Annotated in this window: 108 protein-coding genes, 2 tRNA genes, 2 pseudogenes and 1 other annotated feature (2 of these 113 cut by a window edge); of the genes and pseudogenes, 38 read left to right on the forward strand and 74 right to left on the reverse strand. The window is 46.4% G+C overall.

What is annotated here, in order from left to right; all coding sequences use genetic code 11:
* The 4 genes from C558_RS0110385 to C558_RS0110400 form a co-directional block, all read right to left on the reverse strand.
* Window positions 1-532 carry the 5' portion of a bifunctional adenosylcobinamide kinase/adenosylcobinamide-phosphate guanylyltransferase gene (locus C558_RS0110385; protein ID WP_245583787.1) on the reverse strand. Its footprint begins 38 nt before the window's first position, so 532 of the gene's 570 nt are visible here — the first part of the coding sequence; the start codon lies at window positions 530-532; the stop codon falls past the left edge of the window.
* Window positions 533-590: 58 nt separating this feature from the next.
* Window positions 591-1,142, reverse strand: coding sequence for a hypothetical protein (locus tag C558_RS0110390; protein ID WP_026263833.1), 552 nt, complete (start codon window positions 1,140-1,142; stop codon window positions 591-593).
* A 107-nt stretch (window positions 1,143-1,249) separates the two neighbouring features.
* On the reverse strand, window positions 1,250-3,025 hold the full coding sequence (locus tag C558_RS30840) for a sensor histidine kinase (protein WP_018756202.1): 1,776 nt from the start codon (window positions 3,023-3,025) through the stop codon (window positions 1,250-1,252).
* Window positions 3,018-3,731, reverse strand: coding sequence for a response regulator transcription factor (locus C558_RS0110400; protein ID WP_018756203.1), 714 nt, complete (start codon window positions 3,729-3,731; stop codon window positions 3,018-3,020). The genes C558_RS30840 and C558_RS0110400 overlap by 8 nt, the downstream gene beginning before the upstream one ends.
* A gap of 190 nt (window positions 3,732-3,921) precedes the next feature.
* Here C558_RS0110400 and C558_RS0110405 point away from each other — a divergent pair, with 190 nt between their 5' ends.
* On the forward strand, window positions 3,922-4,938 hold the full coding sequence (locus tag C558_RS0110405; protein ID WP_018756204.1) for a M23 family metallopeptidase: 1,017 nt from the start codon (window positions 3,922-3,924) through the stop codon (window positions 4,936-4,938).
* Window positions 4,939-4,954: 16 nt separating this feature from the next.
* Here C558_RS0110405 and C558_RS33740 read toward each other — a convergent pair whose 3' ends face one another.
* From C558_RS33740 to C558_RS0110450, 9 genes are all read right to left on the reverse strand, one after another.
* Window positions 4,955-5,167 (reverse strand): aspartyl-phosphate phosphatase Spo0E family protein, encoded by a 213-nt coding sequence (locus tag C558_RS33740; protein WP_018756205.1) that lies wholly within the window; start codon window positions 5,165-5,167, stop codon window positions 4,955-4,957.
* A 122-nt stretch (window positions 5,168-5,289) separates the two neighbouring features.
* On the reverse strand, window positions 5,290-6,489 hold the full coding sequence (locus C558_RS0110415) for an aminotransferase class I/II-fold pyridoxal phosphate-dependent enzyme (protein WP_018756206.1): 1,200 nt from the start codon (window positions 6,487-6,489) through the stop codon (window positions 5,290-5,292).
* A gap of 18 nt (window positions 6,490-6,507) precedes the next feature.
* Window positions 6,508-6,999, reverse strand: a complete 492-nt coding sequence (locus C558_RS0110420) for an Lrp/AsnC family transcriptional regulator (protein ID WP_018756207.1) — start codon at window positions 6,997-6,999, stop codon at window positions 6,508-6,510.
* Between the two features lie 117 nt (window positions 7,000-7,116).
* A complete protein-coding gene (locus C558_RS0110425; protein ID WP_018756208.1) occupies window positions 7,117-7,539 on the reverse strand; it encodes a spore coat protein in 423 nt (140 codons plus the stop codon).
* A gap of 24 nt (window positions 7,540-7,563) precedes the next feature.
* Window positions 7,564-7,800: a hypothetical protein gene (locus tag C558_RS0110430; protein WP_018756209.1), complete on the reverse strand. Its 237-nt coding sequence runs from the start codon at window positions 7,798-7,800 to the stop codon at window positions 7,564-7,566.
* A gap of 161 nt (window positions 7,801-7,961) precedes the next feature.
* Complete coding sequence (gene cysK / locus C558_RS0110435; RefSeq protein WP_018756210.1) at window positions 7,962-8,879, reverse strand: cysteine synthase A; 918 nt, start codon at window positions 8,877-8,879, stop codon at window positions 7,962-7,964.
* Between the two features lie 19 nt (window positions 8,880-8,898).
* Complete coding sequence (locus C558_RS0110440) at window positions 8,899-9,321, reverse strand: hypothetical protein (protein ID WP_018756211.1); 423 nt, start codon at window positions 9,319-9,321, stop codon at window positions 8,899-8,901.
* Between the two features lie 132 nt (window positions 9,322-9,453).
* A complete protein-coding gene (locus C558_RS0110445; protein ID WP_018756212.1) occupies window positions 9,454-9,873 on the reverse strand; it encodes a DUF350 domain-containing protein in 420 nt (139 codons plus the stop codon).
* A 46-nt stretch (window positions 9,874-9,919) separates the two neighbouring features.
* Window positions 9,920-12,283: an endonuclease MutS2 gene (locus C558_RS0110450; protein WP_018756213.1), complete on the reverse strand. Its 2,364-nt coding sequence runs from the start codon at window positions 12,281-12,283 to the stop codon at window positions 9,920-9,922.
* 151 nt (window positions 12,284-12,434) lie between these two features.
* Here C558_RS0110450 and C558_RS0110455 point away from each other — a divergent pair, with 151 nt between their 5' ends.
* Window positions 12,435-12,782 (forward strand): phage holin family protein, encoded by a 348-nt coding sequence (locus C558_RS0110455; protein WP_018756214.1) that lies wholly within the window; start codon window positions 12,435-12,437, stop codon window positions 12,780-12,782.
* A gap of 115 nt (window positions 12,783-12,897) precedes the next feature.
* Here the strand turns inward: C558_RS0110455 and C558_RS0110460 are convergent, their stop codons facing one another.
* The 7 genes from C558_RS0110460 to kduI all read right to left on the reverse strand — a co-directional run bounded on the left by C558_RS0110460 (window position 12,898) and on the right by kduI (window position 22,079).
* Window positions 12,898-13,398: a CvpA family protein gene (locus C558_RS0110460; RefSeq protein WP_018756215.1), complete on the reverse strand. Its 501-nt coding sequence runs from the start codon at window positions 13,396-13,398 to the stop codon at window positions 12,898-12,900.
* Between the two features lie 33 nt (window positions 13,399-13,431).
* Window positions 13,432-15,675, reverse strand: a complete 2,244-nt coding sequence (zapA, locus tag C558_RS0110465; protein WP_018756216.1) for a cell division protein ZapA — start codon at window positions 15,673-15,675, stop codon at window positions 13,432-13,434.
* A 91-nt stretch (window positions 15,676-15,766) separates the two neighbouring features.
* Window positions 15,767-18,202 carry a phenylalanine--tRNA ligase subunit beta gene (gene pheT, locus C558_RS0110470; protein WP_018756217.1) on the reverse strand — a complete coding sequence of 812 codons (2,436 nt, stop codon included), beginning with the start codon at window positions 18,200-18,202 and terminating at the stop codon, window positions 15,767-15,769.
* 32 nt (window positions 18,203-18,234) lie between these two features.
* Window positions 18,235-19,269, reverse strand: coding sequence for a phenylalanine--tRNA ligase subunit alpha (gene pheS, locus C558_RS0110475; RefSeq protein ID WP_026263836.1), 1,035 nt, complete (start codon window positions 19,267-19,269; stop codon window positions 18,235-18,237).
* A gap of 69 nt (window positions 19,270-19,338) precedes the next feature.
* Window positions 19,339-19,603, reverse strand: a binding site (T-box leader).
* A 53-nt stretch (window positions 19,604-19,656) separates the two neighbouring features.
* Window positions 19,657-20,409 (reverse strand): 2-dehydro-3-deoxy-D-gluconate 5-dehydrogenase KduD, encoded by a 753-nt coding sequence (gene kduD / locus C558_RS0110480; RefSeq protein ID WP_018756219.1) that lies wholly within the window; start codon window positions 20,407-20,409, stop codon window positions 19,657-19,659.
* A gap of 19 nt (window positions 20,410-20,428) precedes the next feature.
* Entirely contained in the window at window positions 20,429-21,184 is a 756-nt protein-coding gene (locus C558_RS0110485) for a DeoR/GlpR family DNA-binding transcription regulator (RefSeq protein WP_018756220.1), read from the reverse strand.
* A gap of 61 nt (window positions 21,185-21,245) precedes the next feature.
* Window positions 21,246-22,079 carry a 5-dehydro-4-deoxy-D-glucuronate isomerase gene (kduI, locus tag C558_RS0110490; RefSeq protein WP_018756221.1) on the reverse strand — a complete coding sequence of 278 codons (834 nt, stop codon included), beginning with the start codon at window positions 22,077-22,079 and terminating at the stop codon, window positions 21,246-21,248.
* Window positions 22,080-22,593: 514 nt separating this feature from the next.
* Here kduI and C558_RS0110500 point away from each other — a divergent pair.
* A complete protein-coding gene (locus tag C558_RS0110500; RefSeq protein ID WP_018756223.1) occupies window positions 22,594-22,932 on the forward strand; it encodes a YrdB family protein in 339 nt (112 codons plus the stop codon).
* A 489-nt stretch (window positions 22,933-23,421) separates the two neighbouring features.
* Here the strand turns inward: C558_RS0110500 and C558_RS0110515 are convergent, their stop codons facing one another.
* From C558_RS0110515 to C558_RS0110575, 13 genes are all read right to left on the reverse strand, one after another.
* A complete protein-coding gene (locus C558_RS0110515; protein ID WP_018756226.1) occupies window positions 23,422-23,835 on the reverse strand; it encodes a DUF4183 domain-containing protein in 414 nt (137 codons plus the stop codon).
* Window positions 23,836-23,957: 122 nt separating this feature from the next.
* On the reverse strand, window positions 23,958-24,242 hold the full coding sequence (locus tag C558_RS0110520; protein WP_018756227.1) for a DUF4183 domain-containing protein: 285 nt from the start codon (window positions 24,240-24,242) through the stop codon (window positions 23,958-23,960).
* A 910-nt stretch (window positions 24,243-25,152) separates the two neighbouring features.
* Window positions 25,153-25,226: transfer RNA gene (locus C558_RS0110525), tRNA-Gly, on the reverse strand.
* A gap of 20 nt (window positions 25,227-25,246) precedes the next feature.
* A tRNA-Pro gene (locus C558_RS0110530) sits at window positions 25,247-25,323 on the reverse strand.
* A gap of 108 nt (window positions 25,324-25,431) precedes the next feature.
* Window positions 25,432-26,076 (reverse strand): response regulator, encoded by a 645-nt coding sequence (locus tag C558_RS0110535; RefSeq protein ID WP_018756228.1) that lies wholly within the window; start codon window positions 26,074-26,076, stop codon window positions 25,432-25,434.
* Window positions 26,073-26,888 carry a sensor histidine kinase gene (locus tag C558_RS0110540; protein ID WP_245583777.1) on the reverse strand — a complete coding sequence of 272 codons (816 nt, stop codon included), beginning with the start codon at window positions 26,886-26,888 and terminating at the stop codon, window positions 26,073-26,075. The genes C558_RS0110535 and C558_RS0110540 overlap by 4 nt, the downstream gene beginning before the upstream one ends.
* Window positions 26,889-26,951: 63 nt before the next feature.
* Window positions 26,952-27,890, reverse strand: a complete 939-nt coding sequence (locus C558_RS0110545) for an ROK family protein (RefSeq protein WP_018756230.1) — start codon at window positions 27,888-27,890, stop codon at window positions 26,952-26,954.
* A gap of 27 nt (window positions 27,891-27,917) precedes the next feature.
* Window positions 27,918-28,778 carry a MurR/RpiR family transcriptional regulator gene (locus tag C558_RS0110550; protein ID WP_018756231.1) on the reverse strand — a complete coding sequence of 287 codons (861 nt, stop codon included), beginning with the start codon at window positions 28,776-28,778 and terminating at the stop codon, window positions 27,918-27,920.
* Between the two features lie 16 nt (window positions 28,779-28,794).
* Window positions 28,795-29,502, reverse strand: coding sequence for an N-acetylmannosamine-6-phosphate 2-epimerase (locus C558_RS0110555; RefSeq protein WP_026263837.1), 708 nt, complete (start codon window positions 29,500-29,502; stop codon window positions 28,795-28,797).
* A gap of 230 nt (window positions 29,503-29,732) precedes the next feature.
* Complete coding sequence (locus tag C558_RS0110560; protein WP_018756233.1) at window positions 29,733-30,722, reverse strand: LacI family DNA-binding transcriptional regulator; 990 nt, start codon at window positions 30,720-30,722, stop codon at window positions 29,733-29,735.
* A 32-nt stretch (window positions 30,723-30,754) separates the two neighbouring features.
* Window positions 30,755-32,110, reverse strand: coding sequence for an ABC transporter substrate-binding protein (locus C558_RS0110565; RefSeq protein WP_018756234.1), 1,356 nt, complete (start codon window positions 32,108-32,110; stop codon window positions 30,755-30,757).
* Window positions 32,111-32,168: 58 nt separating this feature from the next.
* Window positions 32,169-33,008 carry a carbohydrate ABC transporter permease gene (locus C558_RS0110570; protein ID WP_018756235.1) on the reverse strand — a complete coding sequence of 280 codons (840 nt, stop codon included), beginning with the start codon at window positions 33,006-33,008 and terminating at the stop codon, window positions 32,169-32,171.
* On the reverse strand, window positions 33,005-33,898 hold the full coding sequence (locus C558_RS0110575; RefSeq protein WP_018756236.1) for a carbohydrate ABC transporter permease: 894 nt from the start codon (window positions 33,896-33,898) through the stop codon (window positions 33,005-33,007). Before C558_RS0110575 ends, C558_RS0110570 begins: the two co-directional genes overlap by 4 nt.
* Before the next feature lie 343 nt (window positions 33,899-34,241).
* On the opposite strand from C558_RS0110575, the gene C558_RS0110580 reads away from it, so the two are divergent.
* A complete protein-coding gene (locus tag C558_RS0110580; RefSeq protein WP_018756237.1) occupies window positions 34,242-34,565 on the forward strand; it encodes a YbjQ family protein in 324 nt (107 codons plus the stop codon).
* On the forward strand, window positions 34,562-34,807 hold the full coding sequence (locus C558_RS0110585) for a hypothetical protein (protein WP_018756238.1): 246 nt from the start codon (window positions 34,562-34,564) through the stop codon (window positions 34,805-34,807). The genes C558_RS0110580 and C558_RS0110585 overlap by 4 nt, the downstream gene beginning before the upstream one ends.
* 87 nt (window positions 34,808-34,894) lie before the next feature.
* On the opposite strand, the gene C558_RS0110590 is transcribed toward C558_RS0110585, so the two are convergent.
* Together C558_RS0110590 and C558_RS0110595 are read right to left on the reverse strand one after the other, a co-directional pair.
* Window positions 34,895-35,575, reverse strand: a complete 681-nt coding sequence (locus tag C558_RS0110590) for an MBL fold metallo-hydrolase (protein WP_018756239.1) — start codon at window positions 35,573-35,575, stop codon at window positions 34,895-34,897.
* Window positions 35,576-35,579: 4 nt separating this feature from the next.
* On the reverse strand, window positions 35,580-36,224 hold the full coding sequence (locus tag C558_RS0110595; RefSeq protein ID WP_018756240.1) for a TetR/AcrR family transcriptional regulator: 645 nt from the start codon (window positions 36,222-36,224) through the stop codon (window positions 35,580-35,582).
* Window positions 36,225-36,419: 195 nt separating this feature from the next.
* Here C558_RS0110595 and C558_RS0110600 point away from each other — a divergent pair, with 195 nt between their 5' ends.
* Window positions 36,420-37,316, forward strand: coding sequence for a C40 family peptidase (locus tag C558_RS0110600; protein WP_018756241.1), 897 nt, complete (start codon window positions 36,420-36,422; stop codon window positions 37,314-37,316).
* Between the two features lie 255 nt (window positions 37,317-37,571).
* Here C558_RS0110600 and C558_RS30845 read toward each other — a convergent pair whose 3' ends face one another.
* The 3 genes from C558_RS30845 to C558_RS0110620 all read right to left on the reverse strand — a co-directional run bounded on the left by C558_RS30845 (window position 37,572) and on the right by C558_RS0110620 (window position 43,341).
* Window positions 37,572-40,787, reverse strand: a complete 3,216-nt coding sequence (locus C558_RS30845; protein ID WP_018756242.1) for a metallophosphoesterase — start codon at window positions 40,785-40,787, stop codon at window positions 37,572-37,574.
* 333 nt (window positions 40,788-41,120) lie between these two features.
* Complete coding sequence (locus tag C558_RS0110610) at window positions 41,121-42,110, reverse strand: hypothetical protein (protein WP_156826061.1); 990 nt, start codon at window positions 42,108-42,110, stop codon at window positions 41,121-41,123.
* Between the two features lie 265 nt (window positions 42,111-42,375).
* Window positions 42,376-43,341 carry an aldolase catalytic domain-containing protein gene (locus C558_RS0110620; RefSeq protein ID WP_018756245.1) on the reverse strand — a complete coding sequence of 322 codons (966 nt, stop codon included), beginning with the start codon at window positions 43,339-43,341 and terminating at the stop codon, window positions 42,376-42,378.
* Window positions 43,342-43,551: 210 nt separating this feature from the next.
* Between C558_RS0110620 and C558_RS33110 the strand changes: the two genes are divergently transcribed.
* From C558_RS33110 to C558_RS33115, 3 genes are read left to right on the forward strand one after another with little or no spacing between them, the layout of a single operon-like run.
* Window positions 43,552-43,797, forward strand: coding sequence for a FeoA family protein (locus tag C558_RS33110; protein ID WP_040674701.1), 246 nt, complete (start codon window positions 43,552-43,554; stop codon window positions 43,795-43,797).
* Window positions 43,794-45,803: a ferrous iron transport protein B gene (feoB, locus tag C558_RS0110630; protein WP_018756247.1), complete on the forward strand. Its 2,010-nt coding sequence runs from the start codon at window positions 43,794-43,796 to the stop codon at window positions 45,801-45,803. The genes C558_RS33110 and feoB overlap by 4 nt, the downstream gene beginning before the upstream one ends.
* A 32-nt stretch (window positions 45,804-45,835) precedes the next feature.
* The gene (locus tag C558_RS33115) at window positions 45,836-46,009 is read left to right on the forward strand and encodes a FeoB-associated Cys-rich membrane protein (RefSeq protein ID WP_083927146.1); all 174 of its coding nucleotides are present in this window, start codon (window positions 45,836-45,838) and stop codon (window positions 46,007-46,009) included.
* 53 nt (window positions 46,010-46,062) lie between these two features.
* Here C558_RS33115 and C558_RS0110635 read toward each other — a convergent pair whose 3' ends face one another.
* The 3 genes from C558_RS0110635 to C558_RS0110645 all read right to left on the reverse strand — a co-directional run bounded on the left by C558_RS0110635 (window position 46,063) and on the right by C558_RS0110645 (window position 49,444).
* Window positions 46,063-47,577 (reverse strand): leucyl aminopeptidase, encoded by a 1,515-nt coding sequence (locus tag C558_RS0110635; protein WP_018756248.1) that lies wholly within the window; start codon window positions 47,575-47,577, stop codon window positions 46,063-46,065.
* A gap of 220 nt (window positions 47,578-47,797) precedes the next feature.
* Window positions 47,798-48,868, reverse strand: coding sequence for a two-component system sensor histidine kinase NtrB (locus C558_RS0110640; protein WP_018756249.1), 1,071 nt, complete (start codon window positions 48,866-48,868; stop codon window positions 47,798-47,800).
* 162 nt (window positions 48,869-49,030) lie between these two features.
* Window positions 49,031-49,444 carry a hypothetical protein gene (locus tag C558_RS0110645; protein ID WP_018756250.1) on the reverse strand — a complete coding sequence of 138 codons (414 nt, stop codon included), beginning with the start codon at window positions 49,442-49,444 and terminating at the stop codon, window positions 49,031-49,033.
* A gap of 340 nt (window positions 49,445-49,784) precedes the next feature.
* On the opposite strand from C558_RS0110645, the gene C558_RS0110650 reads away from it, so the two are divergent.
* Genes C558_RS0110650 through C558_RS0110670 form a run of 5 tightly spaced genes read left to right on the forward strand, consistent with a single transcriptional unit; the run spans window position 49,785 to window position 57,814 of the window.
* Complete coding sequence (locus tag C558_RS0110650) at window positions 49,785-49,982, forward strand: KTSC domain-containing protein (protein ID WP_018756251.1); 198 nt, start codon at window positions 49,785-49,787, stop codon at window positions 49,980-49,982.
* Window positions 49,983-50,021: 39 nt separating this feature from the next.
* Window positions 50,022-50,552 carry a DUF4912 domain-containing protein gene (locus C558_RS0110655; RefSeq protein ID WP_018756252.1) on the forward strand — a complete coding sequence of 177 codons (531 nt, stop codon included), beginning with the start codon at window positions 50,022-50,024 and terminating at the stop codon, window positions 50,550-50,552.
* Window positions 50,549-53,419 carry a 1,4-alpha-glucan branching protein domain-containing protein gene (locus C558_RS0110660; protein ID WP_018756253.1) on the forward strand — a complete coding sequence of 957 codons (2,871 nt, stop codon included), beginning with the start codon at window positions 50,549-50,551 and terminating at the stop codon, window positions 53,417-53,419. Before C558_RS0110655 ends, C558_RS0110660 begins: the two co-directional genes overlap by 4 nt.
* Window positions 53,416-55,845, forward strand: coding sequence for a sugar phosphate nucleotidyltransferase (locus C558_RS0110665; RefSeq protein ID WP_018756254.1), 2,430 nt, complete (start codon window positions 53,416-53,418; stop codon window positions 55,843-55,845). Before C558_RS0110660 ends, C558_RS0110665 begins: the two co-directional genes overlap by 4 nt.
* A 4-nt stretch (window positions 55,846-55,849) precedes the next feature.
* Window positions 55,850-57,814 (forward strand): glycoside hydrolase family 15 protein, encoded by a 1,965-nt coding sequence (locus C558_RS0110670; RefSeq protein ID WP_018756255.1) that lies wholly within the window; start codon window positions 55,850-55,852, stop codon window positions 57,812-57,814.
* Between the two features lie 311 nt (window positions 57,815-58,125).
* Here C558_RS0110670 and C558_RS0110675 read toward each other — a convergent pair whose 3' ends face one another.
* Window positions 58,126-58,665, reverse strand: a complete 540-nt coding sequence (locus C558_RS0110675; RefSeq protein ID WP_018756256.1) for a peroxiredoxin — start codon at window positions 58,663-58,665, stop codon at window positions 58,126-58,128.
* A 151-nt stretch (window positions 58,666-58,816) separates the two neighbouring features.
* Window positions 58,817-59,911: a 3-isopropylmalate dehydrogenase gene (gene leuB, locus C558_RS0110680; RefSeq protein WP_018756257.1), complete on the reverse strand. Its 1,095-nt coding sequence runs from the start codon at window positions 59,909-59,911 to the stop codon at window positions 58,817-58,819.
* A gap of 207 nt (window positions 59,912-60,118) precedes the next feature.
* On the opposite strand from leuB, the gene C558_RS0110685 reads away from it, so the two are divergent.
* Window positions 60,119-60,967, forward strand: a complete 849-nt coding sequence (locus C558_RS0110685; protein ID WP_018756258.1) for a polysaccharide deacetylase family protein — start codon at window positions 60,119-60,121, stop codon at window positions 60,965-60,967.
* Between the two features lie 101 nt (window positions 60,968-61,068).
* On the opposite strand, the gene C558_RS0110690 is transcribed toward C558_RS0110685, so the two are convergent.
* The 4 genes from C558_RS0110690 to ilvB all read right to left on the reverse strand — a co-directional run bounded on the left by C558_RS0110690 (window position 61,069) and on the right by ilvB (window position 66,045).
* Window positions 61,069-62,616, reverse strand: a complete 1,548-nt coding sequence (locus C558_RS0110690) for a 2-isopropylmalate synthase (protein WP_018756259.1) — start codon at window positions 62,614-62,616, stop codon at window positions 61,069-61,071.
* Between the two features lie 97 nt (window positions 62,617-62,713).
* A complete protein-coding gene (gene ilvC / locus C558_RS0110695; protein WP_018756260.1) occupies window positions 62,714-63,706 on the reverse strand; it encodes a ketol-acid reductoisomerase in 993 nt (330 codons plus the stop codon).
* A gap of 108 nt (window positions 63,707-63,814) precedes the next feature.
* The gene (gene ilvN, locus C558_RS0110700) at window positions 63,815-64,303 is read right to left on the reverse strand and encodes an acetolactate synthase small subunit (protein ID WP_026263840.1); all 489 of its coding nucleotides are present in this window, start codon (window positions 64,301-64,303) and stop codon (window positions 63,815-63,817) included.
* A complete protein-coding gene (ilvB, locus tag C558_RS0110705; RefSeq protein WP_018756262.1) occupies window positions 64,303-66,045 on the reverse strand; it encodes a biosynthetic-type acetolactate synthase large subunit in 1,743 nt (580 codons plus the stop codon). The genes ilvN and ilvB overlap by 1 nt, the downstream gene beginning before the upstream one ends.
* 509 nt (window positions 66,046-66,554) lie before the next feature.
* Between ilvB and C558_RS0110710 the strand changes: the two genes are divergently transcribed.
* Window positions 66,555-67,004, forward strand: coding sequence for a GNAT family N-acetyltransferase (locus C558_RS0110710; protein WP_018756263.1), 450 nt, complete (start codon window positions 66,555-66,557; stop codon window positions 67,002-67,004).
* 23 nt (window positions 67,005-67,027) lie between these two features.
* Here the strand turns inward: C558_RS0110710 and C558_RS0110715 are convergent, their stop codons facing one another.
* The 8 genes from C558_RS0110715 to C558_RS0110755 all read right to left on the reverse strand — a co-directional run bounded on the left by C558_RS0110715 (window position 67,028) and on the right by C558_RS0110755 (window position 74,095).
* Window positions 67,028-67,324 (reverse strand): hypothetical protein, encoded by a 297-nt coding sequence (locus C558_RS0110715; protein ID WP_018756264.1) that lies wholly within the window; start codon window positions 67,322-67,324, stop codon window positions 67,028-67,030.
* Window positions 67,325-67,523: 199 nt separating this feature from the next.
* Window positions 67,524-67,883, reverse strand: coding sequence for a 50S ribosomal protein L20 (rplT, locus tag C558_RS0110720; protein WP_018756265.1), 360 nt, complete (start codon window positions 67,881-67,883; stop codon window positions 67,524-67,526).
* A 31-nt stretch (window positions 67,884-67,914) separates the two neighbouring features.
* Window positions 67,915-68,115: a 50S ribosomal protein L35 gene (gene rpmI / locus C558_RS0110725; RefSeq protein WP_018756266.1), complete on the reverse strand. Its 201-nt coding sequence runs from the start codon at window positions 68,113-68,115 to the stop codon at window positions 67,915-67,917.
* Between the two features lie 26 nt (window positions 68,116-68,141).
* Window positions 68,142-68,636 (reverse strand): translation initiation factor IF-3, encoded by a 495-nt coding sequence (gene infC / locus C558_RS0110730; RefSeq protein ID WP_026263841.1) that lies wholly within the window; start codon window positions 68,634-68,636, stop codon window positions 68,142-68,144.
* Between the two features lie 339 nt (window positions 68,637-68,975).
* Window positions 68,976-70,220 carry a glycosyltransferase family 2 protein gene (locus C558_RS0110735; protein ID WP_018756268.1) on the reverse strand — a complete coding sequence of 415 codons (1,245 nt, stop codon included), beginning with the start codon at window positions 70,218-70,220 and terminating at the stop codon, window positions 68,976-68,978.
* Between the two features lie 436 nt (window positions 70,221-70,656).
* Window positions 70,657-72,240, reverse strand: coding sequence for an extracellular solute-binding protein (locus C558_RS0110745; protein ID WP_018756270.1), 1,584 nt, complete (start codon window positions 72,238-72,240; stop codon window positions 70,657-70,659).
* Between the two features lie 54 nt (window positions 72,241-72,294).
* Entirely contained in the window at window positions 72,295-73,179 is an 885-nt protein-coding gene (locus C558_RS0110750) for a carbohydrate ABC transporter permease (RefSeq protein WP_018756271.1), read from the reverse strand.
* Between the two features lie 13 nt (window positions 73,180-73,192).
* The gene (locus C558_RS0110755; RefSeq protein WP_018756272.1) at window positions 73,193-74,095 is read right to left on the reverse strand and encodes an ABC transporter permease; all 903 of its coding nucleotides are present in this window, start codon (window positions 74,093-74,095) and stop codon (window positions 73,193-73,195) included.
* A 181-nt stretch (window positions 74,096-74,276) separates the two neighbouring features.
* Between C558_RS0110755 and C558_RS0110760 the strand changes: the two genes are divergently transcribed.
* Both C558_RS0110760 and C558_RS0110765 read left to right on the forward strand, forming a co-directional pair.
* Window positions 74,277-76,565: a helix-turn-helix domain-containing protein gene (locus C558_RS0110760; RefSeq protein WP_018756273.1), complete on the forward strand. Its 2,289-nt coding sequence runs from the start codon at window positions 74,277-74,279 to the stop codon at window positions 76,563-76,565.
* A 97-nt stretch (window positions 76,566-76,662) separates the two neighbouring features.
* Window positions 76,663-77,202, forward strand: a complete 540-nt coding sequence (locus C558_RS0110765; RefSeq protein ID WP_018756274.1) for a phosphatase PAP2 family protein — start codon at window positions 76,663-76,665, stop codon at window positions 77,200-77,202.
* 106 nt (window positions 77,203-77,308) lie between these two features.
* On the opposite strand, the gene trmB is transcribed toward C558_RS0110765, so the two are convergent.
* The 3 genes from trmB to C558_RS0110785 all read right to left on the reverse strand — a co-directional run bounded on the left by trmB (window position 77,309) and on the right by C558_RS0110785 (window position 79,122).
* On the reverse strand, window positions 77,309-78,064 hold the full coding sequence (gene trmB, locus C558_RS0110770) for a tRNA (guanosine(46)-N7)-methyltransferase TrmB (RefSeq protein WP_018756275.1): 756 nt from the start codon (window positions 78,062-78,064) through the stop codon (window positions 77,309-77,311).
* 405 nt (window positions 78,065-78,469) lie between these two features.
* Window positions 78,470-78,775, reverse strand: coding sequence for a hypothetical protein (locus C558_RS0110780; RefSeq protein WP_018756277.1), 306 nt, complete (start codon window positions 78,773-78,775; stop codon window positions 78,470-78,472).
* Window positions 78,776-78,939: 164 nt separating this feature from the next.
* Window positions 78,940-79,122 (reverse strand): hypothetical protein, encoded by a 183-nt coding sequence (locus tag C558_RS0110785; protein ID WP_018756278.1) that lies wholly within the window; start codon window positions 79,120-79,122, stop codon window positions 78,940-78,942.
* Window positions 79,123-79,380: 258 nt separating this feature from the next.
* Between C558_RS0110785 and mnmL the strand changes: the two genes are divergently transcribed.
* From mnmL to C558_RS0110810, 5 genes are all read left to right on the forward strand, one after another.
* Window positions 79,381-80,334 (forward strand): tRNA modification radical SAM protein MnmL/YtqA, encoded by a 954-nt coding sequence (mnmL, locus tag C558_RS0110790; RefSeq protein ID WP_018756279.1) that lies wholly within the window; start codon window positions 79,381-79,383, stop codon window positions 80,332-80,334.
* A 1-nt stretch (window position 80,335) separates the two neighbouring features.
* A complete protein-coding gene (locus C558_RS0110795; protein WP_018756280.1) occupies window positions 80,336-80,983 on the forward strand; it encodes a class I SAM-dependent methyltransferase in 648 nt (215 codons plus the stop codon).
* Window positions 80,984-81,033: 50 nt separating this feature from the next.
* Complete coding sequence (locus C558_RS0110800) at window positions 81,034-81,429, forward strand: VOC family protein (protein ID WP_018756281.1); 396 nt, start codon at window positions 81,034-81,036, stop codon at window positions 81,427-81,429.
* 75 nt (window positions 81,430-81,504) lie between these two features.
* Window positions 81,505-82,467, forward strand: a complete 963-nt coding sequence (locus C558_RS0110805; RefSeq protein WP_018756282.1) for a type I phosphomannose isomerase catalytic subunit — start codon at window positions 81,505-81,507, stop codon at window positions 82,465-82,467.
* 67 nt (window positions 82,468-82,534) lie between these two features.
* Entirely contained in the window at window positions 82,535-83,482 is a 948-nt protein-coding gene (locus C558_RS0110810) for an alpha/beta hydrolase (RefSeq protein WP_018756283.1), read from the forward strand.
* 230 nt (window positions 83,483-83,712) lie between these two features.
* Here C558_RS0110810 and C558_RS0110820 read toward each other — a convergent pair whose 3' ends face one another.
* From C558_RS0110820 to C558_RS0110830, 3 genes are all read right to left on the reverse strand, one after another.
* Window positions 83,713-85,479, reverse strand: a complete 1,767-nt coding sequence (locus tag C558_RS0110820; RefSeq protein ID WP_018756285.1) for a B12-binding domain-containing radical SAM protein — start codon at window positions 85,477-85,479, stop codon at window positions 83,713-83,715.
* Window positions 85,480-85,559: 80 nt separating this feature from the next.
* The gene (recQ, locus tag C558_RS0110825; protein WP_018756286.1) at window positions 85,560-87,359 is read right to left on the reverse strand and encodes a DNA helicase RecQ; all 1,800 of its coding nucleotides are present in this window, start codon (window positions 87,357-87,359) and stop codon (window positions 85,560-85,562) included.
* Between the two features lie 142 nt (window positions 87,360-87,501).
* The gene (locus C558_RS0110830; RefSeq protein WP_018756287.1) at window positions 87,502-88,284 is read right to left on the reverse strand and encodes a TioE family transcriptional regulator; all 783 of its coding nucleotides are present in this window, start codon (window positions 88,282-88,284) and stop codon (window positions 87,502-87,504) included.
* Window positions 88,285-88,495: 211 nt separating this feature from the next.
* Between C558_RS0110830 and C558_RS0110835 the strand changes: the two genes are divergently transcribed.
* Entirely contained in the window at window positions 88,496-89,359 is an 864-nt protein-coding gene (locus C558_RS0110835) for an alpha/beta fold hydrolase (RefSeq protein WP_018756288.1), read from the forward strand.
* Between the two features lie 59 nt (window positions 89,360-89,418).
* Here C558_RS0110835 and C558_RS0110840 read toward each other — a convergent pair whose 3' ends face one another.
* The 3 genes from C558_RS0110840 to C558_RS0110850 all read right to left on the reverse strand — a co-directional run bounded on the left by C558_RS0110840 (window position 89,419) and on the right by C558_RS0110850 (window position 92,268).
* Window positions 89,419-90,537 carry an ABC transporter permease gene (locus C558_RS0110840; protein WP_018756289.1) on the reverse strand — a complete coding sequence of 373 codons (1,119 nt, stop codon included), beginning with the start codon at window positions 90,535-90,537 and terminating at the stop codon, window positions 89,419-89,421.
* A complete protein-coding gene (locus tag C558_RS0110845; RefSeq protein ID WP_018756290.1) occupies window positions 90,534-91,514 on the reverse strand; it encodes an ABC transporter ATP-binding protein in 981 nt (326 codons plus the stop codon). The genes C558_RS0110840 and C558_RS0110845 overlap by 4 nt, the downstream gene beginning before the upstream one ends.
* A 103-nt stretch (window positions 91,515-91,617) precedes the next feature.
* Complete coding sequence (locus C558_RS0110850) at window positions 91,618-92,268, reverse strand: hypothetical protein (protein ID WP_018756291.1); 651 nt, start codon at window positions 92,266-92,268, stop codon at window positions 91,618-91,620.
* 34 nt (window positions 92,269-92,302) lie between these two features.
* Here C558_RS0110850 and C558_RS33745 point away from each other — a divergent pair, with 34 nt between their 5' ends.
* From C558_RS33745 to C558_RS0110870, 5 genes are all read left to right on the forward strand, one after another.
* Entirely contained in the window at window positions 92,303-92,449 is a 147-nt protein-coding gene (locus tag C558_RS33745) for a hypothetical protein (protein ID WP_018756292.1), read from the forward strand.
* A 98-nt stretch (window positions 92,450-92,547) separates the two neighbouring features.
* Entirely contained in the window at window positions 92,548-93,468 is a 921-nt protein-coding gene (locus C558_RS0110855) for an RluA family pseudouridine synthase (RefSeq protein WP_018756293.1), read from the forward strand.
* A gap of 222 nt (window positions 93,469-93,690) precedes the next feature.
* Entirely contained in the window at window positions 93,691-94,530 is an 840-nt protein-coding gene (locus C558_RS0110860) for a helix-turn-helix domain-containing protein (RefSeq protein ID WP_156826062.1), read from the forward strand.
* Between the two features lie 91 nt (window positions 94,531-94,621).
* Entirely contained in the window at window positions 94,622-95,143 is a 522-nt protein-coding gene (locus tag C558_RS0110865) for an ankyrin repeat domain-containing protein (protein WP_018756295.1), read from the forward strand.
* 334 nt (window positions 95,144-95,477) lie between these two features.
* On the forward strand, window positions 95,478-96,047 hold the full coding sequence (locus C558_RS0110870) for an SF0329 family protein (protein WP_018756296.1): 570 nt from the start codon (window positions 95,478-95,480) through the stop codon (window positions 96,045-96,047).
* A 170-nt stretch (window positions 96,048-96,217) separates the two neighbouring features.
* On the opposite strand, the gene C558_RS0110875 is transcribed toward C558_RS0110870, so the two are convergent.
* The gene (locus C558_RS0110875; RefSeq protein WP_018756297.1) at window positions 96,218-97,075 is read right to left on the reverse strand and encodes a GNAT family N-acetyltransferase; all 858 of its coding nucleotides are present in this window, start codon (window positions 97,073-97,075) and stop codon (window positions 96,218-96,220) included.
* Between the two features lie 61 nt (window positions 97,076-97,136).
* Between C558_RS0110875 and C558_RS0110880 the strand changes: the two genes are divergently transcribed.
* From C558_RS0110880 to C558_RS0110890, 3 genes are all read left to right on the forward strand, one after another.
* Entirely contained in the window at window positions 97,137-97,529 is a 393-nt protein-coding gene (locus C558_RS0110880) for a DUF1259 domain-containing protein (RefSeq protein WP_018756298.1), read from the forward strand.
* Between the two features lie 157 nt (window positions 97,530-97,686).
* Complete coding sequence (locus C558_RS0110885) at window positions 97,687-98,235, forward strand: cupin domain-containing protein (protein ID WP_018756299.1); 549 nt, start codon at window positions 97,687-97,689, stop codon at window positions 98,233-98,235.
* A 192-nt stretch (window positions 98,236-98,427) separates the two neighbouring features.
* Entirely contained in the window at window positions 98,428-99,558 is a 1,131-nt protein-coding gene (locus C558_RS0110890; RefSeq protein ID WP_018756300.1) for a beta-ketoacyl-ACP synthase III, read from the forward strand.
* Between the two features lie 60 nt (window positions 99,559-99,618).
* Here the strand turns inward: C558_RS0110890 and scfB are convergent, their stop codons facing one another.
* Window positions 99,619-101,010, reverse strand: a complete 1,392-nt coding sequence (scfB, locus tag C558_RS0110895; protein ID WP_018756301.1) for a thioether cross-link-forming SCIFF peptide maturase — start codon at window positions 101,008-101,010, stop codon at window positions 99,619-99,621.
* 89 nt (window positions 101,011-101,099) lie between these two features.
* The gene (gene scfA / locus C558_RS33120; protein ID WP_083927148.1) at window positions 101,100-101,249 is read right to left on the reverse strand and encodes a six-cysteine ranthipeptide SCIFF; all 150 of its coding nucleotides are present in this window, start codon (window positions 101,247-101,249) and stop codon (window positions 101,100-101,102) included.
* A gap of 139 nt (window positions 101,250-101,388) precedes the next feature.
* Between scfA and C558_RS34645 the strand changes: the two are divergent.
* A pseudogene (locus tag C558_RS34645) lies at window positions 101,389-101,610 on the forward strand (formylglycine-generating enzyme family protein); the annotation flags it as partial.
* Between the two features lie 1,288 nt (window positions 101,611-102,898).
* On the opposite strand, the pseudogene C558_RS34650 reads toward C558_RS34645, so the two are convergent.
* Window positions 102,899-103,291: pseudogene (locus tag C558_RS34650) on the reverse strand (copper amine oxidase N-terminal domain-containing protein); the annotation flags it as partial.
* A 241-nt stretch (window positions 103,292-103,532) separates the two neighbouring features.
* On the opposite strand from C558_RS34650, the gene C558_RS0110905 reads away from it, so the two are divergent.
* Window positions 103,533-104,174 carry a hypothetical protein gene (locus C558_RS0110905; RefSeq protein ID WP_018756303.1) on the forward strand — a complete coding sequence of 214 codons (642 nt, stop codon included), beginning with the start codon at window positions 103,533-103,535 and terminating at the stop codon, window positions 104,172-104,174.
* Window positions 104,175-104,225: 51 nt separating this feature from the next.
* Here the strand turns inward: C558_RS0110905 and C558_RS0110910 are convergent, their stop codons facing one another.
* Window positions 104,226-105,101: a GNAT family N-acetyltransferase gene (locus C558_RS0110910; RefSeq protein WP_040674838.1), complete on the reverse strand. Its 876-nt coding sequence runs from the start codon at window positions 105,099-105,101 to the stop codon at window positions 104,226-104,228.
* 147 nt (window positions 105,102-105,248) lie between these two features.
* On the opposite strand from C558_RS0110910, the gene C558_RS0110915 reads away from it, so the two are divergent.
* Window positions 105,249-106,697 carry a serine hydrolase domain-containing protein gene (locus C558_RS0110915; protein ID WP_018756305.1) on the forward strand — a complete coding sequence of 483 codons (1,449 nt, stop codon included), beginning with the start codon at window positions 105,249-105,251 and terminating at the stop codon, window positions 106,695-106,697.
* A gap of 15 nt (window positions 106,698-106,712) precedes the next feature.
* Window positions 106,713-107,267 carry a GNAT family N-acetyltransferase gene (locus tag C558_RS30860; RefSeq protein WP_018756306.1) on the forward strand — a complete coding sequence of 185 codons (555 nt, stop codon included), beginning with the start codon at window positions 106,713-106,715 and terminating at the stop codon, window positions 107,265-107,267.
* Window positions 107,268-107,350: 83 nt separating this feature from the next.
* Here the strand turns inward: C558_RS30860 and C558_RS0110925 are convergent, their stop codons facing one another.
* The 5 genes from C558_RS0110925 to C558_RS0110945 form a co-directional block, all read right to left on the reverse strand.
* Window positions 107,351-108,139: a response regulator transcription factor gene (locus C558_RS0110925; RefSeq protein ID WP_018756307.1), complete on the reverse strand. Its 789-nt coding sequence runs from the start codon at window positions 108,137-108,139 to the stop codon at window positions 107,351-107,353.
* Window positions 108,132-109,832, reverse strand: coding sequence for a sensor histidine kinase (locus tag C558_RS0110930; RefSeq protein WP_018756308.1), 1,701 nt, complete (start codon window positions 109,830-109,832; stop codon window positions 108,132-108,134). Before C558_RS0110930 ends, C558_RS0110925 begins: the two co-directional genes overlap by 8 nt.
* A 156-nt stretch (window positions 109,833-109,988) precedes the next feature.
* Entirely contained in the window at window positions 109,989-111,644 is a 1,656-nt protein-coding gene (locus tag C558_RS0110935) for an ABC transporter permease (RefSeq protein ID WP_018756309.1), read from the reverse strand.
* The gene (locus C558_RS0110940) at window positions 111,641-112,741 is read right to left on the reverse strand and encodes an ABC transporter ATP-binding protein (RefSeq protein ID WP_018756310.1); all 1,101 of its coding nucleotides are present in this window, start codon (window positions 112,739-112,741) and stop codon (window positions 111,641-111,643) included. Before C558_RS0110940 ends, C558_RS0110935 begins: the two co-directional genes overlap by 4 nt.
* A 22-nt stretch (window positions 112,742-112,763) precedes the next feature.
* Window positions 112,764-113,786 (reverse strand): ABC transporter substrate-binding protein, encoded by a 1,023-nt coding sequence (locus C558_RS0110945; RefSeq protein WP_018756311.1) that lies wholly within the window; start codon window positions 113,784-113,786, stop codon window positions 112,764-112,766.
* A gap of 221 nt (window positions 113,787-114,007) precedes the next feature.
* Between C558_RS0110945 and C558_RS0110950 the strand changes: the two genes are divergently transcribed.
* Complete coding sequence (locus tag C558_RS0110950; protein WP_018756312.1) at window positions 114,008-114,805, forward strand: class I SAM-dependent methyltransferase; 798 nt, start codon at window positions 114,008-114,010, stop codon at window positions 114,803-114,805.
* Between the two features lie 122 nt (window positions 114,806-114,927).
* Window positions 114,928-115,343 carry the 5' portion of a histidine phosphatase family protein gene (locus tag C558_RS0110955; protein ID WP_018756313.1) on the forward strand. It continues 127 nt past the right edge of the window, so 416 of the gene's 543 nt are visible here — the first part of the coding sequence; it begins with the start codon at window positions 114,928-114,930; the stop codon falls past the right edge of the window.

Consider the following 115,343-nt stretch of genomic DNA (forward strand, 5'->3'; position numbering starts at 1 on the left):
ATAGTTCCACAGCAATCCCTGATGTTAACAAATACAATTGCTTGCTTCTTGCAGCTAATCGTTCATTAATCGCCGGCAGCCATTCATGGAATAGACGTCGATACGCTACGGTCTCATCCCAGCCGCTGTTCATCTCATTGGTAATGACGAGAATTGCACCTTGATAGGCAAGAATGGACTGCACCAGCTGTTCGACGCGCATCTCGACATGTGCTTTCATGTCCTTCTCATCGAGATTGAGCTTGGCAGCAGCCTTTACTTCACCGTAGAGCCATACCGCGATACTATCCACCACGAGCACACGATTCCGCGCCGTGTATGGATTCGACTGCACATTAATCGTATCAATAATTTCAGGAAGTAACGGATCGGTCTCAATAATTTTCCATTCAAAGGAGGAGGAAGCCACTTGTACTTGTTCCTTATCTTTATCCGGCCATCGCGAGACAAGCCACATGCCCGTCTTACCCAATGTCGAAGCCAACTGTAGCGCAAAGCTTGTCTTCCCACTGCCTGCGCCACCTGTTATCATCACCAACAAGTGAGTTCCTCCCTTCCTTCATTTATTTGATCGAAAATCTCACTACCCGCTATTCTACCATCGACTTCAACACTTGCTTTGCAAGTTCAGGGTGCGGCGCGTTCGACGGAATAATCACGAACAGATTCTCTAATGCGAACCCAATGGACTTGAACATCTTCATATCATGAATTGGAATTGCGTAGAGATGTTCTTCCTTCTTTTCTTGGTCCTTCCCTGATGCATCCGGTACAAGAACAGTCCCTTCAACAAAGCCGCGTTTGTACTTCTCCTTGTCAAATGTATCTTCGAGCGGTGTCGTTCCTGAATTCTTCGCAAAGTTCTTCATATCTTCCTCAGGAACTACCATCATATCATTCGAGCCTACCGCAAGTTCGGCAATCAACTTCTGTATACTGTACATCGCGCTTGCGTTCACTTCGACCTTCTTCTCACTTCCAAGCTGCTGCTGCAGCTGAGCCTTCACTTGATCTGTTACTTCCTGCGGTATAACTTGCTGTTGTCCAGGCATCAATAAGATCGTAAGATCCGCCTCATCACCGCAGCCCGCTAAGAGGCCCATCGTAACTAACATCATAAGAATGATTCCGATTCTTTTCATGTACATTGCGTCCCTTCTGCTGTGTGCATCTATACCACCCACTATATCATAAACTTGGAAGACACAAAATAACCCCACAAAGTGGGGAAATCCGCTTCGAACCTGATTCAGGTACTTTGCGGGGGCCTCGGGAATAATAATGAGATCGTCGTCCCCACACCAACCTGACTCTCTACCTCAATATGACCATCATGCTCGTGAACAAGCTGTCTCGCGATCGCCATGCCAAGACCAGTCCCTTGATGGAGATTCTCGGTCGGAGTGCCTCGGTAATAACGTTCAAATAATCGATCAACCGTCGCCTCATCCATTCCTAACCCCTTATCTTGAATTTCGATTCGAAACGCACCATCCTCTTCGATAGCCATCATCACCTGTATATGTGTATCCGGTGGGTTATGTATTTGTGCATTGGCCAGAAAATTCTCAAGGATACGGCGGAAATATTTCACATCAACCGGGTAATAAATCGGCTGGGCGGCAGGTACAAACTGAATCTGTCGTTGCTCGTGTTGCGGATGCTGTTGCATCTGCAGTACCATTTTGCCGATAAATTCATTCATTTCGATCTCGACCTTCTGCATCGGAACGGCATGATTGTTCAGGCGATAGGTTAGATTGAGATCATCAATCATCTCATCCATATGGAAGGACTTCTCCCGAATAATACACGCGAACTCTTGTATTTCCTCTTGCCGCCATTCATAGGCATTCGATTCGAGTACATGCGCATACCCCATAATCGATGATAAAGGTGTCTTAAGATCATGCGATACACCCGCAATCCACTCTTCACGCGTCGTCTCTAGCTGCTTGCGAATCAGCTCGTTCTTCTGCAGCGAATCTGTTAGGAAGTGCAAGGAATCGATCATCTCGGCATAGGTCTGAAACCTTCTCTTCATCCGTCCTGACCGATTCATACTCCTCCTATACCCTTTACGATCCACAGGTTCCATGAACCGCCCCTGCGCCAAATGCTTCAGCCAATCAATCATATGAAGAATTGGCGTTCCGAACCGATGACCATACCATAAAGCTATAACAGCTAATAGAATGATAATAATTCCAAGCAAGATACATAGGCTGATGACAAAGACATAGATCATCGCCAAATAAGGATCCTGTGGGACGCCTGAAGCGTCATTCCGAATAGGAAGATGCACTAACCAAGTATTTCCTGTTGCTGGATCAAATACGGACTCAAACTGTGAAGCATACCGCTCAGGATATTGCGTGCGTAAGATAATATCATGTACAGCATATTGGCTTGGTCCATCCGCAGGTTTATGATAGGAGGCGATCTCTAACCCCTCCGCATTAATGACCTGCACCCATCCCGATAATTGGGAGATTTGCGCAGCAAGTGGCCCTGTGATCTGAATCTTCCCATTCTTTAATTCGACCGATTGCAGTAAGGTTCTCTTCATCTCTGCAATAGGATTCTTGACACCATAAATCAACGTATAGAGGCTTCCTTCTCTCTCTTGAATCCACACATATAAGCCATAAGGGAACGGTTGCTCCCCCGTCCAATAGCTTGTTAATTCACCGGGATTAACCTGACTCGGCAAATCATCCGGCGTCTCAAAATCAGCAATCACCTGGTTACGATCATTAATCAATTGCAGCCATCCGCCCTGCTCACGAACTTGATCTAATAGTTCAGGATCAAATGTGATTTTCCCATCCTTCTCAGAAAGAGAGTTCATGAGCATGGGCAGACCTGATTTGGCAAAATCACGTTCCTGCTCCAGCTTATTTAGCTTGTCGAATGCAACAAATAGAACCGTTAGAATTAATGCGAGCAGCAGCATACCAACGAACAATAACTGTCTAATATAAATGAAAATAAAACGTCGATTCACGGTCATCCGCTTATTCATCGTTCCTCCGAACGAGCTTATACCCAAGTCCTCGCACCGTCATCAAATATTTCGGCTCTGCCGGATTCGGTTCGATGCGCTCACGAATCCGATGGATATGGACCATCACGGTATTATCATCATTGATGCTATGATCTCCCCATACACGTTCATACAGCTGCTGCTTACTGAATATCCCGTTCGGATGTTGACAGAAGAATTGGAGCAATTGGAACACTTGCGCCGGGCAATCCACTTGCTTCCCTTGTACCCAGAGTTCCCCTGCATACGCATCCAGCTGAAAACCACCATAATCATAAAAGCTGATGCTTCGCTCTGCTTCCCGGTTCCCGTTCTTCGCATACCGCCGGAGCTGCGCCTTCACACGTGCAATGACCTCAAGCGGGTTGAAAGGCTTCGTGACGTAGTCATCCGCTCCCAGTGCAAACCCCGTTAATTTATCCAAATCCGTCGTACGAGCTGTTAAGAATAGAATTGGCGCATCGGTCGTCTGCCGAATCCATGGACAAATATCAAACCCACTCTGACCCGGCAGCATCACATCCAGCAAGACCATATCATACGTCACGCGTTGACAGGCCTTAATCGCTTCTTCCCCTGTCGATGCTGTATCTACATTGAGGAACCCCTCTTTATTTAACACCGTTTTTAATAGCTTCAATATCGATGCTTCATCATCAACTAACAAAATTTTAGCATGATTCATCCTGTATTCCCCAATCTTTCGGTACTGCTATCACCATAACATCTTTTGTTTTCTTATAGTAGAATGTGATCTTAACAGAACCTTAATTTTCATGAACAAGATTAAGGCATTCATAAGATTACGTTATTCGTACGATAAACTTCATCCCTTATGATTGGTTTATATCAAGCATAAAGGAGCATATGTACAAATGAATTTGAACACAAACCCAAAACCGACTATCCTACTCCATCTCATCTGCATGGTGACTATCGTTGGAACGTTGACTGCCTGTACTCGTGATGTGCAAGACCCACCAACGAATATTGCGTCATCAAGCCACACCACCTCTTCTTCCATCGTGGATGTAAAGCCATTTCAGCCAGAGGAGCTACCTGATCTCCTTCTTCAAGGTAAGAATGAGACAGTTCATCAGCAATTCAATACCCAGTTTAAGCAGCAAGTATCATTGAAAGATATGGAACAGCTATCCGGCTTTCATGAGGGCGTCCAATCCTATACCTTGAAATCGACAATGAAGTTGAGCGGTTCCACCAATTACATTTGGACGGATGAGCAAGGTACGAAAGGCATTCAAGCCGTATTCGATCCGGATGGGCGCATATCCGGGCTGCTCCTTGTCCCTTTAGAAACTTTTCCCGAGACGGATGTGAAGAAGACAGCTACGACATTCGCACTTCCATTCCACGGGGAATGGTTCACCTTCTGGGGAGGAACGAATGTCCTTGTCAATTATCACTATGAACATCTAAGTCAGCGGTATGCGTATGATTTTGTGCAGCAAAAAGATGGCAGCTCCTATCAAGGCGATGCCACCCAATTATCCAACTACTACGCCTTCGGCCAGCCTATTGTCGCTTCGGCTCCGGGCAAAGTCGTAGAACTGAAAGATCAAATTCCAGATAACGAGCCTGTAGGGACGATGAATGAAAAAGAGCCTGCAGGAAATTATGTTGTGATCGACCATGGAAATAAAGAGTATAGTTTGTATGCTCATTTACAGAAAGGGTCTGTTAAGGTTAAGGTTGGCGATCAAGTCCAAGCCGGAGATATTCTCGGTCTGTGCGGCAACTCTGGCAATTCCAGTGAACCTCATCTTCATTTCCAAGTATCTAACGGCGTGAATCTATTCGAATCCGAATCGATCCGCGTCCAATTCGAGAACAATGCAGACTATATTCAAGGAACAACAATAAAGGCGCCGTAACCGGCGCCTTTATTTGTTATGATTTTCGTGGACGAATTCTCATATACTCATTAATCTTCACATCTAGCAGACTACTAATTTGAATAACCATATCAGATGTAAAAGATTTCTCTAACAACACGATTTCTTCCATCTTAAGACGTAAAAATTGAATTTCATCCTCCAGAGCAATCGCTGGCGAAAATGAATTTCTCGCTTTGTCGCGCAAATCATATTCTACAGAATACAACACGATCCCTCCCCGGAGTACAAATTCAATGGCGACTTGTGCAAATCTTCTAATAAATGATACTAAAAGTGAGACTCATGTTATATTATATCAAAAGTTCCCTATTATTGGTATATTATTTTTCACGAATTTCTCAGTTTCACGAGAAAGTTACCAATTCTGTCAAAGGCTTCGTTCAATTGAGCAACGGATGTCGCATAAGAACAACGCAAGAATCCTTCACCGCCGAGTCCAAAAACATCCCCTGGAACCGCGGCGACTTTCGCTTCCATCAACAATCTTGTAGCAAATTCTTGCGATGTGAGTCCTGTCGATTGAATGGAAGGGAACGCATAAAATGCGCCTTGCGGTTCATGACATTCCAGCCCGATCTCACGGAAGCTTTTCACAACGAGTCTTCTCCGTTGGTTGTAAGATTCGACCATCCGGTCTTTCTCTTCCATCCCGTTCGTCAAGGCTTCTAATGCAGCAACTTGCCCCATCGTTGGTGCACACATCACCGTGTACTGATGAATCTTCAGCATCGCCGCAATAATCTCCGGATGTCCACAAGCATATCCCATCCGCCAACCCGTCATCGCGAACGCCTTGGAGAACCCACTTACCAGAATCGTCCGATCTTTCATACCCGGCAGCGATGCGAAGCTCACATGCTTCTGGTCGTATGTCAATTCCGCGTAGATCTCGTCCGAGATGACGATCAGATCGTTCTCTTCTACAATTTTCGCAATTGGCAGCCAATCCTCACGCGTCATAATCCCGCCTGTTGGATTGCTCGGATAACAGAGAATAAGTACTTTGGAGCGAGGTGTAATCGCCGCTTTGAGCGATTCCGCCTTTAACTTGAACTGATCCTTCGCAAACGTCTCAATCCCTACTGGAATGCCGCCGCCAATGGCCGTGATCGGCGAATAGGTGATGTAACACGGCTCTGGAATGAGAATTTCATCCCCCGGAGCAATGAGTGCGCGCAGAGCAAGGTCAATCGCTTCACTGCCGCCAACCGTGACGAGCACTTCATTTCCCGGGTCATATTCGACATGGAACTCGTCATTCAAATATTGGCCGATCGCTTCACGAAGCTCTGGAATACCTGCATTAGACGTATATTTCGTCTTGCCGCGCTCTAAGGAATACACGCATGCTTCGCGCACGTGCCATGGGGTACTGAAATCCGGCTCCCCAACACCGAGTGTAATGATATCCTTATTTCCTACTGCCAAGTCAAAAAACTTCCGAATCCCCGATGGCGGAATCGCACGTACAGCAGGCGCTAAATACGATGACATCGATTTGTTTTGTTCTTCCTCTTTTATGATCATGGCTACTCTTCCTTTTCGTTACGGTGAGACAATGAGACGGTGATCGTCTTCATGCTCTTCGAATATGATTCCATCTTGCTTATATTTTTTGAGAATAAAGTGCGTCTTCGTCGATAACACCGAGTCGATCGGCGACAATTTATCCGATACGAAGCTGGCCACTTCCTTCAAGTTCTTCCCTTCCACTTCAACGAGCAAATCATAGGCTCCTGACATGAGATAGACCGATTTTACTTGCGGGAACAAATAGATCCGCTCCGCAATCCCTTCAAAGCCGCGTCCGCGTTCAGGTGTAATCTGAACTTCGATTAGCGCAGTGACTTTATCATCTTCCACCTTACTCCAGTTCACAACCGTCGCATACTTCACGATGACATGTTCTTCTTCCAGCTCCGCGATGGCCTTCTTAACTTCTGCTTCAGTCACGCCAAGCAATGTGGCGAGCAGCTCTGGATCCCGGCGTGCATCTTCTTTTAACAAGTCTAGAATTTGTAATTTTAACGCGTTCATTCCACAGACCTCCCAAACCATAATAACTATATTACAACGAATACCAACTTCATGCAAAATAAAAAAAACCGCTTCTACAGGTGATAAATCCCCTTCAGAAGCGGTACTTGCGATGGGTTACATGTAATACGGATTCTTACCGCTGTTCGTATGCTGCGTTGCTTGCGCTTGCGTATGAGCCAGGAAGGACAGCGATTGGCCACCGCCATTCAGCTGCTGCTGTACGAATTGATCCATTTGTTGGTGGTTCTGCTGCACCTGCTGAATTTGTTTATCAATGGCCTGCTTCAGTGCCGGCTGAGGTTTGGTGTACATATTGTTCTGCTGCATGAAGTTATAGAGATCTCCTTGCATGCGAAGGGAATGATTCTGCAGCTCCATGAACATTTGACGAACCATCGGGCAAGCAGCTTCAGTCGTCGCCGTCGTATATTCGCCTACCGTTCTTTTTAAATCTGTCAATATCGTGAATAGCATGTCTTTATCCTGCATGACACCACCAGCATGCTGCTGTTGTTGACCTTGTTGTTGCGAGTACATGGATACTCCTCCTTCGTTATCGGATTATTGGATTTGATATGGGGCGATCGATTGATGGTGCTGCAACGATTGCGTCAACATCTGAATGTGTTGATGATGTTCCCGGAGCATTTGCGTACATAGCTGCTGGACGGCTGGATTCGATGAATTATGCGCAGCGACGGCGCATTGTTTGACGAGCAGATCTTCGTTCGAGATGGAATCGGAAATATAGTCTAATTCTTTGCCGGATAACGGCTGATGGTGCATCATGTTGTGCATGGTTAAATTCCTCCTTATCGGAACACAGTCATTCTGATTCTTACCTAGAATGGGCAATCCGAGAGTCATTTATGTATCTAAATTATCCCACGGTGACCCCGAAAAAAAGAAAAAGCCCCGTACACTTTTGAAGTGCGCGGGGCTTAGAACTTCTATGAAGTTCAGAACAAATCCATACTTAAATAGCGCTCACCTGTATCCGGAGCCATCGCGAGGACACGCTTGCCCGGACCCAGCTTCGCTGCGAGCTCTAAAGCCGCCCATACGGTAGCACCTGAAGATGGACCTACGAGTATTCCCTCCAGACGAGCAAGGCGTCTTGTCGACTCCAATGCATCCTCATCTGCGACTTGAACAATCTCATCATACACCGATGTATTAAGGATCGATGGAATGAATCCCGGGCTTGTACCTACCAGCTTATGGGGTCCTGGGGAGCCGCCGGACAACACCGGAGATCCCTTCGGTTCAACGACGGCGATATGGAGATTAGGCCATTGTTGCCTAAGCGTCTCTCCTGTGCCGGTAATCGTGCCGCCCGTACCTGCAGAAGCAACAAAGGCATCCAGCTTGCCATCCATTTGTTCGATGATCTCACGAGCTGTTGTATGACGGTGTGCATCAGGGTTCGAGCCATTCTCGAATTGGTTCGGAATGAAACTGTTCTCCATTTGCGCTGCAAGCTCCATCGCTTTTCGAAGCGCGCCTGACATTCGCTCTGCTGCGGGTGTAAGTACAATCTCTGCACCGTATGCTCTTAGCAGATTGATGCGTTCCGCGGTCATATTATCCGGCATCACGAGAATCGCACGATAGCCTTTCGCTGCTGCTGTCATTGCAAGTCCAATGCCTGTATTCCCGCTCGTTGGCTCAATGATCGTTGCACCTGATCGAAGTAGACCCGCTTGCTCTGCATCAACAATCATCTGATACGCTGCTCGGTCCTTAACACTTCCGCTCGGATTGAACATTTCTAGCTTCACGAACACATCCGCATGCTGATCTGTAACCATTCGCGATAATTGAACAACCGGCGTATCACCGATCAAATCCGTAATATACTGCACGACACGCGGCATACGCAGCCCTCACTTTCCCTTAACGGCTAAGTCGATTAATCATCTTCTGACGATCTTCGGCTGATAAGACATACGCCACTTGGAAGCATCCTGTACATACATACATGTTCACGTTGAATGGCGCTTCGACGAATGGCTGGCCTACAGCTTCAGGGACATTCGGTTGAAAAGCGTTAGGCGCTGTCGCCTGTTTGCCTGCGAGCACCATATATTCGCGGCAGTACATACATTCAGGCACTTCTTCCTGCTGATCCAAGACTTGCTCAACGGTCTCTTCATAGCGACCCATCTGCTCGTCATCTTCGGTAACGGCATCGAGCTGCACTTGCAGCGTTCGATAACCTTTCAATTCATTATTGCAATGCGGACATTCTTCTTCTGGGCCGATCTCCTCATCCCATACAATCTCTGTATCACACCAAGGACAAATTACTGGTTCCATAGTTATTCCCTCACGATTCTATATGTTTATCCAATAAATAACACCAATTACAATAAAGACCAATGCTAGCGCAAATAGCGATCCCCATAAATACTTCATTCGTTCCACGATTCTCCTTCTCTATCCGAGCTTCTAAGACAACCCCGCACTAATAATGAATGATAGCGAGATCGAGATCATCATGGCAATGAGCCCCACGGCCCGATTATCTTTGCCGATCTCTTCATCAATATGAAACACAGGCGTCACAAACTCAAATAAAAAATAGGCAATGATTAAGAGTACGAATCCGAAAGAGGCCCAAGCGAGTGATTCATAAATCGATCGCGCCTCTTGAATACTCGAGCGAAAAATATTGCATATACCGAATATTTTACCACCCGTCGCCATTGCAACAGCCACATTCCCGCGCCGAATTTCTTCCCAACACCGGTATTTGGTAAATAACTCAAAACAAGCTAAGAAGACGATCAGCGCAAGAACAGCGACTGAAAAATAAGCTACCATTGAGAAATAAGGATTTTCTAACAACGTTTCCAGTTGAGATTCCATGCCGATCCTCCTCACCCATCATCTAATCACCGCCCCAAGCTCTCGCTTAAGACAATTCCGCGACCGTCACGCCCGTTCCGCCTTCGCCATAGTTTCCAAGACGATAGCTCTTCACATGGCGATGCTTACGCAAGTATTCTTGAATCCCCGTGCGCAGAATCCCCGTTCCTTTGCCGTGGATAATATAAATCTGACCAAGATTCGATAAGAATGCCTCATCGATGAAACGATCCACTTCCATAAGCGCCTCTTCGAGATTCGCTCCTCGTAGATCGAGCTCTGTACGCACATTCTCATCTCGCGTTCGTTTGACACTCGTAACATGGCGTTGTTGCTGCACTTTGGCTGGCGTTGCAGCCTGTACCATCTCCAGATCATTCAAGCTTACCTTCATCTTCATAATGCCAAGCTGAACAACAGCTTCTGTCCCTGCCGTCTCAACGACATGCCCCCGTTGATTCAAGCTGTAGACCATCACTTCATCTCCCGCCTGGATTGGTCTAGCTTGTTTGGCTTTTGCACGTTTTGGAGTCGAAGTGCGGCGCTCAGGTTCTGCTTCATCCAGCTGACGACGCGCTGCAATCAACTTGTGCTCCTTGACCGAAGCGCCTTCCTCCATCGCGAGCTTCCGCAAATCTGCAATAATTGTCTCCGCTTCACGACGCGCCTTGATGACCACATCACGTGCTTCTTCTTCGGCCTTTGCAATCATCTTATCGCGCTGTGAATCGAAGCGTTCCCGTTCGCTCTCTTGCTGTTTGCGCAGCGTTTCAAGCTCACGGCGCAGCTGCTCCGCACTGACACGCTCAGCCTCTGCACTTAAACGGTTCTCTTCGAGGGAAGCGATCATGCTCTCCACGCGCATATCCTCTTCTTTGACATTGCCGCGCGCATGCTCAATAATCTCATTTGATAATCCAAGCCGTTCTGCTATCGCAAATGCATTACTTCGACCCGGCACACCCACGAGGAGACGATACGTCGGACTAAGCGTCTGTACGTCGAATTCCATGCTCGCGTTAGTGACGCCTTTCCGATCATAAGCATAAGCTTTGAGCTCGCTATAATGCGTCGTTGCCACCATCCGGCAGCCCTTCGCATGGATATGCTCCAAGATCGAGATGGCAAGTGCAGATCCTTCTGCAGGGTCTGTGCCTGCCCCAAGCTCATCCAATAGAATGAGGCTCTTCTCCGTCATTTGATGCAAGATCCGAATAATGTTCGTCATATGGCTGGAGAAGGTACTAAGACTCTGTTCAATACTCTGCTCATCGCCAATATCGGCATAGATCGCATCAAACACACACATCTGACTTCCATCTTCAGCTGGAATGAACAATCCAGACATGGCCATCAGACTCAGCAGACCTATGGTCTTCAATGACACAGTCTTACCACCTGTATTCGGCCCTGTCACAATAATCGAAGTAAATGAATTACCTAACTCTAGATCGATCGGTACCACCTTATCCAGTTCAATCAACGGATGGTGCCCTTTTCGCAGCTTCATAAAGCCGCGATCATTCATGATCGGCAGCGTTGCCTTCATCACATGCGCTAGACGAGCTTTCGCAAACATGAAGTCGAGATCACCCATAATCTCAACATCTGCTCTTAGCAGTACTTCCTGCTCTCCAGCTTCGGACGATAGACGATACAGAATTTTCTCGATTTCACGTTCTTCCTTCAATCTTGCCTCACGGAGTTTGTTGTTCATCGCGACGATTGATTCTGGCTCGATGAACATCGTTGCCCCAGAGCTTGATTGATCATGAACAATACCGCCAAAATGCGAGCGATATTCGCTCTTCACTGGAATTACGAATCGATCATTCCGAATGGTAATCAATTGATCCTGAAGCATCTTCGATACCGAAGATGAGCGGATCATCTGTTCCAGTTTCTCCCGAATACGCACCTCGCCGTTACGCAGCTCCCTACGAACAAGGGCAAGCTCGGCACTCGCTTGATCCATCACTTCCGCCTGATCGTCGATGCATGCCTTAATCGAATCTTCGAGCGGCTTCTGGTCCGTAATCAACTGGCTCAGTTCATATACGAGCGGCACGGGCTCATCGTCATGCACCTGCTCAATGAAGCGCTTCACTCTTCTTCCACCAAAGATCGTATTCGCAATATCAAGCAGCTCATGTGCATTCAGCATACCGCCGATATGGGCACGTCTTAGGCTGTTGCGAATATCAACGACGCCTCCGAACGGCGCGCTTCCTTTGAGTCGATCAATGGTATAAGCTTCGTCCGTTGCTTGTAATAGCCGCTTCACATCATTTAGAGAAGATTCAGGTTGCAGCGCTTCTGCCATTTCTTTCCCGATACTTGTCGAAGCATGGCTTGCTAATCTATGTAAAATCTTCTCATATTCCATCGTTCTAAAAATTTTCTTATCCACTGAGAATTCAGCTCCTCTCGATGTTATTATAGCCGAACCGCGTGTGTAAAGCCATGTTCGGGCTTTTTTTCAGCTGTACTCATAATGTTCGCCAAGAAGGGTAAAATAATCGTTGAACCCGTTGTAATGATTACATCAAAGGAGGATTCACATGAATTTTCTTGGCCACGTTGTTCGATTTATCGTCTCGGCGCTTGTACTACTCGTCGTCAGTTGGATCGTTCCTGCCTTTAAAATCGGAGGATTCTGGAGCGCATTGTTCCTCGCCCTTGCGATTGCCGTCATTGGATGGATCATCGAGAGCATCTTCGGTACGAAGATAACGCCATTTGGACGCGGTATTGTCGGTTTCTTGACGAGCGCGCTCGTCATTTGGGTCGCTCAATTTTTTATCGGCGGCGTATCCGTCTCGGTCATTGGCGCGATTCTCGGTGCATTGGTGATCGGACTTATCGATCTATTCATTCCGGTGTCTACCCCTTACGAAGCCGCGAAATGATCTGCGCAGGTCGATAAATCATTAATCGCACCACATATTACAAAAAGAGCGGTTATAACATGCAGTTCCTCCCGCATGTCGTAACCGCTCTTTTTGCTTATTGACCAAGCCACAGCTAAATCCCTGTAATTCGTGCGATAAACTGTGCGGTCGCTGCAATAATATCAGGCATATGAGAGCTGATCTGGCGGGATACCCAGCTACCCTCAAGCATCGATTTCATCTCGGGTGCTTTCATGTATTTCGCCAAATAAATGATGATAATCGAGATGACAATCCATTCAAAGACACCAAATATCGCGCCGGACCAGCGATTCAATCGATGAATCCCCGGTGCCTTCGCAATGAAATTCAGGAAGCCCCCCGCAATGACTAAAGCGTATTTCGTCACTAAGAATAAGGCAATAAAGGCAAGAATACTAGAGAGCGTTACATTAAGCCCTGTTGTCTTCCCCAGCCAGCTACTAAATCGCTGATAATAGAGTATCGAAATAATAAAAGAAAAACAAATTCCAAAAATCGATACGAACGTATTCACGAACCCACGAATATACCCATAAACTCCGGCAATAATAGCGATCCCAAGCCATATATAATCAATCACGTTTACATGCATATCGAATAACCCTCTATCATTCTGTCCATCCTGTTAGTTCTGATCAATGAGTTCGATCCACTCATTATATTCTTGTTGTAGCTTCGCGTACTCTTCCTGTAGTTTACGATATTCTTCTGCGATTTTGCTCTCTTGATCCGCACCAAGCTCGCGTTCGGATTGCAGTAAACGATATTGGTGGGAAACTACTTCGAATTGTTCTTTCAGAACACTCAGCTCATCATAAGCTTCGTTCAACGACCGCTCGAGCAGCTCGTTGCGTTCCACAGCAGCACGAGTTTTCTCTTGCACTTGGTTAAGCTTCTCCTTCAGTCCGTCACGCTCATCTAGCCATTGCAGCTGATCTAGTTCAAGCTGATCCTTATCCGTTCGAATCCGTTCTGCTGTAACGGCAAGCTCTTCATTGGTCGCAGCCAACTGGGCATTCAATTCCTTAAGCGGTGTGAGTTCTTCTAGAAGCTGCTCGAATTGAAGCTGTTCTTCGGTTAACTTAGACTTCTCATTCTCCAGTTCTTGCTCTAGCAAGCTGTTGCGCGCTGCTAACTCACTCTCCGACGCTCGAATACTATTCTCTCGCTCTTCCAGATCATAAATTTGCGCTTGCAATTGCTTCATGTCCTGCTGCTTCGCTGAAAGACCCGCTTCGAGTTCCATAACCTTCGCTTGAATTGCCGCATGTTGTTCTTCCATCTGCAGCTTCTCTTCTTGGATCAACTCGTCATAATAGGACTTCGTATCCTCCAGTTCAACTTCCGCGTTCAACTTCACATGTAAGAGATCTTTCTGGGATTTTTCCTTCAGATCCGCGAGCTCCTGCTCATATTGTTGCTTCATTTCGGACAATTCTTGCTCCGAGAGAAGTTTATATTCCGTAAGCTCTTGTTCCGCTTGCAACATCAATTCCGCAAGCTCCTCTTCAGACTTCTGTTGGAGCTGCTTATACTGAGCAGTAGAGTCCTGCTTCGCTGCTGCGATTTCACGATGGTACTGTTGTTCTGCAGCTTGCTGCTGCAGCTCATATTGTTCCATCAGCTCGGCAAGCTCCTGCTCCGACTGTAATTTCAATGCCGTAAGCTGCTGTTCGGATTGGGTATGCGCATCAGCAAGCTGCAGTTCAAGCTGTGCCTTCATCGTTTCGAATTGCTCTTCGAACTGTGATTTGAGCGCGGCAAGGCGCTGATCGGATTGGGATTTCTGCTGTTCATGCTGCGACTTCACTTCAGTGAGCTGCTTCTCAAGCTGCTCTTTCATCGTCGTAAACTCTGCTTCGTACTTCAACTTCAACTCCGCCAATTGCTTCTCTGCAGTTGTTCTGGCTTGAACCGCATTCGCCTTAACCTCTGTAATTTGTTTCTCGGCTTGTGCCTTCACTTCTGCGATCTGATTCTCGGATTCTGCTTTCGCTTCTTCCAGCTGTTTCACAGCTTCTGCATTGGCTTCCTGGAGCTGGTGTGCTGCTTGCGCTTTAACATCATTCAACTGCTTATCCGTACCGATTTTCACGGAGTCAAGTTGCTTCTCAAGTTGTGTAATTTGCTCTTTCAGTTTCCCTTCACTCGACTTCAGCGCCTGTTCACGCTGCACCGTTTGTCCCAATTGCGAACGAAGATCGCCTGCTTCCTTCTTTGCTGCATTCCATTGCCCTTGAAGGGACGATAATTGATAATTCTGTTTTGTCTCTAGTTGAGCCAACTGCTCTTTATGTACACTTTCAGCCTTCGCAGCCTGATCCTTGAGCTGTGCTTCACGCTGAGCGGATTCATTCTTATATTTGGACTCTAATTGCGAGAACTCTTTCTGTCGTTCAGCACCCAGCTGCTTCAATTGCTCTTGATGCTTGAGTTCAACTTGCGTCAACTGTTCTTGATGCTCCGTATTCAGCTTCGTCATCTGAGCCTTCTGCTCATCAATCACATTCAATTTCTCTTGCACCTGCTGCTTCTGATCTTCCAGCTGCTTCTGTGCTTGTTCCTGCTGTACAGCCTGTTCAGCGCGATAACGGTGCAATTCCGCCTGAATTTTATCGTGATCCGCTTTGATTTTATCAATATTCTCCTGATGACGACGTGCGTCCATCAGTTGTTCCGCCATATGTACCGCTGCAAGAACAGCGATCCGAGGAACATCAAGTCTTGGATTTCCTTTTGCAATTTCAACCATATGTTCATTGACGTAGTCCGCCACCGTTTTAACGAAGTCTTTACTAGAGGTTCCGACAAGTTTGTATTGTGCTCCGTAGATTTCTACGGTAACGCGGGTACGATCCTCAGTAGTCATGGTCGTTGCCCTCCTTATCATCTTTTTGTACAAAAAAAACAGCCACACCGATTCCTCTGATTACATTCGATGTGACTGTTCGTATTTCCTGCTATTTTCTTAATTCCGCCTCAAAAGATTGTTCCAGGCGGCTTACCACCTTACCATGTACTTCTGTCACTTCTTCATCTGTCAACGTACGCTCTAAATTACGATACACAAGCGAGATCGCCACACTTTTCTTGCCTGCGCCAAGCTTCTCACCCATATAGATGTCGAACACTTGGATAGACTCTAGCAATTCCGATGCTTCTTCACGAGCCGCCGAGACCATATCGCCAACAGCAACTTCTGTCGCCACAACAACCGCAATATCACGTTCTACTGAAGGGAAACGAGGCAATGATTTATACGTCACTTTGAAATCAGCTGCTTCATAAAGAGGTGCAAGCTGCATTTCAGCGATATACGTGTCATCCAAATCTTTGTTCTGTTGAATCTCCGGATGGACTTGACCGATTGCGCCGATACGTTGCTCGCCTAGATAGATCGATGCCGAACGGCCCGGATGGTAGCCTTGTGGCTGATCGGAGACATAACGAACTTGTTGGTCAACGCCAATATAAGTAAAGATCGCTTCCAGTACACCTTTCGCATCATAGAAATCGTATTTCAGGGCTTTCAGATTCCATTGTGCGGATTGACGGTTCCCTGCAAGCAATAGACCGAACATCGGCTGCTCGCTCGGCAACTCCGTTAATGTCTCTTCATCCGTCGAATAGAGGTTCGCAACTTCGAAGATGGCAACATCTTCTGTCTTCCGATTCCGGTTGTAAGCTGCGTTCTCAAGCAAGCTCGGCACGATACTCGTACGAAGTACGCTGCGCTCTTCACTCATCGGCATGGACAGGGCTACCGCTTTGGATCCTACCGTTAAGCCGCCGAACAACTCATTTTGAGCTGGATGCGTGAATGAATAGTTCACAACCTCATACAATCCCATGCTTGTTAGCAATTGACGCAATTCGCGACGGATCTTTTGCGATTTCGTGTATCCGCCTGGTGTCGTTGCACCTTCGATCAATGTTGTCGGGATATTGTCGTAGCCGTATAGACGAGCCACTTCTTCGATGAGATCAACATCGACTGTAATATCGCCGCGTCGTTTTGGTACCGATACGGTAACGATATCGCCTTGTTCTGTATATGCAAATTGAAGACGATCGAAGATCGCTTTCACTTCTTCTGCGGATAGGGATGTGCCTAGGTAACGATTTACTTTGGCAAGTGATAAGGTTACCACCGCAGGCTCCGACATGCTGACAACAGATTCAACGATCCCTTGCGCAACCGTTCCGCCTGCACATTCTGCCATGAGTGCCGCTGCACGATTCAATGCTGGAATGACCGCTTCCGGGTTCACTTCCTTCTCGAACCGAATGCTTGCTTCTGAACGCAAGCCTAATGAGCGTGATGCCTTACGAACCGAACCGCCGTCAAATTTCGCAGATTCAAGAATAATATTCACTGTCTCAGCAGAGACTTCCGAGTTCGCTCCACCCATGACACCAGCAATACCAATAGCCTTGTTCTCGCCATCTGTAATGAGCAGCATAGAAGGCTCCAGCTTACGCTCTTGATCGTCAAGCGTCACGAGCACTTCGCCTTCGTTCGCAAGACGAACGCCAACTTTGCCGCCTGCGAGTTTGTCGGCATCAAAGGCATGTAACGGCTGTCCGTATTCGAGCATGACGTAGTTCGTAATATCAACAATATTGTTGATTGGACGTACACCAGCCGCCATCAAGCGGTTCTGCATCCATTGCGGGGATGGACCGATCTTCACGCCGCTGATATAACGAGCAGCGTAATGACTGCACAATTCCGTTGCTGTAATGCTCACTTCCACATGATCTTTCGCTTGCGCATTCGAAGACACGGCATCCACGTCTGCTTTCGGCAATTTGACTTCACGGCCGAGAATCGCGGCTACTTCGTATGCTGCACCCAACATGCTTAAACAATCCGAACGGTTTGGCGTTAGATCCAGTTCAAGTACATGGTCATCGATTGCAAGTACGTCCACAATTGGCGTCCCAACTGGTGTTGCTTCAGGTAAGACCAAGATACCTTCTTGCTGCTCTTTTGGGAGCAGTTTGTCATTGAGGCCAAGCTCTTTCGCCGAGCAGATCATTCCGTGCGATGCTACGCCCCGCAGCTTCGCTTTTTTGATTTCCATGCCGCCAGGCATTACTGCACCCACAAGGGCAACAGGAACCTTCTGGCCTGCGTCCACATTTTTCGCACCGCATACGATTTGCAGCAATTCTTCTTCACCGACATTGACGGTACATACGTTCAATTTATCCGCATCCGGATGTTTTCCCTTCGTCTCCACGTAGCCGACAACGACTTTGTTAACACCTTTATTCCGGTTCTCTACAACATCGATTTCGATACCTGCGTATCTAATTTTATCTGCGACTTGCTCCGCAGTCAGATCACTAAGATCGATATAATCCGTTAACCATTGGTAGGATACTCTCATCGCTCATTCACTTCCTTATTCTTGTTAAAGTGTTAAATCCGTGAAAATTGCTTCAAGAAGCGCAAATCATTCGTATATAAATGACGGATATCGTCAATGCCATACCTCAACATCGCAATACGGTCGATCCCGAGTCCGAACGCGAAGCCTGAATATTCTTCAGGGTCGTAGCCGCCCATGCGCAATACTTCAGGATGCACCATACCTGAACCTAGAATTTCCAGCCAGCCTGTATGTTTACAAATGCGGCATCCATCGCCGCCACAAGTCACGCAAGTCACGTCAACTTCCGCACTAGGCTCTGTGAACGGGAAGAAGCTCGGACGCAAGCGAATTTGCGTATCTTGACCGTACATTTGCTGCACGAATTGAAGAAGTGTCCCTTTCAAATCGCTCATGCGAATGTTTTTGTCGACCACAAGGCCTTCCATTTGATAGAACTGGAACGAATGCGTCGCATCGTCATCATCTCGGCGGAATACTTTACCCGGGCAGATGATTTTGATCGGACCTTGACCTTTCTTCGCTTGCATCGTACGAATTTGAACTGGTGAAGTCTGTGTACGCATTAGAATTTCATCCGTCACATAGAACGAATCCTGCATATCGCGTGCTGGATGGTTCTTCGGCAAGTTCAAGGCTTCGAAGTTGTAGAAATCATTCTCCACTTCAGGACCTTCCGCAATTTCATAGCCCATCCCGATGAAAATATCTTCAATATCCTGAATAACTTTGTTCAGTGGATGCACTGCACCTGCGTTCATCGGACGACCCGGTAAAGTCACGTCAATCGTCTCTGCTGCCAGTCGTTGTGCCGTTTCTTCCGCACGGAATTTCTCTTGCAGGTTCGTGATCAAACCTTCGATCGCACCGCGCACCTCATTGGCTACTTGCCCGATCACCGGGCGTTCTTCCGCACTCAGGCTTCCCATGCCGCGCAGCACTTCAGTGAGCTCACCTTTTTTACCCAGGTATTTGACGCGCAGATCGTTTAGCTCTTGCGGGTCCAACACTTTAGACAGCGCAGATACTGCGATTTCCTTGAGTTCCTCTAAGCGTTCTTTCATCAACATCAGGTTGACCCCCTTATAGAAATAGTTAATATACCTAACCAACAAAAAAAGGCCTTCTCTCCCGTAAGGGACGAAAAGACCGTGGTACCACCCTTGTTAGACAACACCTCATACACATGCGTGATGCATTCATGCACTCGGATATTCTCTCACTCATCGAATAACGGTTCGAAGCCGGTATCTTCTACTGAACAAGGATCAACCTGTCGTTCAAAGAACTGCTCAAGAGTGAATTTCGGCAGCCTATCTCTACAGAGATGCTCTCAATCTTCGGCATCTCCTCCCTGATCTAGAGGTACTGCGTACTTGTCTCCATCATTGCATTTCACATTCATTCAACAATCAGGTTATATTATATGCAAAAAAACGTCTTGTTGCAAGCTATCTCACTAACCATCCGCCATCGACACAAAGGACATGTCCGTTCACATAATCCGATGCGCTTGAGGCGAGGAAAACAATCGGCCCTTTCAGATCTTCCGGTGTCCCCCAACGCCCTGCTGGAATCCGATCGGAAATCGATTGGAATCGATTCTGATCTGCACGAATTTGCGCCGTATTGTCGGTCTCCATATAGCCTGGTGCGATCGCGTTCACCTGCACGCCTTTGGATGCCCATTCGTTCGCCAGCGCCTTCGTAACCCCCGCCACGGCATGCTTACTCGCTGTATATCCAGGCACATTAATTCCACCTTGAAAAGTTAACATCGACGCGATATTGATAATCTTCCCGCTTCCGCGTTCAATCATATGTCTGCCAACCTGCTGACAGAGGTAGAATACGGTGTTCAAGTTCAGATCAAGTACCGCTTGCCAATCTTCCCAGCTGTGCTGCGCTGCAGGTGTCCTACGAATGATCCCTGCATTGTTCACCAGAATATCTACGCCGCCAAAAGCTTCAATCGCTTGCCTTACAACGCTGTCCAGTACTTCATGCTGGCTCAAATCAGTTTGAATAAAAGTAGTTCTACGGCCAAGCTTCTCAATCGCCTTCATCGTCTCGCTTGCATCCGAATAAGATACCGCGATGATGTCAGCACCTGCTTCCGCCAGACCCAGCGCCATCGCTCTTCCAAGCCCGCCAGAGACGCCTGTCACGAGCGCTGTTTTTCCTTGCAATTCAAAACTTCCCATCCGAATGACACGCCCTCTCTCAAGATCGATCTATCATGACACCGGCTTGCTGATACTTCAGATAAATTTCCTCAGATAACTTCTCATCGGTAATAATGCCATCTAACTCTTGAATCGACGCCACTGTTCGAAGCGCACTTCGATCGAACTTCGAATGGTCGACCACCGCATATACTTTCCGGGCCATCTCCAGCATCGCTCTCTTCATCTCAATAAAATCCCCGGTGAACACGGACAAGCCTTGTTCTAAATGAATCCCTGTCGCTGAAATAAACGCTGTCTGCACATTCAACTTCCGCATATAGTCGATCGCTTCTGTGCCCGTCAGCATATTTCGAACACGATATCCCCCAGGGACGACGAGACGAATTTGATCCTTGGCTGTTAGCACGCCAATAATATGAAGGTCATTCGTGATGACCGTGTACGGCCGATTCTCAAGTAATTTGGCGATTTCAAGGGTCGTGCTTCCCCCGTCTAGTGCAATTACATCATCCTGCTCAATATATTTCAGTGCCCGCTCGGCAATTGAAGTCTTGTCTTCCCGATGTTGCATGATCGGTTCATGAACAGACAGCATCCCGAATTGATCTTGATGCTTCAGCATGGCTCCCCCATGGACACGGACCAGCAGCCCTTGTTCCTCAAGCTTGCTGAGATCCTCGCGAATCGTCTTGCCTGTCACCTGCAGTTGATCACTGAGTTCGTTAACAGACACTTCGCGCTGCGAGAGCAATATTTCCATAATTTTTTCATGCCGCAAAATACTGTTCATTTGTTCCCTACCATCCAATCCCTAAAGTATAGGCACTCATTGTACCACAGCCAAAGGCGTGTTATCTCAAATCCTGCATCGCGACCGCGTCCATATCTTCGAACGTCTGGTTCTCACCCGCCATGCCCCAAATAAATGTATAGTTGTTCGTTCCTACACCGCTATGAATCGACCAGCTCTGCGAGATAATCGCCTGCTCATTACGCATCACCACATGGCGTGTCTCATCCGGCTCGCCCATCATATGAAAAACCACGCCATCTTGCGGCATATCAAAATACAGGTACACTTCGGATCGGCGGTTATGTGTATGGCACGGCATCGTATTCCACATGTTGCCAGGCTTGAGCAGCGTCATTCCCATCACAAGCTGACAGCTTTTTACCCCATTCTGATGGATGAAGCGATAAATCGTACGTTCATTCGAACTCGTAATACTTCCGAGGTGGTTCGGGGAGGCTTCTTCGAGCGCCGATTTGACTGTCGGGTAATGTTGATGAGCTGGCGTTGAGTTCAAGTAGAACCGTGCTGGTGCTGCCTCATCAACACTGTCGAATAAGACTTCTTTCGCGCCAAGACCGATATATAAGCAGTCTTTGGTCTGCATTTCATAACGTTCACCATCGACCGTAATCACGCCCGCCGGACCAATGTTGATGATCCCGATCTCGCGGCGTTCGAGAAAGTATTCCGTTCCCATATCCTTCGCATCGGCTTCCAGCTTCACTGGCTCTTTCGTCGGAACAACGCCGCCCACAATAAAGCGATCTACATGCGAATAGACAAGATTCAATTGGCCTGGTGCAAATAACGTCTCGATTAAGAATTCTTGACGCATACGATCGGTATCAAATTGCTTCACTTCATTCGGGTGGGACGCATAACGGACTTCCATCAGGATCAACTCCAATTTATCGTATTTTCGTTCATTATAGTTCATTTGTTTGTTTATGTATATATTATTTATTTGATTGAACTTAAATGAACACAAAATACACCGCCATTGCCTAAAGAGACGAGGAGGGTTAGGGATAATATTGAGAAATTAGACGATGGAACTGGAACGAAACCGTTGGAATCTCATATTAACTTTACCTTGGAAAGGAACATCCCTATGCTGTCGATGAACAAGTATTCCAAGACTAGATCGATGACTGCCGCCAAAACGTGCAGCAGGACGGGAACCCACTGAATGAGGCTCGCATGCTCTGCAATTCCATGATGGAGAACAACAATCGGATGAAGATAGATAAGACAATAAAATACAAGTCAGACAAATCGATTTTGAAATATAATCTTGATGATGGAATAAAATTAAGTAAGGATGATTTCCTGCAACTTGCTGAAGCTTTTTTTTCAGATATCGAACGCAAATTTTTTTAAACAATCAGAAGGCTGGGGGATGGATCGTGCTGATTTTGAAAAATGCAAACCTTGCGCTCGCTTTTCTCTTGGAGCTCTGCGCACTCGCAGCACTAGGGTATTGGGGATTCACTCAAAATACCGGGTGGCTCATTAGAATCATCTTAGGTATCGGCACACCCGTCATCGTGGCTTTTGTATGGGGAATGTTCGTCGCTCCGAAAGCAACCTATGTTCTTCCTGCGTTCTACAAGGAGTTGCTTGCGCTTGCGATCTTCGCGATCGCTGCGCTCGCATTATATGCGGCGGGTAGATCGGGCTGGGCGTTGTGGTTTGCGATTCTTGTCGTCGTAAATCGGGTGTTGATGGTTGTGTGGGAGCAGTAGGGAGTATATGTAAGGGGAATTGTGAAAGAATGATTAGGAAGCTATCCCGTGGGGGTAGCTTTTCTTGTTTATTACGATTCATGTTCGTTCACTATCCTGTATTTTTGCAGGATAGGAGGCCGTAAATGCTATGGTCGAGCTCCTATCGTGGATATTTGCATGAACTTTGGTCGAAAGCGTGCGGGTTCGAGCGTATTGAGGGTGCTATCGTGCTATTTATACAGGATAGCGCAGAAATTGCACCAAAAGTTGGGCCTATCATGCAATTATACAGGATAGGTGGTGAGGGGAAGAAATTGAAAGTCTCTCAATTTCGATGAAAGAGAAATCAAAAAAAGCCAAATCGGTAGCCATGAAATATAAAGATCTTCGCCAAGGTATAGTGGTCATGATCATACTTGGAAGTAGGTATGACGGTCGGCGAGGCACTATAATAGATATCAGTACATCAAAAAAAGGCCTTGGAGTGATTCGGGGCTCTAATCCATGTTAATTAGAAAAGATCCTAATAAATTGCAAAGTGATAGGGACTCCATTCTCTTGAACTCCATCTATTGTCAAGATTCCTTCAGATACTTGATAAACATTAGTGGGCTGTAGTATTCCGTTAATAAATAAATTCATGTAGGATACAGTATTCAGGTTCAGTATTACACTACTCCCAAACTGAATCAATCCATCCTGATTGGTGTAAGTATTCTTAACTCCATCAGATATCGTAATGTATTGGAATGTTTCCACTTTGAGAACATTGCTTGTTGGCGGAGATGGTCTACTAGGGAATAAGATAGAACAATCTTGAGGAGGAAATACGGAATATCTGGGTAAAATGGAAGCTGATTCACCGTATTTTCGTGTCCATGGTCTTGAAATAACCCGAATTACACCACCAATTTCGTTCATCTTTACGATCACCTCCTGCTGCATATAAAACATGCTATGTATTATTGCCTGTCCATGGTCCTGTTATAGAAAATAAAGGCTATTCTAGGGGGCAATCCCCCTAGAATAGCGCTTGTCCTACATTAATTCACAACAAATTCTACCGTTACTGGCGTTGCTGGATCAAGAGCGTCCCCGCCTGGGATAGTCAACGTTGTAGTTGTCGCTGTTGAAGTATTACCCAGTTGGAGCACACCATTAATAAAAAGGTTGTAGTAAGAAGGCGAGGCAGGAAATGCCGTTGCAGCCACTCCAGCATCATTTGTAAATGTTGTAGCTGCAATCGCAAATGTCGCCCCCGTCCCTGTTCCTGACCCTATTGTTGATTCAAATCTTCTGCTCGCAATAAATGGTTTAATAAATGCCATTATTCAAACACCTCCCATTCAATTATTTTTACAATCCTTCAGATGAAAAAACTTTCACTAGAATTGTATATTATAGTTAATGCAAGTCATTAATGAGATGCCACTGTATTTCATAGGGGGAATTTGTGCAAATTTAATATATAGTGTGTGCGAATTCATATAAGAGATAATATAGAAATGAAAAGCCTCGGAGTAATCCAGGTACTTTGTATTCATCTCAATATAGTGAAATAACCAGTAACAATTGTCCAAACAAAGTGAGGTCAGCCTTCATTTTCATCACATAACGTGTACTCAATAACTAAGATCGGAACTATAAACCCATGAGTCAGCTCCGATCAGTCGAGCAGCTGTCGATCGCCTAGAAGCCCTAAATCCAAAACAAAGAAAAATTGCACCATGATCAGCCCCATATAGCAAAAGGAGTCAACCGCATGTCGAAAAGAACGCAAGAAAAAATCCCTTATGGCGCAAGGGATTAAGTAATTGATTAACTGAAGCGGGCGATGGGAATACTCCCTCAGTCTCGTCAGCCTCAAATCTCGGCTGCCTCGAACAGCTTCGGGACGCTCGTCTACCGTGATCGCAATTCGCGCTCACGAAGTCGACGGTCGAACCCTTGCCGTGGGTTCCATTCCCACACAGCCGCTCCAGTAAACTAAAAAAGCCACCTCACGGTGGCTGTTTGTTATCATACTGGAGCGGGTGATGGGAATACTCCTCCAGCACTCGTCACCCTCATATCCTTCGGCTACCTCGAGTTGCTTCCGGACGCTCGCCCTGGCTCACTCGTGCATGTCAGCACGATTTAGCCTAAGGGCGGTCGAACCCACATTTGTGGGTTCAATTCCCACACAGCCGCTCCAGCAAACTAAAAAAGCCACCCAATGGGTGGCTGTTCGTTTTTTACTGGAGCGGGTGATGGGAATCGAACCCACGCTATTAGCTTGGAAGGCTAAAGTTCTACCATTGAACTACACCCGCGCGACCTTTAAAAGGATTAATGGTCGGGATGACACGATTTGAACATGCGACCCCCTGGTCCCAAACCAGGTGCTCTACCAAGCTGAGCTACATCCCGATACTGCGGTGCTTCTAGTATGTCACCATTGCGGCGACAAGTAATAATATATCACGGTTGATTATTGTTTGCAATAGTTTTTTCGAAAAAAATTTGGAACGACCTTCATCATAGAATAAGGCCGTTCTCAATCGCATAACGCGTTAACTGAACACGATTCTCTAAATGCAATTTCTGCAATATATTTTTGAGATGATTCTTTACGGTATGCTCCGAAATTTTCAACACCTCGGCTACCTCGCGATTGGACTCGCCCTTCGCGACCCGCTCCAGAATCTCCTTCTCCCTCGCGGTCAATGGATTCATCGCGGCTTCAGGCTTCAGCTCACGCGGCTGAAACTCCTGCAATAACCGGAATGCTAGCTCCTTCGACATCGGTGCCTCATCAATCGCAATCGCCCGCAAATATTCATGCCAAGCGGATGGCTTGAGGTTCTTCAACAAATAACCTTGCGCCCCCCGCTTCAATGCCTCGAATAAATGTGTAATATCATCCGAGACGGTGACCATAACAATTTTGACGTAAGGATACGCGGCTTTAATATGTTTAGTCGCTTGTAGTCCATCCATCTCCGGCATAGAAATGTCCATCAAGATTAAATCCGGCATGTACTGCGATGTCAATTCGATCGCCTCAAGCCCATTCTTAGCTTCGGCAACGACCTCGAATTCAGGATTAATCGATAGAATGTCCCGCATCCCTTCACGACCATGTGCATGGTCATCTACAATCAACACTCGAAACGCCTTCATTCAATTTCCTCCTTTCCTTTCTGAATCCGAACCACCGTAAATCCCTCTTCACGCAGAAACGCAAGCTTCCAGCCCATTTGCCCTGCGCGATCCTTCATCATTTGCAACCCGTATTTCCCTTTAAGCTCATAAGGATATTCCGTGAATCCTCGTCCATTGTCTTTCAACTCACACCAAAACCCATCGCCAGTCGAGTGGCCTGTCAACCATACCTTCGTCGCTTGCGCATGCTTCTGAACATTCATCAGCGCCTCACGCAGGCAGGCGAACAGCTCGATCTTTTCCTTGGCCGATAGCGGGTCTTCGGACAGCTGCCATTGGAGATGGACTTCCACACCAGTCTCGCGCTTGAATTCCTCAATCATCGTCAAGAGCGACTGCGACCAAGGCAAATCCGCAGCTTCTGGTTCGGTCTGCAGATTGCCGATCGCTTGTCTTACATCCTCATAGACATATCGCACCTTCTCGCGGAGCTTGTCCAATTTGTCGTTACGCTCATCGTCGGACTTCGCCATCTCCAATTGGTCGAGTTTCACTGAGAGCATGAACAAGGATTGCGAGATGCCATCATGCAGCTCACGCGCAAGCTTCTCGCGTTCTTGCAGCGCCACCTTGACCATCCGCTCTTCGTTCAGCTTCTCCTGTGTCTCTTCCATCTTCTTGAACAAGCCGCGCATCATCGTTATCGTCACCAGGAATACGATCACCGTGGCGAGCACATTGCCTAACTCCATCGAGATATAAGGCAGCAAGAACGTATGCCGCGCATACTCCCAGAGCCCAATCGTAATCGTCGGGATGCATAATATCATCCACTTAAGCGATTTATAAGACATGAAGCCTCATTTCCTTTATTCGTTGTTACCGCGATTCCCTCAACCTTGAAGATACACAAGCCGAGCTGCACCGACAATCCCTGCGTGATCGCCGAGCTGTGCCGGAACAATCGGAACGGTCTCCGAATCTCGATACACCTGCATCACTTTATTATTGACTGCAGATCTAATTCTGTCGAATAAAAATTCGCCTTGTGCGGTAATCGCGCCCCCAATAATCATCGCCGAAGGATTAAAAATATTCAAGAGGTTCGCAAGCCCAACAGCGACAAATTCCGAATAATTGTCAATGATCTCAAGCGCAGCTGCATCTCCTTGCCGTGCAGCTTCGAACAGCAGCTCCGGCGTGCCAAAGTCTGGACCACCCTGCTCTGCTGCGGTCTTCATCTGCCTAATCAACGCCGTTACAGATGCATATTGCTCATAACAGCCCGCGTTGCCGCAGTTGCAAGACACACCACCGTGAACAATCACTTGATGGCCCACTTCTCCTGCGTATCCATCTCTGCCTCGGAATGGCTGCTTATTCAGAATGACACACCCTCCAACACCCGTGCCAAGCGTAATGCAAACAAAGTCGTTCCACGCTTGCCCCGCGCCTATCCAAGCTTCTCCCAAGGCGGCTGCATTGACATCGTTATCCACCACGGCTGGCAGTCCCGAGACTTGTCGTACCCATTCTGCCGACAGTGCATCCGCCCATCCCGGCAAATTGCCCGTAGCACCCGTCACGCGACCCGTGCTATGCTGCACCTGCCCTGCCGTCCCAACCCCAACGCCAAGGAGCTGAACATCCAGTTCCTCCGCCTTCGCAATCAAAGAACGGATCATCTCCTGCAATCGATTGAGCAAAGAGGACGAGCCGCTCGATGCCTCGGTCGGCATTCTGTTCGTATAGCATAGTTCACCGTTATCCAAGGCGATTCCCGCCTTAATGTTCGTACCACCAATATCGATTCCTATTGAGCCTCTCCGCATCTCATTCTTCCCCTTCAGCGCCACAATTTAATATAGTTTATCCATAACCGCCTTCGCAGTCCGTTCAATGGCACGATTCGTCTGTTCCTTCCATTGCATTGAAGTTGCCGTCGTTAGAATATCGAGCACATGAATTTGCGTAATCTTCGATTTGAACGCTCCGCCTTCTAGCGGATTTTCCTTGGTATACGAGAGCAGCACCGCATCCGCATATTGCGTAATGGGAGATTTGGCATGGCTCGTCAGACAGACGAAAAACGCTCCATTCTCCTTCGCGGATCGAACCGTATCCACCACATCCTTCGTGCTCCCTGACGTAGACACCGCAAACAACACATCATCCGGACGCATTAATGTCGCGGCCATCGCCATCACATGCGAATCGGTTATACACTCCGTATTGAAGCCAAGCCGCATGAATCGATACTTCGCATCCTCAGCCGTATAGGCGGAAGACCCCACGCCGATAAAATAGATTTTACCCGCCCGCTGCATCGCATCGATCGCTTTCTGCATTTCTTGCGTATCTAATAGCGCTAATGTATTCTCCAAAAACGACTTATTCTCCGACGTGATCTTACTAGCAATGGTAGCAAGGGAATCATCCTCGTGAACATCACCATCTTCACTTGTTACGCGATGAACCAGTTCTTGTGCAAGAGACAACTTGAACTCCTGATAGCCTTGAAAACCAAGCTTCCGACACAACCGAAGGACGGATGTGTCTCCCGCTCCTGCTTTTTCCGCCAAATCAGTCAACGTGGCATAGACGACGGTCTCTGGTTCACTTTTAATATAATCTGCAATCTTCTGCTCGGTACGAGACAATGACTTATACATGCTATCGATCAGTACTAACGTATTCGATCCTTCATTTCCTTTGTTCAATGCTATTCGTTCTCCTTTATTCCGATGCGGCTCTTCGACTTTCATGGATTGTATCGACGAATCGCTCGGTTATGCTCTGTGGTCTCGTAATCGCTCCACCTACGACAACAGCATACGCACCCATCTGGAGCATTGCCGTTGCCTGTTCAGGCGTGTTAATACGTCCTTCAGCAAACACAGGAATAGGCACTTGCTTCGATAATTCCTGAACGAGTTCCATATCAGGTCCTGCAATCGCTGGACTGTAATCGGTATAGCCAGATAGTGTTGTCGATATAATGTCAAAGCCGAGACGATAAGCCTCAAGGCCTTCTTCAAGGGTCGAGATATCCGCCATCAATAGACACGAATAATTAGCCTTCACCTTACGGACAATATCCTCCAACTTCTCGCCATCCGGTCTCTCCCGTAAAGTCGCATCCATCGCCACGATGTCCGCCCCTGCCTTTACAACCGCTTCGACATCGTTATATTTTGGGGTTATATAGACTTCTGAATCTGGATAATCGCATTTCCAGAGGCCGATAATCGGTAAATCGACTTGCTCCCGGATTGCAGCAATATCTACAGGCGAATTCGCCCGAATACCTGCTGCTCCACCACGTGCCGCGGCTACTGCCATCTTGGCCATCACATCACTCCCATGCAAGGCTTCCCCCGATAATGCCTGACACGAGACAATCAATTTCCCTGCAAAACGTTGAATAAGATCCTGTCGATTCATTTTATACACGTCCCAGCTGATAGATTTGGTGAACAACGTAGACTCAACGCTCATTCGGAGTTATCCTCCATTTTTCATTACAATAACGGTTGTTTCCTCCAAATATTATCATCGCCAGCACGCACTGTAAACCCATTTTTATACACAAAAAAACGAGGGAGAATGAGGGCGAGTCCCTTACTATAAAGGTCCTCGCTTCATCCACACTCGTTCTCTAGCATGTCACATATCTACCGGATACTGCGCGTTGAATCTCTAACAATGAGCTCTGGCTGCAGCTTGACGATCGTGTTCCGTTTGCTCGTACCTTGAATTTGCTTCATGATTAGATCGACAGCAGTCCTCGCAATCTGCGTCGCAGGCTGTCTAACCGTCGTTAAGTGAGGCCTGAGCGCCTCCGCAAGATATTGATCATCGAATCCAACGATTGATACTTGATCCGGCACCCGGATTCCCGCTTCGGACAATGCATTAATCGCTCCAAAGGCAAGATTATCATCCCCAGCAAAAATGGCCGTCGGCAGCCGATCCTCTTGAATCCATTTCCGAACAATATCATACCCCTCTGCGATCGAAAATTCTGCTTCCTCCACGATAAAAGGCTCTAATCCAGCTTCTGATAACGCGCGAAGAAAACCTTTCTCGCGGTCAATGGAGCTTCGGAACACATGCGGCCCGCGAATATGCGCGATACGCGTATGGCCTAATTCAATCAAAAATTTCGTTGCATCATATCCACCCTGATCATTGTCAACGATCACACTGGAAACGGACGGAATGTTCAGCTGGTTATCGACCAGCACGAAGGGAAGCTTTCTTTTCTTCAATTCCGTCACGTAATCCAACTCATGAATCGGTGAGAGGATGATAAGGCCATCCACACGCTCTTCTTGAATCAAGTAAGGATTCTTATCTTCTTTATCCTTGGATACAGACAGCACCAGGAAATATCCATGTGATTCTAATTCTGATGTAATCTCATGCATAATTTCATCCAGAAAAGAGTCATGTAATGTCGTTGCAATGAGACCGACGATACGTGTCTTCCCGCGAGCTAGCGACCTTGCAGCCGCATTTGGAACATAGTCCAGCTCTTTGACAGCATCGAGCACCCTTTGCCGATTTTTCTCGCGAACAGAAGGTGAATTATTCAGAACCCGGGATACCGTGACGACGGATAAACCTGATTTTTTTGCCACATCAAAAATACTGACCTTCATCACGATTCTCTCCACCCACTATAGGGCAAACCCTATTTATTCAGACGCTCCAACAATTTTGTGATTTTTTCTTGGATGCCAGGCAGTGCCGCCTCAACCTTCTGATCCCCATTCTGAACGGACTGGAATTCATTAATGAGCAGCTCGTTCAATTGCGAATAATTCGAGATTAGATGATTATACGATTCGACACCATATTTGTTAGCACCTTCATACACTTGCTTGATCACTTGAGGATCAACACCCTCGAAGCTATTATAATATTTCTCTTTGGCATTGTCATTGACTGGAGGCGTTCCGCCGCTTAACTCAATCGACTTTTCCTGTACCTCTGTCGTGAGCATGTATTTGATGAACTCATATGCTTCTTTCGGGTGCTTGGAATCTTTCAAGACGAACAATGGATCAACATAGAGCACGCTGCGCACGTCTGGATTCCCACCGATCGGTACCGCGGCAACACCTACTTTGAAGTTAAAGTCCTTCTGACTTGCTAGACTCCATGAGCCAACAACCGACATTCCGATTTTACCGGAGAGGAACGGATCGCCGAATTGTCCGGCTACGGCTTTGGAGAAGGCAGGAGGAGGTGCTACCTTCTGATCCCAAATCAGCCCAATCCACTTCTGGTAGGCTGCGATCGCTTCAGGCGAGCCGAAATACGTCTCGCTTGGCTTGCCGCCATTCGTCCACGCGTCATCCGAATACACTTTGGCGCCGAAGTAAGCCGGACGCATATCGAGTTCGCCCCATCCAAAATCGACACCATACTGCGTCTTCGTAATATCATCGGATACCACCGTTAATTTCTTCGCCATCTCAATCATTTTGTCGAATGTCCAGCTCTTATCTTCATAATCCGATGGCGGATACGATACGCCCGCTTTGTCGAACATATCCTTGTTGTACAACATGAGCGTTACGTAGTTGTTCGAGGGAATACCATAGGTCTTCCCATCTACTTTATAGATGTTCATCAATTCGTCTTGAATACCGTAATCCGATGCCTTAAAGTTATCTGCCTTCATAATATCTGTAAGATCTGTCAGCAGCCCCTTATTGTAATACTCCATAAAGCCGCCATAACCGAAGTGGGATGTGATGTCTGGCGATTTTTTGGCAGCAATATTCGCTTGCAGCTTGGAATCAAATTGCTCGTATGGTGCTTTATCGACTTTGACTTTAATGTTCGGGTGTTTGCTCTCGAAATCTGGAATCAACTTCTCCACGAACGTGCGGTCCGGCGAATCAATCGTATAGTAGGTGATCGTCACGGGATCCGAGCTGCTTCCTTCCGAAGTCCCCCCCTTCCCACATGCAGACAAGAAGAGTGTTAATAGCATCGATGTTGCTAACATAACAAACCACAATTTACGACCATTTTTCATTCTTATATCCCCCTTAGCAATTTGTACATTTTGTATACATGAACGAATCGAAGAACGATTATTTAATACCAGTAAGTACAATCCCTTCGGTAAATCGTTTCTGCGCGACAGCGAATAACGCCACAACAGGTATAACCGCCATAATCGCCGCACACATAAGCAGGTTCCATGGTGCAATGCGGAATTTCGACGAGATCATGGCCGCCATTCCGATCGGAAGCGTGAATTTCTCTTGCGAATTCAAATACAAGACTGGGCCCAATAGATCATTCCAACTCCATACGAAGGAGAAGATCGCAACCGTTGCCAGTGCGGGACCCGACAAAGGCAAGGCAATACTGCTGAACATCCTTAGTTCCGAAGCACCATCGATTTTACCGGAATCATACAGCTCATTCGGTAAGGTATTAAAGAACTGCCGCAATAAGAAAATTTGATACGCGGATCCGAAAAAAGCTGGGACAATTAACGGCAGGAACGTATCCATCCAATTCATGTCCGAAAACAATAAAAACTGCGGGATCATAATCGCCGGATAAGGCAGCATCATCGTCGAGATCATCAGCATGAACAGGAGATTCCGGCCTTTGCCTCGATATCGCGAGAATCCATAGGCGACAACGGCCGATGAGAAAACGGTTCCAATAACCGTCAATACAGCAATGATGATACTGTTCTGATACAACACACCGAATTTAATCTCTTCGTTCGTGAACAATTCTTTGAAGTTATCCCATTGAAATGATTGCGGAATCCACGTTGGCGGAAATAACAGCATCTCACTTTTGGTCTTGAGTGACGTCGAGATCATGAAAAAGATCGGTGAGATCATCGCTGCCGTACACACAATTAGAATAAGGAATGCGAGCCCACGGCTGATGAGTTGTCTGTTCATCATGATTCTTTGCCCCCCTCGTAGTACACATAGCGATTGGATGTCTTCATGATGATATACGTGATGATCAATACGGCGATGAGGAGCAGCCAAGCCATGGCAGACGCATAGCCTAACCGGAAATTCTTAAAGGCAGATTCGTATAAATGATAGACGTAAAATCGCGTGGAGTAATTCGGACCGCCTTGGGTCATAACATACGCTGGCGTAAACACTTGGAAGGATTCGATAATCGCCATGATGAGTTGGAACAAGAAGATCGGAGAAATCATCGGGAATGTGACGTTCCAGAACGTAGACCACCGGCTTGCGCCATCAAGTTTCGCGGCTTCTAACAAACTTGCAGGTACACCTTGCAGTGCTGCGAGGAAGATCAGCATCCCTGCACCCATTCCCCAGAAGGACATAATAATTAACGCCCACAATGCGAGGTGCTCATCCAAGAACCAGAGCTGAGGCTTCACACCGAACCAAGACAAGATGTAGTTGAAAAATCCGATTTGGGGATTGAAGATCCAGAACCAGAGCAAGGACATTGATACCCCGGACACCATACTGGGGAAATACATGGCTGTTCGGAAGAACCCTTTGGCTGGAATTTTCTGATTGATCAGCATGGCGAAGATTAACGATAGAATCAGGGTAAGCGGCACGCTAATAATCGTGTACTTGAAGGTGACCCAAATGGATTTGTAGAACAAATCGTCTTGGAATAGTTCTTGATAGTTCGCAAGACCAACGAACTTCGGCGAGCTAATGATGTCATAATCCGTGAAGCTGTAAAAGAGTGATGCTGCGATTGGGTATAATGCAAAGATAATAAATCCGATAAGCCACGGCATAATAAAGAGATAGAAATAAAAATTCTCCCTGCCGGATGCGGATAATTTCATCCCGCCACCCTCCCCCTTTGTATTTTTGGTAACATCAAAATTAAAGGGCTTTAACTTTTGGAGATAAAAAATCCTTTAACTTAAGGGGTTAAACAGCATAAGATTTACAGTAAATACTTTGAATCTATTATTAGATACAAGGATTACTTCGAATCTAGCGATTCATGCTGGATGAACTCCCGAAAGTTAAAGGGCTTTAATTTTGATGTATATCGTTATCATATCACCAATGGATAATATTTCAATAATTTTTTTAGAAAATTAAAATGAACTTTTTTCAGAAGTTTTGCGTAATATTAATGAATGACTTAGAGAAAAGTACATAACAGAAGGAGATGATCACATGATCGTTGTAACAACTGAAAATATTGCTGGTCACGAAGTGGTCGAAGTCCTTGGTCCTACGTTCGGCGTTGTCGTTCGCGCACGAGGGATTGGCGGAGATATTATGGCATCCCTAAAGGGGATTGTCGGTGGAGAAGTCAAACAATATACGCAAATGATCGAAGACGCACGTCGCCAAGCGATGGATCGGATGGTACAGAACGCGCATGCCATGGGCGGAGATGCCATTGTCATGATGCGATTTGACAGCGGTGAAGTCGCGCAGAATATGAGTGAAATCGTGGCCTATGGTACGGTGGTCAAAGTGAGACGCTTGCCATGATATGGCTCTTCGGCTATTGGGGATTCCAAATTGTTCTTTTCCTGATCCTCTTATGGCTGAGCTGGGCATATTATGACAAGCGGTATCGCAGCAAGTCCAATCAAGACAAAAGCCCGCTCTATTCCGGGGACTATATCAAAACGAATGAAATATTCGTTGATCCGAAGGATGGCTTGACCTATCAAGTTTACTACAATCCCAAGACCGGCGAACGCGAATACGTCGTCATTGACGATAAATGAATATCGAACTTATTCGTACCCTATGTAAAATGGAGCCGCGCATTGCGACTCCATTTTTATTACATTTCCTTGATATTCAGCTTTTCTTTACACGTTCAGATACGCCTGTAACTGACTGACCGGATTCAGTACAGCACTCCCATGACATACTTCAAGCTGTCTTGGCTTCAGTTTCTCTACGATACGTGCGCTTTTCATGGCCTGATCCATATCGGCGGTGAACATTGGCATTGGACGCTTCAATTTGCTCCCGCTGCGATTGGAAGTGAATAGATCTCCGGCGAGCAGGATCTCATCGCCTTCATGATAGAAGACGACATGCCCTGGCGAATGCCCAGGTGCGAAATAGGGTGTAAGCCCACCGACCGGTAATAATTCGCCTTGCTCATTCACGGGCAGCGGCTGAGCGAGTCCGCGTTTCACATTGAACTCCATCTTCTTACGGCGTGGATACATCCGCTCACCTTCCATATATGGAATCTCTTCTGCATAAGCAAAGACCTTCGCGCCTGTCTCCTCCACAATTGCATCAATGACACCCACATGATCAATATGTCCGTGCGTCAATACAATCGTGCGAATCGGTCCCTTATTCAATTGTTTGACATGCGCCAATACCCCTTGTGCCATGTTCTTCATTCCCGCATCTACTAGTGTCCAGCCACCTTCCGCCTCATCACGGACTAACCACACATGAACAGGAATGAACGGGAAAATGAGCCATCCTTTACCTCTCCAAATTTGCTCCGATACTTGTGTCCACTTCATATTATTACTCTCCCTTTACTGTAAATTGTTGAATCATTCCCGCGATCATGACATCCATTGTTGTCTCAATGATTGGTGTAAGACGTTCCATCAGCACTGGCGTGCCCTCTTCATTATCGATATACGTATGCACAATTCCCATTAACATGTAGAAATAGATTCGTGAACAAGTAAGGCGCTGCTCTGCTGTAATCTTACTTGGTAAATTCGTGATAAGCACCTCTTCAAGTTGGCGGTAAATATCAAGACGCAGCTGATTGAGCGGCAATTCAGGTTCAGCTTCATCCACTCGAACAGACTTGATTGTAATCAATACGGATGCGATGCTGCGATGCTTCAAGCAGAACGCAATCCATTTCATACTGATCTGCTGCAGCACGCTGCGTGACTCGTTCCCGGAGTGGAGTAGTTCATGCGCTTCCGTATTAAACTCCGTAAGGGGTGGGATCACCAATTGATGCAGCAGATCCTCCTTATCCTTGCAATGCATATAGATCGCCGTATGTGAACATCCTGCCTGCTTGGCAATTTCTCTCATCGTAACTGCTTGAAAACCCTTCTCTTCAAATAATTCCCCAGCAGCACGCAGGATCCGTTTTTTTGTCTCTTCAGTACGTGTACCTTTTATTTTCGATGGTGTCTGATTCACCAGGAAACCCCCTTAACCTCATAACTAACCATTGGTTACTAACCGTTGGTTATATATTATTCGACACTAATTATTTTGTCAACCCATTTTATAGAAATGCAATTTGATGCACCAAAACATCATCGATCATTGCACGTTACATAGAAGATGCTTATTTATCACAAAATAGAAAAAAACATACGGGAGTGACTGTGAATGTCCAAGAAATCTCGAACTCACCGCTTACGAACCTTATTGATGTTGACATGTATTTGTCTTGTCTTCGCTTCTTGCAGCAAACCAATGGATCATCCCAAAACCTACAACGCCTCTGGCAGCTTTCACGATCAGGTAGTCCTCACGGAGAAAGACGGTACCGTATGGGTCCCTGTCAAGCAAGCGGTTCAATCCTTAGGTTTCCAACTGCATGAGACAAGAAACCGGACCCTGATCGGATACACTGATCCGATGTACGAGGTACAGACCGACAATTTGGAAGCCACATCCCTCGGCTCGCCAGTTACCTTAAGTCAAGCGCCAGTTCGCCTAAAAGGTCGATTATATATGTCGACGAATGCCTTGTCCGAACTCTTGCAGACGAAAATGTATTGGAATAAAAATCAACGCAAAATGATCATCGGCAATTTACAAGACAAAGGACCGATCAATTCCCATATAAAAACGCAAAGTGTTCATGGAATCCGGCCGCTTAGTAATGGAGGCACGAACCCTGAGGCGGTTGTTAATTATGCGCGCAACTATCTTGGGACACCTTATGATTTTGGAGCTCAGCCGTATGCCCAATCCAAAAAATTCGATTGCTCTTCCTTTACCCAGCATGTATTTATTAATTTCGGGGTTAGTTTACCACGTCTCGCAAGGGATCAAGGTAACATGGGAACACCTGTCACGAAGAGCAATATGGCGACGGGCGACCTCGTATTCTTCCGAGTACCTGGTCGATTCAACGATGCTAGCATTCCAGGACATGTTGGTATTTATATGGGGAATGGAAAAATCATTCATACCTGGGGAGATCCCGGCGTCCAAATCAGCAATATAACCTCCGGGCATTGGGCGGAGAATCTGTTATTCATCCGCAGAGTATTGTAAATAGCAGTCAAAAAAAACATGCGCACAGTAAAATGTACCCCATAGTGTAGACACCTAAAAAAGGTCTACCCTTCGGGGTACTTTCTATATACGAAAGAAATAAAAGTTCGGGGAGAAAACCAGATGGACTTACAGATACGTAAGCGGAGCTCAGGTAGACCTCTCAAAACAGAGACTTTTCAGAAATAAAAAAAGCAGCCCATGTGAACTGCTTTCTTATTTCCACCTATTTGAAACCTACAATTATAGAGTACCCTAAGGTGTGCTGACCTCTACCGGTTCTGAGTTGATCCTAGTTCCAACGGCTCTCACGATAAAATCATACTTATTCGCAGCATTTATATTGTTAACCGTGAAGCTGTAATCCGTTTTACCGGCTACCGCGGGTACATAAACACTCCAGTAAGGTTTTACCTTGCCATTCTTCTCATAGATTCTATAACCTCTTACGGGTTCGCCTCCAGCTATAGGGGGCTTCCATGAAATAACGGCTTTATTGCTGCTGACTACGACACTCGCAGCCTCCACCTTCGCAGGTTTCGTGTCCGTTCTCTTGATTCCGTAGTGATCATAAGCTTTCACGCCATTATCACCAGACTTCTCATCGCTCTTCGATGCTGTATAAGCCGTAAACTGAAGTACATCACTTGAGACCGATACGTCCGTAAACATTTTTTTGAAAGGTTGTTTGTTAACCGCTGCAAAGAAATCATTGTAACCCGGATACTTCTCATAGAATTTATCGCCGAAGGCGTTGGACATGAGATATACCGTGCCTTTCGGATTAATCGCATTTCCTTGGGCATCGAAGGTCAGTTGATTCGTAGGGATGGCTTTGTCGCCAATCATCTGGAATGACCTCATATACATATGATCATGAGCTTCAAACACCATATCGATCCCCATTTCATCAAATACGGGAATCAGAACTTTTCTGTAAAATTGAACCCGGTCATCTTCCCATTCGCCTGCGTTGTCACCTGCTGAATAAGGTCCTTTGTGGAACGTAACAAATTTCCATTTCGCATCACTCTTCGCGACGACGTATCTCATCCATTCGAGCTGATCCGTAAATTGCTGATCCACGGATTGCACGCTGCCATTGCTCGCTAACTTGCCCGAATATTGGGAGTTGAACACAAGAATTAGAGCATCTCCATATTCGAAGGAATAGACGGAACCATCGTCCGTATTGGCTATAACCTTCTTAGGCAAATTGAAATGGTTATAGAAGTTAGCGTTCGGTGTGGTTTCATCGCCGTCATAATCCTGAACCTCATGGCCTCCCAGAACAGGAACAATCGGCACATTCAGCAGTTCATTCTGCGGAAGTCCTAACATCCACAGCCATTGCTCTTCCAAATCCCCATGATCGACGAGATCCCCTGCATTGATCAGAAATTTAGGGTCACCAATCGTTGCAATGGCTTTTCGGAATGTATCTGCCCATGGCTCAAAGTCTGATTTGCTCGAGGCCTGTGAATCAGATCCAACGATAAATCGAAATGGCTGATTGCCAAGTGCATCGGTCTGGAACTTGCCGATCGCGCTCCAACTATCTGCTGATCCACTACCCACACGGTATTTGTACACCGTCCCTGGTGCCAGGTAGTTAGCAATCGCTTTATGCGTTATAAATTTCTTCTTCTTATTGGACGTCCGGTCAGCCTTCGTTACAAAAGTCTGGATTTCTTCTGCGCTGCCTGTAAATACCAAGGCTTCATTCTCGGGGAAATTGTTTCCTTGCACTTTGCTGGCTTCTACGACCTGCACAACTGAATTCGTCATGACATCGGTATACCATGTGAATGCGCGTGTTGTCTTGGAATCCCCTTGAAATGTCATGTTAATGAGCTTCGGTACAGAAGGAGGACTCGTCGTGCCCTGAATCGTAAAACTCCATGTAATATCATTTGCAAGTAGAACCTGGTCATCTCTTCCCTTGATGAGTGCCTTTGGCACTTTGACGGTGTACGTTTTCCCGTTCACAAACGCAGGATGGTTGATCTTTAATGTATCGTTATTCAATATTTCGGAAGTAACCGATCCTAATGCGACATTGTTATTGTCCACAATGGTGACGCTCGTTCCCGGACTGATCGCGACAGGTTTATTGAAGGTCACCGTTACTGGAACTGCCACGGCCACATTGGTTGCGCCAGCTGTCGGCGTCTTCGATAGCGCTTCGGTTGGAGTGTCCACAGGACCACCCGTTATAGCGCTTCCCGATATGCGTATCTCTTTGATTCTGCTAGAGCCCGTGCTGCCAATCCCACTCGATCCGTTGGTATTGGTATTTGAACTCACGATCCAACGGATATGCAGTATATTCTGATCATTCGCATTCGATGGTAGGGGAATCTCCACCAACTTACACGTATTACTTGCACAATTGAAGCTGGAGACGACCATCTTCAACGTTGTATTCGGTACATCCGTCCATGTGGTGTTGTTCGTGCTGATTTGGACTTTGAAATCACGGGGGCCGGTACCTGAAGAGTTCTGCTGTGAAGATAACGTGATATTGTCATAGCCTTTCGTAGACACAGTCGCCTGCCAGTATTTCGTTCCATTCCCATTATTCCAGCCCTGATAACTTATCGCTTTCTGGCTGCTGTCGTAATCCTCGTAATAACCACCTATATTCCGAAATGTGGATGTGGTCTTGAATTTCCCATCCGTTGCCGGAAATGCTCCATTCGTTCCTGAATTTGCATAAATCCATTCTGCTAGCTTCGTCTTTTCCAGCACGCTTGCCCCGGGAACTTCCGACCCTTCAGGAACGGTTGGTGGGTTTGGAGGTGTCACTTCAGTAGGAGGATCTGTTCGCGTTAATTCTCCTTGAACCATGATGCTGATGAGTTGGCTTGATCCATGCTCACCGATCGTCGACCCCGAGGTGCTCACATCTGAGTTGACGACCCAACGAATATATAATAGGTCTTGATCATCTGCAATATTTGGGAGCGAAACGTTATTTAATTGCGTTGCTGTATCTGCATGTAATACAAGATCCGGCAGCTCCGTTCCTTCGCCTGTGATGTTCGTCCAGTTTTGTTGATCTACGCTGATTTGTACCCTGAAATCCCGGGGGCCTGTAGTCCCCTTACCTTGTTGCGCTGAAGATAAGGTAATATGGTTATAGTTCTTCGTTGGAACGGCAGTAAGCCAATATTTGTCCTTCCCCGTTTCTTGATGCCATCCTTGATAACGTATTGCGTTAATATCACTATTCCAATCATAAGATGACCCAGGAGATTGCAACGTAGATGTTTCTTTATACACGCCATCACTAGCAGGGAATATACTAAGATCTGTTGGGTTGGACGTGTATTTCCATTCTGCGATCGTGGCCGGAGTCACTCTACCCTCTGCGGAAATGAATCCGTTAAACTGTAATGCAATGAACACCGTAAACGCCATCAACAATGAAATGATTCGCTTCGTTTTTCTACCCCAAAGGTTATTCATTTGCGTCTCCTTCGCTTTTTCATAATGGGCTTTTCTGTTCCTGTCTCCCTCCAAGACCTCCCTTCAAAATAAATCTCCTGACAGCAACTCAAAAGTTAAAGCGCTTTAACTTTCGAACAGTAAAAATGTTGTAAATATACCAGTTGCCATCATGCGCTTTTAATATATTGTGTTTCTCAAATAATAAGAACATGAAAACGGATGTCCTTATTCCGAAAAAATACCACTGCCAAAATCAACAGTGATATTTATTCTCCATACAACTTGATTATAGAAAATCAGACACCAAAAAACAGTAAGCCTGACGTTCGTTATCCTTGACGGATCCTCCTATCAGCCTTCCGTCGTTCTTCCTCTGATCAAGGTATCTACACCCTGTTCCATCTGATCCAAAAAGGAGCGAACCTCTGCAACATCCTTCTGCTCCCCTTGCTTCTTCACAAACAATTGATCCTTCGTCTTCTCTAATACGGCGAGGAATTCCTTGACCATCTCTCCAGTGACCGTGCTCCCCTGATCCTGTGCGAGCTTCTTCAATTCTGTCTTCACTTCCGTCTGAATCTTGAACGTCTCCCAATCGTATGTCGGCGTATTATCCAACCCGAACAAGATCATGTGCAGTTCATTCAAATACAGCTGCTTGATCCGGTCATATCGAGGGGAATCTGGATAAGAAGTCAGATACTTCTCTGCATGCAGTGTTCTCTGGATCAGCTCTTCCCGAGGAATAACGAGGCCCGCATCCTTAGAAGTTGGTCGATTTGAGTCGTCCGCCATTAATGTGATATAGTCTTGCATTGGTTTCGATACATTCGGTTGGAAAGACTTCAAGGCTTCGTAATCCACGACAGGGAAGATCATCCCTTCCGCGGATTCCAGCTTATATTTCCCCTTCAGTAGATTAGATAATAGATCCTTCAGAGCAGCATCCTTCCATTGCGAAGCTTGTTCCAAGGTGATCGGTAGCGTTAATTTTACCAGCTTCTGCTGTACTTCAGCATTGCTCACCTGTGCCTCAGCCTCTTGCAGATGAGCTCCATAGAAACCTTCAAGCAGCATGAACATTTGATCCGCTTGTTCTGTCGTTACCCCTTTCATGTAGCGCTCCGTTAAGCCCACAGCATCAGCTGCATCCTTCGTCTGCGACAATTCCTTCTGCAGCAAAGCTTCCAGCCTCTCTTGTGGCTTCGTCTCGTTGTCTTTCGATATTTCCTTGGACGGCGTTACGATTGGCGTCGAAGAGACGTTATTCGGGCTAGCCCCTGGGTTGGAACTGCACGCCGAAGCTGACAAGAACGCACAACATATAGTAATTATGAACATGTATCGTCGCAAAAGTTATCCCTCATTTCTTGATGAATCTGAGATACGCACTAGACGCAGAAGGATGGAAGTTTGTTTCAATTTCAATATACAATTGGGCATGAGAAAACCTCTATCGAGGCTTATTTCGAAGATGAGCGACCGCGGTCAAAGGTAGGTTTTATCGCCAATAAGAAAGCTGTTTTCGGATGCCGAAAACTTATACTTTCTATTGTGGTAAGAAAAGCCATGAACTCGTATGTTTACGAGTAGCATGGCTTTCGTTTTATGATTTAGGTTTTGTGATTGCCGTTTCCGGAGTCGTTAGGCGGTCATAGAAATCAACAGCCTTATCTTTATCATCCGATGCACGAAGCGCCATCGCAGAGCGCGGATGCTCGTCCAATGTTCCCGTGATCATGTAAGGAATGATATAGCCCCACTCTTCACGCTCACGAAGCGGAACCATGTAGCGCTCAATGATATCAAGGACCGGACGCAAGGAATACTTGCTGTGCTTCAGATGCGTTACAAGAAGCTCTGTCGGGCAGTTCCCAGCGGCACGGCCCATACCGTATACCGACGCATCAAGCAATTCAACGCCTAGCTCCGCAGCAATGAGCGAATTGGAGAATGCCAATTGCATATTGTTGTGCGTATGCACGCCAAGACGTTTGTTCGGCAAATGCAGCTTGAACTTCTCAACGAGATGTTCGATATCGTTATGATCCAGGCTGCCATAGGAATCGACGATATAGACAACATCCACGACACTTTCCCTTATCATCTCGAACGCTTCGAGCAGCTCATGCTCCATAACATTCGACAAGGCCATAATGTTCAGCGTCGTCTCATAGCCAAGATCATGGAATTTCTGCACCAAATCAAGCGCTTTATCGACGTCTTTGCTGTAGCATGCAACACGGATTAGATCCAGCATGCTCTCGCTGCGAGGTAGAATGTCGTTCTCATCCACGCGACCGATATCGACGAGGGCTGATAATTTCGTATTTCCTTTTTGCGGGATGACTTTACGAAGGAAATCATCATTTAGGAAACGCCAAGGTCCGACTTCATCGGCACCTTTTAATAATTTCGGGGAGTTCTTGTAGCCGATTTCCATATAATCAACGCCTGCTTCATTCAATCCAGCATATAGATTCTGAACGAATTCGATGCTGAAGTCCCAATTATTCACTAGGCCGCCATCACGAATGGTACAATCGACGATTTTACAATGATTTGTCTTCATTAAGCTTGTCTCCTTTGATCCTCTTTTTCATTTCCTTCCATTCTACTTGAATTAGTGTGGTAAATCAAAAGGATTTTCGGCAATTTCCTCAGGGTTTCGACGCAAATTCGCCAAAAAAAAGGATGTTCATTCTCCGGCAAACATGTTATAGTGAAAATGTTCACAATGATAACTATTCTCAATTACTATAATAAACAAGGGTGACTTTCGATGAACAGCCAAGCAATTGTAAACCTAGCCAGCGTTGCCCCAGGTTCAACCGTGCGCATTCATAGCTGTGCCGATCTCCATATCCTCGTAAGCAGGAGGCTGCTCGATTTGGGCATTACCATTGGATCAGAGATCCACATGAAACGGAAAGCGCCTTTCGGCGGGCCAATCACTTGCGAATCGAACGGGCAGATGTTCGGTATCCGCAAACAAGAAGCGAAGAAAATCGAGGTGATCTTGGTATGAGAACGATTGCTTTAGCTGGTAATCCGAATACCGGGAAAACCTCATTGTTCAACACCCTCACGAAGTCCTACGAATATGTCGGTAACTGGTCTGGTGTGACGGTCGAAAAGAAGGTAGGGCTGCTGCGGAACAAACAGGGCCAACTCGTAGACCTTCCCGGCATCTATTCCTTACATCCGGTGTCCAGTGACGAAGGTGTTGCTGCGAATTTTCTACTTACTGAATCGCCGGATGCCGTGTTGAATATCATCGACAGCTCTCAGCTCGAAAGAAATTTCTATCTCACTGTACAGCTGCTTGAATATAACAAGCCCTTTCTCATCGGATTAAACATGATTGATGTCGCTAAGGCACGCGGCATTCATGTCGATACGGATAAATTATCCGACCTTCTGCAGGTCCCTGTTCTACCGATTGTCGCACGTACGGGACAAGGCACAAATCAAATGCTGAGTCATTTATCGGAGCCGAACCTGCCTGTAAGTCAGTTCCAAATTTCATATGGATCCATTGTCGAACAAGCAATAACGGCTTGTATCCGCGCGCTCCCTCAACAAGAGGAGTTGCCGAATCCTCGCTGGTTAAGCTTGCAATTTCTCGAGAATAACCCGGTTGTTATCGATAAGCTGACCAGCATCATGTCGATAGAACCATTGCGGGCTATCTACGAACAGGCCGAAGAGTCTCTTCGTGCATCGGGAGAAGGCCTGCACCTGCCGCAATTCATCCGCAGTGTGCGAATGGGCTTTATTCGACAGCTTATGGAGCAATGCGTAGACATAAAGCAATCTGAGGCCCATACGCTAACCGAGCGGATCGACGCGATCATAACGCATAAATGGCTAGGTCTGCCTATCTTCCTTGCCTTTATGTTCCTGCTATTCAAGCTAACTTTCGACTGGTTCGGTCAGCCCCTCTCCGATATATTGGACGGATTCATTGGCGGCCCGATCAGTGACCTAGTAAATCAAGCGCTGACAGCCGTTGGTGCTTCCGAGTTCACCCATGCATTGATCGTCGATGGGATTATTGCTGGCGTAGGCGGTGTTCTCGTCTTCGTCCCACAAATTTTCATGCTGTTCTTCTTAATTTCATTGGTTGAAGACTCCGGATACATGGCTCGCGTGACCCTTGTGATGGATCGCGTCATGGAGATGGTAGGACTCAACGGCAAAGCCTTTATTCCTTTTATTATTGGATTTGGCTGCAATGTGCCGGCGGTGATGGCTGCGAGATCGATCGAGCAGCCGAAGGAACGGCTTGTTACGACGCTGCTCACCCCGCTCATGTCTTGTTCGGCAAGGCTGCCGGTCTATAGTCTGTTCGCTGGTGCATTTTTTATCAGCAACAAAGCGGTCGTCGTCTTCTCGTTATATCTGCTTGGCATCGTCATGGCATTAGTCTTAGCCAAGTTGTTCACGCATTTATTCTATACAGGGGAGAAGTCGATCTTCGTCATCGAGATTCCGCCCTACCGCATGCCCCAAGCCCGCTCCTTGCTGCGTAACACGTGGGAAAAAGGGAAAGGCTTCATTCGTAAAGCCGGTACATTCATTCTCGGGGGATCGGTCGTGATCTGGTTCTTATCCTATGCGGGACCCAGTGGGTTCGGCGTCGACATGGATCATAGCTTCCTTGCATGGATTGGGGGCCTATTCGCTCCTATTCTTGCACCTCTTGGATTCGGCACTTGGCAAGCGGGAGCATCTCTATTGACAGGGTTTATGGCCAAAGAAGTCGTCGTCTCCACCATGAACATCATCTATCATACGCCGGATATGTCAGGCTTAGAGACACAGATCAAGCACGCGTTCTCACCACTGCAAGCTTACAGTTTCATGGCCTTTATTCTTCTGTATGTCCCATGCCTTGCTACAGTCGGTGTCATTCGAAAAGAAACAGCTTCGATGCGATGGACCTTATTCTCTATTGCTTACGGACTCGTGCTTGCTTACACGGTCAGCGTTCTGATCTATCAAATCGGGCTATGGATCGGCTTGACATAGATATTAATATCACTTGAAGGAGCGATTCGAATATGGTGGATGTTCTAATTATTTCGGTCATCGTCGGTTACGCCGCATGGACATTATACCGATATTTCCGCAAGAGCAGACAAGGCGCATGTGCTTCTTGCTCACAGCATAAATCCTGTCATATGAACCAATGTTCTTCATCAATACGCCCAGAGTCCGAGGACATCAAGCAATAAAATGGTGAAAGGGAGAATGAGCCCAGAATGCGGCTCTTTCTCCCTTCTTGTTATTATTGATCTTCCTGTGACATGAAGAGCTCCGTAATGGTACGGACCATCTCCCCTGTAGCCCCTTTGCTATCAATCCCACGATCACGCATCAGAAATGCCGTACCGCCTGTATCCAAGTGAATCCACGGGAGTCCTTCCGCAAATGTGCCAATGAATAAGCCCGCCGTAATCGTCGCACCGTGTGAACCCGTGCTATTACGCAAATCGGCAACATCGCTTTTTAGCATATCCCAGAACTCGTCGTATGCAGGCAATTGCCACACCTTCTCGCCCGTCCGTCTGGAAGCAGCGATGAATTCCTGTAAGAACGTCTCATCATTCGTTACCGCGCCGGTTGCCACATCGCCTAGCGCAACGAGCACCGCACCTGTAAGCGTCGCCACATCGATGAGCTTGGTCGCCCCAAGCTGCTTTGCATAGGTCATGCCGTCTGCAAGAACAACACGACCCTCTGCATCCGTATTCAGAATCTCAATGGTACGTCCGCTGAGTGTCTTCACGATATCCCCGGGTTTAAAAGCACTCGATGATGGCATATTCTCTGCCGATGGGATCACTGCAATGACATTTATTCGAGGACGCAGCTGCGCAATCGCCTGCATGACGCCAAGGACAACAGCCGAACCGCCCATATCGCTAATCATCTCTTCCATCCCTGAGGCTTTCTTCAGCGATATCCCACCTGTATCAAAGGTAATGCCTTTGCCGACAAGACCGAATACATCCTCTGCGTCGTCTGCGCCGTGGTATTTGAGCACGATCATGCGAGGAGGATTCGCACTGCCTTGCCCGACTGCGAGCAATCCGCCCATCCCAAGGTCTGCAATCTGCTGCTCATCCAGAATATCGACTTCAAGCTGATGTGCGTTCGCAATGGCCACCGCTTCTTCAGCAAGCAGCTTCGGCACGAGGATATTGCCTGGCACGTTCGTCAAATCTCGAGCCATATTCGTCGCTTCTGCAACGATCTGCCCTGTGCGTACACCATCCATCCAGTCTTTCGTAGCGTCTTCCAAGCCTGCAGATTCACGTAGATAGATCAATTCCGATACACCCTGATATTTAGGTTGGTCCCGGTGATATTTCTTCATCCGATATGCACCGTGCAAGAATCCTTCAGTCAGTGCACGAGCACATGTATAAGAAGGTCGATCGGTCACAATGACCTCGTGTACAGCAGGTACGATCCAAGCAACAGATGCTGACTTCAACTTTATGACCGCTCTGCCTGCAGCCTGCGCAGCTCGCCTCAGCACATCCGGTTGCAACTCACGACTTCCAAGTCCCACGAGCATCACCGTCTTGAGTTGGAAAGCGCCGCCGACCGGCATCGAATAGATCTGATTGGGTTTGGCTTCGAATAAGCCTTGGGCTGCAGTCGCCTGCAATAGCGCATCCAAATCCGGATGAATGCTTCCCGACTTCAACTGTTCTTTGCGGATTGGCCAGATGATGACTTCCGTCTGCGCACTTGCTAACCCGGTCATCGCATCACACCGTATCGTTGTTTTCATAGTTGTCTGATCACCAGTCCTTCATCGTTTATGCTTCATTATATTCACAATTATGCCCAGTAATCGATTATACGCTGTATATTCGCAACAAAAAAGGCGGCAATTTGTCTGCCGACTTTCGTTTATTTTCCATGATCGGACGAAGATTTCGTATTGAAAAAGGCTTTTATAAGGTACAATTCCATTCTCCCTCATAAAAGCCTTTTTACTTTAAACTACCTCAAATTGCACATTGAGCCACTGGCAGCGTAAGTATGAATTCAGTCCCGACACCAACTTGACTATCCACCTGTATTGAACCGCCGTGATTTTTGATAATCCGCTCACTAACCGACAGACCTAATCCAGTACCTGACGGCTTGGTCGTATAGAACGGTTCGAACAGCTTCTTCTGCGCGAGCTTGCTCATCCCTTTGCCATTATCCCGAATCATAATTTTCAACTGTTCACCGGTGTTCTTCACCACAAGCTCAATAAGACCTGGCACTTGCTTCCCGGATTCACAGATCGCATCCATCGAATTTTTCATCAGATTCAGCATGACTTGCTTCATCTGCTTCACATCAATCGCTACTTGCCAATCCGTAATCGATTCCTCCAGTACTTGAATCTGACATCCACGCATCAACGCCTCACTCTCTATCAGCATGATGACCTCACGAAGCAGCGAATGAATTCCCATACAGGATTTCTCTGGTTTCGTAGGCTTGGACGAATTAAGAAATTCATAAATAATATCATTGGCGCGGTCGATTTCCGTTAGTATAATGCGCGTATATTCTTCCTTCCCGATCGCCATCAAATAGGGCTTCAATAATTGGATAAACCCTCGAATGGCTGTAAGCGGATTCCGAATTTCATGCGCAATCGCCGCAGAAATCTGTCCTAACATGACCAGCTTGTCCTGCTGATACGTCGTCTGTTCGACATCCTTATATACTGAGACGTCTTTGATCGTAAGCATGCAATACCCACCCATACGAACGGAGTTCGTGATCGTGATAAGCCAGTGCCGGTTGCTCACATCCATGAGTTCATACCGGGTCAGCTTGTGCCTGAGCACGGCTTTGGTCACTTGAACGATCATCGACCGGAACTCTCGCTTGAGCGTCGGATGACGCATCAACTGCTTGAGCGAATAACCTTGCAGCGTATCCTCAGATATTTCGAGTAAACGTAGCAATTCCTGATTGGTGAAACATAATGTCCCACCCGAATCGAATAATAATACGCCGCTATCCAACTGCTGGAGTGCATTCTCATATACGTGGTTCCGAAGATCTACCGCCAAAGCTATACCTCCCTTAGCTAAAAATGCAACTTTATCACCATCATAGTAAAAAAATGGCAAATTGGTCAACCATAGATCCTGTCGAATTAGAGGTAGTTTTAGCGTATCACAAAAAAAATCTTACCTCGCAGGTAAGATTTAAATGAACGATGATAAATTCGATTAAGATTTGTTCTTCTGCAATAGCCGCTGCTTCCGATGACTCATAACCGCGAGCCGTTTCTTCAGCTGCATCTGCCACGCTGTATCATTCAAATGCCCTGCGACCGTCAACAGATCAAGCGCCATGTCAATCTGTGTCTTCACCACTTCCAGTGGATCCTCATGTTCCGAATTGACACAATTTTCGTACATGTCCTTCTCTTCTTCAACCACATAATCTCGGAAATCCACCTCATCTGCCCCGTCACCATGAGCATATTCAGCTAATATTTCATATTCATTCTCCACCATGTGATGCACTTCAACCCGATAACAGACCGGACAGAACAGAAGAGGTACGTTGTGAATCTGGGTTTGAAAATGCTTCAAAGTTCCCTTCGTTCCCATCATACTCGCGCCGCAACAAAAACTCATTTTGACATCCTCCTCTTACAAATATTCCTTGTGGAATCCTCTGCAATGAATATTTCCATTCGCCCATGTCACAGGAGCTATATAACAAAGTCAAGCTGCACTTCGCGGTAAGCGTTTTCTTGTGTGTGCTTACAATCATATTCGCGATACACCGTTAGAATTCCTTTTTTTAAAATATAAGAGCTTATCCGTTTCAACGATAAATTGTTCTTATATTTCCGAAGAAATGCTTATCGTTCCATATAAGGACAACGAAGTCATTTCTTCTTGTGAAAGTTATAAACCCATTTTCAGCGACATATAGATGAAAGACAATTGCGAAAATAAGGAGGGAAAACCATTGTCCTTCATCATTCCGATTTGTTCCAAGCAGATTAGCTATCTGCTGTACAATGACAGCACCCATGAGCTGCATGCCCAATATCATAACGGTGAGATTAAATCTTTCACTTCCGTAACCAAGGACATCTACGATTCCTTAGTTCAATCCGAGAACCGTTATGACGACTTCATCCAGTTCATGGTGAGTGCGAAATGAATGATGTAACCCACGATTCCAGCGTAAAAGGAGGTCGCTATGTCAGAATCGGAACATGCTCCAATACTCCCTGCATATCATCACAACGTGCTGCAACTCATGGTTGTGAGCCCGACCACCCTCTATGCATATTGGGAAATTTCTGAGCGTACCATCACGGCTGTAACGCGCCATTATCACACCGATTGGGCCTCCATGCCCAAAATTATTCGACTCTATGAAAATAATGGCTCCCTCTCTAGTATTTCGCACGATGCCGCAAAATATACGGATCAATCGGTGGAAGATGCAAGATCCTGGTATTTTCACGATCTCACACCTGCTAGATCGTATACCGCGGACTTTGGAACATATAACATTTACCATCAGTTCGTTCCATTGCTCCGTGGAAATACCGTGAGAACGCCAAGAAATCGGGCAGCGACAATCGAGCAAGGACACCCTCTGTCTGAACATATGCATGCGCAGCATCCATCGATGAACCAAGGCGCCACCTTGGAGAATACATCCCCGTATCATGAATTCTCAACCTATTCTGTCTATCATTTCAAAGAAGGAGTTCATACATGAATTTGAGTACCCAAGGTTATCTCTCTCTTATTCTTCATGCGCACTTACCTTATGTTCGTCACGCAGACCGAGATGATGTTATGGAAGAACGTTGGTTTTTCGAAGCGATGACGGAGACTTATCTCCCGCTGCTGCTCATGTTCGATCGGCTGCATCGCGATCATATCCCATTCCGAATTACACTATCACTCTCACCACCTCTACTTGCGATGATGGAAGATCCACTCATGTCCGAGCGATATGAAGCTTATCTGATGCAGCACATTCAACTGTCCGAACTTGAACAAGAACGGAATCAGAGTAATCCCGAATTCGCTGCGCTTGCGGCCATGTATACCCAAATATGGACCGAGCTTTACGATTATTATAAGTTGTGTGGTCGTCAGATTATTGCCAAATTCCGCTATTATCAAGATGTTGGCTGCATAGACATTATGACTTGTTCAGCCACCCATGCTTTTCTGCCTTTCTTGAAACATGAGGTATCGATCAAGGCACAACTGATGGTCGGTGTACTTGAATATGAACGCCATTTTGGCCGGCCACCTCGGGGCATCTGGTTGCCTGAATGCGCCTATACGGCTGAATTATCACCACTCTTGCAGACCGCGGGACTGCAATATTTTGTTGTTGATTCTCACGGTATTGAACATGCTTCGCCGAAGCCGTCTCGCGGGCTAGCAGCACCTGTGATGACAGTGGACGGCATTCATGCGTTTGCCAGAGATCCTGAATCATCGCGTCAAGTCTGGAGCAGTCGCGAAGGATATCCAGGTGACCCTGATTATCGGGAATATTATCGCGATATTGGCTATGACCTTGGTTGGGGTGATGCCGAGGAATGGGAATATATTAAACCTTATGTTCTCTCGAACGGAGCACGGATACATACTGGTGTGAAATATTATCGAATCAGCGAAAACGAGCAAGAGAAGAAGCCTTATAACCCGGTGTGGGCTCAGCACAAAGCAGCAGAACATGCAGATCATTTCCTCTATTGCCGAGAACAACAGATTAAGAGCTACCAATCACAGTGTGATCGTAAACCGCTCATCGTGAGTCCCTATGATGCTGAATTATTCGGTCATTGGTGGTATGAAGGCCCATTATGGATCGAAGCACTATTCCGTAATCCTCGGAACCAGCAAGGTACGTTTGCTTTTATTACACCAGAAGACTACTTGCGTGAATACCCGGTATCAGAACAGGTGGATATCCCCTTCTGCAGCTGGGGAAGAAATGGATATGCCGAAGTATGGCTTGGGCAAGAAAATGATTGGATTTATCGATTGTTGCACCAAGCTGAAGATCGATTACTACATACGATGCAGCATCATAGCACAAACCTATGGGGGCATACCGCTGTCGCTGAACGAATATTGAATCAATCGATTCGTGAATTAATGCTCGCGCAGAGCAGTGACTGGGCTTTTATTATGGATGCAAAGACGGTTCCAACGTATGCCGCCGCACGCACGGAGCATCACCTGAAACAGTTCCACGAGCTTAACGATATGATAGAGCATCGATTCTACGATTTGGAACATCTCGAACGTATGGAACACCATGCGGCATGTCTTGCTTCCGTGCACTATGAACTCTTTACATCATCCCTATCCAGTCCGCCGCCTATGCTGCTGCCGGATGCTTATGCCATGGATGCCAGATCCACCTGGCGCTATCGTAAAGTGCTGATGCTCGCCTGGGAATTTCCGCCGCTCGTGATTGGCGGGCTTGCCAAAGCGGTATTCGATTTATCTCGTTATCTTGTCGATCAACGGATTGAAGTCCATGTCATAACAAGGTCCGTGCAGGGCAGTCCTTCGTATGAACAGATGAACGGCATTCACGTCCATCGTGTGAATGTCCTACAGACCACGACGCCAATCGACTTCATGGATTGGGTCTTTCAGTTAAATTTGGCTATGAGCGATTACGCTGTTCTACTCATGGAGAGCGGTCATCGGTTTGATTTCATCCATGCGCATGACTGGCTTGTCCACTACACAGCCAAAGATCTGAAGGATTATGCCCGGACGCCGCTGATTGCAACCATTCACGCAACCGAATATGGCCGCAATCACGGCATCATTGAACACGATGTTCAGCGTCGTATCCATCAGATGGAGACCGATCTCACAGCCATCGCGGATCAAGTCATCGTATGCAGCAACGCCATGGTCAGTGAAGTACAATCCCTATTCACACTCCCTCCATCCAAAGTATCTATGATTCCGAACGGGGTCGAAATTGCATCATTCGAACAGAACTTATCCGAGTACCATCACGCTAACCTTCGATTACAATATGCCGCGCCACATGAGAAAATCTTGTTCTATATCGGCCGATTAGTCTATGAAAAAGGCATCCACATCTTAATTAAAGCACTGCCTCATGTTCATTCGTCTGTCCCGAATGCCAAGCTGATTATTGCAGGGACAGGTCCGATGAAGGCTGAGCTAGAAGCTCTCGCCGCGCGACTTGAACTTACTTCCCATGTTACTTTCACAGGCTTCATTCACGATGATACGCGTAACGACCTGTTACAGCTTGCAGATGTCTGCGTCTTCCCAAGTCTCTATGAACCTTTTGGTATTGTTGCCCTTGAAGCGATGCAGAGTGGTACCCCCGTTGTCGTCTCCGATACGGGTGGGCTAGCAGAGATTATTGAGCATGGCGTGGATGGGTACAAAGCCTTGCCCGGCCATGTCGAATCACTCGCCTGGCATGTAACTGAAGTGCTGCTGCACCCAGATATTGCGGATAACATGGCAGTGAACGCGCTTCGCAAAGTGGAACAACGCTACGATTGGAAATCAATCGCCGTCTCTACCAAACAAGTGTATGAAGGAGTGATTATGCGATGAAAGCAGTGATTATGGCAGGCGGTAAAGGCACGCGTCTGCGTCCTTTAACCATGCAGACCCCGAAGCCGATGGTACCTCTCTTGAACCGGCCTTGTATGGAATACATTATTGAGCTGCTGAAGAAGCATAACATTACCGAAATTGCCGTTACGGTGCAGTATTTGCCGGATGTGATTCGCGATTATTTCGGCGATGGATCGGAATTTGGCGTGAATCTGCACTATTTTGAAGAGACCGAGCCTCTAGGGACTGCAGGCAGTGTACGCAATGCTTCCGCCTTCCTAGATGAGACATTTATCGTCATCAGCGGCGATGCGCTGACCGACTTCAACTTGGATGATGCCGTTGCCTTCCACCAGGAACGCGAATCGATCGCAACCATCGTCTTAACCGAGGTTGATACACCGCTCGAATATGGCGTTGTTATGACCAATCAGGAAGGACGAATTACGCGATTCCTAGAGAAGCCCAATTGGAGCGAAGTGTTCAGCGACACTGTCAATACAGGAATTTATATTCTCGAGCCTGACATTTTCGAGCTGATTCCAGCTCATCAGGTCTATGACTTCAGTATGCAGCTCTTCCCGCTCCTACTCGAGAAACATGCCCCCTTATATGGCTATATCGCCGAAGGATACTGGTCCGATATCGGAAATCTCCAGCAATACCGCGAGACACAATTCGATATGCTAGACCGCAAGGTGCAAGTACATATTGCCGCCGATGAAATTGCTCCAGGAATCTTCGTAGAAAATCACACAACCTTAACGGATCGCGTAACCTATATAGGCCCCGTTTATATCGGTGCACACAGCATCATTTCACCTGGGACCGTTATCGGTGAATATTCCATCATCGGCAGCAGCAATCAAATCCTACAAGGGACACATATCGATCGGACCATTCTGTGGGATAACAATCAGATTGGACCGGACTGCGAGTTGCAAAGCGCACTTGTCTGCGATCGGAACTTGATCGGTCAACGTACGCGGATGCAAGAGAATGCCGTTATCGGGTCAGGATGCACACTTGGACCTGAAGTAACGGTGAAATCCAATGTTAAGCTATGGCCGAATAAAGTGATCCTACCAAGCAGTAAAGTGCATACCTCCATCATCTGGGGGGAACAGACGATGCATCAGCTCTTCCGAGGCAAAGGGGTCTATGGGATTCCGAATTCAGAGATGACACCCGAATTCGCTGGCAAACTGGCAGCAGCCTTCGGCTCCATTCTGTCGCCTACGACCACCGTGGGTCTCTGCAGCTCGACGCATCCCTTCGCCTCCATGATGAAAATTGCATTCGCTGCCGGGCTGCAAGCCGCAGGCATTCATGTCCTTGATCTGGGAGCAGGGACGACAGCTGTCTGCCGTAATAGCGTTCAGACGATGCAGTTGAACGGTGCTGTTCATATGCGAATGATCGATGTGCAAGGCCAAGATCATTTGTTGATTGAACTGCTCGATAGTCAAGGGCTTCCGCTTGCCAAAAGTCTCGAACGGAAAATTGAGAATGCCTTCTGGCAGGAAGATTTCATTCGCGGACATGTCAATCAGATCGGCGAATATCGCCAGTACAATTATGCAGAGACCGACTATATGCAGAAACTCGTCAGAGATCTCTCTGCTATTGCTGTACTGCCGCATCCCGTATTTGCCGTTCTGCAATACGATCCGCATGATCACGGCTCCTTTATCGAACGGTTCGCAAGTCTTATTCTAGGCCATCGCATCATTCTGCATCATAACGGGGCCAAAGGATATGAAGAAGAGCTGATCGATACAGTGATGCAGACAAATGCAGATTTTGGAATTCAGCTTGGACGCAACGGGCAAGGACTTCACCTTGTACTTCGCGATGGGACACGGATTAGCGATGAACAACTGCTAGCGCTTAAAATTCTCGCTACCAGCAAATTAAATAAATCCTTCAGTCTAGGGGTTCCCGTGAGTGCTCCGCAAATCGTAGAATCGCTTGTCCTAGACACTCCACTGTCTCTTGTGCGTACGAAGGAAAATAATCGCGCCTTACTCGAATCAAGTCGAGACTTTCTCTTCAACCCATTGCTGGATGACATCTATGCGGTTAGCCTCATCATCCAAGCGATGATGACGGAATCCATAACGCTTGAAGAACTAATATCACAAATTCCATACTTTTATACCGCCAAAGAAGTCATTCCATGCGCATGGCATGAGAAAGGCTCTATGATGCGCCAAATCCTCAAAGCTACCAAACATCAAGCAACAGAACTCATCGACGGCATTAAAGTGATGACGGAAGAAGGCTGGGTTATTATTCTGCCGGATCATGATGAGCCCCTATTCCGCATCATCGCACATGCTTCATCTGAGACGAATGCGGAACGAATGATCTCGAATTATTGCAACCAACTTGTTAGAACGAATTCGCCCCTAAGGAAGTGATGACGTGCCTAGACACCTCGTCGTAGGAAACGGTAAATTTCTCATAAACCTGGATCAGTACGGCTGTATTCGCGATATATTCTATCCTTACGTCGGTCAGCTAAATCATGTTGGAGGTTATCGCTGCCATATCGGATGTTATGTGGATGGGCAATTCAGCTGGCTTAGTGACCCGGAATGGAATTTTCATCTCTCCTACCTCGAAGATTCTCTTGTTACCCAGGTTACAGCGATCCATGATCGGCTCGGCATTACCCTAACCATGAATGATGGCATTCATCAACGAGACGCCATTTATTTGAAAAGAATCGAAGTCCACAATCATGCCTATACGGATCGCGAGGTCCGTATCTTTTTTCATCAAGACCTGATCATCAATGAGACCGAGGTTGGCGATACAGCAGTTTATTACCCTTCGAATCACACGATTTATCATTATAAAAAAGACCGGTATTTCATGTTTAACGCCCGCTTCGATCAGGATGGGATCCACCAATTCTCGACAGGGACCAAACGTTTTCATCAAGCAGAGGGAACCTTCCGCGATGCCGAAGATGGCGATTTATCTGGGAATCCAATCGCACAGGGCTCCGTTGACAGCGTGATCAGCGTTAAGGGGATTGTCCCCTCGCGCAGTAGTATTTTTGGATATTATTGGTTCTCTGCTGGGCCCTCCCTCGAAGAAGTGAAGAAGCTGGATACGTATGTACGGGATAGTGGGCCTGGTAATTTGCTGGACCGTATTACTATCTACTGGCAGCGTTGGGCCAATAAATCCGATCGTCAATATGCGGATCTCGGTGTAGCGATTGAGAAGCTATTCAAGCATAGTCTGCTCATTGTCCGGACCCAGACCGATGCGAATGGTGCGATCATCGCAGCAAATGACACCGATATTATGCAATTTAACCGTGATCATTACAGCTACATGTGGCCGCGCGACGGCGCACTCGTCGCCCATGCCATGTCGATGGCCGGATATCACGGCATGATCGTTCCTTTCTTCCATTTCTGTGCTAAGGCGTTAGCACCTGAGGGCTACCTGCATCACAAGTACAATCCGGACGGAACCGTCGGATCCAGCTGGCATCCTTACATCCATGATGGCAAACAGCAGCTGCCGATTCAAGAAGATGAGACGGCCCTTGTCTTATATACACTATGGCAGGATTATGTGCGCAATGGAGATATTGAACTGCCGCAATCGCTCTATCGGACCTTAATCCGACGCGCAGCCAACTTCTTATATACATTTGTCGAAGAGGAATTGCAGCTGCCGAAGCCAAGTTATGACCTCTGGGAAGAACGGTACGGCATCTTCACTTTTACCTCTGCTGCGGTCTATGGCGGCTTATCAGCAGCAGCGAACTTCGCCAAATTATTCGGGGATGACAAACGTTCGATTAAGTACCAAGAAGCGGCGGAATCCATGAAGCAAGGAATGAAAAGACATTTATGGAACGAAGAATTAGGTCGGTATGTGCGCGGATTATATCGGAAAGATGGAGAATGGCAACAGGATTTGACCCCGGAGAGCAGCATCTTCGCCTTATTCGAATTCGGCGTCTTCCCCGCAACGGATGAGCGTGTGCAGCGCACCATGAATGCGCTTCGAAACCAATTATCCGTGAAGACCGGTGTAGGTGGTATTGCACGTTACTACCACGATTATTACTTCCAGAAGAGCAGTAACTTGGAACAGGTTCCTGGAAATCCATGGATCATTTGCACCCTTTGGTTTGCCAAATTCGATATTGCCAATGCCCGCAGCCTTGCGGATTTATCCATCCCTCGAAGGACACTGATGTGGGTCGTAGAGCACAGTATGGAGAGCGGCATGCTGCCGGAGCAGGTAGACCCGTTCAACGGCACCCCCCTCTCCGTCGCGCCATTAACATGGTCGCACGCGACGTTCGTGTCGACCGTGATCGAGTATTTGCAGCGGTATGAGGAGCTGTCGAAGGTGTAGAAGGTATTCAAGGTATTGTAGGTTTTAAAGGTTTTAAAGGTTTTAAAGGTTTTAAAAAACCAAAAACCCTCGCGATGGGCCGAGATACTCGGCACCCGCGAGGGTTTAATTCTTTTGAACTTAAATTCAAATGAAGGTTAAATATCGACTTTTCAGCACCGAGAAGGTTGCATGAACCCGAAGAACGAGTAGCGGAGTTTAGGGATACCTAAATGAGCAACGGAGTTCGATGGGTGAATGCAAGATTCGACGCCGACAATGCATCCTGAAAAGGCATCGTGATGGAAAGGTGATATTTAAGTTACCTTATATTATAGGTTTTTGTCGCCTGGTTTCCAGTTGATCGGGCAAAGACCACCAGATTGTAGTGCTTGAAGTACACGAAGTGTCTCTTCAACGCTGCGACCTACATCGTTGTGGTTAACCACTTGGTATTTCAATTCGCCTTCTGGATCGATAATGAACAAGCCGCGAAGCGCGATACCTTCTTCTTCGATCAATACGCCGTAGTCACGAGCAACGTTCTTCGTGATGTCGGAAGCAAGTGGGAAGTTAATTTGACCCAAACCGCCAGCTTCTTTTGGAGCGTTGATCCATGCTTTGTGGCTGTGTACGGAGTCGATACTTACACCAAGAATTTCAGTGTTAAGTTTCTTGAACTCAGGAGCCGCATCGCTAAGTGCTGTAATTTCAGTTGGGCACACGAATGTGAAGTCAAGTGGGTAGAAGAAGAATACTAACCATTTGCCGCGGTAGTCATTCAGTGATGCCGCTCCGAATTTTTGTCCATCTCCTGTTGCTGTCTCCATGTTAAACTCTGGAGCTGGTCTTCCAACTAAACGTTCTGCCATGATAAAAATCCTCCTCTGAATCTATGAAATGTTGTTACTCTCAAAGTAAATAACTCACAAGTAAGATGTTATCATTCGCCTATTTGAAAGTCAAGATTAAAGCAGTTACTAATTTAGAATCATTATAAATTGGATGGCTATTTTGTGAACACTATACTGCGACGCTGACTTTCTCCATCGCTGCGATGATCAAATCGCCCATTGCTGTCGTTCCGATTGCCTTGCTCTTATCGACTGCAATGTCGCCTGTACGATGTCCCGCATCAAGAACATTTTTAACCGCATTTTCAATCGATTGCGCTGCATCTTCATAACCGAATGTGAGACGGAACATGAGTGCAACAGAGAGGATCGTTGCGATCGGGTTCGAGATGCCTTGGCCAGCAATATCCGGTGCGGAACCGTGTACCGGTTCGTACAATCCGAAGCTTCCTTCGCCAAGTGATGCAGAAGACAACATGCCAATCGATCCTGTTAACATCGCTGCTTCATCACTGATAATGTCTCCGAACATGTTCTCTGTTACGATAACATCAAAGCTCGATGGGCGGCGAAGCAATTGCATGGCACAGTTATCGACAAGTACGTGCTCTAGCTCAACATCTGGATACTCTGGTGCAATCCGATTCACCACTTCACGCCATAGGCGGGATGTCTCGAGAACGTTCGCTTTATCAACTGAAGCCAATTTTTTGCGGCGCTTTTGAGCGATTTCGAAACCTTGACGCGCAATACGTTCAACTTCTTTTTCGCTGTAAGCACATGTATCAACCGCTTCTTGTCCATTCTCTGTATCCCGACGGAATTTCTCACCGAAATAAATACCGCCTGTCAATTCACGAACAACGATCAAGTCCGTACCTTCGAGCACTTCTGGTTTCAAAGTCGATGCTTCTTTCAAGCAATCGAATACGTTCGCAGGGCGGATGTTCGAGAATAAGCCGAGTGCCTTACGAATACCGAGCAACCCTGTCTCTGGACGAAGCTCTTTCGGGTTGTTATCCCATTTTGGTCCACCAACAGCGCCAAGCAATACAGCATCAGCCTTTTGACAAATTTCAAGCGTCTCTTGCGGTAACGGTGTACCTTTCTCATCAATCGCAATCCCTCCGAACAGACCGTGCTCGGTTTCGAACTTGTACCCGAACAATTCTTCTGTACGTTTCAATACTTTCTCCGCTTCTGCTACCACTTCTGGGCCGATTCCGTCACCGGCAATAATCGCAATCTTTTTCACTTCGGACATGTGAACAACCTCCATCTATTTGATCGATCTGATTTTCCTCATTTTCATCATGTATACATTCTATCGCAATCCTATTATTCTGACTAAGATATAAAATCTATGATCTTAATAGGAATCGACTATAAAGCTGCATAATTTTCGGTTAGGAAACTCACACTATACCTGGAATTTGATGAACGCATATTTGCCGTATGGAGGTCATGCATCATGAGAATCATCAAGAATACACTCCTGCTCTCACTCTTATGGACGCTCATCCTATCAGGTTGCACGAACCCTTCAGCTCCAAAAGTGAAAAACTATTCAAAGCCTCATACGCTGAGACCTTTCTCGATGAATGAATCTGTGACGCCTGACTTGGCTGGGGGTGCAGAATCTAGTGTCCGTAAGCCGCAGCCACTTACCTTAGCAGAGCTTCGAGCCAAATATAGCTCCACTTTCTTACTTCATGGTCCTACCGCCCCCAGACGTATTGCGTTAACATTTGACGATGTGCCTGATGATTATTTCACACCACTCATTCTTGATACACTCAAAAAGCTTGATATCAAAGCAACATTCTTCGTGGTCGGAAACCGTGCGGAGAGCCATCCTGAGATCGTTCAGCGAATGATCAACGAGGGACATGTTCTGGGCAATCATTCCTATACACATGCGAACTTGCCCAAAATCGCCGATGCCGCATTTCAAAATGAAGTTCTAAAGACAGAACATATTATCAAGAAAATTACGGGTAAAACGATGCTATTCATTCGACCTCCTTATGGCAATGTAAGCGAAGATCAGATTAAATGGCTTGCGAGCAAGCATATGAAAATTATTAACTGGAACGTCGACTCCCTCGATTGGAAAGGCTTATCTGCCGATCAAGTTAGAGATAATATCATGAGCCACATCACTTCAGGCGCGATCGTACTGCAGCACGGAGCCGGAGGCGTAGGGGAAGATTTGACGGGGACGATCGAGGCGCTGCCAAGTATGGTCGCAGAGCTCCGAGCCCAGAACATTGAAATTGTGACCATTCCGGAGTTACTGCACAAACCTGCATATCGGTAAACAAAAAACCACTTGTACACTACTGCATGCCCATTGTTAGATGATCTGACAATGGGCATGCAGTGAAGAGTCGCAAGTGGTTCTTCTATGTTTTCGTTAGATTAGATTAAGCTCATTTTGTCACGGCGACCTGTAGATGTCTTCCGCTTCTCGATTAGACGATTCAATGCATCGATGTATGCTTTGGCACTCGCTTCGAGAATATCCGTACTTACGCCGCGGCCCTGTTCCGTAATGCCATTCTGTGCCAGAATGACATGAACTTCACCTTGTGCGTCTTTCCCGTGCGATACAGATTTGATGGAGTAATCGCTAAGCTCCACCTCTTCGCCCGTCGCTTTATCAATCGCATTGTAAATCGCATCAACCGAACCATTACCTTCCGCTTCTTCTTCCAATGTCTTCCCATCGATGGTGTGGAGCGTCACACGTGCAGATGGAACGAATTGATTGCCATACGAAACATGAAGGATATCAAGTTTGAATACTTCTTGCGTTTCGATCAATTTCTCTTCGATCATCGCGCGAATGTCCTCGTCAGATACTTCTTTTTTCTTGTCGGCCAAGTCTTTGAACTTCGCAAATGCGATATTCACTTGCTCTTCGCCCAGATCATAGCCTAGATCAATCAATTTCTCACGGAATGCATGGCGGCCTGAATGTTTGCCAAGCACGAGCTTGCTGTCTTTCAGTCCGATCGTCTCTGGTGACATAATCTCGTATGTCGTCTTCTCTTTCAGCATGCCATCCTGGTGAATGCCAGATTCGTGCGCGAATGCGTTCGCACCCACAATAGCTTTATTCCCAGGTACGACCATCCCTGTCAATTTGCTCACGAGGCGGCTTGTTCGCGCAATTTCGGACAAGTGCAATGTCGTCTTCGCTTGGAAAAATTCTTGGCGCGTCTCAAGTGCCATCGCCACTTCTTCGAGGGAAGTATTCCCAGCACGTTCCCCGATTCCATTGATTGTGCCTTCAATTTGATCCGCACCATTCAAGATGGCCGCAAGTGCATTGGCAGTAGCCATCCCCAAATCATCGTGGCAATGGGCACTAAGCTGAATCGTCTCGATACCTTTGACGTTCTCCTTCAGCGTCTTGAAAATATTGCCGTATTCATATGGCGTCAAGAAGCCAACTGTATCCGGAATATTGACAACCGTCGCACCTGCTTTGATCGCCATCTCCGTTACTTGGCATAAGAAGTCCAGCTCCGTACGCCCCGCATCTTCTGGTGAGAATTCAATTTTGCTGAAATACTTCTTCGCATACTTAATCGCCGATTCTGCCGCTTCGAGCATTTGCTCCTTCGTCATCCGAAGCTTGTGTTGACGGTGAATTGGAGAAGATGCAAGGAACAAGTGGATGCATGGATCTTGCGCACCGATTAAGGCTTCACGTACCGCATCGATATCTTGGGTACGTGAACGAGCGAGTCCGATCACGGAAGCATTCTTTACCGCACGAGCTACCGCATTCACCGCCGCCAAATCCCCGGGCGATGCAGCAGGAAAACCTGCTTCAATCCGATCAACACCCAGTTTTTCAAGCTGGTAAGCGATTTCCACTTTTTCTTTCGTATTCAAATTGACGCCGGGCGATTGCTCACCATCCCGTAAAGTTGTATCAAAAATATAAATTTTACGCATGCTGCACCTCCGAATTGAACTAAGAAGCTTTATTGCTAAAAGCTTCCGAAGGTGACCCTCCGGAAGCTTTTCAAAAACGCTATGATATTATTATTTATTATTTCTTGATCCAATGCATCAATTCACGAAGTTGACCGCCAACCACTTCGATTGGGTGGTTTGCTTCGTTACGGCGAGTTGCTGTCAAGAATGCACGGTTCGATTGATTTTCAAGGATGAAGTCGCGAGCGAATTTACCTTGTTGGATATCGGACAATACAGCTTTCATCGCTTTCTTCGTCTCATCTGTCACGATACGAGGACCTGTTACATAGTCGCCGTACTCAGCTGTGTTACTGATGGAATCGCGCATGGAAGCAAGTCCGCCTTCATACATCAAGTCAACGATCAATTTCAATTCGTGCAAGCACTCGAAGTATGCCATTTCAGGAGCGTATCCAGCTTCTGTCAATGTTTCGAAACCTGCTTTAACAAGTGCGCTTACACCACCGCAAAGTACAGCTTGCTCACCGAACAAATCTGTTTCTGTCTCTTCAGCGAATGTTGTTTCGATAACCCCTGCACGCGTACAACCGATACCTTTTGCATATGCAAGACCGATTGCTTGTGCATTACCAGTTGCATCTTGCTCGATTGCGATCAAGCCAGGAACGCCGAAGCCTTCAACATACGTACGACGAACCATGTGTCCTGGGGATTTCGGTGCTACGAGCAATACGTCGTTACCTTTCTTCGGAACGATTTGTCCGAAGTGAACGTTGAAACCGTGAGAGAAGAGTAGTGCCGCATCGGATTTCAAGTTTGGTTCGATTTCGTTCTTGTACACGCTAGCTTGCGTCTCATCCGGCATCAAGATTTGAACGACATCCGCACGGAGTGTAGCGTCTGCAACCGACAATACTTCAAAACCGTCATTGCGAGCTTTATCAGCTGATTTACCTTCGCGAAGACCGATAACAACGTTCAATCCGCTATCACGCAAGTTTTGTGCTTGAGCGTGACCTTGGCTTCCGTAACCGATAATTGCGATTGTTTTCCCTTTAAGAACGCTTAAATCTGCATCATTTTCGTAGAACATTGTAACTGCCATAATAGTAAATCCTCCTTTTAATTGTAAACCCTCGCTAAGCGGGTGTCTCAAAGGATAGGGTTGTCCTATCCTCTCAAACACCCGCTTAGCGGGCATTTGATAATAGTGTTAGTTGGCGTTGCCGCGGATCATGGCGGTGACACCAGTCCGGCTAAGCTCCTTGATTCCGTAAGGTTTCATCAACTCGATCATCGCATCGATCTTGTCGGTATCCCCAACGACTTGAACCATCATGCTATGTGTGCCAATATCGACAACCGCTGCACGGAAGGTTTCAACGACACCCATAATCTCAGGACGTACATTGGGTTCTGCCTTTACTTTGATCAAGGCGAGCTCGCGTGCCACCATCGGCTTCGAGCTCAGATCAATCACTTTGATAACATCAATCAATTTGTACAGTTGTTTCTCGATTTGCTCTAGCGTTCCGCTGTCGCCTTCCGTAACGATAACCATCCGGGACAAGCCGGCTTCTTCCGACTGTCCCACCGTGATACTCTCGATATTAAATCCACGGCGTCCGAACAAGCCGGATACGCGTTGCAATACACCTGGTTGATCATTTACTAGAACGGCGATGGTATGTTTAGTCTGCATCATTCGCTATCCCCCAATAACATTTGATCGATCGTGTCTCCTGCTTGAACCATCGGGTAGACGTTCTCACCCTTGCGGACCACAAATTCGACGACGACCGGACCCGATGTATTTAGTGCTTCCTGCCATGCAGCCTCAGCTTCTTCTTTATTCGTTGCACGTAATCCCTTCACGCCGTAAGCTTCGGCGAGTTTCGGGAAATCCGGGCTTCCTTCAAGATCAATATGGCTATAACGGCCTTTATAGATAATCTCTTGCCACTGACGAACCATCCCCAATACTTGGTTGTTAATAATAACGACCTTTACCGGAATGTTGTTGATCGCACAGATCGCAAGCTCTTGTGCACACATCTGCATACCGCCGTCGCCGTTGATCGATATGACTAAGCGATCAGGATGTGCCATTTGCGCACCAATCGCGGATGGGAATCCGAAGCCCATCGTTCCAAGACCACCGGAAGTGACGAAGGAGCGCGGTTGATTGAATTTGTAGAACTGTGCTGCCCACATTTGATGCTGCCCAACGTCTGTCGTTACGATCGCTTGACCTTGTGTTGTGCGGTGCAGCATTTCAATGACCCATTGCGGTTTTAATTCCGTCTCGGAATCTACGTATTGAAGTGGTTGCTCTTCTTTCCACTGCATCACTTGAGCTCGCCAAGCATCGACATGCGCATATTTCGCATCTTTGTTTAAGATTTCAAGAACGGTTTTGACATCACCCACGATTGGGATGTCCGTCGGTACATTCTTGCCGATCTCCGCTGGATCGATATCAATATGAACCACTTTGGCGTGTGGAGCAAAGCCTTGAAGCTTCATCGTTACCCGATCATCAAATCTAGCGCCAATGTTGATCAGCAAATCTGTATTCTGGAGCGCCTTGTTCGATGCAAATGTTCCGTGCATCCCCGGCATTCCTGTCCAGAGATCGTGACCGCTCGGGAATCCGCCAAGTCCGAGTAATGTTGTCGTAATCGGAATGCCCGTTGTCGTAACGAACTGATACAATTCCTCGTGACCACCAGAGTAGACAACGCCGCCACCCGCTAGAATAAGTGGTCTTTGTGCCGATTCGATGGCCTTCAGCAATTTATCCGTCTGTAGACGATTCGGATTCACCGTTGGGTTATATCCACGAATGTTCACTTCCGTCACAGGTTTGAACATCGTTTTGTTCGCCGATACGTCTTTTGGGATGTCGATAAGGACCGGACCTTTACGACCTGTAGAGGCAATATGGAACGCTTCGTGAATGATGCGCGGTAGATCCTCTACATCGCGGACGAGATAACTATGCTTCGTGATCGGCATCGTAATCCCTGTAATGTCCGCTTCTTGGAATGCATCCGTACCAATGAAGTTCGTCGCTACGTTGCCTGTAATGACTACGAGCGGCACCGAATCCATATAAGCTGTCGCAATTCCAGTGACGAGGTTAGTTGCCCCCGGTCCAGAAGTTGCGATACACACGCCGACGTTGCCGCTTGCTCTTGCATATCCATCTGCCGCATGAATCGCGCCTTGTTCGTGACGTGTAAGAACGTGTTTGAAATCATCAAATCCATGCATTGCATCGTAAATGTAGAGCACTGCGCCACCCGGATAGCCGAAGACGCATTCGACACCTTCTAGCAGTAGACTGCGAAGCAGAATTTCCGAACCCGTAATCACTTCCGGCTTCATCCATTTTTCGCGTAGTTGTTCTTTTGACCCCATCATTGCACTTTGAGCGTTCATAAGTGTTCCTCCTTTTTTGAAAATTAATTTAAAATCAAAAAAACCTTCCGTCCTCACACGTATTGCACGTGATGAGGGACGAAAGGTTGATCTTCCGTGGTACCACCCAAATTTGCTACACATCTCGCAATGTGTAACCTTCATAGGTACGATGCAGCCAATCAAATCCTCTGCATGTACGCTGATACGTAACGTGTATCTTACGACTCTCCCTAATAGTTCCCAAATGGAATTCGTTCAGGAGAACAGCTCCGAGGTGAGCTCGTATATAAGGGATTTCGGTGGTGGTTGCAGCAAGTTCCACACACTCTCTGAGCAAAAGGGCCCTTAAAACTTCGTCCTCTTCATCGCTATTACCAATATGTTTCAAATTGTTAGATGTATTATATTCCTAGCTTATGACAGAAGTCAATAGCTATGTAATAAAAAAATTCCCCTTCCATCCGCACGCACATACAATACATAAACGCATGGATCATCTAACTTTCCTTCGAACGGGGTGAAAACACATGCTTATCCGTATGCGCCAATCGCACTCTGATGATGCAGAAATCATTGCACTCGTAGAGTCAGAATTACTTCCGATGTCCCCCTACATCATGTCCCACGACGAAGTGGCAAAGGACGTTCTAACAAGGTTGAAACGCGGAAGAACCTTCATTCTGTCCGCGCTTCCGAGCAGTGAGCCGCTTGGTTTCATTCACGTCATGATCCACGGCAAATGGATGTACATCGATATGCTTGCTGTGAAGTCCAGCCACAAACGCAAAGGGTATGGAGCTAGGTTGCTGCTCACAGCTGAAAACTATGCGCGACGATTAGGATGCCATCAATCCAAGCTGCTCGTCGATGACGTGAATCAAGGCGCACTGCTCTTCTATATTCGCTCGGGTTATCATATTATGCATCATTGGCAGGAAACGCATTACTACGAATTACTCAGACGGCTCGACCTTTAAGATTTCTGCTGCCCATTCCCTCTTTAATAATATCCATATTGATTGTATCCGCCATAGCCGTTGCCGTAACCTCCGTATGGAGAACCGCCATATCCATACCCTCCGTAATATGGACTGCTCGCTGTTCCAATCGCCAAGAGGTCGAATAATACAAGTGGAATAATTGCTTTTGTATGGACTTTTTTACCAGAACGACGTTCAAGAATAAGACGATTTCCGGCAATTCGAACCAGTTTACCCGTAACATAACTCCCATCTTTCCGAACGGCTAAAATCTTCTTACCGATAAGCCTCTGGGCTTGAGCCTTTGTGACTGCCATGAGAAAACCCTCCTTTTCCTGGATTATCTACACTCTATTCTAGGAGCCAGAAAAAGATTGGACTCTTGTCCCCTAGCATTCGCACAACATAACACACGTAAATTTATTAACCATCGTTCAACTCTTTATCCATCGTGACCGAACAACCAAAAAGAGCCGTCACAGATGTGACGACTCTCTTAACAGCACTTAATATAAATTAAGCGTTGATTTTTTCTTTTGCTACGCCAGCCAAAGAGTTGAACGCATTTAGATCGTTCACTGCAAGGTCAGCCAACATTTTGCGGTTGATGTCTACACCAGCCAATTTAAGGCCGTGCATCAATTTGCTGTAAGACAATCCGTTCATACGAGCAGCCGCGTTAATACGTACGATCCACAATTTGCGGAAGTTACGTTTTGTTGTGCGACGATCGCGGTATGCATAGACCAGGGATTTATTAACCTGTTCTTTTGCAGTTTTGAAAATTCTATGTTTCGAGCCAAAGTAACCTTTAGCAAGCTTTAAAATCTTGTTATGACGACGACGTGTTACAAATCCGCCTTTTACTCTTGCCATTTCGAAGTACCTCCCAATAAATTATTGTGTATTATTTCAAGTTCGCTAAGCCTTGTTTCAAGCGTCTAACATCGCCTGCAGCCATGTTCGGTTGCGTGCAAAGAACACGTTTAGCACGGTTAGATTTGTGTGAAAGCAAGTGGTTTTTGCAAGATTTATATCTTTTCACTTTACCTGTACCTGTGACTTTGAAGCGGTCTTTCAGACTGCTATGTGTTTTCATTTTCGGCATTTGTTGTTCCTCCTCAATAGACTTAATTACGCTTTAGGCGCTAAAATCATGATCATGCTGCGGCCTTCCAGCTTCGCAGCACGTTCGACTGAGCAGAGCTCATTCGCTTCTTGCAGAACGCGTTCCAGTACCTTCCTACCGATATCCGAATGCGCAATCTCACGACCACGGAAACGCACGGAGCATTTCACTTTATCGCCGTCTTTCAAGAATTTCAATACATTGCGAAGCTTCGTTTGGAAATCATGTTCATCGATGTTGGCACGGAACCATACTTCCTTGACATCGACGATCTTCTGATTCTTACGAGCCTCTTTTTCTTTCTTCTGCTGCTCGTAACGGAATTTACCGTAATCCATAATCCGACAAACTGGCGGTTTCGCCGTTGGTGCTACGTTGACCAGGTCTAGATTCAAGTCGATCGCCATTTGGAGTGCTTCACGAAACGGAGTAATACCGATTTGCTCGCCTTCTGCACCTACAAGACGTACTTCCTTCGCTCGAATTTCATCGTTAATCATATGATCCTTGCTAATACCTTCCACCTCCAACTTGAATTCCCTCTATAGAACAATAAAAGGATGTGAGTCCCAGAAGAACCCACATCCATTTGATCATTATCATTAATGAACAATATCTCCATGAACTATTCATGGACTCATGGACCAGCCAACTGATGTCGGGCAGGTGAGAAGCGTGGGCTTCTACTTTGACTATGTACGTCAAACGTACTCAAATAATATATCATGCTGTCCAAGTGATGTCAAGTACTTTTATGTAGTCCTCGGAAACTTATGAATTTAGTCTTAAAAAAAGCGAGCTGTATGCATGAAGCATACGCCCGCTTTTGACAAATTCAATTAAGATGCTTGTTCGCTCTGAACTTCCTCAAGGCGAACAACGCGCGTATGCTCCGTGTGGCTCCATGTTTTGTTGTTCTGCGTGAAGAACGCATAGACCGTAATCGGCCACCAGGACAACAAGAAGATCGGGAATGTGATCAGCGAGACGTAAATTCTCCATGACTTCACACCCTCAAGAATAAGCGCGAGTACGAATGTGACACAAGACGCTAACAGCGATACAATGGCCACCCAAGGCGGCAAGAACTGATAGAAGGTCATAATGTTCGGACCGTCAAAGAATGCTGCATCCACCCATAATACGGCCGACAGTAAGAAGGTCGCCAATACGGTATAGACCGTAATCGTATATAACGCCATATCGAATTTCGCTAAATTTCTTTCTTTAATCGCCTTCCACAAGAGCGGGAAGAAATAACGACGTGCGACAGTAAAGTGACCTTGCATCCAACGCAAACGTTGGCGGGAAGATGCTTTGAACGTTAATGGCTTCTCATCGAATACCTTTGCATCGTAGTTGAATACCGGATTCACACCGCGGGATACGCAGCGTGCCGTGAACTCCAAATCCTCTACGAGGCTTGTCGCACCCCAACCCATTTCCTTCAGCAATGCCGTCTCGAAGCACATTCCTGTACCGCCTAAGAAATTAGCCATGTTCAAGTTTCTACGGGATAGCTGCCATAGACGGTTGCAATACCAGTACGTTACGCCATAAGCGGCTGTAATCCATGAGTCATGCGGGTTCTTCGTATCCAAGTAACCTTGAATAACGCGAGCGCCATTGCATAGATCATTGTTCATCTCAGACAAGAACTCAGGGCTTGCCAAGTTGTCCGCATCGAACATCACGATCGCATCGTACTGACGTGGGTGTTTCCACAATTCCTTAAGCATCCACTCAATCGCGTACCCTTTACCACTCAATGTTGGATTGCTGCGTTCGCATGCATAAACCCCTTCGTAGCTGCGAACGATATTGGCTGTATTATCGGTGCAATTATCACAAATCACGAAAATATCGTACATATCTCTTGGATACTTGAGTTTCAATAAATTCTCGACAAGCGCTCCAACAACCGTCTCTTCGTTATGTGCGGCGACGAGCACTGCGAATGTTTTCTTCGGTTCATGACGTACTTTGTTCTTCTTTCTAATAATTCCAGCTAATGACAGTGTGAATTGGTATATCCCAATTACTGCCAGTAAGACTTGCAGCACAACCATAATGACGTCGATCATACAGTTGATACCCCCTTTTACCCCTTTAATATTGTTTGTGTTGTTTTTCTCTCTCTATATTGTTCTTGTCTTGCAGTTCTCATTATGCGCGATCAGGAGGTTCAATTGCAACTTCGCTGCACCTAATGATTCTCTTCTCTTTATGTTCATTTGTCAAAACCGATCTAGGTCTTGAATATCGGAAATTAACCCAATATAACGCATATGTTCGTGACCTAAACCTGCTTATGTCTTATTTTCATCCAAATCCTCTGTTTTTATTTCGCTTTCTCCTCCTTTTTTCTGAAAATTTTCATCTTAAGATACTTTACCTTAACATTAACAACGTTACAACCCGGCAAAAAGTTCAAATATTTGGATGAATTCACACAATATTCACAATTAAAAAACAAGAGCCCTCATTAGAAATCTAATGAGAGCCCTTTCAAGTACACGCTTACTTCCATTCGCCTTGGATATTGTTCTTCTTCATCTCATCGTTTACTTGATCGATAACTTCCTTACCGCCCTTGCTCATATACTCTTCCACCATCTTATCCCAGTCGGAAATAGGACGCTGTCCAACAACCATCTTGGTTGTCTCATCGGATATGTATTGGGAGAGCTCAGTATTCTTCTCCATATAACTTGTCGAAATAATGCGTTTGACAGGATTTACATAAAATTTAGACGATTTCAAGTAATCGGTCATCGCACGGTTAAATGCTTTGCCTTCTGGCGTTGCCGCAATCTTCACGAACACTTCGAGATCCGAATCATCCGTTACCCACCCTTGGTTCATAATGTACGCAGCTGGAGCAACCTTCGAGCGTTGGTTCAAATCTGGTTGAACAACACCGTCTTTCATCGTATATCCTGTGCCTTCATGACCATTGAGCCAGTCGATCCATTCATTCTGCGGATTCCGCTTGTCTTCAGGCACAACTGTCTTGAATTCATTGAGCATTTCAAGAATTTTCTTCACTTTCTCCGGTTGGTCCTTCAGCTTCGCGGATATCATGTACATCCGATACCAAGCCGGGCCCGATGGGATGCCTTGCTGACCGTCTGATTGTTTGAATGCAGGGATCGGAACAACGACAGCTTCCGGAGCATTTTGACGAAGCACGTCAAAATCTAAACCATTATTCCCGCTATTCCCTGGCTGTTCATACCAAATTCCGACTTTACCGGCATTAAAATCTTTAAATACGTCTTTATAGGTCGTAATCGCCCAATCTTTGCTGATCGCTCCTGCTTGATAGAGCTCGCTTAAGAATTGAACCTTCTCTTTATTTCCTTGCGCAATATTCCCTGGAATCAACTGCCCTTGATCATTCTTATGATACCAAGCCGAACTCGACCAATATGCCCCGAAGGATGGATCATACGCGAAGCCCTTCGCAAGCCCTAGACCAAGCGTATCGGCCTTCCCATTCCCGTCAGGATCATTCTTCGTAAATGCTAGCGCTACAGCCTTCAATTCCTCATAGTTCGTCGGCATCGCAAGTCCGAGCTTATCGAGCCAGTCTTTACGGATAACCGGCTTCTTCCCGCCTTTACCCGAGAAATAATCTGGGATGCCATAAATCGTTCCATCAATTTTCAGAGAATCCCAGTCAGATGCTGGAATCGCATTTAAATTCGGATAGTCCTTGATAAAATCATTTAGCGGCAGATAAGCCCCTTGCTTGGCCCATTTGACAAAGTTGGCGTCAACGGACTCTGCACCGATTACATCTGGAATATCACCCGAGGCCATCCGCACAGCAACCTTCTCATCATAAGAATCAAAAGGAATGTATTGCGTCTGAAGATCCACGTTGAATCGCTTGTTAATCGCATCTACGGCAGGACCTTTCGGCTCTGGTACAGGGTTCTCCCACGTTCCGTCAAATAATGTGATCGTTATCGGCTTGTCCGATTGCCCGCCATTCGAAGAGCCTTCTGCTGAGCTTCCTTCCTTACTGCCTGAACAAGCTGTGAAGCTAGCTGTGATCGTAAGACTTAATAATAGAACCATTGCGTTTTTTAATTTCATCTCTACGAACCCTCCCATTAATTCATTCCCATGTACACTCACGAATTCACTGTGTTACCCTTTAACAGCCCCGAGCATCACCCCTTTCGCAAAATGCTTTTGCAGAAACGGATAGACGACGAGGATGGGTATGGTAGCAATCAAAATGGCGGCCATCCCAACCGTTTCCGTTGGAGGTGGATTCTGCGCCATTGCCATTTGTGCCGCATCGGACAGCGTAGCTTTGGTCTGACCCAATACGACAATCTGTCGCAAGACGACCTGCACGGTCCATTTGGCTGGATCGCTAATATAGAGAATGGCGTTGAAGTAGGCATTCCAGTTCGATACCGCATAGAATAGCCCGAATGCAGCCAGAGACGGTTTCGACAAAGGCAAGATCACACGACTGAATATTTGGAGATCATTCGCGCCATCGATCAGTGCTGCTTCCGAGAGTTCATTCGGAATGCTTAAGAAGAACTGCCGCATGACGATCAAGTTGAACGAGTTAATCGCACTCGGGATGATCAAGGACCAAAAGGAATCTAGTAAATGGGTTTCCTTCACAACGAGATAAGTCGGAATAATCCCCGCACTAAATACGAATGTGAATAGAATCATAAATAAGAAGTACCGTTGGCCCATAATATTACGAGCTAACGCATAGGCCATCATCGCCGTTAATAGAAGGCTGAATAAGGTCGCAGCCACGGTCACAAAGATCGTGACCCCAATGGAACGGAACAATACTTTGGAGCCAAGTATAAATTCATACGCGTCTAACAGCCATGTCTTGGGCCATAATAACATATCCTGCTGTACGAAATCTGCATAGGAGGAAAAGGATACAACCACCATATAATAGAATGGAAAGAGCATCGCGATTCCGATGAGAATGAGCACACAGTAATTGATGATATCTGCTGCTCTGCTTAATCTGCTATTCGATCTAATCATAATACCATCCCTCCTAGTATACCCCTTCTTCACCGAAGCGCTTTGCTAGACGATTTGCGCCAACGATGAGTACAAGCCCTACGAATGATTTGAATAAGCCGACTGCTGTTGCGAAACTGAAATCCGATTGTTCAATCCCTTTGAAGTAGACAAACGTATCGAGAACATTGCCGATCTCTTTATTAAGCGGATTCAGCATCAAGAAAATCTGTTCGAAGCCTACATCGAGTACGCTGCCTAGACGGAGAATTAAGAGAATAACAATCGTACTGCGAATTGCGGGCAGTGTGATGTGCCAGATTTGTCTCCATCGGTTCGCACCATCCACGATCGCCGCCTCATAGAGCGCAGGGCTTACACCTGCAAGTGCAGCAAGGAAAATAATCGTGCCCCATCCGGTTTCTTTCCAAATAACTTCCAAGACGATCAAAGGCATGAACCAACCTGGTTCTTGCATGAAAGCGATAGGCTCCATACCGAACACTGAATGGAGGAGCTGATTCACGACGCCATTCGTTTTGAGGAACACCGTTGCGATCCCGATGACGACAACCCACGATAGAAAATGAGGTAAATATACGATCGATTGGACAATCCGTTTGAACTTACCGTTTCGCACTTCATTTAATAAGAGAGATAAAACAACGGAAGCCGGGAATGCGAATAGAATTTGTAAGAAAGAAAGGTACAACGTATTCCAAATGACACGGATAACTTCTTTGTCTTCGAAAATTTTCACAAAATGCTTCATGCCCACCCAATCACTATGAAGGAACCCTTGAAATGGACTGAAATCTTGGAACGCGATCACATTGCCCAGCATCGGCACGTACCGGTACACGATAAAATAGATGAGCCCCGGCAACAATAATAAATAGAGATACTTTTCCTTCCACAATCGTCTGAGCTGAACCATCGCCCCATCCTCCTCATCGTCATTTTTGCTTTTCCATCGATCAATTTTCTTTTATACTAGAAGCCTAGGAAGCAATTGCCAATGAGCATTCTCCGCATTTGTGAGCAAATTTATAGACGATCCAGAAATATGCGCAGGTTCTAGAGATATGATTATCCTTCAATAAAGGCAGGGCAACAGCATGCGAAAAGCGCTTCAACTTAAACAACTGTCCCACTCCACCTTTCGAAAACTATTGATCTATTTCATCACTATTATTATGCTCTTCGTTACGTTCAGTTTGTTCTCGTTAACGTTATATCAACGGAATATCCAGAATGAGATTATTCAATATAATAGTGAGAATTTGAAATTCACCACGCGTAACTTCGAGCAATATTTCGAATTGATCAATAGTCTGCTAGTCAATTTCTATGTCAACAACACCAATCTACAAGCGCTGGATGCGAAGGCCTTCAAATATGTTAGCGCTTCCAAAATTATTGATGACCTGCGTGATACGATTGGCAATCCTCAGCTTCATCTCTATAACCTGCTTGTGTTCGATGAGCAGCATGGGATGGTGCTGGATTCGCTGCGCGGCGCGGATGAAGAGAAGATGATTAGCCGCTTCTATCATCACTTCCAATATAATCTGGACTTCTGGAAGGATTCACTTGCAGCGCACCAATCGTTCATGTTGCTGCCGGCGACAACGTTTACGAATCTATATGACCCGTCCGTTCCATCGGAATCGCCGCTTGTCTTTCCGCTGCTCGTCAAGAGTAAGCTGATTCCGAATTACGCGATGCTCGCCTTAATCGATGCGAAGAGCATCAAGTCCGCTTATCATCAATCCATTAACAACAATTTCTATATCCTGGACAAGCAAGGGCAGCCACTATTCGTCGCTAATAATACAAATGAGAAGGCTCTCCCCTCACTACCGGCGGATCAATCCTGGATATTAACGGATAACGACTATTATTTCTATCAAAAAGGAGCAACTTCCGGCTATACCTACGTCAATATTATTCCCGCGGATTCTCTGTCTGCGCAATATACCAAGCTTCATATTACGTTAATCACGCTGCTCGTGATCTCGATCGTCATCAGTATCATTGCATCGGTGGTATTCAGTATGCGTTTCAACAATCCAGTTCAGAAAATCATTGATACCATTCGTGATCTGAATCAAAAGGATGGCGTCACGGATCATCGGAACCAGTTCGACTATATTCGGGAAAATATCGGCATGATCATTCAATCCCATCAACAGACTTCAGATGACCTGCACAAGAAGACTTCCCTTCTGCAGCATTACGACATCATGAACCAACTCAAGAAAATTCGTGGGAATCATAGGCATGAAGAAGTAGGTACACCGAAAAATCAGACGCCATTCCGCTTCATTTTATTTCAGTTTTCACCGAACAAGCGCTATTATGAAGCATTTCGCATGAGTGTTGAACGGAGCACGCACTTCATGGCGGAATATGTAAGTCAGATGGTCCATAAGGAATCGCCGCAATCCCTCATCTTCCAGACAGAACCGAATCAAATCGTGCTTATTCATTATTTAAATGAGGCCCAGCCGGAAGCGGAACAGACTGCACAGTTCGAAGTGCATTTGATGCGTATCAAAGAATTACTCGAGGCAGATAAAGAGTTCGGGTTCTATTCCATTGCCGTCAGTTCACTTTATCCGCATACAGCGCAGATGACACAAGCCTACGAGGAAGCGCTCTTACGTATCAAACATCGTCCTTTTAACGACTCAACGATTATTCTGAGGAATGAAGCGATACACAGTGAACGGTTGTTATACACGAACACCTTCGAGCAAGAGATGCATCTCCATCTCCAGGAAGGCAATGTCCAGCAAGTCTTGCTTATACTCGACCGAACGCTCTCTCAACTACAGAAGAAGAATCCGAGTATGTATCATTACAACAAATTTCTAGAAGAGATGACCGACAAAGTACTACGGATCGTCTATTCACTCCAGTTGGATGCTGAGCCTCTAGCTCAAGCAGCTGCGTCACGTCTGCCCGTCTATACGATGTATGATCTGGAGCAATATTTCAAAGATCTCATCGAGTCAGCCTGTCAGTTCATCCGTGATCATAAGGAAGTGATCGATCCCATCGTTCGGTTTGTGCATGATTATCTAGCGAATCACTACGCTGAAGCCGTCACCTTAGATATTGTGGCTGACAAGCTTAAAATTACGTCCAGTTATCTCTCAACCTATTATAAGGAGAAGACTGGAACGAACTTCGTGGATGCGGTCAATAAATATCGTGTGGAGCAAGCGAGCACCCTGCTGCTGCATACCGATCTATTCGTCCAGGAAATTGCGGTCCAGACTGGATTCCTAAATATCAGTTCTTTCAATCGGGTATTCAAAAAGTTCACAGGTATTACAGCGAGTGATTATCGTCGAAATGCTTCCCAAGCCTACACGCCCGAAGAAGACTTTCATGCGTAATGTAAAGAATCGAACTGGTAATCTTAACATGAATATTCCAACTACAGACTGGCGTAGATTGGGGGTATTTGTGTTAGAATATAGCGGGGGGGATTCAATGAGCCGTGTTTTCAATTGGTTGTTGCAGCGTGAGAAACGGGTATTCCTATGGATAAACGGCCGCTTGCATCATAAATTTCTTAACGTCATCCTGTATTACATCACGCATTTAGGCGGTGCAACACTAACGATCTGCATCACCTCCGTGCTAGCCATTCTAGCACCTCATCCATGGAATCGTGTCGGCCTGCAATCCCTGATCGCACTTGGGCTTAGTCATATTCCAGTAGCCATTATCAAAAAATTATACCCGCGTATTCGTCCGCATCTCGCACATCCGCAGACGAATACATTCCGTAAGCCGCTGGTCGATCATTCTTTTCCTTCCGGTCATTCGACGGCTATATTTTCGATGCTCTTACCGATGATGATTCAGTTCCCGGTACTCACCATGGTGCTGCTGCCACTCGCACTCATCGTCGCGCTATCGCGAATCTATCTCGGGCTTCATTACCCATCAGATTGCTTCGTAGGCGCTTTCATTGGCACCTTGTTCGCGGTGATCACCGTGGCATGTTGGCCTGCTAACTTCATATGAAAAGCAAAAAACCTCCGTCATCGCATTGGGATAACGGAGGTTTCTTATTGGATACGGGCTTATGCCCATTTATGAAAGATATCTATCGGATATCGTCTAACATAGATTATTCATCTGTGTCGTCATCTTCTTGATCCGCTACTTCCGCTTCCGCCTGCTGTGCAGCAAGCTTGCGCTCTTGATAAGCTTGAAGTGCATCTTCCCCGATTACAACCTCAACGCGGTGGATATTCATGCCTTTACCCATGAACTTCTGCTCGTATTCGGTCATGACATGCTCTTCGTTCAATCCGTTGCGATGTAAGTTCAAGGAGATATTCGTCATTTGAAGACCCATATCCGCGAAGGAATTCAGAGAGAACTCGAACAACGTCTCGGAATCGGTCTTAAAGTGGATCTCGCCTTTCGCGTTCATGACACCGATGTACTTGTCCACAAAACGATGATGCGTCAGTCTGCGGCGTGCATGACGCGCCTTCGGCCACGGATCGCTGAAGTTCAGGTAGACGCGCGTAATTTCACCCGGAGCGAAAATTTCCTCAAGCTTCTCAATATTCGCACGCGCTAGCGCCACGTTCGGCGGGCTGTCTACGCCTTGCTCGGCCCATACCTTACGGGCCTTGTCGCTCGCACGGCGAACCAACTCATCATACATATCCATACCAATAAAATTCACATCGGGATACTTCGCGCTCATTCGGCTGACGAATTGGCCTTTTCCCATGCCAAGCTCTACATAAATCGGACGGTCATTACCGAAGAACTCGTGCCAACGACCTTTATACGTATGGGGCTCAAGAACAACCAGATCGGTCTGTTGTTCCAGGTTCTCCCGAATCCCTTTTCTACCTCTTAGACGCATGATAAATCCTCCTAAGCTATTCTAAAGCTTTATTGTGCCGAAGAAACACAAAAAAGTAAAGAGGATGTTCCTGTTACGCGGGAGAAAATGATTTGGGAATGTGTGCAGCTAACATGGATATGAACAGTGACTTGGGTGGTGAGTGCGCCTATCGTGGATTTTTGCAGGAACTTGGGGGTGAAAGGATAGTCCTGGACTGCTATGTTGGATTTTTGCAGGAACTTCACTTGTTGGGACCCAGATTCAGCTAATTTTGCCGCTCTATCCTGCAGAGATCCAACATAGAGGGACATTGACATGAAACGAGCCCGCTATGTTGGATGAAATACAGGATAGGGAAGCAAGCATGAGGACGTCGCGACGATCTCCCCCCTCTCCCACTGCGCCAACTGCATCACGAAGATTCTACTTCTTCACAATACACTTCCGGAGAACGAGGACTTTACTGCGCCGGAAGTACGAAGCGAGCACGCGCTGGTTATTCCGAAGACCGAGCTTACGCGCATGCGCCTTCGATAATCGGATCTCCTTTCCCGTATCCCCTTCAAGAGATAGTAGTTCAACAAATAATTGCGTTCTCGCCTTTCCTCGAATAACCGTGATGCGCCCGCTTGCACCGAGCTTCTCCTGAATGCTCGCGTTCAATCCAATATGAAATGGCCCGCCGAGCGGCGTCTGAATGCGAATGATCCCGCGTGCTGATTTCTTCATAGTAACCCTTCTTTCGAATCGGATGTCTACAGTAATATATACATCCGGCCTAATCCGGGTGCTGAGAGAAAATTGGGTACAAGAGCATCGAAGTCAAATAAAAAAATCCGAAGGCATCAGCAGATGCATCCGGATTTCAAATCTTCTATTTCTAAAGCGACAACTTAATGTACATTCTCTTCAATCTCATACTTGCGTTCAATCGCGGAATTCAATTTACGACGAGCGGAAGCAGCTACCTCTCGATTCTCATTAAAACGGACACCTGTCAGCGCCATGGCTTCATTCAGCGTCAGTTCAACCAACACTTTCTCTGTTCCTTGCGAACCTTTAACTTCGGTATGCATTGACATCACCTCTTAACGTTATTGTGTTCAGAAACAAGAAAAATATGAAATTATGAAGCATATATGCGAGGTTAAATCGTTCTTGCTGATAGTTGTAATATAACATAACATGTAAGGTTTTTCAAGTGACAAATGGCTTCACTTCGCCTCAATTCATGGGAATTTATTCGATTTTTCGTTCCTTTATTGGTACAATAGTAAAATGATTATCGATCTAGAAAAATCGCTTAATTGGCAATAAAGGAGCACATATCACCAATGATAACGACTGAACCGAATCATCCCAAGCTCTGGGGAGATAAACGATTTCATACATGGAACTACGAAATGCGGGAGCAGTTCGGAGATAAAGTATTTAAAGTTATGCTGGACGCCGGATTTACATGTCCGAACCGCGACGGTTCCATTGCCAAGGGCGGATGTACCTTCTGCAGCGCTAGGGGATCTGGTGATTTCGCGGGAAGCCGACGTGACGATCTGGTCACCCAATTCAATAAGATTCGGGATCTCCAGCATCAGAAATGGCCTCACGCCAAATACATCGGCTACTTCCAAGCTTATACAAATACGTATGCGCCGGTCGAAGAGCTCCGTGAATATTTCGAGGTTATTTTGCAACAGCCTGGCGTTATCGGCCTCTCTATCGCAACACGTCCGGATTGTCTGCCCGACGATGTCGTCGAATATTTGGCGGAGTTGAATGAGCGTACGTACCTCTGGGTCGAGATGGGCCTCCAGACCGTTCATGAATCCACGTCAGAGCTCATTAACCGCGCGCACGATACGCAATGTTATCTCGATGCGGTCGCAAAGCTGCGTAAGCATAACATTCGCGTCTGCGCTCATATTATTTATGGACTTCCGCAGGAAACCCATGAAATGATGCTGGATACAGGTCGCGCCGTAGCACAGATGGATGTGCAGGGCATTAAGATCCACCTCCTCCATCTCATGCGCAAAACGCCGATGGTGAAACAATATGAAGCTGGACTGCTCCGCTTCTTGGAGCAAGACGAATATATTAAGCTAATTGTCGACTCGCTCGAATTCCTCCCACCGGAGATGACCGTCCATCGTCTGACGGGCGACGCACCGCGTGATCTATTGATCGGTCCGATGTGGAGCCTTAAGAAATGGGAAGTGCTCAATGCCATTGACGCTGAACTCAAAGCGCGGGATTCATGGCAGGGCAAATTCTGGAGAGGACGCTAATATGGGTTTCCTTTCCGTACTGAGCTTCGCTCAGAAGCTCGTCGCTGAACGCGCGCAGCTGGGCGATATTGTCGTGGATGCCACCGTGGGCACCGGTGTCGACACGCTGTTCCTCGCCAAGACGGTGGGCCCGCAGGGCACCGTCTATGGCTTCGACATTCAGCCGCTCGCGCTAGAGCTAGCGCGCGAGCGGCTGAATGCAGCGGCCGCGCCCGGCGAAGCTGGCGCGGCAGAGCCTGCCGCAGGCGCCCGCGCGATGCGCAAGGGCGCTGGCGGCCTCGCCGCTGCTCGGCTGCTGCTCCGCAGCCATGCCGAGCTTGCGGCGGCACTACCCGAGGCGGCGCACGGGCACGTCGCCGCCGTGATGTTCAATCTCGGCTACCTGCCGGTGGCCGAGATGGATGCGTCCGCGCGCGTCATTACGCTCGCGGAGACGACGCTGCCTGCGCTCGAAGCCGCGCTCCGCGTGCTGAGACCGGGCGGGATCGTGACGATTGTCGTGTATCCCGGCCATGAAGGCGGGGATACCGAAGGCGATGCCGTCGAAGCATGGGCTGCGGCCTTGCCCGCGAGTCAAGGCCAGACCATTCTGTACCGGATGACGCAGCGTCCGAAGGCGCCATACGTCATTGCCATCGAGAAGCGCTAACCGTATGCGACATATCGCTTCTACCATGTTTTCGAGAGGGGAATAAATTCATGAGCGTTAAGAAAATTGAACATGTCGGTATTATGGTACAATCTTTAGAGCAATCCATCACTTTCTATCAGGACGTAATCGGGTTACAATTACTACATATCTTGCAGCCGAACGATCAAGTGCGTCTTGCATTTCTAGCTTTCCCAGGGGCAAGCCAGACGGAGATCGAACTCGTCGAGAAGCCGAATAACGGCGAGCTCCCGAATGAAGGCAAAGTCCATCACGTCGCATTCACCGTGCAAGATATTGAGTCAGAGCATGCACGTCTGCGTGAACTTGGCATTTCACTGATTCATGATCAAATCGTTACGATTCCGAATGGAAGCAAATACTTCTTCTTCGAAGGTCCTGACCGAGAGCAGCTCGAATTTTTCGAACCTGCTGTGCAAGTCTAGTACGGCTCCACTCGGAATCCTAATATACATTTTCACTATAATCGCTGTTTATTTTGAAAGGAGCAATATTTCAACATGACCCAAGCATACCCAATTCAATTCAAAGCTGAGATGAAAGAAAAAGTATGGGGAGGCCGCGCCCTGGAGCAATTCGGACTTGACATGCCGGATGGCGCAATCGGCGAAGGCTGGATGATCAGCGATCACCCGAACGGTACGACAAAAGTAATTAACGGCGAATTTGCAGGCCTGAACTTAGAAGACATCCGCCACAAGGTTGGCAAAGAATGGTTCGGTACAAAATCAAACATCGACGCAGATACACGCTTCCCGCTCTTGATCAAATTGCTCGATTGCAACGACGACCTATCCGTTCAGGTTCACCCGAACGATGATTACGAGAAATTGCCTAAGGGTGAGCTCGGCAAGACGGAAATGTGGTACGTCCTTGATGCCAAGCCAGGCGCTAAAATCATCTACGGTCTGAAACCGGGCGTTACTCGCGAACAGCTTGCTCATGCACTAGAAAATAATGAAGTGATGGACACACTACAAGAAGTTGAAGTCGCTCCTGGCGATTCCTTCTACATCCCAGCTGGGACTGTGCATGCGCTCTGCTCCGGTGTCGTCGTCGCTGAAATTCAGCAGAACTCCGATACGACGTACCGTCTATACGATTACAACCGTCCAGGTCTGGATGGCGAGCTGCGTGAGCTTCACATCGAAGATTCCCTGAACACGGTCGCTTTCGGTGACTCCGGCGCGACGTATATGAAGACCGACACTGCACCAAATGCATGGTTAACGCTTGCCAAATCACCTTACTTCCACGTGGAAAAAGGGATCGTAACAGCGCCATGGCAGCTGACTACAACACCTGAGAGCTTCGTAATCCTCATCGTCTGCGAAGGTGAAGGAACATTAACGTGGGAGAACGGCCAAGAGTCGCTTCAAGCCGGCCAATGCTTCTTGCTTCCTGCAAACTTAGGGAAGTACTCGCTTGAGGGGCACTGTACGGTGCTTCGTTCTACTCTATAATTAGACCTCAAGAGCGCAGCGCCGTAGCTGCGCTCTTGCTATAAGATCATGAGAGAGGATGAGCCGAATGAAGACAACGAATTTCACCCTACAAGATGAGGAACGATTCAATCTCTATATCTATCATTGGCGCCCTGACGCAGACGATGCCTCCTGTAAAGGGGTTGTGCAAATCGCGCACGGCATGGCGGAGACTGCCGCTCGTTATGCCAGATTCGCCGAAGCGCTGACGGAGCAAGGCTATATCGTCTATGCCCATGATCATCGCGGCCATGGCCGTACCGCCGCATCGACTGAGGATTTAGGACACCCTGGTGATGATGGTTTCAACTGGAAAGTTAAAAATATGGCCCAAGTGAGCAAGCATATCCGCAATGCACATCCCACAATACCGCTTTATCTCATGGGGCATAGTATGGGCTCTTTTCTAACCCAAAAATATATGGTTGAATATCCGCATCTGGTCGATGGGATTATTCTATCCGGAACAAATGGTCCAAGAGGATTGTTAGGTCCAGGCCGCGCCATCGCAAAGCTCGAGATGACGCTTCGAGGCGATCGACATCCGAGCAAGCTGCTCAATGACATGTCTTTTGGTTCGTTCAACCGTGCATTCCGCCCAACGCGAACAGAGTTCGACTGGCTATCCCGTGATGCAGCTGAAGTCGACAAATACATCGCCGATCCATATTGCGGTTTTCTCTGTACATCAGGCTTCTTCTATCATTTCTTCGGCCTATTGCAAGAAATCCATCAACCCGAGCAGCTGCAGCGTATTCCGAAGGATCTTCCGATTTACGTCTTCTCGGGGGATCGAGATCCTGTTGGCCTGCACGGGAAAGGCGTACGGCAACTGCTGAAGCTCTATCAAGAGCTTGGTCTATCCAACGTGCGTTCGAAGCTGTACCGCGACGGTCGCCATGAAATGTTGAACGAAATCAATCGAGATGAGGTCACGAACGATACGATCGCTTGGCTGGACCATCAGATTGAATCGCGATCAGCTCAAGCTTAAGCAAAATAAAGACCGCAGGGATATCCCTTGCGGTCTTTGTTGCATTTCAACGTTCTATCGTTTGCATTTGGTGATACCTTCTAGAATGGCAAATCGTTTATTTTGATAGGCGTAATCACTTTGTTTTCCCAATCGCTTAACGATTTTTTCGGATTGATGGGTTTGGGTCAGCATGGAAATCCCAGTAAAAATGACCACCGGCTCCCCGATGGTCATTCTCCTTACAGCCTCTATTCAACAACCGCCGCAAGCAGCGGCATCGTATAATAAACAGGCTTCTCTTGCTCATTTTGCTGATACAGCACGATAAGCAGTGTTGACTGCTCCTCTACGGTCGCCTGATCTCCGATCAACGCATGCAGATTGAACGGCAGCATTTCAATGACTGCGTGTTTATGAAGCTCCTTCTCCGAGAGACCTAGTGCTGCGAATTCTGCAGATACCCGCTCCGGATGCTCCACCATTCCCTTAATATAGGCAGCCCACGCGTTCTTCTCCATCGTGAAATCCCACCAGATTTTACGCGGCTTATACTTGTGATTGAGGAAGTAATCGAACTTCATCAACCCCAAGATGATGTCCATCTGCTTGGTATCTCGTGATTGGAGGAAGCTGTAGAGTCTCGTGAACAGATCTTCGAGCTGATGTCCGATCTTCTGCCAGCCTTGCCCTTCCCAATAATCGCCGAACGCTTGGAAGAAATCGAACGCTGAGTCGAATTCCTGGGTAATCAAATATTCGAGCGTATGATTCATTCGATGGGCGTTCCAATATTTCTCCAGCACATCCTCTACCCGCTTAATCCTTACCAGATCCGAGAACGGTAAAATATCGTTGCCCAGAATCTCATACGGCGCATGATCCATATAAATATAGTTGTACTTATGCGCATCGATTCGCATCCCCGTACCGCGCAGCATTTTGAGGAACCCGAGCTGTAATTCTTCCGGACGCAGTGCGAACACATCGTTGAACGTCTTCCGGAATGTATCATAGTCCTCAAGCGGCAAACCTGCGATCAAATCCAAATGCTGATCGATCTTCCCGCTGTCCTTCACCTTCTGAACCGTACGCGTAAGCTTCGCGAAGTTCTGACGACGCTTCACCAGCTCATTCGTCTCATCGTTCGTCGATTGTACGCCGATCTCGAAGCGGAATACCCCTGGCGGTGCATGTTCTGATAAGAAGTCCAGCACCTCTGGGCGCATAATATCCGCCGTAATCTCGAATTGGAACACGCATCCGCGGTGATTATCGATTAAGAACTGGAACATCTCCATCGCGTAATCCCGCTTAATGTTGAAGGTCCGGTCCACGAATTTGATCAGCTTCGCCCCATTGTCAATCAGATAGATGATATCTGCTTTCGTCTTCTCAATATCGAAATACCGCACGCCTACTTCAATCGAAGACAAACAGAATTGACAGCTGAATGGACAACCCCGGCTCGTCTCAAAATAAACAATACGCTTCGATAAATCCGGCAGATCCTCGGCAAAACGATGCGGTGACGGCACCTGTTCCAGATCCAGCTTCGGTCGGCCTGGCATCAGTATCACTTCAGTCCCTTTACGATAAGCAAGGCCGTAGACGAAATGATATTTTTGCGTCGTCTGAATTTCAGTCAGCAGCTGATGGAAGGTCTCTTCCCCTTCACCCATCACGATGAAATCCACGTCTTGAATCCGATTCATCCAATAGTCTGTATCATAGGAAACTTCAGGACCGCCAAGGACGATCTTCACTTCCGGCATAATTTTCTTCACCATACTGATGACCTCAATCGTCTCTTCGATGTTCCAAATATAGCAGGAGAATCCGATGACCTCGGGTTTGCGGCGGAATAGATCGGACACGATGTTCATGACCGGATCTTTGATCGTGTACTCGGCCAGTTCAATATCCGGGAAGTCTTTCTCGCTGAACGCTTTGAGGAAGCGCAGCGCAAGTGATGTATGAATATATTTCGCATTTAGCGTAGATAGTACGACTTTCATGTGTTGACCTCGTTCTCTATGTGTAAATTTGTATTTCATCTTCTTATTAGAATGCTCTTATTCTAGCAAATTTAGCCGACCTAGTCTTCAAAACCATGGCTCTCCTGCATACTCTTCTCTTGGAAAAATTGCAGGAACGGCGCGCCGTAGTTACGGAACTTCTGTTCTCCTACCCCTTTGATACGCAGCATGGCTTTCTCGGTCGTCGGACTGAGCTCAGCCATCTCACGCAGCGTCGCATCGTTGAAAATAATATACGGCGGCACTTTGGCCTTCGCAGCCAAATCCCGGCGGATGAGTCGGAGCTGCTCGAATAGGGTCTCGTCCATGGAGCCAGGCCTTGCTTCCGGCTGCTTGTGCACCTTCTGGAACACTTGGCGCTGACCCTTCAATACCTCAACGGCGAGCGGAGCGATTTTGACAACCGGATACTGCCCTTCAGCCAGCATCAGATAGCCTTCGGCGATTAAGACATTGATCAGATCACTGATCTCCTTGTCCGTCGATTTACGCATCACGCCATAGGTCGGCAGTTGGTCGAAACGGTATTGCAGTACCTTCTTGTTCGCCGAGCCTCGAAGCACACCTGCAATCATCGATACGCCGAACCGTTCGCGCATACGATGGATACAGGAGAATATTTTCTGCGCCTCAATCGTAATGTCGACGAGCTCCCGTTCATCCTTACAGGAACTGCAAAGACCGCAAGGCTTGCGCTCACCCTGATCTTCGAAATAATCGAGAATCGCAATATTGAGACATTTCGGCGTATAGCAGTAATCTACCATCGTCTGCAATTTCCGATATTCATTCGACTTGCGTTCCGGGGATTGCATGTTCTGTTCGATCAAGAACTTCTGCGTAATAATATCCTGTGGACCGAAGAGCAAGATGCATTCGCTCGGCTCGCCATCCCGGCCTGCCCGGCCCGCTTCTTGGACATAGGCTTCCATATTTTTCGGCATATTGTAGTGAATGACGTAACGCACGTTGGATTTGTCGATCCCCATGCCAAAAGCATTCGTTGCCACCATCACCCGAATATCATCATAAATAAAGGCTTCTTGGTTGTGCGCACGCTCCTCGTCTGATAGCCCAGCGTGATATTTGCCAACATTCAGACCTTTCCGATGCATCGCCGTGTGCAGTTCGTCCACATCTTTACGCGTAGCTGCATAGATAATCCCAGGCTGCGATGCTTGCGATTGCGCATAGTTCATCACGAAGTCTCGTTTGTTCTCACCACGCAGCACCTGCATCGCTAGATTGTCGCGCCCAAATCCTGTTACGAACAGATTCGCATCGGTAAGCTCCAGCAGCCTCGCCATATCCTGTGTGACTTCTGGTGTCGCCGTCGCGGTGAATGCGGCAAGGATCGGCCTTGTCCGAAGGTTTCGTACGAATGGCGCAATCGCGAGATAGCTTGTCCGGAAATCATGTCCCCATTGGGAGACACAGTGTGCTTCATCAATCGCAACACAAGAAATCTGCAGTGACTCGACACGTTGACAGAACCAATCGGAGTCAAGCCGTTCTGGCGCAACATAGAGCAGTTTAAGCTCACCACGCTGCGCAGCGGATAGCCGCTCATTGACTTCCCGTGTCGTCAGCGAACTATTAATATATGCTGCTGAAATACCTACCGTATTCAGTGCATCTACCTGATCCTTCATAAGTGAGATGAGCGGGGATATTACGAGCGTCGTTCCCGGATAGAGAAGCGCAGGAATCTGGTAGCAGATCGACTTCCCGCCGCCCGTCGGCATAATGCCGAGTGTATCGTGGCCTTCAAGGAGGCTCGTAATTATCTTCTTCTGCCCCTCGCGGAAGGACGGGTATCCGTAGTATTGCTGCAAAGCTTTTTGAGCTTGCTCTAACATGTAATCTCTCCCATGACCATGATCTTCATCTCTCTATTTTACCACAATAGAATTGAAAGTACTTCGACAGAAAGTTTTCTCACTATATTTCCCAGCTTCCAGCATAGGAGGATCTGGTAAGATTCTGCCGCTAGATCAGAAGCTAATGGTCCCGCTCCTTATCGAACGTGTGATGAATGGAGGGACGAGCATCCCCCTCATCTCCTATCAACCCAACCTCCTTACATAATTCCATCAATTGATGGACGCCAGTATATTGCTGCCGATTACGCCGATGAATCCGAAGGAGTGCATCTTCGGCGACTGCTGTAGCTTTCTCAATGCTGTGATGCTCAACGGCTTGAACGATCTCTTTCATCTTGTCCAAGTAATACACCGTCTTCCTCAAGGTGCTAATCAATAAAATTTGTCTCACATGCAATGGCGAATAGAGCCGATATCCGTTGTCAGGATTCCGTACGGGTGATAATAGCCCTTCCTTCTCCCAGTGCCTGATCGCCGAAGTCTGTACATCGGTCATCGCAGCCACTTCGCCAATGGTCATCAAGCCTTTGATCTGCTTATCTTTCACGGTCATTAATTGGGGATCTTGCAGCAGGGCTAGTGTCTGTTCCGTAATACGCTTCTCCTCCTGCAGCTTGGACTGCTCTTCGTTAATTAACCAGAGCGCGTTGTTAAGTGCGGAATTCTGAATTTGGCGCAGGACGTCATAAGTCATCTTGAAGCCGAAGCCTGGAATCAATGCTCGAAGACAACGGAAATACGCAAAGTGTACCTTCGTATACTGTCGATAGCCATTCTCCGTACGTTCTGGAGTAGGGATAACTCCCCAGGATTCATAATGCCTTAATGCACTTGTGCTGATCTGAAGCTCTCTTGCAATCTCAATGGGTTTGTAAAATTGTTGCCCGTGCATCGCATGCATTCACTCACTTCGCTTGAATACTTGATCATTAAGTTAACTCAAATCGATCTTTCAATGCAAACATTCAATTAAAACCTTAAAGTGCTTTAACAATCTTTTATAAGGAAAATCCCCTGCTCTAAAAAGATCGTATTGGCGCTACCTTCTCACTTGCATCAATGTTGTAGAGTAGAACTTGAATACGTTAATTAGGGTAGGAGGACGAATTACGATGATTCAAGTAGAAATGCATGATGGAAGTCTGATCGAAATCGAAATTTACGGGGAAGGTCCCAGCTTGCTTCTTCCCGTCAATACGCAGATCATAGAGGGAGCTCAGGCGGAGGAAATGTTGAAATGGGGCGTCGATCCGGCTCTAGGCCGATCCATCGTGGATGGTCTTCGAGATCGTTATCGCGTCATCGCCTACGACTATGAAGGTCATGTATTCAAGCATGCGAAACCTGATACCTTAACCCCCTCGAACATCGCAGATGATTTTCTAGCCATTGCAAACGCAGCTGGTGCGGATACATTCGCTTATTACGGATATTCCTGGCTTGCCCTAAGCGGTATGCAGCTCTCCATTCGAACCAACCGACTCTCTGCACTGATTATGGGTGGATTTCCACCGATCGCCGGGCCGTACAAGGAAATGCTGGCCGTAACACGGGCGACGCATGAGATGACCATCGCGCCCCCGCAGAAGTTAAGTTCTGAACCAACAACAAATGATGCATGGGACGGCAATACGGACGACTATGATTGGTCGAATGTCGATGTGACAATGAGCGAGGCACAGACTAGGCAGTTCGTCACCTTGTACGAGCATCTACAACCATTCGATGACCGTGCCGTTCAATCGGCAATTTCCTGTCCAAGGCTGTGCTTTGCCGGTACGGCTGACAAGATTGATTACGGACCAAATTGGGGCGATGTCCATGTCAACATCATAGGACCGCTGGTAGAGCGACGCCAAGAAATTGAAGCTTACGGTTGGGACGTCGCTGTGCTTGAAGGACTCGACCACACCCAAGCGATGCAGGCTGCGAGCGTGCTGCCTATTCTACGTCCTTGGTTAGATAGAAAGCTGTAACCATGAAGTAAAAACCTCCAATTCACAGATGTTGTGAATGGAGGTCTTCTTGGGTCATGCTATTCCCACTTAAATGTAAAGCTAGCCACGATAAACGCAACAATCATCCAGGCGCAGAGCAGCAATCCTTCGCTCCACAACTGGGTAATGCCAGCGCCGACGTTCATGATCTGACGAAGCGCCGTACTGAGATGCGCAATTGGAAGCGCCTTGATGATCGGCTGCAGGAATGCTGGCATGCTCTGAATCGGGAAGAACACGCCGCCGAGAAACATCAGCGGGAACGAGATAAAGCCTGCGATTGGACCCGCACTTTCCGGCGTCTTCGCAAGTCCCGCGATAATGAATCCAATCGCCATGAACGCCAGTGTCCCGATGATGACAAATCCGAGCAGTAGCGCCCAGGATCCGTTCATCTGCGTACCGAAACCAATGGAACCAATGAGCAACAGGATTAACGCCTGTGCACCATTTAAGATGAGTCTTGCCGTAATCTGTGCTGCGATAAAGGTCGATGCTTTGAGCGGTGTGCTCTGCATCCGGCGTAATACGCCGCGCTCCCGCCATGAAGCGATCTGCCCTGCTACACCGTTCAAATTGTTCGACATGATCATCATCGCCACGATCCCTGGTACGAGAAAGTCGATATATTTCAGATTCAGGGATTCAATGCCTTTGGGCTCAATTGTGACCACAGGATTATATTTCAGGAAGCTTTTACTGATACCGTCGACAACCTGGGACACGGCATTCAATGCTGCCCCTGACTTCTGTGCCTGGGTCTCATCATAGTACACTTCGACGATACCATGCTCCGAGTTGGCAGCCTCAGGAGAGGCCATCGCCGCCTTCAGCTTATCCCCATAGCCTTTCGGAATGACGATAACCATCTGATTGTCGCCTTGCTTCAACTTCTCCATCGCATCGGCTTGAGGCGTCTCGCTATCCAGCTTCAAAATTTCTTTCTGCTGATCTAGCGCTGCGACGAAAGCCTTCGATTCTGTCGTCTGATCCAGATCAATAAGACCGCCATAAATGCTCAAGCTGCCGTTGCCGCTGAACAAATAACCGAACATCACCATAAAGAAGACCGGGAAAAACAATGTAAAAAACAACACTTGCTTATTGCGTCCGAATAACCGGAGCTGTGCGATCGTTAATTGGCCATAGGCTCTCATTCTTCTCTCAAGCTCCTTCCGGTCATATGGATGAAGACATCTTCTAATGTCGCTGTTCGTGTTAGTAAGTCTGCGAATTGAATGTCCTGCGCTTTGCAATGATCAATGAAGTCCGTTAGCGTCTGCTGAAGATCGTCTGTATAGAGCACATATGTGTCCTTGCGGAACTCCGCAATGCGTACGCCACTCAACTGCTGCAGTTCACTCAGCAGATTTTCCTTCCGCTCATCGTTCCATTGCAATTCTTCAGGTATCCGGAATTCAACTGCACTCTCCGAATTCATATTCGAAATGAGGTTCCGTGGTGTATCGAGCGCAATAATTTTTCCTTGATCCATTAGACAAATCCGATCGCAGAGCAGCTGAGCTTCATCCATGTAATGCGTACTGATGACGACGGTTTTGCCGTTATCGCGCATTTTCAGAATAATATCCCAGAGGGTACGCCGTGCTTGTGGATCGAGTCCTGTCGTTGGTTCATCAAGGAACACGATCTGCGGATCGTTCACGAGTGCCAATGCGATGGCAAGACGCTGCTTCTGCCCACCGGATAAATTTTTCACTCGGTCATTGAGCTTCTCTTCCAGCGTCACACTCGCGAGCAGAGGGCCAATCGGCACCGTATGCTCATAGAAGCTGGCATACATCTTCGTAATTTCTTTCACTTTCAAGAGCTCGAATAGCGAAGTCGACTGGAGTTGTACGCCGATCACCGTCTTCACCTTGCCAAGATCCGTGCGGGTGTCATATCCCGCAACCTTCGCACTGCCTTCATCGGGCTGCCGAAGACCTTCGATCATCTCCATCGTCGTTGTTTTCCCTGCTCCATTCGGTCCGAGAAGGCCGAAAATCTCGCCTCTGCGCACTTGAAAATCGATGCCGTCCACTGCTGTAAAGGAACCATATCGTTTGCGCAGTCCTTGCACATCAATAATCGTCTCACCTTGATCGCTATGCTGCTGTAGATTCGAAGTCACCTGGTCCCCTCCTTCATGATATTTACCAAACTTTACCTCGTATAGTATAATACGCACACTTTCCAGCTACAAGAGAACAACTCAGAATTTATAAGAAGTTATTCTAACCTTGGACGAACGCCCTGGCGAGTGCAACCATCTGTTTCTCTACCTTTCGATTTACCCGATTGCCGTCCACCTGATAAGCGATCTGGTAGTGAATCCCGTCCATATAGAAATTGATTTCATTCGCACTCGTCACCGTCATGTTGACCCGCTGCTTCTCGTCGTCATATCCATAATATTGATAAGTGTAGGCGCTATTTGTTTGAATGATATGATGATAGTAAGGAACCCCTTCAAGGATATAACCTTGCTCCAGCTTATTTCCGAAAAGATCTATATCCTTTACTCTTTTCAGATTAGCGAATGGATCCTGTGCCACCTCTGTCATCCGAATAATGAAGAATTCATTCCCGTAACGCCCGTACTCGTCCTTATCTTTCAGATAAGTCAGCTGGATTTGATGATGAAGCGCCTTTATTTGACCTTGCTGGAATGTAACAAGATAAGCCCGCTCTTGACCAACGTGAAATGGAAGCTTCGTCGTGTCAACTGTCTTTACCTTCGATTGCCAGGGCTCAGGCAGTGGTGGAAGCCCTTCCTTCATATCTAACGGCTTATAATACGAGATAGACTTCTCATTCATTACAGATTGATAGATTTCGCTATTCGCAAACCCAGCCCCTTTTACCGTCCCTGCACCACCTTGCATCTCACAACCTCCTAGGATAAGAAGGCAGAGGCTTATGAGGCAGATCCATCGCGTTCGTCTCATATGGTTCATTAACATATCACACCATTCCATGGGAATTACATCCATTGTATCCTGCGTATGGCTATCCGTTCAATTCGAAATGAACGGGAAGCCGCAAATTCCGTCCGTTCAGGCGTGACTCCGCATTCATAGCAATTCCACGCCCTTCATGGTATAGTGAGTCCCAGAGATATGTAGAAAAGGATCGTTAAAAGCAGAAAAAAGGTGGTCTCACGCATGCAACATCACAAAAAGAACTCCCCGAAAACCAAGCGCCCCAATATTAGTCAATATACAGTCAAAGAACCGGCAGAGCTGCTGCCTTTTTTATTACATAAACAGTCCAACCTTGGCCGCAATGCTGTAAAATCTATACTGGCTCGTGGGCAGGTCTCGGTCAACGGTCGAGTCGTGACGGAATACAATTGTCCCCTCGTGCCCGGACAAACCGTTACGATCAATAAAGACAAAGTTGCGGAGGAGCCGCAGCTCGTCGGCCTGACCATTTTACATGAAGACGAGGACATTATTGTCATTCAGAAAGATGCTGGTTTGCTGTCGATCGCTTCTCCCCAAGAAAATGAAATAACAGCTTACCGACAGCTAACGAGTCACGTTCGAAGTAAAGACCCCAAAGGCAGAATTTTCGTCGTGCATCGGCTGGATCGGGATACGTCAGGTGTTATGATGTTCGCCAAGAGCGAGAAAGTCCAGCAATTGCTGCAGAACTCCTGGCAGGAAAGTGTGAAGGATCGTTCCTACGTTGCCTTAGTGGAAGGACAAGTCAAGAAACCGGAAGGCACCATTTCGTCTTGGCTGAAAGAGAGCAGCACACTAAAGATGTATTCCAGTTCTCGCCCAAATGACGGTCAACACGCAGTGACCCATTACAAAGTTATGCAATCCAATAAAAACTTCAGCTTATTAGAGGTCCATCTCGAGACGGGGCGGAAAAACCAAATTCGCGTCCACATGCAAGATCTAGGGCATCCCATTGTAGGCGATAAAAAATATGGTTCGCGCTCTAAGGCGATTCATCGACTCGGTCTTCACGCACGTGTATTAGCTTTTGTGCATCCGACGACAGGTCAGCTCTTACGGTTTGAATCCACCATCCCCAAATCGTTTCTTAACCCTTTCCGACAATCTCCTTCTTAATCTGTTCGAAACTGAAGAGGGGCAAGCGGCTAGCAACTTGTATTCAAGGCACGGATATAATTGTCCGTGTCTTTCCTTTTGTAATCAAGGATTTCAGTTTATGCGGCGGTTAGCCTGCTGCCATAAGTGATCAAAGCAGGAAAATGGATCATCCATCCAGAAAAAATATAAACAATATATTTCATTGATTAGGTGGGAATGATGCCAATAAATAATAAGAGTATGCAGAGCTATAGTCCGATTCTCCATGCCAGGAGCGAGAATTATTTTTGGCAGGGTAAAGGCGCATTATCAATTAAAACATTTAAAAATGGACGTGCGTTCTATCATGCTGGTCGTGGGCACTTTGCTGTTGATGAAGGAAACTATCTTTTGCTTAATCATGGTCAGGAGTACTCTATTACTATTGAATCAGAGGTTCCTGTGGAATCATTTTGTATCTTTTTCCCTGAGATGATGGTTGAAGAGGTCTATCATAGTATGATGGCATCAAATGAGCAACTATTAGATGACCCCGTCTTACCAAAGCAAATGTCAGTTGATTTTATTGAGAAAACTTATAACGATAAATGGTTAGCCACCACTTTATTTCAAATTAAGTCTGAATATACAAATAAGTCTCTTGATCTAACATGGCTGGAAGAAAAGTTATACGAATTAGCACATGGGCTTCTAAAGGTTCATCGACAGGTTAATAACGAAATATTGAAACTTCAGTCCCAAAGAGCCTCAACACGTGAGGAATTGTATAAAAGAATACATATAGGTCATGAGTTTATTTCAGCATACTTTGATCAATCCATAACCCTAGCGGATGCGGCTAGAGCTGCTTGTTTATCACCAAACCACTTTCTTAGAAGTTACAAGCAATTGTTCGGCATGTCTCCTCATCAATATTTAACTGAAAGAAGGCTTCAAGAATCTAGAAGGCTTCTACTTCAAACAGATAAGTCCATAACAAATATTTGTTTAGAAGTTGGATTTCAAAGTCCTAGTTCGTTTAGTGGTCTATTCTCCAAACGTTTTTCTATGACCCCTTCGCAGTTCCGTCAAAAAAAGTGATTTTCAAGAAGTAAGTTTTCAAACTGTAGTTATAATTTAAGTACAACCCGTATTTACATCGCATAAAACAATCGAAATGGAGGCTAAATGAATGGAGTTAACACAAATTATTGATGATGTATTTCAAGCGGCTCAATCAGGTGAAGCTTCACGGGTAAAAGACATTTTAGAATCTCACCCGCACCTTGCAAATACGGAAAATGGAGATGGGCTTACGCCTTTGGGATATGCGGCACATTTTGGTAACAAAGATGTAGTAGAGATATTGCTAAATAATGGTGCAAATGTTGATGCGATATCTCATTCCAAAATATCTTACATTCCTTCGAATACAGCACTGCATGCAGCAATAGCGGGGGAGCGTAACGTGGATGTAATCAGGCTGCTCTTAACTCATAATGCGCAGACAAATATTAACGACAGCAATGGTCATACTAGTCTACATACTGCTGCATTCCATGACGATAACATAGAAATTATTCGCTTATTGATCGAACATGGAGCCGATGTTAACGCTAGAATTGAAGGTGGAGAAACTGCATTGTCGCTTGCAATTAATCAAGGTAACAATAATGTAGCGGAATTTCTTCGACAAAACGGAGCGATACTCTAATTTCTTATAGTAGCTTGCTACAAGTATGTCTAGGTCTTGACGTGATTTACAGTTCGAATATAGAATAGAGCCCTGACAATCGCAGTCAGGGCTTTAGTTGGTAGAGGCTTATCGTTTAGCATGTTCACACTGTCCTCAACACATGTGGAGTGCTGCTCACTGTTAGTCAGGAAAGACTAGTATCTGAGATGTATTGGCGACCTTTTTCAAAAATTGTTGACCTCTCTCCACAGCGATAGCGTTTTTTCATACGAACATACACTCGGAGAATTGTATTAGGTAATAGAAAAACTGCCTTAATAGGTATTTATTATATAGAACATAGGAGGATTACATGGCCTGGAGCAAATTGAAACAACAACTAGAGGGTTTTCTCTGTCCTGCGTTATATGGAAGGGTCGAATACCGTGCAACCAGCTACCGTTATTTACCTGATAAAGCAGGACTTTGTTATATTGCGGTAGATAAAAAGAACGTACTCAATATGAGTGATAAAACTACCTTAATCAGATGGTATCAGACGGAGCTGGAAATTAAGAATGATTCAACTATCCAAATTCCTATCCATGATGAAGAAATTGAAGCGATCAGAAAAGACACCAAGGGAACAGTTCCGGAGGATCGTCTAAAAGTAATTGCAAGAAGTAGAAAAATATCAGAATATGCAAAGGAGCTTTTGTCAGCACAATCATCATTAAGTAAATCAAATTTTATCGTTGTTGCTACTAAGTTTTTATCCATTTCTATAGAGGAAAGCATGGAGAGCAATGATATCTTATTGAATATATTAGCTTTGGTAGACAGACGAGTTGGAAAAAAGCGAATTCTAAACATGTCCGAGAAGATGAAGTTAAAGCATCCCATTGTGCAATATTTTTATGAACTACGGCTTAGTACGTTATAAAAATAACTCATTTACCTCCAGTCGAGAGTCCTGCAAAGGATATAGCAGCCAAAATCTAGCCATATCAAGGAAGATCAAATGCCATTCCTGTGTTAAGAGGGGAGATCTACTGTCTTCCCTTCGAGGGGGCGTGACACGTTTGATGCTTCCGATTGGCGTTACTTTTGTTATCAAGTATGATCTTGTTGAATGTTGTCCTTAACCCTGTACCAGTACTTATAAATTTCCGAGTAACCGATTTTTGAATAAAGTTGTAACGCAGGTGCATTATTGGCTACTACCGCTAAATAACTGTATCTTGCTCCATTTTCTTTCCCCCACTTTAACAGATTTAATATCATCTGTTCTCCAAAACCTCGATTTCTAAAATTTAAATCTGTTACGATATCATATAACCCTATGTATTCTCTTTCAATTACTCCAAGACCGCAAGCAATAACAATTTCTTCGTAATAAAGCGATACAAATCCCTTTTTGGTTTTGATATTGGATAGCATACGCTCCATAACGTTTTTGTCTTTATCTCTAACGTTATTGAGCCTACAAAAATTTTCTAACCAATCAGCAGTGATGTTTTCATAGATTCTAACTGAAGTTAGTTCGGGTTCGATTATGTTATCTAACTTCAAGGTTTGGACGCTTGTAGTATCAATCAATGAATAGCCCTTTCCCTCTAATGTGCCATCTAGATTTATGGGGTGAACAAATGGAGTGATTTTGTATGTTGTTGGTAAATTACTCGCTGAATAAATTTTCTCACATTCTTCGATTTTATTATTCAAATCATAAGTTGAATAATGAATTGGGTTAATGGAGTTTGCTCGTTTTGTATAGCCATCTGCGAAACGCAACACCCATCCATCGTATAGCAGAGTGGATAAGGGTTGCCAGTGGTTCAAAGATAATTCCTCAATGAGTTTGTTATCCATCATTATCCTCCACATTATTTTTGAATAATAATACTCCGTATCAAATAAATATACAATTAGTTTTATTGCGATAAAAACAGGGGTGTATCTCCCCTCCATACACCGTTTCCATCCTGTTCCAGTACTCATATCATAAACGAAAACAGGGAGGAAATGATGTATGCAGAGCAACGGAACGCTGTGTGAGCAATTTTCAAAAATAATCGGTGGACAACCCGGATTTGCCGGCGGAAAATGCGTCTCGACCATCAATCGAAATAACATCAAAGCAACGATTTTAGGGAAAAGATTTCGCGTAACGTCCTCTTTCTCGTTCGAATCATTAAATAAAAGAACGGGCAGAGCACTTTGTTTAGGTAGAGCGGCATTCTTAGAGAAAGAAGTCAATAAATTCATCGCGGCTATTCGTAATCAAGGCATAAAAGTGACGTCTGTCCATAACGAATGGTTATTCGAGCGGCCCCGCTTGATTTATATCAATATTGAAACAGTCGATAGACCACTTGTTTTTGCAAGGAAAGTGAAGCGAGCGTTAGATGCTATTCATAGATAAAAGGTTGAGAAGGATGGCTATAGGACACGCTGTTGACAGATACCGTAAAGAGGAGCGATAACGCCCCTCTTTTTTGGGCTCTTGCCCATTTTCCACAACGATAGATAGGCGCTAGCATAGGATACATGGTGAATGAAATCATGAGAGGAGATTGAGGATGTACCCTAGATCATACTGTCAATATCCATGGCACCATCCGATGCATAGCAACTGGCATAACAACCCGTGGGTTAACCCTTGGAATCAACCCTATTATCATTGGAACGGCAACTGGGATGCTTATTATCGAGACATTGTATTGAAAGATTATGGACCCTATCCGTTTGTCGTGAATATTGATCAAGCAGCCAAGCAGAACAATAACTACCGCACCGCTTTATGGACAGGGAAACACTTGCAAGTCACGCTGATGAGCATCAATCCTGGAGAAGACATCGGTTTGGAAGTCCATCCGACTACAGACCAATTTATACGCATTGAAGATGGTCAAGGACTCGTCCAGATGGGAGATCACAAGGATCAATTAGATTTTCATCAAAACGCCTACGATGGCTATGCCATTATGGTCCCTGCCGGGAAATGGCATAATGTCATCAATACAGGGAATAAACCGCTTAAAGTTTACACGATCTACGCGCCACCTGAGCATCCATTCGGAACAATTCATGAGACGAAAGCGGTGGCCATGGCTTCTGAAGCATCGTAAGGGGGGGGGGAAAGCCCCCTCTTTTTGTTATATTCATTGGCATGCGCAAGGAACTTGCTGCTTCAGCATTCTCATCTAAATCAATCGTCATAACCCGACAAAATCTAGTATTGTTTTCTTACAATACTTTACATTTCATAGAATTTCGATAATAATTAACAATTATATACATAATTCTACGAGAGGTGTTCTATGAATTCAGTATACATTACAAGTATTGGCAAGTTCCTCCCCGGCTCTCCCGTCAGTAATGATGAAATTGAGGATTACCTTGGCAAAATCGGTGGAAAGTCTTCCAAAACCAAGCGAATCATTCTGGAGAAGAACCAAATCCGGTATCGCTATTATGCGATGAATAAAGAGCAAAAGAGTCTATATACAAATACAGAGATGGCCGCTCTCGCGATTCGCGATGCATTGGATCGAAATGATCAGGTAGCCGTTCAAGATATCGGCTTCCTAGCGACAGGCACGACGAGAGCTGACCTGCTGCTACCTGGCTTCGCCAGCATGGTGCATGCGGAAGCCGATCTGCCGGTGATGGAAGTCTCTTCGCATGCGGGCTTGTGTGCGAGCGGTATGCAAGCGATGAAGACTGCTTATCTCCAAGTGAAATCGGGAGAGCATGAAGCCGCAATTGCTTGTGCTAGCGAATTTCTGAGCCGTGAATTCAAACATACCAAATTCGAAGCACAGAGCATCTATAGCGATAGCCGAGTACCGTTCGATACCGACTTTCTGCGCTTTATGTTGTCGGATGGCGCAGGCGCTGCCATATTGCAAAATAAGCCTTCCGCTAAGGGACTATCGCTGCGTATTGAGTGGATCGATAACAAGTCCTATGCGAATCAATACGATGTCTGCATGTATTCCGGTATGAACAAAGAGGATGGCATTCCTTCATGGCTTGATTACGCCTCGATCCATGAAGCAGCAGACCGTGGTGCGCTGAACCTGAAGCAAGATGTACGACTGGTCAACGAGATTACGACGGTCGGGTCGAATCGGTTCTTGGAGCTAGTGAAGGAAGGCCGAATTGACCCGGACGCGATTGATTGGATGGTCTGCCATTATTCTTCGCATTTCTTCAAGGAAGAAATTTTCCGCTTGTTAGAGGCTGGCGGGGTGACGATTCCGAATGAGAAGTGGTTCACGAATTTATATACGAAGGGGAATACGGCTGCAGCTTCGATCTATATCATGCTGGAAGAGCTGCTCAACGAAGGCCATCTCTCAGAAGGCCAACAAGTGATGTGCATCGTACCCGAGAGCGGTCGATTCCAGACCTCTATTATGATGTTAACCGTCGTAGGACCTCCATGATATGATCATAAGAAAAGGGCTCCTCCGTCATTTCGACTGTGGAGCCCCTCTTGCATGGATCTAACCCTGATTCTCCATCGCTCGCATCGACTCAGCAACCTTCGTCATCATGGAACATTCAATACGTTTACGGAAGATGTCGCAGCTAAAGTCATAGATGCCGTTCATGGATCCCGTCGCGTGCAATGCATTCGCAGGACAGCCGCCGCTGCAGTAGAGTTTAGCCCAGCAATCCTTGCATTCCCGCTTCGAGTAGCAGTTGTTCTCTTTGAATTGGCATTGCAGCTCCGGTCGCGTTATGCCATCCCAGATGTTCCCCATACTATACGCTTCATCTCCTACGAACTGGTGACAAGGGAACAGTTCGCCCCATGGCGTGACAGCGAGATATTCCGTGCCTGATCCGCAGCCAGTGATTCGCTTCTGGATGCAAGGGCCTTCTGAAAGGTCAAGCATGTAATGATAGAAGGTAAACCCTTTGCCTTGTTCTCCGCGCCCTATCATTTCCTTGGCGAGAATTTCGTATTGATTGTAAATCTCCGGAAGATCCTCCTTGGTCAGTGCATAGGGTTCCCGTGGGTCACAGATGACCGGCTCCATCGAAATTTTATCAAAACCAAGGTCTGCGATATGAAATATGTCATTCGTGAAATCGATATTGTTGCGCGTATAGGTTCCCCGTACATAATATTCTTGATCGCCGCGTTTCTGGATGAATTCTTGGAACTTCGGTACGATATGATCATAGCTACCTTTTCCAGTCACGGTTGTGCGAAGTCGGTCATGAACCTCTTTTCTGCCATCCAAACTTAATACGACATTGTACATTTCCTGATTTAAGAACTCGGTGACCTCGTCGTTCAGCAGCATGCCATTCGTCGTGAAGGTGAAGCGGAATTTTTTTTTGTATTCTTTCTCTTTGCTTCTCGCATACATCACAATCTGCTTGACCACGGTCCAAGCCATCAGCGGCTCTCCACCGAAAAAGTCAATGTCAAGGTTGCGATGAGGACCCGAATGTTCCAACAGATAATCGATCGCTCTCTGTCCAACCTCGTAGCTCATGAGTGCTCGGTCGCCATTGTACTTCCCTTGGCTGGCGAAGCAATAGTCGCAGGATAGATTGCAGGTATGCGCGACATTCAGGCAGAGCGCCTTTACATAGGTCTGTCGATTTTTCAGATCGATCGAGAGATTTTCATACGGATCCTTGGTGAATAGCTGCCCCTGGCTTCTCAGCTCCTCCACCTCCGCGATGGTTCCTCGAATACTCTCTTCGGAAATGGTCGGATCATATTCGTATTTCTCCTGAATGAAGGACAGGATCTCGTCCGGGGACGCTTGCTCATACAGCGCGATGATGTCATACGCCAAGTCGTCGACAACATGCACCGACCCGCTATAAGTATCGAGGACGATGTTATATCCGTTCAGTTGATATTGATGAATCATACTGCTAATCAAGCTCCTTTGCCTACATGCTGACACGGGTTAAAAAATAGCCGCCCATCTACAGCGCAGTGGGCGGTGAACTCCAAATCCTATTTGTTCATTGCGTTTTCACAACGCTGATTTGCTACTCCACAGGAAGTTTTGCAAGCAGACTGGCAAGATGTCTGGCATGCGCCGCATCCGCCGTGTTTTGCGGTATCCATCAGTGTTCGTGTGCTTAGTGTTACGATTCTTTTCATCATGAATAACTCCTCTGCCATTTCAATTCGTTCAAACCACTAAAGATAACAATGTGAATGATTTCACTTTTTTACCTTTAACAAGGGTAACAACGACCATGGATGGACGTCAATCAAATAGATCACACCTAAATCACCGTCAGACGGCTATCGCCTTCCGACCGAAGCAGAGTGACAACATGCATGGAAAGCCGGAACGATGGCCTATCAATATGGAGAGCAGGATCAGATTGCTTGGTATAATGAAAGTTCCGGAGGCAGCTGGGCTGAGGAGACGCGGGGGGCGGGGCTTCGTGCCACAGGCAGCCACCCAACCTTCCGCATAGACGATCCTGGCTTCCGTCTTGTCCGTTCGACCTAACCATAGAGAAGACACGGCGGTTGTTTCCGTGTCTTCTAACGTTGCCCCCTGTAATCCGATCCGCTTGAAATAAATCTTTCCCTTCCGCATCCAACAATGGACCAAATCTCAGTTCGAAATCCTTGTTCTTGTCAAAATGATTTGCAGGTACCAGCAACACCGCCATCGTCTCTATACTTTCTCCCGATTCTAATTCCTCCTTGGTCTTGGGCGCTAATGCTTGCGTCGCCTTCACTGTAGCTGAGGATTGCGGCAGCCCGAGCATCAAGGATAAATCACTGAGCCGGATGGTCTCGGGCGAAGCATTCTGAATCCGGTATTTCGCGGTAAGAGCGATAATTCCTTGATCACCGAACCCTTTGAAGGAGTCGCTATGAGCTGAATCGATCTTTAGCTTAGCCCATTGATATCCTTCGAGCGTAATCTTGATGTTACTCACTTGATTGCTTCGCTTCGGCTCGAAGGTGAAGAGCACCTGCTTCTCGGCAATGTTCCGCGTCGTTAGCAGATCGGAATAAGGCTGTTGTTCTTGCGGCTTCAGGGTGCTGCCCTTCTCATCCTTTAGCAGAAAGTCACGCCCGCCAATTCGCAGCATGTTAACGCTCGGTTGCTCGGGCAAGAAAAAGAAGAGCTTTTTCGTTGTACCATCTTTATATTTGAGCAAGAGCGTATAGTCCGTAATCGTATAGGTTCCCGAGGAATTGGATTCTGAACCAACGCTGGTGGAAACGCCGGATTTATCGCCGCTATCTGAGCCGTCAGACGTAAAGCCGGTGAAGCTGCTGTCCACGAAGGTCCCGTCTTTATTGAACGTATACGTTAATGAACTTGCCAATCCACTGCCGAGCGTACTCGACGTATAGCTGAAAGATTCGTATTTGCCTTGCAGCTTCAGCCCGCTGACTGGTGAATATTTGGTATACTTATCGCCATCAATCTCCAGCTCTTTATCCGAAATGACTTTATACGAATACGATTTTCCATTGTTCAGCGTGATCGTATTGTCTTTGATTTCATAAGACAGACATGCATCACGGTTGCAGTCAAGTGCATCGATACCGCCATCCGGGAATGCCGTAGCCACCTGTGTATCGTTGACGAAGTAGTAATAGTCCCAGCACAGATTAGGACACCCGCGAAGTCCACCGACATCCATTTCCCAATGGGCATAGAAATTCCGAGGCACGCCTTGCTCGGCGGTCGGAACCCCTTTATTGACTTCTTCTTGAGCAGCGGCTTTCGTTAACCCCGACTGTTCAATATACGCCTCACTATAAATACTTATCAATTGCTGATCACTGTTCCAACCTACTACCGCACCCGTCGCTTCCCCAACAAAACGCAGCGGTACTAACGTATGACCATTCACCGTCGTTCCCGATGTTGTTAACGCAACCGATTTCCCATCAATCAGAGCCGTATGGCTGTTAAGTTTCAGCGCGAATGTCTTACTCTCTTTTTTCCCGCTAACCGTCTCCGTCTTGGCATCCCACGTTATCTCAATCCCTAGCGACTCGAACAGCGTTCGAAGCTGTACCAAGGTCGTGCCATTCCGCATGAGCGGTTGAACAGTAAACGTAACCGGCTGCTGATCTACATACACTTCGATCCGATCACCTTTGGCTTCTGCAACGGACGGTTTGCCGAGTAGCCATATGGTCGCAAGCATGATGATACACATCAAAATGATGGACAGTTTCTTATTCCTAATCTCTAACAAAGCATTTCTCTCCTTCCTCCTTTTGGATACCCCATCATTTTATTTAATAATTGTACCTAACAGACCTATAATCATGCCTAAAAAGCGGGGAAATTCCCGAATTGTTTTAATTGACAATTTATCCCTATTCACATAGTATGTAATTTAACAAACATCTAATTTAGTGTTTATTAAATCACCTTTAAGTGTGGGAGGAACGTATATGACAACGTTAGGCATCCTCGGTGTGACTCATGATCCTGTACTTCGAGAGAAATACAATTTATCTTTAGACTTCATTCAAGAGTTAATTGTGGAATTTAATCCGGATGTGATTTGTGGGGAGGTACTTCCTGCGAGTTGGGAGCAATATCTACAAGATCCTACGCATCAAGGGTATTGGGGAGAGCCTGCCAGTGAATATTGGGATTTAATCTTTCCGCTCTGTAAAGAGAAATCATTCGATTTTGTCCCTATTGATTGGGTCGAGCTTGATGTCTGGATGGATTTCGACCCGTTCCAATCTTTTGACGAATTTCAAAGACAAGCATTGAATGATGAGTTGGAACAATGGTTCCAAAGACAACTGTCAACATGGGATACAAGTTCGATTCCGTTAAATGGTGCAGCTTATGACACGATTACGAAGCAGAAATACGAATGGTTAGAACAGATCAATCCGCAAGCGCATCTCTTCCGGTGGGTGTGTCGACACCTCATCATGATTCAGCGAATCAAGAACGCGACGAAGCTGCACGCTGGGAAACGAATTTTGTGCATTGTAGGTGCAGATCATAATCATGCGTTATATGAAGGACTTATCGCCGAACAGGACATCGAGCTCGTTTATCCATTAAGGAAATAAATAACATACAAATACAATAAAGAGGGGCACCAAACCCCTCTACCTAACTTATTAAGCCGTCGATGTCATCGGATGTTTAACATGTACCGGATAATGATGGTCACCATTCGTCCTTACGAATAGTCCTCCCGGATAGCTAGCCTTATTCAGTACGAGATCAGGATCATCAGGCGTGTAATGAAATGTTATTTTTTTCGTATCACGCCCTGCGATCTTCGTAAGTATATTTTGCGTATGAATCTCCTGCGTGTGGACCATATCGAAAACATCCATATGATGATTCTCTTTCTTATACACTACAATGACATTCTCTTCTTCCAGGTAGTACATATCCTCTCGGAAAACGTTCAAGCCATAAAACATGAAAATCCCTCGCGTGTGGTCCGTTCCTAAGCGCTTCGAAACCGGTAATCTCTCCGATTCGAATTGATAGATCAGATGCAGATCCTCCGCTCGACTCACATTCAGTTTTCGAATCCGGGTAGGCTCAATCTCCCTCGGGGTAAAGTCCATCGTAAACAGATGTTCTTCTATGGCTTTAAACCCAAACTTCGGGTAGAAATCCAGAACCGAATCATTCGCAAAAAGATACATGACATCATATTGGTTCTCATAATCTTCTAGCACTTTGTTCATTAAGCTTGTGGACAACCCTTGCCCTCGGTAGTCCGGATGTGTCATAACGGTTCCGATTTGTATCGCGCTTTTCTTGTCACCATCTATCACTAAATCAAGTAGGTTCACCGAGACATTTGCAACCACTTGGTCCCCTTGCGCAAATGAATACGGAATGAATCGTTCATTCCAAAAGCCCTTCTGGTACCATTCTTCAAAGCTTATCTCAAACGTACGATGAGCAAGCTCCGAGAAACTCTTCCTAAGCACATCATCATGTTTATAATCCTTCACAAACCGAGGTTCTTGCACGAATATCCCTCCCTCCACTTTCGTCAACATCATGGTATCACACTCATGTGATATACATAGGCAGAGTTTATTTATATTTGTTTTGGACACTTGGAAGGTCGTATCAGGTAGAATATCGAAATCAATAAGTAAAGGGAGGCGAGAGGATTGGACCTACCAACCGATTACCCGGAGAATCACGGACTTTCTTCACAAGCTCTAACCCATCTTTATGCTGCAATCGAAAAACAAAGTTTAGCCGTAAATACATTTATTTTGATACAAGACGGCAGCGTTACCTCGAAATTCGCGCGCTCCCCTTATCGGCTAGATTGTCCGCAGCTGTTATTTTCGCTGAGTAAGAGCATCACTTCCCTTGCTGTGGGGATCGCCTGGGATCACAGTCTATTAAGTTTGGAAGATAAGGTCATATCTTTCTTTCCAGAGCGGCTTCCTGATCCTATTTCACCGAATTTATCGAAGATGACGATACACCATCTACTATCCATGAACGCAGGACACCATGAGGATATTTATGCTGCTGTTGCGCAAGAAGAGGACTGGGTGAGCGCTTTTTTATCCTTAGAGGTCGAACATGAACCTGGAACGCATTACCGTTACAGCACGCATTCTACCTATTTGTTGGCCGCCATTTTAGAGACAGTCACGGGGCAAAATGTAATAGATTTTCTTATGCCGACACTGTTTGATCCATTAGGAATACCACGGCCTACATGGGAAACCTGTCCGAGAGGGGTGACCGCCGGCGGAATGGGGTTAAGTCTATCGACGGAGAGCATCGCGAAGATTGGCCTCATGCTCTTAGATCAAGGCGTTTACGCAGGGAAGAGAATACTCTCCGAGCAGTACATTCGGCTTGCGACGTCCGAACAAAGCGATAACCGCTTAGGCGCGACGCGTATCGATTCCGCACAAGGCTACGGCTACCAGATCCATCTGTGTCGACGTGGGTGTTATCGGGGGGATGGTGGCTTTGGACAGCTTTGTTTTGTTGCGCCTGAACAGAAGCTTGTGATTGCAGCAACATCAAGCTTCCAGAGTATGAATCAATTGCAGACACTACTCGATTTAATTTATAAGCATATATTCGATCGATTAGACAAGAGCGATTCGCTTACTCCTGAGAACCGAATTGCATTACAATACCAGCTTTCTAAAATGAATAATTCAGCGCGTCCTTCGCAGTCCGTCCCTTCGAAGATGCCTGATATCCATCAGCATAGGTATGCTCTGCAGCCTAACCCCTCCGGCCTTCGAACCGTGGCATTCACGCAGCAGGATACAACGCTAACGGTGCATTTTATCTACGGGGATTCGAGAGATCAATTACTGCCTTTCGACTTCACTAGCCCCCTTCACGCAACAAGCGTCTTCAACAAAGACTTATCGATATGTTCACAGGAGGTTGTCACCTATGCATCATGGCAGAGTCACGACACCTTACAGCTCACACTGTTCTATATTGAAACGCCCTACGTGGTCACCTATACCATCGTATTCCAAGGCGGGGCCATCGATTTCCAGTTCGACATCAATGTATCCCTGAATATATCTGAATATTGTGTTACAGGGGTTTTATTACACGACCAAACTTAAAAAAGGAGCGATCCAATGCTGATCCACGGAACGAACATCGATATAAAGCTTGTTGGGGTGTCTGATGCGCAGGCCCTTCTTGCTCTTCAAGTGAAGAATAAAGATTTTTTCCAAGTATTCTCAGGTAAACGAGACGAGCATTTCTATACGTATCAAGGACAAGTCGATCGCATTCTTAACACGCTGGAGTCTCAAAAGAACGGTACAAGATATCTTTTTCTAATCCAATCACGCAATACAGGAGAATTGATCGGTGAAGTGATGTTATATAAGGTCGTTCGTGAAAATCTAGAAAGCTGTGGAATTGGCTACACATTGGATCAAGATCAGAATGGAAAAGGATACATGACGGAAGCGGTCAAGCTGGTGGTGAACTACGCTTTTACGGAACTGAAGCTTCATCGGATCGAAGCCGGGGTTATGCCGCATAATACCGGATCCATCAAAGTGATGCAAAAAGCTGGTTTCACCCAAGAAGGATTAGCCAGAAAAAATGTAAACATCAATGGACGATGGGAAGATCATCTGACATTTGCCATACTCGAAGAAGATGTTATCGGGCAAATCTGAATTAATGAACATGAAGCGCCTTGCAGTTTCAGAGACATTCCTAGCCGCAAGGCGCCTTTCAATATTTCCAAAGCTTCACCGTACTAAATGTCCTTCTCCCCGAAATAATCCAGGTATTTGCTAGGTGTGCCGTGGGCGTATTTCTTGAAGATACTGATAAAATATTTATAGTCGCTGAAGCCGATATCCTGTGCGATCGTATAGACTTTGCCGTCCCCCGCTTTTAATAAATCGATCGACTTTTGGATGCGGTAGCGATTAAGGAATTCATTGAACGTATAACTGGTCTCGGCCTTGAATTTTTGATTCAAGTAATAAGCGCTTAAGCCAAGCTCTTCAACCAGGTCATGAATGCTGATTTTTTGGGCGTAATTCTCTTGCACATAGGCGATCATCTTGGATACATACTTCGAAGTCTTCGTCTCTTTCTCCAGAAACCGACTGTTAATGATCTCCTCTTTCTCTTGCGGATGATTAGAAATAATCTCGTATTTGCGGAGAAGGTCCACTTTGGCCTTCGCCGACTCCAAGGCTGCGATGAGCTGGTCGTCCTCTAGCGGCTTCACGAGAAACTCGGTCACACCTAACTGAATGGCCTGCTTCGCCAAATGAAATTCATTATAACCCGAGATAATGATGCTGCTGAAGGTATGCTTCTCAAGACCCTCACGAATCATGGAGATGCCGTCCATAATGGGCATGTTAATGTCCGTAATCACGATATCAGGCTTGTATTCGCAGATTTTCTGCAGCCCATCTTGTCCGTTCAGCCCCTCCTCGATCACAATACAATCATATTTCAACCAATCGATACTAAATCGAATGCCCCGTCTTATCATATCTTCATCTTCAACAAGCAGCACTTTAAACATCTGATCCACTCCTTTCGAAAGGAATTGTAACGGTCACACAGGTACCTTTTCCTTGGATGCTATTCATGCGAATCCCAGACGCTTCGCCATACAGAAGCACTAGACGACGATGAACGTTGTACAGTCCGATATGCTGCGTCATGTTGTTCTGGCTTTGCAATAGCTGATTGACTTCCTGCAATGTCTTCTCATCCATCCCTTGACCATGATCTTGAACCTCAAGAATCAGCTGTTCGTCCGACGTATAAACACGAATCTCAATCAGGACATTGCTCTGATTCTGATACCCATACTTGATAGCGTTTTCGATAAAGGGCTGCAGTAAAAGCTTAGGAATGCATATATCTTGCGTCTCCTCCGTGACGGAAATGCGATACTCGAGTCGCTCATTGAATCGAATTTGCTGGAGCTTCAAGTAATCGCGCACATAATTCATATCATCCTTCAGCTTGACGCTGCGATCATGTCCGATACTATAACGCAACAAGCGAGATAATAGGATTACAATCTCTTGTGCTTGATTTGCATCGATCTTGATCGCATACCGTAAGGTTTCGAGTACGTTAAAAATGAAATGCGGGTGGAATTGCGCCTGCAATTGTTTGACTTCGATCATGGTACTCAGTTCCGACAGCTCTTTATTTCTCTCCAACAAGTCCTGCAGCCGATCCAGCATCGCATTATACTCATGACCCAGCGTTTCGAATTCATCCCCCGTCTGAATATCGACATAACCATCTAACTTCCCATCTCTTAATACGTCCAGCGCAGCAACGAATTTGTCAATCGACTCCGAATTTCGGGATGACATTTTATTCGATAAGAATTGCAGCATAATCCACAGCAACACACAAGTCGCTACGATAAAGATAGCCACGGTATAGTACGTGTATTGCTCTGAATTATAGGAATTCAGCGTAAATACTTGCAGCGGTGTGCCTTGGATGGGTTTGGAATACATATAGTAGCTTCCGTTGTTAATCTGGGCATGTCCCTGATTATCCAGCATAGGTTGGAACTTGTTTAGAACCCCTTTGGTAATGTTACTGGTGGTCGCAATGATCGTCTTATACTCATCGGTAATCAACGCGATTTCATTATTTTGCGTAAAGAGCAGCTTCTGAAAATCGGCTTCATATAATTGATAGACAATGTAGCCAATCGTCTGACCATCTTTCACGATCGCTCGGCCAAACGAATAGCTTGTAGTCCGATCATGCGAGTACCGGAAACTGTTCATTTCAGCTATCGTCTCATTCGGATGCATCTCTACCCGGTGAATGAAGTTTCGGAAAGAAAAGTCGGAATCCAATAGATCCGTTGGTGCAGAGGTAGCGAGGAAAATCCCGTCTTTGTTCAAGATATGAAATATGCCCTTCACCTTCTGTTGGCTGTTGAAATCATAGAATTCAGAGTATACCTTCTCGCTCCCCAAATGTGTACTCACATAGTTCACAACGGCAGGAGAATCCGCCATCCGCTGAATCTCATCATGGTATTGTTGATAGACTTCAGTGATGGAATGACTGATGGATTGTGCAGCTTGATTCGTTTTCTGCATGATGTTGATTCTGCCGTTGACAATCGTAAATATAACGAACAAAACCATTAATATCGCAAACGGAATCATCGTATATAAACGAAACAAGCGACGGGTCGATTCTTTAAAATTGCGATGTTTTCTACGTTTCATGCTGTCCTCCGACTATGAAATCCGTCTATGTACCTTACGCCTCTCCTATTCAGTGTAAGGAAAAAGAAAGACATTCGTCCATGGTAATAAACTCTAAATGTCAAAACAAGCCGACCCTCTTACCGCAGGTGCCGACTTGCATGATATGAACGAGCTTTATAGCGATACTTCCTTCTGCCCAGACAGCTTGAGGAAGACCAGCAGTGAGATGACGGTAATCAATGTTAATATGGTAGACAACGCTGCAGCGACGCCATAGTTGCCTCGAATAACTTCGGTATAAATCGCAACCGTAACCGTCTTCGTTTTCCCCGTATATAAGATGATCGAGGTACTTAATTCCGTAATAATAGTAACCCAGCTAAGAATAGCGCCCGAGACGACACCCGCCACCATCATCGGAAGTGTAATCTTGAAGAATGTTCGCATCTGGGAAGCTCCCAAACTGATCGCCGCTTCTTCAATGCCCCCGTTGATCTGATGCAATATCGCTGCACTCGATCGAATCGTATAAGGTAGACGACGAATCACGAAGGAAATAATCATAATGAGTGCGGTTCCGCTTAATGCGAGCGGCTTATCGTTGAAGGTAATGAGCAGCGCAATACCTAAGATAGAGCCCGGAACGATATAAGGGAACATCGTGAATATATCAAGCGTGTTCGTTAATGCGTTTCTACGGCGAACCGTTACATACGCGATGAGAATCGCAAGCAGTATAATAACGACGAGGGATACAACCGCAAGGAAGAACGTATTGGCAATCACGCCGCCGATATTGCTGAATGCATCGATGTAACTCTGCAACGAGTACCCATCGACAAAGATTCGACCGTTTGTTTTGAGAAAAGATGTATAAATAACGTACAGCTGCGGCAAGAGCGCGATTATCGTATAGGCATAGATCACAACGTGAGCCACAATATTACCGATACCCGACTTCTTCTTCGCTTCAATCGGATGCAATGCGCTCATTGTAAAAGATTTACGATTGGATACATATTTCTGCAGCAAGAAGATCACGGTAGCGAAGAGTACGACAATGACGCTGATCGCAGCAGCAAACCCATCATCGCCGCCGACCTCACTAATAAATTCATTGAAGATAAGAACGGGAACGGTTTTAAACCCTTCACCGATCAGCATCGGTGTACCAAAGTCAGCAAGTGCGCGCATGAATACGAGCAATCCGCCCGCGAGCAAGGTTGGTGTAATCAATGGAAGCAGAACCTTGCGCATTTTGTTGAAGCCTTTGTAACCCATACTTTCCGTTGCTTCCATAAGCGATTGGTCCACATTCTTCAGCGCACCGGATACATACATGAAGATAAGCGGAACCATCTGTAACGTTAAGACGACGAGAATCCCTGTAAACCCATATATATCAGGCATAGTGAACCCAAAAACATTTTTGATGAATTGAGTAATTACGCCGTTTCGTCCTAATAGCAGGATCCAGGAGTAAGCGCCTATGAATGGTGCTGACATCGACGAGATCAGAATCATAATGCGGATCGTAGAATTCCCTTTAATTTTGACCGTGGCCATCAAGTAGGCCAGCGGTGTTGCAATCAGCGCAGAAAGTGCGGTTACACAGACCGTTACTTTAATACTGTTGAATAGTGCCGTTAAATAATAGGGCTTGCTGAAAAATTTCGTGAAATACGCAAGTGAAAAGTCGCCTGTCGTGCCGTTGTAAAAACTCTTAATCAACATGGTGAATAACGGAAGTGCTAGAAAGAGAATATAGAAGACAAATATCAGTAATGAAATGTTCGTCCAGATGTCAAACCGTTTGCGCGTATCATTCATAGCTGACCGCTCCCTGTGTAGTTCAATTCACCCGCAGCATCGTATACATTAATCTTGTCTGTTTTGACTTTCAGATAAATCACTTCACCGGGGGAAAGGATTTGACTCGTTTTCGATTCCTGCGTGATTTCGATCCGCTGACCCGATTCGAGATCTACGAAATAATGTGTGTTTTGTCCCAAGAATACGCTGTGTACAATGGTAACTCGGATCCCGCTCTGGTCCTCCGTCATGATGAACTCCTCCGGGCGAACCGAAATTTGTACTTTCAGCGAAGCTTGTGGTTTAGGAACGCGAATGTTAGACATTGGCTCGGCATAATCAGAACCGATCTGTAAGGAATAACGGCCTTCCTCTTGCGCCAGGGTGCCTTCAATAATGTTCGTTCGGCCGATAAAGGTAGCAACGAATACATTGGCAGGACGTTGATAAATCTCTTGCGGTGTGCCCAGGTGCTGAATGATCCCCGATTTCATGACTGCGATTCGATCCGATACAGCCATCGCTTCTTCTTGATCATGCGTGACGTATACGGTTGTGATCCCAACTTCCCTCTGAATATCCTTGATCGCATTCCGCATGTCGATCCGTAATTTCGCATCGAGGTTGGATAGAGGCTCATCCATGAGCAGCACATCGGGACGAATGACGATCGCTCTAGCAAGCGCGACACGCTGCTGCTGTCCCCCAGATAGATTCTTCGGCATCCGATCTTTGTATTGTTCGATTTGTACAACCTTCAGAATATCATCGACCTTAGCGGCGATTTGTTCTTTGGGGATCTTCCGGTTTTCAAGACCAAACGCAATGTTGCCTTTGACCGTCAAATGAGGGAAAATCGCATAATTCTGAAATACCATCCCGATGTTCCGTTTGCCCGGTTCGACCTGATTGATGACCCGTTCATTGAAGCTGATTGTCCCGCCTTCAATGCTGTTAAAGCCAGCAATCATCCGTAATAGTGTGGTTTTCCCGCATCCGGAAGGACCGAGAAGGGTGAAGAACTCACCCTTCTTAATCTCCAGAGACAACGCAGGAATGACCGTCGCATCTGCATACTTTTTGACTAAGTCTTTGATGTTAATCGTTACTGTCATGGTTGTCACCTAATTCTTTCGTTTATTTTGTGCTTGTGAATACATCCGTGTAGTGCTCGATGATTTTGGATTTATTTTTACTAACATAATCCGTGTCTTCGTTGATCATGTTGATCTTGTCGTACGGTGTCATATAGTCGCCAAGCTTCGTATCTTTACGTAGTGGACGATTCGTTAATTGTGTGCCAAATGCATCCTGCGCTTCTTGAGATAGAATGAAGTCGATAAATTTCTTGGCATTGTCCATGTGCGGTGCGCCTTTGATAATACCGGATGCTGCATCCAAGAATACGGCGCCTTCTTTCGGGTACACCACTTCTACAGGGGCACCATTTCTAACATACGTGTTTGCTGGATCTTCATAGGTCAAGCCAACTACGTACTCGCCGTCAGCCACGCTTTTGTGAACAGCTCCTGAACCGCTCGCGATTTTACCATCCAAGTTTTTGATTAATTCGCTGACATAGCTCCAACCTTTCTCGTTCTCATAGTCGCCGCCCATCGCTTTCAGCATATTCGTAAGCTGTGCAAATGCGGAGCTTGAGCTTGCCGGATCGGCCGATGCAATTTTCCCTTTAAGCTCCGGGTTCAACAAGTCAGCGTAGCTATCAATCTTGATGTTGCCGATCAGGTTCTTATTCACTAAGAGAACGCTTCCATCTGAAACAAAAGGAGTAGCAAAGCCTGATTTATTGCGATGGCCTTCAAGTAGGAATTCATCGTTCGGCGATACATACGGCTCGTATAAGTTAGCGTTCTCAAGATAGCCCGCCATCGAACCGCCAAACATCACGTCTGCGTAAGGATTTTGTTTCTCTGATTGTAAGCGTTTAACAATTTCGCCCGTTCCAGCTGTTACGAGCTCAACGGTAATTCCCGTTTGCTTTTCGAACATTGGGATAATGGTCTTAATGATCTCTTCACTATTCGGACTGTAAACAACAAGTTTATTGGACGAAGCAGACTCTTTCTCACCACCGCCGCAACCTGTAAGTGCCGTCATAACGAACATACATGCGATCAACAGCATGGAAACCTTCTTCATTGCTATTTCCCCCTTGAACCGATATGTTTTTGTTTTTTTATTTACAGGTTTATTGTATCAGGCATGATACCGCTTACAGAATCCTATAATCCGCAAACATCGTCTAAAATACGCAACAAATTTTGGACAAAAGAAAAAGAACCACCCCAAAAAAAGGAAATCAGGTGATCCTGCCGAATAGGTTAAATCCCCATATGATTCGAAAGAAGGTGTAACAATTAATGATCGATTACGGTGCAGATCTCTTTAAAGGTACGGCGTGGTACTACGCTAGATACCGCCCGCTGTATCCCGCATCGCTGGTTCGATATATCGTAGCCAAGTTTTCACTTGATGGCGAAGGTCGGCTGCTTGACCTTGGATGTGGAACGGGCCAGCTCGCGCTCCGGTTTCAGGATTGGTTCGAAGATATCGTAGGAATCGATCCCGAACCAGAAATGTTGGATGAAGCGAGACGCTTATCCATAGACAATCGAGTGGATAACGTACGGTGGCTGCAAGGCAAAGCGGAAGAGCAGGCGCATGACTTGGGGCCATTTCGACTCATCACGATTGCCAAAGCTTTTCACTGGATGGACCGGGAAACGGTTCTCGAAATGTTATATCACCATACGGACGTGAATGGCGGGATTGTGATTATCGGCAACGATTCAGAGAATCACGAACCACTGCCTTGGCAGCTCAAGGTCAATGAAGTCGTAGCGCGGTGGCTAGGAAGCGAGAGAAGAGCGGGCAATCGTACCTACCAACCACCGACAGAAAGGTATGAGGATACGTTAGCCAAATCACGTTATCGGAACATCGAGAATCACGTACTGCCGACGTATTCGCACACGTGGACCGTTGATTCGATTGTTGGCAATCTGTACTCCACATCCTATGGTGCTAGGCATTTCTTCGGCGAAGATCTGGAGCGATTCGAGGACGAGCTCCGAACTGCACTGTTAGCGATTAACCCTGCTGATCAGTTTGTTGAGGAGCAGACGGTTTCTGTGATTACGGGTGTGCGACGCGGCTAACGAACTCTACAATGCTTATTTAGGCAAAAATACGTGTTCTGAAGCTGTAACGAATCTCAGCAGCGCTATTTCCATCAAAAGCGTGTATTTCACTTGAAATAACTATAGGGAGGTACATACGCATGAAAAATATCTATGTCGTCCGGCATTGCAAGGCAGCGGGACAAGCCGCTGATGCTCCATTAACCGAGATTGGTAACGAGCAAGCTCAGACTCTCGCCGAATTCCTCGCAGACAAAAATATCGATTATATCGTATCCAGTCCCTATGTGCGGACTTACCATACCATCGCACCATTCGCAGATCAACAAGGGATCGACATTCGTATGGATGACCGTTTAACAGAGCGGATTTTATCAGGACAGGACTGTCCCGATTGGATGGATATGCTCCGTGCAACCTATGATGACCAGGATCTATGTTATGAGGGTGGTGAATCCAGCCGCGTGGCGATGCATCGCGCTGTTCAAGTCGTTATGGATGTTCTGGGTCAACCGTGCAAGAATGCTGTTATCGTGTCCCACGGTAACTTGATTTC

This window comes from Paenibacillus terrigena DSM 21567 (assembly GCF_000374845.1).
GTDB lineage: Bacteria > Bacillota > Bacilli > Paenibacillales > Paenibacillaceae > Paenibacillus_K > Paenibacillus_K terrigena.

What these genes read in the sequence shown, in the direction of transcription:
- C558_RS0110750 (WP_018756271.1), bottom strand. Translation starts at nt 73,179, where the DNA reads ATGATTAGATCGAATAGCAGATTAAGCAGAGCAGCAGATATCATCAAT.
- C558_RS0110805 (WP_018756282.1), top strand. Translation starts at nt 81,505, where the DNA reads ATGACCCAAGCATACCCAATTCAATTCAAAGCTGAGATGAAAGAAAAA.
- C558_RS0110545 (WP_018756230.1), bottom strand. Translation starts at nt 27,890, where the DNA reads ATGCGGAGAGGCTCAATAGGAATCGATATTGGTGGTACGAACATTAAG.
- C558_RS0110575 (WP_018756236.1), bottom strand. Translation starts at nt 33,898, where the DNA reads ATGAAATTATCCGCATCCGGCAGGGAGAATTTTTATTTCTATCTCTTT.
- zapA (WP_018756216.1), bottom strand. Translation starts at nt 15,675, where the DNA reads ATGACTACTGAGGATCGTACCCGCGTTACCGTAGAAATCTACGGAGCA.
- C558_RS0110880 (WP_018756298.1), top strand. Translation starts at nt 97,137, where the DNA reads ATGCAGAGCAACGGAACGCTGTGTGAGCAATTTTCAAAAATAATCGGT.
- C558_RS0110830 (WP_018756287.1), bottom strand. Translation starts at nt 88,284, where the DNA reads ATGCATGCGATGCACGGGCAACAATTTTACAAACCCATTGAGATTGCA.
- kduD (WP_018756219.1), bottom strand. Translation starts at nt 20,409, where the DNA reads ATGGGAAGTTTTGAATTGCAAGGAAAAACAGCGCTCGTGACAGGCGTC.
- C558_RS0110610 (WP_156826061.1), bottom strand. Translation starts at nt 42,110, where the DNA reads ATGTTCATAATTACTATATGTTGTGCGTTCTTGTCAGCTTCGGCGTGC.
- C558_RS33115 (WP_083927146.1), top strand. Translation starts at nt 45,836, where the DNA reads ATGGTGGATGTTCTAATTATTTCGGTCATCGTCGGTTACGCCGCATGG.
- infC (WP_026263841.1), bottom strand. Translation starts at nt 68,636, where the DNA reads ATGATTAACGATGAAATTCGAGCGAAGGAAGTACGTCTTGTAGGTGCA.
- C558_RS0110820 (WP_018756285.1), bottom strand. Translation starts at nt 85,479, where the DNA reads ATGAAAGTCGTACTATCTACGCTAAATGCGAAATATATTCATACATCA.
- leuB (WP_018756257.1), bottom strand. Translation starts at nt 59,911, where the DNA reads ATGTCCGAAGTGAAAAAGATTGCGATTATTGCCGGTGACGGAATCGGC.
- C558_RS0110600 (WP_018756241.1), top strand. Translation starts at nt 36,420, where the DNA reads ATGTCCAAGAAATCTCGAACTCACCGCTTACGAACCTTATTGATGTTG.
- pheT (WP_018756217.1), bottom strand. Translation starts at nt 18,202, where the DNA reads ATGAGAGTATCCTACCAATGGTTAACGGATTATATCGATCTTAGTGAT.
- pheS (WP_026263836.1), bottom strand. Translation starts at nt 19,269, where the DNA reads ATGAAAGAACGCTTAGAGGAACTCAAGGAAATCGCAGTATCTGCGCTG.
- C558_RS30845 (WP_018756242.1), bottom strand. Translation starts at nt 40,787, where the DNA reads ATGAATAACCTTTGGGGTAGAAAAACGAAGCGAATCATTTCATTGTTG.
- C558_RS0110430 (WP_018756209.1), bottom strand. Translation starts at nt 7,800, where the DNA reads ATGCACAACATGATGCACCATCAGCCGTTATCCGGCAAAGAATTAGAC.
- feoB (WP_018756247.1), top strand. Translation starts at nt 43,794, where the DNA reads ATGAGAACGATTGCTTTAGCTGGTAATCCGAATACCGGGAAAACCTCA.
- C558_RS0110855 (WP_018756293.1), top strand. Translation starts at nt 92,548, where the DNA reads ATGCAACATCACAAAAAGAACTCCCCGAAAACCAAGCGCCCCAATATT.
- C558_RS0110565 (WP_018756234.1), bottom strand. Translation starts at nt 32,110, where the DNA reads ATGAAAAATGGTCGTAAATTGTGGTTTGTTATGTTAGCAACATCGATG.
- C558_RS0110870 (WP_018756296.1), top strand. Translation starts at nt 95,478, where the DNA reads ATGGCCTGGAGCAAATTGAAACAACAACTAGAGGGTTTTCTCTGTCCT.
- C558_RS0110420 (WP_018756207.1), bottom strand. Translation starts at nt 6,999, where the DNA reads ATGAACGCGTTAAAATTACAAATTCTAGACTTGTTAAAAGAAGATGCA.
- C558_RS0110560 (WP_018756233.1), bottom strand. Translation starts at nt 30,722, where the DNA reads ATGAAGGTCAGTATTTTTGATGTGGCAAAAAAATCAGGTTTATCCGTC.
- C558_RS0110835 (WP_018756288.1), top strand. Translation starts at nt 88,496, where the DNA reads ATGATTCAAGTAGAAATGCATGATGGAAGTCTGATCGAAATCGAAATT.
- C558_RS0110570 (WP_018756235.1), bottom strand. Translation starts at nt 33,008, where the DNA reads ATGATGAACAGACAACTCATCAGCCGTGGGCTCGCATTCCTTATTCTA.
- C558_RS0110710 (WP_018756263.1), top strand. Translation starts at nt 66,555, where the DNA reads ATGCTTATCCGTATGCGCCAATCGCACTCTGATGATGCAGAAATCATT.
- C558_RS0110580 (WP_018756237.1), top strand. Translation starts at nt 34,242, where the DNA reads ATGATCGTTGTAACAACTGAAAATATTGCTGGTCACGAAGTGGTCGAA.
- C558_RS0110455 (WP_018756214.1), top strand. Translation starts at nt 12,435, where the DNA reads ATGAATTTTCTTGGCCACGTTGTTCGATTTATCGTCTCGGCGCTTGTA.
- C558_RS0110675 (WP_018756256.1), bottom strand. Translation starts at nt 58,665, where the DNA reads ATGGCAGAACGTTTAGTTGGAAGACCAGCTCCAGAGTTTAACATGGAG.
- C558_RS0110585 (WP_018756238.1), top strand. Translation starts at nt 34,562, where the DNA reads ATGATATGGCTCTTCGGCTATTGGGGATTCCAAATTGTTCTTTTCCTG.
- C558_RS0110890 (WP_018756300.1), top strand. Translation starts at nt 98,428, where the DNA reads ATGAATTCAGTATACATTACAAGTATTGGCAAGTTCCTCCCCGGCTCT.
- C558_RS0110875 (WP_018756297.1), bottom strand. Translation starts at nt 97,075, where the DNA reads ATGGAGGGGAGATACACCCCTGTTTTTATCGCAATAAAACTAATTGTA.
- rplT (WP_018756265.1), bottom strand. Translation starts at nt 67,883, where the DNA reads ATGGCAAGAGTAAAAGGCGGATTTGTAACACGTCGTCGTCATAACAAG.
- C558_RS0110905 (WP_018756303.1), top strand. Translation starts at nt 103,533, where the DNA reads ATGACAACGTTAGGCATCCTCGGTGTGACTCATGATCCTGTACTTCGA.
- C558_RS0110440 (WP_018756211.1), bottom strand. Translation starts at nt 9,321, where the DNA reads ATGGAACCAGTAATTTGTCCTTGGTGTGATACAGAGATTGTATGGGAT.
- ilvC (WP_018756260.1), bottom strand. Translation starts at nt 63,706, where the DNA reads ATGGCAGTTACAATGTTCTACGAAAATGATGCAGATTTAAGCGTTCTT.
- C558_RS30840 (WP_018756202.1), bottom strand. Translation starts at nt 3,025, where the DNA reads ATGAATAAGCGGATGACCGTGAATCGACGTTTTATTTTCATTTATATT.
- ilvN (WP_026263840.1), bottom strand. Translation starts at nt 64,303, where the DNA reads ATGCAGACTAAACATACCATCGCCGTTCTAGTAAATGATCAACCAGGT.
- C558_RS0110405 (WP_018756204.1), top strand. Translation starts at nt 3,922, where the DNA reads ATGAATTTGAACACAAACCCAAAACCGACTATCCTACTCCATCTCATC.
- C558_RS0110520 (WP_018756227.1), bottom strand. Translation starts at nt 24,242, where the DNA reads ATGGCATTTATTAAACCATTTATTGCGAGCAGAAGATTTGAATCAACA.
- C558_RS0110950 (WP_018756312.1), top strand. Translation starts at nt 114,008, where the DNA reads ATGATCGATTACGGTGCAGATCTCTTTAAAGGTACGGCGTGGTACTAC.
- C558_RS0110940 (WP_018756310.1), bottom strand. Translation starts at nt 112,741, where the DNA reads ATGACAGTAACGATTAACATCAAAGACTTAGTCAAAAAGTATGCAGAT.
- C558_RS33745 (WP_018756292.1), top strand. Translation starts at nt 92,303, where the DNA reads ATGAGGCAGATCCATCGCGTTCGTCTCATATGGTTCATTAACATATCA.
- C558_RS0110400 (WP_018756203.1), bottom strand. Translation starts at nt 3,731, where the DNA reads ATGAATCATGCTAAAATTTTGTTAGTTGATGATGAAGCATCGATATTG.
- C558_RS0110515 (WP_018756226.1), bottom strand. Translation starts at nt 23,835, where the DNA reads ATGAACGAAATTGGTGGTGTAATTCGGGTTATTTCAAGACCATGGACA.
- C558_RS0110935 (WP_018756309.1), bottom strand. Translation starts at nt 111,644, where the DNA reads ATGAATGATACGCGCAAACGGTTTGACATCTGGACGAACATTTCATTA.
- C558_RS0110735 (WP_018756268.1), bottom strand. Translation starts at nt 70,220, where the DNA reads ATGATCGACGTCATTATGGTTGTGCTGCAAGTCTTACTGGCAGTAATT.
- C558_RS0110660 (WP_018756253.1), top strand. Translation starts at nt 50,549, where the DNA reads ATGAATTTGAGTACCCAAGGTTATCTCTCTCTTATTCTTCATGCGCAC.
- C558_RS0110555 (WP_026263837.1), bottom strand. Translation starts at nt 29,502, where the DNA reads ATGAATCGACAGGATCTTATTCAACGTTTTGCAGGGAAATTGATTGTC.
- C558_RS0110780 (WP_018756277.1), bottom strand. Translation starts at nt 78,775, where the DNA reads ATGAAGAAATCAGCACGCGGGATCATTCGCATTCAGACGCCGCTCGGC.
- C558_RS0110540 (WP_245583777.1), bottom strand. Translation starts at nt 26,888, where the DNA reads ATGATATTATGCATCCCGACGATTACGATTGGGCTCTGGGAGTATGCG.
- C558_RS0110745 (WP_018756270.1), bottom strand. Translation starts at nt 72,240, where the DNA reads ATGAAATTAAAAAACGCAATGGTTCTATTATTAAGTCTTACGATCACA.
- C558_RS0110425 (WP_018756208.1), bottom strand. Translation starts at nt 7,539, where the DNA reads ATGTACTCGCAACAACAAGGTCAACAACAGCAGCATGCTGGTGGTGTC.
- C558_RS0110760 (WP_018756273.1), top strand. Translation starts at nt 74,277, where the DNA reads ATGCGAAAAGCGCTTCAACTTAAACAACTGTCCCACTCCACCTTTCGA.
- C558_RS30860 (WP_018756306.1), top strand. Translation starts at nt 106,713, where the DNA reads ATGCTGATCCACGGAACGAACATCGATATAAAGCTTGTTGGGGTGTCT.
- C558_RS0110620 (WP_018756245.1), bottom strand. Translation starts at nt 43,341, where the DNA reads ATGAAGACAAATCATTGTAAAATCGTCGATTGTACCATTCGTGATGGC.
- scfA (WP_083927148.1), bottom strand. Translation starts at nt 101,249, where the DNA reads ATGAAAAGAATCGTAACACTAAGCACACGAACACTGATGGATACCGCA.
- C558_RS0110795 (WP_018756280.1), top strand. Translation starts at nt 80,336, where the DNA reads ATGGGTTTCCTTTCCGTACTGAGCTTCGCTCAGAAGCTCGTCGCTGAA.
- C558_RS33110 (WP_040674701.1), top strand. Translation starts at nt 43,552, where the DNA reads ATGAACAGCCAAGCAATTGTAAACCTAGCCAGCGTTGCCCCAGGTTCA.
- C558_RS0110755 (WP_018756272.1), bottom strand. Translation starts at nt 74,095, where the DNA reads ATGGTTCAGCTCAGACGATTGTGGAAGGAAAAGTATCTCTATTTATTA.
- scfB (WP_018756301.1), bottom strand. Translation starts at nt 101,010, where the DNA reads ATGATTCATCAATATCAACTGAACGGATATAACATCGTCCTCGATACT.
- C558_RS0110535 (WP_018756228.1), bottom strand. Translation starts at nt 26,076, where the DNA reads ATGAAGGCGTTTCGAGTGTTGATTGTAGATGACCATGCACATGGTCGT.
- C558_RS0110445 (WP_018756212.1), bottom strand. Translation starts at nt 9,873, where the DNA reads ATGGAATCTCAACTGGAAACGTTGTTAGAAAATCCTTATTTCTCAATG.
- C558_RS0110715 (WP_018756264.1), bottom strand. Translation starts at nt 67,324, where the DNA reads ATGGCAGTCACAAAGGCTCAAGCCCAGAGGCTTATCGGTAAGAAGATT.
- C558_RS0110810 (WP_018756283.1), top strand. Translation starts at nt 82,535, where the DNA reads ATGAAGACAACGAATTTCACCCTACAAGATGAGGAACGATTCAATCTC.
- C558_RS0110785 (WP_018756278.1), bottom strand. Translation starts at nt 79,122, where the DNA reads ATGCATACCGAAGTTAAAGGTTCGCAAGGAACAGAGAAAGTGTTGGTT.
- C558_RS0110925 (WP_018756307.1), bottom strand. Translation starts at nt 108,139, where the DNA reads ATGTTTAAAGTGCTGCTTGTTGAAGATGAAGATATGATAAGACGGGGC.
- C558_RS0110645 (WP_018756250.1), bottom strand. Translation starts at nt 49,444, where the DNA reads ATGAGTTTTTGTTGCGGCGCGAGTATGATGGGAACGAAGGGAACTTTG.
- mnmL (WP_018756279.1), top strand. Translation starts at nt 79,381, where the DNA reads ATGATAACGACTGAACCGAATCATCCCAAGCTCTGGGGAGATAAACGA.
- C558_RS0110685 (WP_018756258.1), top strand. Translation starts at nt 60,119, where the DNA reads ATGAGAATCATCAAGAATACACTCCTGCTCTCACTCTTATGGACGCTC.
- C558_RS0110930 (WP_018756308.1), bottom strand. Translation starts at nt 109,832, where the DNA reads ATGAAACGTAGAAAACATCGCAATTTTAAAGAATCGACCCGTCGCTTG.
- cysK (WP_018756210.1), bottom strand. Translation starts at nt 8,879, where the DNA reads ATGCCGCGTGTCGTGCAGTATATTACGGATTTGATCGGTGATACGCCG.
- C558_RS0110485 (WP_018756220.1), bottom strand. Translation starts at nt 21,184, where the DNA reads ATGAACAGTATTTTGCGGCATGAAAAAATTATGGAAATATTGCTCTCG.
- trmB (WP_018756275.1), bottom strand. Translation starts at nt 78,064, where the DNA reads ATGCGTCTAAGAGGTAGAAAAGGGATTCGGGAGAACCTGGAACAACAG.
- ilvB (WP_018756262.1), bottom strand. Translation starts at nt 66,045, where the DNA reads ATGAACGCTCAAAGTGCAATGATGGGGTCAAAAGAACAACTACGCGAA.
- C558_RS0110665 (WP_018756254.1), top strand. Translation starts at nt 53,416, where the DNA reads ATGAAAGCAGTGATTATGGCAGGCGGTAAAGGCACGCGTCTGCGTCCT.
- C558_RS0110460 (WP_018756215.1), bottom strand. Translation starts at nt 13,398, where the DNA reads ATGCATGTAAACGTGATTGATTATATATGGCTTGGGATCGCTATTATT.
- C558_RS0110945 (WP_018756311.1), bottom strand. Translation starts at nt 113,786, where the DNA reads ATGAAGAAGGTTTCCATGCTGTTGATCGCATGTATGTTCGTTATGACG.
- C558_RS0110690 (WP_018756259.1), bottom strand. Translation starts at nt 62,616, where the DNA reads ATGCGTAAAATTTATATTTTTGATACAACTTTACGGGATGGTGAGCAA.
- C558_RS0110590 (WP_018756239.1), bottom strand. Translation starts at nt 35,575, where the DNA reads ATGAAGTGGACACAAGTATCGGAGCAAATTTGGAGAGGTAAAGGATGG.
- C558_RS0110840 (WP_018756289.1), bottom strand. Translation starts at nt 90,537, where the DNA reads ATGAGAGCCTATGGCCAATTAACGATCGCACAGCTCCGGTTATTCGGA.
- C558_RS0110865 (WP_018756295.1), top strand. Translation starts at nt 94,622, where the DNA reads ATGGAGTTAACACAAATTATTGATGATGTATTTCAAGCGGCTCAATCA.
- C558_RS0110415 (WP_018756206.1), bottom strand. Translation starts at nt 6,489, where the DNA reads ATGATCATAAAAGAGGAAGAACAAAACAAATCGATGTCATCGTATTTA.
- C558_RS0110850 (WP_018756291.1), bottom strand. Translation starts at nt 92,268, where the DNA reads ATGCAAGGTGGTGCAGGGACGGTAAAAGGGGCTGGGTTTGCGAATAGC.
- rpmI (WP_018756266.1), bottom strand. Translation starts at nt 68,115, where the DNA reads ATGCCGAAAATGAAAACACATAGCAGTCTGAAAGACCGCTTCAAAGTC.
- C558_RS0110635 (WP_018756248.1), bottom strand. Translation starts at nt 47,577, where the DNA reads ATGAAAACAACGATACGGTGTGATGCGATGACCGGGTTAGCAAGTGCG.
- recQ (WP_018756286.1), bottom strand. Translation starts at nt 87,359, where the DNA reads ATGTTAGAGCAAGCTCAAAAAGCTTTGCAGCAATACTACGGATACCCG.
- C558_RS0110765 (WP_018756274.1), top strand. Translation starts at nt 76,663, where the DNA reads ATGAGCCGTGTTTTCAATTGGTTGTTGCAGCGTGAGAAACGGGTATTC.
- C558_RS0110390 (WP_026263833.1), bottom strand. Translation starts at nt 1,142, where the DNA reads ATGAAAAGAATCGGAATCATTCTTATGATGTTAGTTACGATGGGCCTC.
- C558_RS0110885 (WP_018756299.1), top strand. Translation starts at nt 97,687, where the DNA reads ATGTACCCTAGATCATACTGTCAATATCCATGGCACCATCCGATGCAT.
- kduI (WP_018756221.1), bottom strand. Translation starts at nt 22,079, where the DNA reads ATGGAAGTCCGTTATGCGTCCCACCCGAATGAAGTGAAGCAATTTGAT.
- C558_RS0110800 (WP_018756281.1), top strand. Translation starts at nt 81,034, where the DNA reads ATGAGCGTTAAGAAAATTGAACATGTCGGTATTATGGTACAATCTTTA.
- C558_RS0110860 (WP_156826062.1), top strand. Translation starts at nt 93,691, where the DNA reads ATGCAGAGCTATAGTCCGATTCTCCATGCCAGGAGCGAGAATTATTTT.
- C558_RS0110655 (WP_018756252.1), top strand. Translation starts at nt 50,022, where the DNA reads ATGTCAGAATCGGAACATGCTCCAATACTCCCTGCATATCATCACAAC.